The organism is Nitrosophilus labii, from assembly GCF_014466985.1.
Taxonomy (GTDB): Bacteria; Campylobacterota; Campylobacteria; order Campylobacterales; family Nitratiruptoraceae; genus Nitrosophilus_A; species Nitrosophilus_A labii.
On the sequence record NZ_AP022826.1, the window covers coordinates 1,845,486 to 1,960,430 of the forward strand.

The window sequence follows — 114,945 nt, forward strand, 5'->3', positions numbered from 1 at the left end:
TCAGTACCTATATCTAGACCTATAATATCACCTTCTTTAAGTCTATAATCAGTAGGAATACCATGAATTATAACCTGATTTACTGAAGTACACACAGAAGCAGGAAAGCCGTAAAGGCCTTTAAATGAGGGGCGTGCTCCGTAGTCTCTTATAAACTCTTCTCCTAGTTTATCTAATTCTTTCAAAGAGATGCCGGGAACACATTTTTCCTTTAAATACTCTAAAGTTTTAGCTACTATAATATTGGCTTTTCTTAGAGCTTCAATTTCATTAGGTTTTCTTATCGCAATAGACATTAAAGACCTACAGCACTTAATGTCTCATATTTGTTCATATATATCTGTGCCTCAATTTTTCTCATTGTATCAAGAGCAACTTGAACCACTATCAATACCGCAGTTCCTCCAAAATAAAAAGGCACACCCATACCTTTTACCAATATCCATGGTAAAGTAGAAATGATTCCTAGATAAATTGCTCCCCAAAATGTCAACCTGCTCGCTACTTCATTTAAAAACTCTGCGGTATGTTCTCCAGGTCTAACTCCGGGGATAAATCCGCCTTGTCTTTTTAAATTTTCCGCTATATCTTTTGCATTAAATACAATTGAAGCATAGAAATAAGCAAAAAATACAACTAGAAAAAACATTAAGATATTAAACAGATATCCGTTTGGATTAAGAATATCTGATATCTTTTGAATGATAGGATTAGTACTCGCTTGTAAAATTGTTGACGGAAACATCAATATAGCCGAAGCAAAAATAGGCGGAATAACTCCACTTAAATTTACCTTGATAGGGATGTAGTTCATTACTCTTTTTTTCTGATTTTGCATCATTACTTTTCTAGAATATGAAACCGGTATTCTTCTCTCACCTAGCTCAACATATATAATAAATCCGACTGTTAAAAGTATAATTGCAAATATAGCTATCAAAATTAAGAAGTTAAGTTCACCTGTATTTACAAGATTTATCGTTCCAGCAATTGCTGACGGAATACCAGATACTATACCTGCAAAGATTATGAGTGATATACCGTTTCCTATTCCTCTTTGGGTAATCTGTTCCCCTATCCACATCAATATCATTGTTCCAGCTAGCATAGATATAGCAGCTACTGTGATAAATGTTGGCATATCGATCATAATTGCGCTCTCGCCGCCGCGTCCAGTAAGGCTTTGTAAACCAATAGAAACACCGACTGCCTGAACTAAGGTAATTGCTATGGTTGCATATCTAATAATCTGCATATATTTAACCATCCCATCTCTCTCTTTTTTCATCTGCCCAAGAGATGGGAATGTAGCCGCTAATAGTTCCATAATAATCGAAGCAGTAATATAAGGCATAATACCTAAAGAGATGATACTAAGTCTCTCAACAGCGTTACCGCTAAACATATTAAATAGCCCCAAGGCATTACCTGCCTGGGAGTCGAAAAACTCTTTTACAACGTCAATATTCACACCAGGAACTGGAACATAAGCTAATACTCTATAAATAAACAGAAAGCCTAGTGTTATTAGTATCTTATTTAAAAGAGCTTTATTCATTATTTTTGTCCGCTGTAAGTAATATTTTCATCTTTTATCTTATTAACTATATCTTTTACACCTGAACCAATAAGTTTAACTTTAGTTACTTTCTTAGTCATCTTATGAACACTTCTTATAGTGTCCATTGTTATTTCATCAAGTTCTGCAACTTTTTTTACTTTATCAACATTGATTACATACGGTTTTACAACATTTGAAGTAAAACCGATTTTAGGTAATCTTCTTTGAAGTGGTTGTTGCCCGCCTTCAAAACCTCTTTTTTGTTTATAACCAGTTCTACTTTTTTGTCCTTTTTGGCCTCTCGTAGCAGTTTTACCCATACCGCTACCCTGACCGCGTCCAACTCTTTTAGTCTTATGAGTACTTCCCGCTGCTGGTTGTAAGTTATGAAGTGCCATCTATCTATCCTTAAATTTAATTTTGACTATGCTTTAATTTTTCCAAGAGCTTCTATTGTTGCTCTTACTAAGTTTGAAGGATTGTTAGATCCAAGTGATTTAGTCAAAATATCCTTAATTCCTGCAAGTTCAAGAACTGGCCTTGCAGCACCACCGGCAATAACCCCAGTACCTTCACTGGCCGGTTTTAAAATAATTTTACTTGCATTATATTTATGAGTAATATCATGAGCAATGGTTGAACCTTTGATATTTACGGTAGTTATATTTTTAAAAGCGTTGTCAACAGCCTTTTTAATAGCATCTGGTACCTCTTTTGCTTTACCGATACCGTAACCTACATGTCCTTTTTTATCTCCTACAACAACTAAAGCACTAAATCTAAATCTTCTACCGCCTTTTACAACCTTTGTAACTCTACCGATATTAACAACTACCTCTTCAAACTCTTCTCTATTCCACTTTTCCATAGTCACAACCTTTAAAACTTAATTCCGTTTTCTCTAAGTGCATCCGCAAAAGATGCAACTACACCATGGTAAAGATAACCGTTTCTATCAAATACGATTGTCTCAATACCTTTTGCTTTTAGCTGTTCAGCCATTACTGAAGCAACTTTTTTTACATCTTCTTTATTAGCTTTCAAACCCATTTTTGCCCCATCAGCATACGCTATAGTATGTCCTTTAGTATCATCAATGGCTTGAGCGTAAAAGTGTCTGTTTGATTTAAATACTGAAACTCTCGGTCTACTTTCGCAGCCGGTTATCTTACCTCTAACTCTTCTTTTTCTTTTTATTCTTAGTCTATTTTTTTTTCTTTGAATTGATTCTCTCATGAGACACGCCCCTTACTATTTCTTAGCTGTCTTACCAGCTTTTCTGATGATAACTTCATCCACGTACTTCACGCCTTTTCCTTTGTAAGGCTCAGGCGGTCTAAAACTTCTAATTTTTGCAGCAACTTGACCAACTTGCTGCTTATCATGACCTTTAACAATAATTATATTTTTTTCAACTTTTATTTCAATTCCTTCCGGAATAGGAAATATTACAGGATGTGAAAATCCAAGCTGTAGTTCTAGATTTTTTCCGCTAACCGCAGCTCTGTAACCAACACCGTTGATCTCTAGTCTCTTTTCGAATCCTTTAACGAGACCTTCGATCATATTATTTGTCAAAGCTCTATATGTTCCCCAGAAAGCTCTGCTTTGTCTATCTTCACCTTTTGGTGAAAAAATGATTTTATTATCTTCAATTTTTACATCAACATAATTTCTGGTATCCACCTCTTTTACAAGGTTTCCTTTCTTTGCTATTACTTTACCATCTTCAATCTTAACTTCTACACCTGATGGTATCTCTACAGGCTGTTTTCCTATTCTACTCATTTTTTTCCTTTTTACGATATTTCTACGATTATACGAATGGATATCGTATTACCAAACACTGCAAAGCAGTTCGCCACCAACACCTTTGGCGTATGCTTCATCATTAGGAAGGACACCTTTAGAGGTGCTTACAATAATAGTTCCATAACCGTTTTTAAATCTCTTTATCTCATCCTTGCCTTTGTAGATTCTTCTACCTGGTTTAGATATTCTTTTTATCTCATTAATTACAGGCTTTTTAACTTTGCCTTGTTCTTCATATTTCAATACTACATTGATGAACTTTTTATTTCCATCTTCGATAACTTTATAACTTTCGATATAACCTTTATCCTGCAATATTTTTACAATAGATTCAACAATTTTAGAGTATAAAAGTTTAGTAACCTCTTGTCTTCTCATGCTTGAATTTCTGATTCTAGTTATAGAATCTGCTATCATATCGTTAATCAATTTTATCTCCTTTTCGTGAATATCAAATAGGGTTCGCACATTCTGTGCGCTTCCTATTTGCGAAAATTACCAGCTAGCTTTTCTAACGCCTGGTAATAACCCTTCGCTTGCCATCTTTCTTAAACAGATTCTGCAAAGACCGAAATCTCTATAAACAGAGTGAGGTCTGCCGCAAATTCTACATCTTGTATAAGCTCTAACCTTGAATTTAGGCTTTCTTTTAGCCTTTGCTATCATACTTTTTTTCGCCATTATGATCTTCCTTTTGCAAATGGAAATCCAAGAAGCTCTAATAGCTTATAAGCTTCTTTATCGTTGTCTGTTGACGTAACTATAGTAATATTCATCCCGTGAGTTTTCATAATGTTATCATAATCAACTTCAGGAAACATCAACTGCTCGTTTAGACCGAAATTGTAATTTCCCCTTCCATCAAAACCGTTTCTTGGAAGACCTCTAAAGTCTTTCACTCTAGGAAGAGCTATATAGATTAATTTTTGGAGAAAGTTCCACATTCTATCACCTCTAAGTGTTACTTTAACACCTACAGGCATACCTTCTCTTATCTTAAATCCGGCCTCACTCTTTTTTGCTTTTGTAACTACAGCGTGCTGACCGGCGATAAGGCTTATAGTATCTTGGATGTTTTGCATCAATTTGCTGTCTCTACTTGCCTCGCCAGCGCCAACACTTATTACGATTTTTTCAAGTTTTGGCGTTAACATAGGATTTTTAATATCAAGTTCTTCTTTTAATGCAGGAATGACTCTTTCCGTATACTCTTTTTTTAGCTCTATTGTCTTCATTTGCCACCTTCTACTTTACGAACGTTAGATATATGTATAGGCATCTCTTTATTGATAAAACCGCCTTCAGGATTCTCTTCAGTAGGTTTTACAGCCTTTTTGGCTATTTTACATCCCGCCACTATAACTGCATCTTTTTTTGTAAGAACTTGCAACACTTCACCCGTTTTGCCTTTGTCGTCACCTGTGATGATCTCAACGATATCACCCTTTTTAATTTTAAACTTCTTTGCCATTACAGCACCTCCGGTGCAAGCGATACTATCTTCATATAGTTTTTGTATCTTACTTCCCTGCTAACAGGTCCGAAGATACGAGTTCCGATAGGCTCGCCTTTATTATCAAGGATAACAGCAGCGTTGTCATCAAATCTAATCAATGATCCATTTTCTCTTTGGATCTCTTTTTTAGTTCTAACAACAACGGCTTTTACTACTTGACCTTTTTTAACTTTACCATTTGGCAAAGCCTTTTTTACAGATGCAACTATTACGTCTCCGACAGAAGCATATCTTCTTTTACTTCCGCCTAAAACTTTAATACACATTATCTCTTTAGCGCCGCTGTTATCAGCAACGTTTAGTCTCGTAAAACTCTGTATCATTATTTAACTCCTGTAGAGACTATTCTTTTAAGCCTAAAAGATTTTCTCTTAGAGATTGGTCTGCACTCAATTGCAACAATTTCATCGCCTACGTTCACTTCGTTTCTCTCGTCATGAACTAGGTATTTTTTAAATCTTTTTACAATCTTATGGTATCTTGGATGTAAAACTTTTCTCTCTACAAGCAAAGATACTGTTTTATCTCCGCTCTTTTTTACAACGACACCCTGTATCTCTCTTTTATAAGCCATTTTTACGCCCTTTTCATAGCAGAAATCGCAGTTTTTATTCTTGCGATATCTTTTCTAGTTTTTCTAATTTCGCTAGTATCTTGAAGCTGCATAGTTTTCAACTTGGCTCTTAGTTGAAAAAGCAGCAACTTTTTCTCCCTCAACAACCCTTCGAGCTCTTGTAGGCTCTTATCTTTTAACTCAGTATATTTCATTTTCACTCTCTTGCGTTACAATTTTTGTTTTAAAAGGTAGTTTGTATCTTGCAAGATCAAGAGCTTCTCTAGCTAAGCTCTCTTCAACGCCTGCCATTTCATAAATAATTCTGCCAGGCTTAATATTCATTACCCACTTTTCTACAGAACCTTTACCTTTACCCATCCTTGTCTCCAAAGGCTTCTTGGTTAAAGGTTTATCAGGGAAAACCCTAATCCATATTTTTCCGGTTCTTTTAACTTTTCTAGTCATAGCAACCCTCGCCGCTTCTATCTGGCGAGAATCGATTCTTCCGTGCTCAAGAGCTTTAATACCGATATTTCCAAACGCAAGACTATTTCCTCTATAAGCCTTGCCTCTGTTTCTACCTTTTTGCTGTTTTCTGTATTTTGTCTTCTTTGGCATTAACATGATTATCTACCTCTCCTTCTTGGAGCTCTGCGTCTAGGCTTTGTCTCTTTTTTCTCAGGCTGGATTCCCTTTTGGAGAACCTCACCTTTAAATATCCAAACTTTAACGCCGATTACTCCATAAGTTGTATGAGCCTCTGCAAATCCATAATCAATCTTTGCTCTTAACGTGTGTAGAGGTACTCTACCTTCAAGATACCACTCAGTTCTAGCCATCTCAGCACCGCCAAGACGACCGGCAACTTGAACTTTGATACCTTTTGCACCAGCTTTTTGAGCTGCTTGTATAACTTTTTTCATTGCTCTTCTAAATGCTACCCTTCTCTCTAATTGAGTAGCAACATTTTCAGCGGCAAGCTGAGCAGAAGCTTGAGGTCTTTTTTGTTCTTTGATATTTATAGATACATCTTTATTTACAAGCTTTTGAACTTTTTGTTTTATTTTTTCTATATCGGCACCTTTTTTACCGATTATGATACCAGGTCTTGCAGCTACAATAGTTACCCTTAGTCTTTTAGCTGTTCTTTCGATGATTATATCGCTAATTCCAGCATAATACAGCTCTTTTTTCAAAAAGCTTCTTATTTTGTAATCTTCTTCAACAAAATCTGGCATTCTGTTATAATCAGGATACCACCTACTACCCCAATTCCTGTTTATTCCAAGTCTTAGTCCAATCGGATTTACTTTCTGACCCATTAGCTATCCTTCTTTTGTTCAGCTACTTCTACATAAATGTGAGAAGTTGGTTTCTCTATTCTGCTGGCTCTACCTCTTGCTCTTGGTCTAAATCTTTTTAAAACTGGTCCTTTATCAACTCTGCAAGATGTTATAACAACCTCTTCAGGTTCATAACCTCCGTTTGCAACAGCACTTGCTATAACTTTTGATATAACTTTTGCCGCTTTATTTGGCATAAACTCTAAAGAAGCAAGCGCAAGTTCTGCGTTCATCCCCTGAACTTCTCTTGCAATTAGTCTTGCCTTTGTTGGTGAGAGCCTAATAAATCTCAATACTGCTTTACTCATGGCTTACCCTTATTTACCTATCTTTTTCTGAACAGTGCCTTTGTGGCCTCTAAAAGTTCTTGTCGGTGCAAATTCACCTAGTTTAAAACCTACATGATTTTCAGTAATGTAAACTGGAACAAACTGTCTTCCGTTATGAACGTTTATAGTAAGGCCTATCATCTCAGGGACGATAGTACTTCTTCTTGACCAAGTTTTAATAGGTTTTTTATCGCCGCTCTCTTTTGCTTTGAGCACTTTTTTCATTAAGTGTTCATCTACAAATGGACCCTTTTTTACTGATCTTGCCATTTCATCCTACCTTATTTTTTTCTTCTTGAGATGATTAGTCTATCACTCGGTTTTTTCTTCCTAGTCTTATAACCTTTTGTAGGTTTACCCCAAGGCGTAACAGGATGTCCGCTAGGACCTGTTTTACCTTCACCACCACCGTGTGGGTGATCAACTGGGTTCATAGCTGAACCTCTTGTTTGAGGTCTAATACCTCTATGTCTGTTACGTCCCGCTTTACCGATGGTCATGTTAATATAGTCTTCATTTCCTACAGTTCCAATAGTAGCCATACATTCGCCAAGAACGTATCTCATCTCACCGCTTGGAAGTCTTAAAATTACATATTTATCTTCCCTACCCATAATCTGAGCATAACTTCCAGCACTTCTAGCAAGCTGTCCGCCATGGCCAGGGCTAAGTTCTATATTATGAACTAAAGTACCCACAGGGATATTTTTAAGTTTCATAGCGTTTCCAGGAAGTACATCAAGTCCAGCCTCCGCTGCCTCTACTGTATCACCAACTTTTAAACCTTTTGGCTGGATGATATATCTTTTGTCTCCATCTTTGTAAACAACTAAACAGATTCTACAGTTTCTGTAAGGATCGTACTCTATAGTAGCTACGCGTCCCGGAACGCCGAACTTATTTCTTTTAAAATCTATAATTCTATAAAGTTTTTTAGCTCCAGCCTCTTTGTGTCTAGAAGTAATTCTTCCGTAATTGTTTCTACCGGCTTTTGCTGGTAGTTTTTTCAAAAGTTTTCTAACAGTCGGTTTACTTGTAATATCGCTTGAATCAAGTGTAGTCATAAATCTACGACTAGGTGTATACGGTTTATATGTTTTTATCGCCATTTTCTATCCTTACACCGCTAAGCTTTCTATCTGAGTGCCTTCTGGCAACTTCACATAGAATTTTTTATAGTTGTCTCTTCTTCCCTCAATCCCTCTAAATCTCTTCTTTTTACCTTTTACTTTTAAAGAGTTGATTTTTACGGGATTAACTCCAAAATACTCTCTTAAAACCTCTTTTAGCTGATTCTTAGTCATTTTATCTGACGTTTGAATCACTACATATCCCTCTTCTTGAAGGCCTAAAGTTTTCTCTGTATATATGATCGATTTGATATCTGTTATATCTGCCATCTTAGCCCTCTTTTACTAAATTTTCCCAAACAGCTTTTTCGATAACGATAGCGTTATACGCTGCTGCCAAATATGCGTTAAGCTCGTTTGGCTCAATCAAATAAGCGTTTGGTAGGTTTCTAAATGCAAGATAAGTCTTCTCATCTATCAAGTCTTTAACTATCAATGCATCTCTTACATTCAACTTTTTCATTATCGCCGCAGCATCTTTAGTCTTTCCTGACTCTACACTGATTGAGTCGACAATGAACAGTTTTCCATCATTTGCTTTTTCAAATAGCGCATACTCAAGAGCCAATCTTTTCTGTTTTTTATTAACTTTTTGAGTATAATTTTTCTGATTTGTAGGACCAAAAGCCACACCACCACCTACAAACAGAGGTGATCTGATAGAACCTGCTCTTGCTCCTCCTCTACCTTTTTGCTGCCATGGTTTTCTACCACCGCCGCTAACAGCGCTTCTGTTTTTAGTATGAGCATTGTTTGCTCTTAGACTTGCCGCATAAGCCTTTACATAAAGATATAGGTTGTGCGGATTTATTTGCGCATACTTTTTGGGAAGAGTAATCTCGTTTTCTTTTTCAAAATTTTCGTTCAATACTACAGCTTTACTCATTTTACTATCCTTATTCTTCCTAATGCTCCGTTAGGGCCTGGAACAGAACCTTTGATAACCAAAATTTTGTTTTCAGGATCAAAACTTACTATTTCGTTCTGAACTGTAATCTTCTCGTTTCCGTAATGTCCCGGCATCTTTTGTCCAGGCTGAACACGTCCTGGCCATTCACAGTTACCGATAGAACCTGTTCTTCTGTGAAATCTTGAACCGTGGCTTCTAGGACCTCCGCCGAAATTCCATCTTTTCATAACACCTGCAAAACCTCTACCTTTTGAGGTAAAAGAGCTTTTAATCTTTTTTGCGTTTTCTAAAACGCTTATATCGATATCTCCTGCCTCTTTATTTGCAACTTTAAGTGTTACAAATCTGTTAAATTCGCCAGGAAGACCATACTTTTTCTGTTGACCCTCTATAGCTTTGTTTCTTTTCTTTCCTTGAGAGTAAGCAACTATAGCCTTACCATCTTCAAGGATTTCGCAAACTTTAGCATCTTTTACTTTTAGCAGTGTAACAGGTACGCTAGGTACACTGATGGTTCTGCTCATTCCTATTTTTTCTACTATAAATTCCATCTACTACTCCCTTATTGACCCATTGACCTAACTTCTACATCCACTTCAGGAGCCAAGTCTAACTTCATTAGCGAATCTACCGTATCCGGTGTCGCCGACACTATGTCAATAAGTCTTGAATGAATTCTGATTTCGAACTGTTCTCTTGAATCTTTGTTGATGTGAGGTGACCTAAGAACTGTATATCTTCTTATCTTAGTAGGTAGTGGAATCGGTCCACGAATCTCTGCACCCGTTCTCTTAACAGCCTCCACAATAGCTGCAACACTTCTATCTAAAACCCTGTGATCGTAAGCACGAAGCTTAAGTCTAATTTTTTCCATTAACTTCCCTTGTAAAAAGAACTCGGCAAATAGTTGCCCAATTTGGAGTGGAAATTATATGTGAAAATTCTTATTTAGTCAATATTTTATGGTAAAATTTTTAAAATTTATTTCCTTCTAGAAAGGAAAGGACAAATATGGAGCAGTTGGAGTATTTTTTTGATAGAAAATCGAAAAAGATTCCGTTCACTCAGAGAAAAAAGGTAGTCCCTACCAATAAACACACTCTTATAAACGGTATAAAATTTAGTGGAAAAACTTTTTTAATAAAAGATTATCTTTACCAGCAAAGCGACAAAAAAAGTCTATATCTAGATCTTGATGATACCAGGATAGAGATAGAATCTATCAAAAAAAATCTGCAGTTGTTTATAGAGGAAAAAGATATTGAGATAGTAGCTATAGACAATTTTAAAAAAGATTTCCCTATTCCAAAAGCTAAACAGATCATCCTTGCTGCTTCCGAACCTATAGAACTTGATGGATTTGAAAATATAAAACTTTATCCTTTGGATTTTGAAGAATATATAGCTTTTGACAAATCAACAGATATTAAAGTAATTTTCAATAATTTTTTAAAAAACGGTACGTTTCCTGAAATCTCACAACTTCCAGATTTTAAAAAAGATGAAAGATTTTTCGAGATGCTAAGGCTCTTTTTTAAAGATGAGATAGAGCTGCAATGTTTCAAAGAGATTTCGATTATGCAAGGGCACAAAAGCAGCCCTTACCATATATTTACCAAAATAAAACCAAAAATAAAGATTTCTAAAGATAGATTTTACACTTTCTACGAAACTTTAAAAGAAAAAGATATAATCTTTACTCTTGAAAAATACTCTTTTCCAAAAGCCTCTAAAAAGATATATCTTTGCGATTTTGTTTTAAAAAGTTATTTGAGTTTTTCCAAAGAGTTCCCTAAGATCTTTGAAAATATGGTTTTTTTAGAAATGATAAAAAGAGATTATGAAATTTTTTATTATGATTTGATAGACTTTTATATCCCAAAGTCTCAAGAAGTTATTTTTTGCATACCTTTTGGTAGTGAGGTAACTATACAGAGAAAAATTGATAGTGCATACAAATATATTAAAGAGCTCAAAGTTGATAAAATAACAGTTCTAAGTGTAGCAAATAGTTTTAAATTTTATGAAAATGATATACCTGTAACAGTTCTTCCCTTTTATGAGTGGGCTATAAGCGAACTTGATTAGTTAAGGGCACCTCTAAACTTGCTATAATAAAAAAAGGATTTAAAATGAACTTCCAACTTCCACCTCTATCTTACCCCTATGATGCATTTGAACCATATATCTCAAAAGATACAATGCATTATCACTATGATAAACATTATGGAGGATATATAAAAAATACAAATGAGCTTAAAAAAGGCACCGCTTTTGAAAATCTTTCTCTTACTCAGATAGTAAAATCAAGTGAGGGGAAACTTTTTAATAATGTGGCACAGGCTTTTAACCATAAATTTTATTTCAACTCTTTATCTCCAAAGCCAACTTCTCCCTCCGATCAGCTTCTAGCGGCCATTGAGGAAACATTTTCTTCATTGAGCAAATTTAAAGAAGAGTTTATTGAAAAAGCCTCATCTTTGTTTGGATCAGGATGGACATGGCTTATAAAAGATGAAAATAACAAAGTTTTCATTTTAAATACTCAAAATGCCGAAACTCCAATAACAGAAGAACTAAAACCAATATTAGTTTGCGATATATGGGAACATGCTTACTATTTGGATTATAAAAACGAAAGAGTAAAATATCTAAACTCGTTTTTTGAATTAATAAACTGGGATTTTGCATCAAAAAATTTTGTTGAGTAAGAAGATGGTAGTTTGCGGGATTGATGAGGCTGGACGCGGACCACTGGCTGGACCACTGGTGGTTGCTGGAGTAGTGTTTGAAAAAAAAGTATATAAACTCAACGACTCAAAACTACTAGATGAAAAAAAGAGAGAGACTCTTTTTGAAAAGATCAAAAATGCAAGCCACCATAAAATTGTAATAATTGATAATAAAACCATAGATGAGAAAGGTCTCTCTTTTTGTATAACAAAAGCCCTAAAAGAGATAATCTCCTGTTTGGAAGCTCACAAATATATTTTCGACGGAAATTCAAAATTTGGAGTAAAAGAGATAGAACCGGTTATAAAGGCAGATATGAAAATCAAAGAGGTAATGGCAGCCTCTATCTTAGCAAAAGTTACAAGAGATAAGATAATGTGTGAACTATCGTTAAAATATCCAGAGTATAATTTTTGCAAACATAAAGGCTATCCGACAAAAGAGCATATAGAGCTCATCAAAAAATACGGTCTTTGCGAAATACACAGAAAAAGCTTTCGCCCTAAAGCTTTACAACCTACACTTTTTTAATTGGCAAAAACTTTTTTGTTTTTGTTGTAATAGTAGTAAAAAACGACTATTATAACAAATATTATAAAACCCAAAATCCAGTGCAATGTCTGATGAATCTTCTCTTCATTCTCTCCTAAAAAGTATCCAAGAGCTAAAAGTATAGCACACCAAATACCTGCACCTAAAAATGTGTATATACTAAATTGTACCAGCTTCATCTTTCCAAGACCTGCCGGCAAAGAGATATACTGTCTTATACCTGGAACCAATCTTCCAAAAAAAGTGCTCGCATAACCATATTTTTGAAAAAAGTTTTCCACTTTTTCCAAAGAACTCTCTTTTAGAAAAAAATATCTACCATATTTTAATAAAAAAGGGCGTCCAAGCCTGTATCCAAGTATATAATTAAATAGTGCACCTGCTAAAGAACCGCCGGCACCTGCTAAAAAAGCCACAAATATATCCATCTCTCCTTTGCTGGCAATATAACCGGCCGGTATCATAGCAACTTCACTTGGAAAAGGGAAAAATGAGCTTTCCAAAAACATCATAAAAAAGATCCCTATATAGCCTAAGTCTCCTATAAGATTGACTATAAAATCAACGATCTCTTTCATGAGAGATATACCTTTTTAACACTTTCTAGTTTGGAAGTAGCATTAAGCAAAAGCAAATCTGCTAAAACTAAAGCCGTCATAGCTTCCGCAACCACACTACCTCTAATAGCCACACAAGGATCGTGTCTTCCTTTTAATTCAAATTCAGTTTCCTTTCCATAGATATCTACAGTTTTTTGTTTTTTGAAAATTGATGGTGTGGGTTTAAAATAGAGTTTTGCCTCAATTGGCTCTCCGTTTGAGATCCCTCCTAAAATACCGCCTGCATTGTTGCTCAAAAAACCGTTTTTAGAAATCTGATCATTATTTTGGCTCCCTTTGATTTTAGCACTCTCGCATCCCAAACCTATTTCTACCGCTTTAGCCGCGTTTATACTCATCAGCGCATCTGCCAAAAGCGCATCAAGCTTGTAATATATAGGTTCTCCTAGCCCTACTGGAATGTTGGTAGCTCTTACTATAACAGCACCGCCTACGCTATCATGCTCATTTTTAGCACTAAGAATTGCCTCTTTTTGTTTCTCTTCTATATCAGGGTCTAGCGCAAAAATCTCACTTTTTCTCGCATAATCAAAATCTTTCTTTTTAGCTTTTATTCCGGCTATTTCAAAAACTCCCCCCTTTACCTCTATACCAAACTCTTTTAAAAAAAGTTTTGCAACAGCACCTGCGGCAACTCTTGCAGCAGTTTCTCTCGCACTGCTTCTTCCACCTCCTCTATAATCTCTTATTCCATATTTGTACCAGTAGGTAAAATCAGCATGTCCCGGGCGGAAAATATCTTTTATGTTTGAATAGTCTTTACTTTTTTGATCCTTGTTGAAAATCACCATTGCTATAGGCGTTCCTGTCGATTTTCCTTCAAAAACGCCGCTTAAAATCTCTACTTTGTCACTCTCTTTTCTTGCTGTTGCAAACTGGTTTTGTCCCGGTCTTCTTCTATCGAGTTCACTTTGAATAAAATCTTCATCTATACAAAGTCCTGCAGGAACTCCGTCAACAACACAACCAATTGCCTTTCCGTGTGACTCTCCAAAAGTGGTAAACTTAAACTTTATACCGAAACTGTTCATTATCTCCCTTTTTAGTAAAGAACAAGTAACAAGTGAAAAGCAAATTGTTCTCCATTACTCATAACTTATCGCTCTTTTTCAAAATTTCGAGCGCTTTTTTAGCTGCCTCTTGCTGAGCCGCTTTTTTACTTTTTCCTTTTGCGCTGGAAAGCATCTCACCATGCAGCAAAACTGCTACTTCAAACTCTTTTTTGTGATCAGGGCCATAAGAACTTATCAGTTTATACTCCGGAGTTGTACCGTATTTTGCCTGAGTCAGTTCTTGAAGGGTAGTTTTATAATCTTTAAAAAGAGTATTTAGATCTATTTTAGGATAAATTTTCTCAAGAAGTTTCAAAGTTATCTTTTTTACCTCATCCAAACCACTTTCTAAATATATAGCGCCCATAACAGCTTCAAAAGCGTTTGAGAGCAAAGAGGGTTTGTTTCTACCGTTGTTATTCTCCTCAGCAGCAGAAATAAAGATATATTTTCCAAGTTCGAGCTCATTTGCAAGCCTGGCAAAACCATCTTCGTTTACCAAAGAAGCTCTCATCTTAGAAAGTTCTCCCTCATTTGCATTTGGAAATTTGAAAAAGAGATACTCGCCTATTACAAGGTCTAGTACTGCATCACCTAAAAACTCCAGCCTTTCATTGTTATACGGTTTTTTGTAGCTTTTATGCGTTAAAGCCTCTATCAATAGGTTTCTATTTTTAAAGGTGTAACCAAGCCTCTCTTCAAATTTTCTCAAACTCTGTTGCATAACTCCTCCTCACGAAAAGCAAGAAAGAGAGAGTTAGAGAGTGAGAAAGAGTTTCTCAACTTTCTGACTTTCTAACTTTCTCCGCTTCACTCTTCGCTATTTTATCACATAATTCATTCTCTTTGTGTCCGCTGTGTCCCCTTATCCAAACAGCCTCTATCTTATGAGGTTCGCTAACTTTTATATACTCTTTCCACAAATCTATATTTTTTACATTTTTAAAATCTTTTTTTATCCAGCCCTCAAGCCATTCATTTATAGCTTTTACAACATAATTAGAATCACTATATATTACCACTTCACAAGGCTCTTTAAGTCTCTTTAGTCCCTCGATAACGGCTTTTAGCTCCATTCTGTTATTAGTTGTTTGAGGTTCTGAACCTTTTATGATTTTTTCGCTGCTTTTATATCTAAGAATAGCGCAGTACCCTCCGGGACCCGGATTTCCCAACGAGGAGCCGTCACTGAAAAGATATACTTTCTTCATTATTTCCTCTCTTTTTTGTCAACATCAACTCTACCTTGGGACTTCTAGCTATCAAACAGCTAGGGCATCTGCTAAAAGAAAAAGGGAAAACCTGTTTGCACTCTTCGCATATATACTCAAAATCCAAATCGGCAATATCTTTATTTAGATTTAAAAGAACATCAAACTCAAACACCTCACTCTCATTTTTAAGTCTAGCATACCCTTTTGCACTGTAAAGCTGAGACAAAAAGTCACTCTTTTTTACAACATTCATATCCACATTTTCTTTTGGAAGGTTCCAAAAAAGATCACTAAGTTTCTTATAATCTTTACTCTTTAATTTCTCCCAAGCTTTTTTAGGATCTTTTTTGAAAAGATATTCAAATATCAATCTAACGTGCAAAGAGGAGTTTTTATAAATTTCAAGAAGCGTCTTGTCATCATTTTTCATATTTTTCACAATATCTAGAGCTTTAAAATAATTTTTTTCCTCTTTACCTTCTCCCAGTTCTTCTAGTGACTCTAAAACTTCTTTCGCTTTATCATATTGTTGAAGTCTTTCATAAATGACCATCAAAAACCTCAACGCCTCTTTATCCCTTGGATAAAACTTCAAGGACTCCAAAAAAATCTCTCTTGATTTTTCCAAAAAACCTGCTTTAAAGTAGATAAAACCCAGTTTTTTTAAAAGTTCTTGCCTCTCTTTTGGTTTTTCCTCACTTTTGGAAAGGTTGACATATATCGCTATAGCCTTTTCAAAATCTCCACTTCTCTCAAATGCAGAAGCCAAAAGCAAAAATGCTTTTTTGGTATCTTTTTCTTTTTCTATATTTAAGATCTCTTCATCCGCACTCTCTTCAAATTTTGCAAAAAATCTGGCTATTTCGTCATCTTGCTCTTTTCTTTTGTACCAGGCCCACCAGTAGCTGAAAAAAGATACTATAAAAACGAGAATTAAAAAAACCAATATGCCAAAAAGTGGATCTCTGTACTCAAGTAAGAAGTTTTCCAAAACCTTCCCTGCTTTTTTTGGTTTTATTATACTATAAACCCGGATTTTACAATAGACTTTATCACATTAGTACTATTCATTAAGTTTATAGGCAATCAAAAATTTTTTTGACTTATCACCTTGTAGATAAGCCTTCAAAATTTTTAAAAAACCTCTAAATCTCAAGCAAAAGCACTACTGAAACAAATTCTATTGCAAAATCCGGGTTAAAACAATATGCTATAATGGAGATATGATAGATAAAACGTCCATAGAACAGCTAAAAAGTAGAATTGACATAGTAGATGTTGTAGGAAACTACCTCGAACTTAAAAAAAGCGGAGCAAATTTTAAAGCACTCTGCCCTTTTCACAACGAAGATACGCCTAGTTTCGTTGTTAGCCCCGCAAAACAGATATTTCACTGTTTCGGGTGTGGTGTGGGAGGAGATGCTATAAAATTTGTAATGGAGTATGAAAAACTCTCCTATCCCGAAGCCGTTGAAAAACTGGCTTCTATGTTCAATATAGATCTAAAATATTCTGGCGATAAAGATAAAGGACAAGATCTTTTTAAAGTTTTAAACGAGATAAACAGATTTTACAAAAAAACGATTGATCAAAATGAAAAAGCTAAGCAATATCTAAAAAAAAGAGGAGTTTTTGAATCTAGCATAGAAAAGTTTGAAATAGGTTTTGCTCCTTCATCAAACGAAACGCTTCAATATTTAAAGTCTAAATTTATCCCATTTCAAGAAGCAGTTGAAGCAGGTATTTTAGCTGTTGAAAACAGCAAAGTATATGCAAGATTGATAGAGAGAATAACATTTCCTATCTACTCTCCAAACGGCAGGCTTGTAGGTTTTGGAGGCAGAACAATAACAAATCATCCAGCAAAATATATAAATTCCCCTCAAACAAAACTCTTTAACAAATCAAAACTCCTATACGGATATCATCTTGCAAAGAATAAAATCTTCAAAACCAAAAAGATGATCGTAACAGAAGGATATCTAGATGTAGTTATGCTTCATCAAGCAGGATTTACAAATGCAGTGGCAACTCTTGGAACTGCCCTTACAAAAGATCATTTACCTCTTTTAAGGAGAGGTGAACCAAAAGTAGTCTTGGCTTATGACGGAGACCAAGCCGGAGTAGCAGCAGCCTTAAAAGCAGCTAAAATGCTTAGTGCTTCCGATATGGAAGGAGGAGTGGTTTTGTTTGAAGGCGACAAAGATCCTGCCGATATGGTAAAAGAGGGAAAAGTAGAGGAACTTGAAAATATATTTAGACACCCAAAACCATTTATTGAGTTTGTTTTAGAAAAGACGGTACAAAAATACGACATAAACTCTCCAATAGAAAAAGAGAAAGCTTTAAACGAATCGATCGAGTTTTTAAAAACACTCTCTTCCTTGCTTCAAGAGGAGTATAAACATTTTGTTGCAGCTTTATTAAACATTACCCCCGGGAAGATAAAACTATCAAAAAGCTTTAAAAATTATGAAAACAAACTTTCACAAAATAAAGATACCAAAGAGCTTACCATCATAAAAACACTTCTTGCTGAACCAAATCTCATAAATACCGTCTTAGACTATATCGATGAAAGACACTTTAACTATCACAAAGAGGAGTTTAAACTTTTGCTTGAGCAAAAAAGCGATCATCCAAAACTGATATCTATACTTTTGGATGATGATATAAAAACATACAAAGAGGATGAACTAAAAAAGGAATTATTAATTTTTTTGATAAAATACTACGAACAAAAACTTAAGACTCTTGTTAAAGCAAAAGATATATCTTTTGAAGAAAAAAGCTTTAAAATAAGAAAATATAAAGATCTTATAACAAAACTAAAAAGAGGAGAATTGGCCATCTATGACTGAGATAAAAGAAATTCAAAAAAGCGATGAACAAAAAGAGCAAAAAATAAGAGCCTTGGCTCTCTTTAGTGGAGGGCTAGATAGTCTTTTGGCTATGAAGCTGATTATAGAGCAAGGAATAGAGGTAATAGGTCTCTATTTCGAAACCGGCTTTGGAGGTGCGAAAGATGCCCACGAAAAGCAAGAAAAGCTTAGAAAACTCACCGATAAAATAGGAGCAAAACTACAGATTGTAGATGTTAGAGAGGAGTATATACAAAAAGTGCTTTTCGATCCTAAATATGGCTATGGCAAAAACTTCAACCCCTGCATTGACTGTCACGCACACATGGTGAGAGTAGCAAAGGCTTTGCTCAAAAAACTGGACGCTAAATTTATAATAAGCGGCGAAGTTTTAGGGCAAAGACCGATGAGCCAAAGAATGGACGCACTAAAAATCGTCAGCGAATTCAGCAATGCGGAGGGACTAATACTAAGGCCTCTTAGTGCAAAACTTCTTCCTCCTACAATACCTGAAAAAGAGGGATGGGTAAACAGAGAAAAACTGCTCGACATCAGTGGAAGAAGCAGAGAAAGACAGATGGAACTAGCAAAAAAATGGGGTATAGAGGACTATCCTTCTCCATCAGGAGGCTGTCTGCTCACTGATGAATACTTTAGCGAAAAGATCAGAGATTTTATAAAATATGACAAATTCGAGGTAGAGGATATACCGGTTTTGAAAGTTGGAAGACACTTTAGGCTGCCTGAAGGTGCCAAACTGGTAGTCAGCAGAAACAAAGATGAAAATGAAAAGCTCAAAGCGATAGATTCGCATAAATATATCAAATTTACCCTTCCTCTGCCAGGACCTATTTCACTTATATCCAAAAACGCAACTAATAACGACAAAGAACTTGCGGCAAAAATAGCTCTAACCTACTCAAAGGCCAAACCAGAAGAGCTTTACGAAGTTAAGATAGGGGAGGATAGCTTCAAAGTCTCTCCGTATGAGAGCAAAGATAAAGTAAAAGGGTTTTTCGTAAAATGAGAAACCAACCCAAATACTCGCTTTTTAAAAATGCGAAATACGCTATAGATGGTTTAATCGAGGCTTTTCAAACGGAAACTTCGTTTAAGATAGAGGTTTACGCTTTTTTTATATTTACTATCGTTATATGGCTTTTGCCTATAACGATATTGTCTAAAATCGTTATGCAGACAGCCATGTTAATACCTTTAATAACTGAACTTTTAAACAGTGCCGTAGAGAGAGTTGTTGACCTTGTAACAAAAGAAATACACCCTTTAGCAAAACATGCAAAAGATGCTGGGGCCGCCGCGGTTTTACTCTCTTTATTTATGACTTTGGGTATCTGGTGTGCGGTTTTGGTGTATGAATTTGGAAATTAGAAAAAAGTTTGATATAATTTCACTGCTTCCGGGGCGTTAGCTCAGCTGGGAGAGCGCCACGCTGGCAGCGTGGAGGTCACCGGTTCGAGCCCGGTACGCTCCACCATATGGAATTTTTTCGACAACTGCTTGACGAAAAAATTACTAACACACTTTAGGGCTTCGAGCATATATGCAGTGCATTGTAATTGCATAGGGAGAAGCGGTAAGTTATTTTGTTAATTTTCAAACCTACTCAAAACTTCTCAAAAAAGAGTTTAGCGCTTTGTAAAAAATTGTAGTAAACCTTTCTAAAAAAGTGGTTTTTAACATTTTTGTAACCATACTTGCCTCCTTTTTTTTTAATTTTAAAATTTTTTGAAAAATTTTCTTCAAAAATCAACAAATCGTTAAAGGATAATGTCAAGAAAAAATCGCAATTTTCCTTCCCAGCAAGTTATATTTCATTGCATATCAAGCAACTTTAAGCTGCGCCTCATAGATTTTCATAACCTCATGAAGCTTGTCTGGTTTGATATAGCTTCTTTCAATTTTCCAATCTTTAGTATATTCCATATTATCGATTTGTGGGAAGTGATAAAATTGCAGTAAATCCTCTAATCCATTTTGTAAAACTTCAATTGCTTCAGGGAATTTTTTGCTAAATTCTTCAATAATAGCTTCAGCCATAAGACAAGCTTCCTTTTTGTTATTTTGCAGCCAGAACCGTTTTAGTTTTGCTGCAAAGGATTCTTTTGCTCTATGAGGTATATGGCCAATATATTACGCATAAAGCATACTTTGCACCGTTGTTGCCGCGATGCATAGACGAAACTTGCTTTAAAAGCTTTTTGAATCCCTTGATGTACATCACTGATTAAAAGAGCAATCTTTTGCACTCCTCTTTGTTTGAGTTTATCGAAAAAGCTCTTCCATACCTAACCTTGTATCGAACCTTCTTGGACGATAGCCGCTAAAATAGCTTTTTCTCTCGCAACTGTGCTCTCCTTTTTTAGCTCCAACTTTTATCTCAGACTCTATCCTCATCAATTGCTCCGTCATCCATTTCATCATTGATAAAAGTGGAACCTCCTCTCCCACAAGCTGCATCATTATCTCTTTAAATATTTTTGTCTCATCTATTTTTTTGCTATTATTTCTTTTAGATTGGTTTCCTCATACTTGCTTTATTCCTTACTGGAAAGTCCATCCAACTCTTTTGAAGATTTCAAAATCTCAAAAAGAGTCTTCAAGTAAAATTGCGAACTTTAGTGTACACTGTCAGCTATACAATTTTGCATATAAAGTAGCAAAAAGCAAAATTGATCTAAAAGAGGTGCTTATTAAGTCTACACTAAAACTCACAAGAGATTTTATCGATTATATTTTGGATAAAAAGACAGATTATGACGCTATTAAAAGCCTTATATCTTTAATAGATATTTATTTAGTACAAGTTGATAGAGCATATTCAAAATATTATCAAGAAATAGAAGATGAACTTAACAAAATGGAGAGCGAGAAAAGTAAAAAAGATGAGGAGATAATAATCGCTCTTTTTCAAAATAGTATAAACAGTAACAACAAAGTAGATATTATCGATTTTTATAAAGATGTCCTTGTAGTATGTAAATCTTTTTTAAAAAGAGTAGAAGATAAAGAAGTAGTTTTAGATATTCAAAAGTGTAATTACAACACATTTAAAGAAGAATAAAAAATTTTATACTTGAAAATACCTTCTTCCCAAAACCTATAAAAGCAAAAATAGTGCTTTATAAAAAGTTTGATTATATTATAATTTCTGATTTTGAGTTTACGAAACTTCCTAAAAAAAAAGACGTTTTGTTAAAGTACAACCAAAAGAGCCTATACTTGTATAAATTGAGAAAAATAGAGAGAAAATCCATGATATTATCAATGATATTTCAATAGGAGGTATAGGAATATATACAGACTTTATAGAGAATTTGCAAAAAGATGATGAAGCTTTTGTTAAATTTGAGCTGAATGAAAAACTTATCAAAGCAAAAGGGATTATAATATATACTATAGAAAATGTTTAAAAAACCGATATTGAGTTTAAATTAAATAATGAAGTTGAGAGTGAGTTGGCTGAATATGTTCTTGAGAAACAATTTGAGATTATAAAAGAACTAAGGAATTGGTTTGAGTTTTTTAAAACCTGTAGTAATATTTTTTGGAAAGCTTAGTTTTAAAAAGAAGATCGCTGTAATAATAATTTCTCTTATTATTCCTTTTATAGTTCCCTCCTATTTTACTTACAAATCTTTTTATGAAGAGTTAAATACTATAGAAAAAGAACAAATGGCCATTAAATTTATCTATCCTTTAAAAGAGCTTATAGAGCTTGTTCAACAGCATAGAGGAATGATGCAGGGATATTTGATAGGAGAAAAAACTTTTAAAAAAAGTATAGAAGAAAATGAAAAAAAGGTGGAAGCATTTTTTTTACGTCTGAAAAATATTGACAAAAATTTTGGAACTTATGTAACTAACAGTAAAAAAATCAAAAATATCAAAGAGATATGGTCAAAATTAAAACTTGAAAATATTAGGGATAAAGAGCAAAGCTTTAAACTTCATACTAAATTGGTAAGTAATTTGATTGACTTACAAAAAGAGATTGCCAATTTATATGGGATTAATCAAGATAAAAATATTAATAACCACTATTTGATAGTATCTTTGTTTGATACACTACCAAATATACAAGAGTATGCAGGAAAGATAAGAGGTTATATAGCCGGAATTTTGATAAAAGAGAAGATTAAAAATAGCGAAATAGAAAATATACAAAATCTTATAACAATTCTTTTTTCTGAAGTAAATACTTTAGCCAATGCTATAATTCATTATATACAAAACAATAGTGATATTCAAGAACTTGAAAAAGAATTTGGACTTATGAAAAAAAGCGTTGAACACTATATATTTACCATTAAAGATTTAATTTATCAAAGAGAGCGGATGGCTCCAAAGAAATTTTTTAGTTACGCTACAAATGTTATAGAGAATATTGATAGTTTCTATACTCTTTTGCTTCAAAGATTTGAAACAGATCTTCAAAAAAGAAAAATCGAGATATTTAGAAATATTTTTTTACTATCCTTGGGACTTTTACTGATGATTTTAATGGTGAGTTACCTTTTTTTAGGTTTTTTCTTTTCTATAGACAGACCTCTAGATGAGTTTAAAAAAGCTATTAGGAATTTTTCGATGGGAAATTATTTAACATCTTTGAATATTAAAACAGATGATGAAATGAGAGAAATTTCGGAAGCTTTTAATACTATGGCGGTTCAGATAAATAGGCACATTAACTATCTTAAATGGTATCAGATTGCACTTGATAGCGCAACTCTTGTGACCAAAAGTAACAAATATGGTGAGATTACTTATGCAAATGAATCTTTTTTAAATAAAATGGGATATAAGATAGAAGAAATATTGGGTAAAAATGATGATCTATTTTATGATATTGAAATATCCGGGAAAATATTAGAGGATATACGGAAAACTACTTTAGCTAGGAAGATTTGGAAGGATATTTTGAATGTTAAAACAAAATATGAAAAAGATTTGATGATGAAAACCTCCGTAGTTCCTATTCTTGACGAGAAAGGAGAGATAGAAGAGTTTGTTGCAGTTAGAGTTGACATAACAGAACTTATAAGAGCTCAAGAGCATATAAAGCGTATGCTCTATTATGACACTTTGACCTCTTTGCCAAATAGAACCAAGCTGATTGAAGATATAAAAAACAAAAAAGCATATAGCATAATAATTATTAATATAGATGATTTTAGACAACTAAATGATATTTATGGATATGAAGCTGGTAACATTGTTTTAAAAGAGATTGCAAAAGTATTGAAGAAATTTGAACAAAATGGCTGGAGAGCTTATCGTCTTCCTTCTGATGAATTTGCTTTTATATCTTTTATAAAAAGAAAAAAGGATGAGGTATTTAAGTTTACACAAATCATAATACAAACGCTTGAAGATATTGTATTTTTCTATAAAGAGCATGAGATAAAAATTCTTTTAAAAGCTGGAATAGCGCTTATTAAAAATGATAGTAAAGATGCTGAAAAGATTCTTTTAGATGCAGATACTTCTATAAAAAAGATAAAAAGATATAGTGAGAAAATTGTTTATTATGATGAATCTAAAAGTGCTAAATCTGAATATAAACAAACTTTAGATTGGGTAACAAAAATTAAAAAGGCTATAGAAGAAGATAGAATCATTCCATATTTTCAGCCGATTTACAACAATAAAACTAAAAAAATAGAAAAATATGAAGCATTGGTTAGACTTATAGATGAAGATGGTACTATAGTGTCTCCGTTTTTCTTTTTGGATATTGCTAAAAAAGCAAAACTTTATACAAAAGTCACAAAAATAATGATTAAGAAATCTTTTAAAGCTTTTGAAAACAGATGTGAAGAGCTATCTTTAAATATCTCTACTCAAGATTTGGTAAATCCTGATATCATTAAATTTATTGAGAATAAGCTTGAAGAGTACAATATGAAAAAAAGAGCAATATTTGGGGGAAGTGATCAAAGAGGTTTTGTAAATTGTAGGGGAGTGGTTATTGAGATTACAGAGACAGAAGAAGTAGAAAATTATGATTTAGTAGCTCAATTTACTAAAAGAATAAAAAACTTAGAAGGTAAATCTGCCATAGATGATTTTGGTAGCGGATATTCTAATTTTGTATATATTTTAAATATGGGAATAGATTATTTAAAGATAGATAGTTCTCTTATAAAAAATATATTAAAAGATGAAAAATCAGAAGCACTTGTTAAGGCAATTGTTCATTTTACAAAAGATTTGGGTATTAAAACAATAGCGGAATTTGTAAGCGAAAAAGATATCCAGCAAAAAGTTGAAGATATAGGAGTAGACTACTCCCAAGGATACTATATAGGAAAACCTTTACCTATAGAGAAATTACCTCCCGTTGAAAAATAATCAGATAGAATACTACCTTTTTAGCGCCTTTTGTTTTTAGAGCAATGTCAATAATTTTATCTGCTTTCTCTTTAAAGTCTGTTTTGCCGTATAGCTCAACAGTGCCACCGTTAGATTTTACTAAAATATCTCCTATAGAGAGCTCTTTTTCAAGACCTATTTGACAGTGTACACTAAAGTTCGCAATTTCACTTGAAGACTCTTTTTTAGATTTTGAAATCTTCAAAAGAGTTGGATAGACTTCCCAGTGAGGAATAAAGCAAGTAGGAGGAAACCAATCTAAAAGAAATAATAGCAAAAAAATAGATGAAACAAAAATATTCAAAGAGATAATGACACAGTTTGTAGTTGATGAAGATCCACTTTTATCAATAATGAAATGGATGATGGAACAGTTGATGAAGATTGAGTCCGAGATGAAAGTTGGAGCTAAAAAAGGTGAGCATAATAGTGAGAGAAAAAGCTATTTCAGTGGTTATAGACCAAGAAGGTTCGATACGAGACTAGGGACAGTTTATCTTATGATTCCAAAGATAAGAAAAGGTGGCTACATTCCCTTTTTCATCACCGAAAAGAGAAGAAGTGAACAGGCTCTGATTTCGATGGTGAAAGAGGCATACGTCAATGGAATATCAACAAGAAAGATAGAACGTTTGGCAAAAGAGCTTGGAATCGAGAATATCAGTGCATCACAGGTATCACAAATCAACAAAGGGCTAGATGAACAAGTAGAAGAGTTTCGAAACAGACCACTGCAAAAAGAGTATCCCAACGCAAGGGTTGACGCTTTGTATGAGAAAGTGAGAGACTATGAAGGAAGAGTGGTATCTACCGCTATTATGATAGCCTATGGTGTGACATTGGAAGGAAAAAGAGAAGTATTGGCGATCGAGCCTTTTGTCAATGAAAGCGTAGAGAGCTGGAAGAGTTTTTTTGATAAACTCAAACAAAGAGGCATAGAAAAGATTGCCCTTCTTGTCAGTGATGCACATTTAGGGATTCAAAAGGCTTTCAAAGAGAGTTTTATTGGCGCATCATGGCAACGGTGTAAAGTCCATTTTATGCGTAATATCCTGGCTCATGTTCCACCTAAAGCAAAAGAGAAATTTGCAGCCAAACTTAAAACTATTTGGCTACAAGAGAGCAAAAAAGATGCATTCATGATAGCACAGATGATTATAGAGGAGTTTCGCAAAAAATTCCCTGAAGCAATTGAAGTGCTTCAAGAAGGACTAGAAGATTCACTGCAGTTTTATCACTTCCCGCAAATTGATAAAAGGAGGATAAGTTCTACCAATATACTTGAGAGAATAAACAAAGAGATCAGAAGAAGATCAAAAGTTGTCTCAATATTTCCATCAAGAGAGTCTTATCTCAGGCTCATTGCTACATACTTGATGGAGTACACTGAAGACTGGGAGATTGAGAGAAGTTATATTCATCCACAAAAGCTTCAAGAGGTGATGGAAATCTATGAAGCGCAGCTTAAAGCTGCTTGATATGCAATGAAATATAACTTGCTGGGAAGGAAAATTGCGAACAAAACTTGACAGTATCTATAAAAATTGGACAAAATGTAAAAAAAATTAGAAAAGAAAAAGGTTTCTCTCAGCTATCATTGGCTTTGGCAATAGCTCATAAAGCAGTGGGACTATTTCTATGGCAGAAATTTATCTAAACAAAAAACACTTCAACATCGCCCATTTAGCCAAGATTGCAAAAGTTTTGGATGTTAGTATTTGTGAATTTTTTAAAGGAGTGGATGAGATTATAAAAAATTAGATTTCAAGAGGGACTGTAAAATAAACTGTGTAAACCACCTAAAGTCCTTAAAACCTTAGCGTGTATATTTTTGCATAATTTCACTGAAAAATATACAAAGCTGAGGATAGATTTCACTCCAGCTTCTGATTTTTGTATTACTCCATTTGTGCTGTACCTCCTGTGTGGCAAGATAAAGAAGCTTAAAAGCTGAATCGATGGTTGGAAAAGAACCCACAGACTTTGTTCTTTTTTTAATATTTGAATTTATCGATTCTATGGGATTTGTCGTATAAATCAGTTTTCTTATAGCTTGGGGATATTTAAAAAATGTAGATAGCTCATTCCAGTTAGATTGCCAAGACTGGGTAATATGGGGATATTTTTGACCCCATTTGTCATTAAAATTTGTAAGAGCAAGCTCTGCTTCTTCTTCGGTTGATGAAGTGTAGATACTCTTTAAATCTTTAGCTACCTCTTTTCTATCTTTCCAAGATACAAATTTTAGGCTATTTCTGATCTGGTGTACAATACATCTTTGAATTTCTGCCTTTGGATAAACTGCCTCTATAGCCTCTTTAAATCCATTTAGTCCGTCTATTGCAAATATCAATACATCTTCAACACCTCTGTTTTTTATCTCATTTAAAAGTGTTAACCACTGTTTAGAACTTTCATTTTCACCTATCCATATACCAAGAATATCTTTTTTCCCTTCAAGAGTTATGCCTAGCATTATATATGCAGCAATATTTTTAACTACTCTATCCACTCTTATTTTTAAAACTGTAGCATCCATAAATATTATCGGATATATTGCCTCTAGCGGACGACTATGCCACTCTTTTGCCTTATCTATTATTGCTTCTGTTATATTGGAAATTGTCTGAATAGAAAGTTCATACCCATATAAATCATCAAGATGGTGTTGAAATCTGTTCACTCATCCCTTTTGCATATAAAGACAAAATTAAATCTTCTGTCCCCTTTATGAGAGTCTGTCGTTTCTTGATAAGCTTTGGTTCGAAGGTAGCGTTTCTGTCTCTTGGTATCTTAACCTCTATATCCCCATATTTGGACTTTAAAGTTTTTTCACTGTACCCATTACGATAATTTGGATTATCTGAAACTTGATGCTTCTCATATCCTAAATGCTCAGTTAACTCTACTTCTGTAGCAGTCTGATAAACCTCTTTTAAAAGACCTTTGAATTCTTCCAAGATCTCATCAATATCTATCCCCTTTCCCTCTTTGATAGCTTTTTTTACCTCTTCTGTATTGATATACCTCATTGTGTAAATCCTTTTTATTCTTTAATTTTATCTAATCTTTTTATAAGGATTTACACAGTTATTTTTACACTCCCTTTTAATAACTCGTTATTTGTTATTTTATCAATATTTTTTAAACTCTCGCCAATAGCTATAAGCTTAATACATATACTATCAAGTTTTTCTTGACCCTCTTCAGTATCTATAAAGTCGTCTTCACATTTTGCAAAACCACATTTTCTCTCTACCCAATATATAGCGGTTAAAATCTGTTCAATGATTTCTAAAACTAAACCATTTTTAGACAATTATACCCTCTTTTTGAATACGATTTTTTAAATATCTGTTCATCTTCTCTCTTAACCTAACAATATCTACTTTTCTTTTAAATTTTTTTTCCAACTCCTCTTTTATCTCAAATAATAACAAAAAACTTGGATTTTCTATCTCAACTGCTATATCAATATCACTTTTCTCATTTTGAGTATCTTTAGCAAATGAGCCAAAAAGAATTATTCTTTTGATATTATACTTTTTTAATAGCTGTTTTTTATAACTTTTTAAATAATCTAAAATATCCTTTTTTTGCATTTTTAATCCCAAATTACAAATATGTTTTATTATATCATAAATCATTTTTTAAACTATCGAAAGTTTTGGATATAAGCATTTGTGATTTTTTTCGAAATAGCAGATAAAATTATTATAAGTTAGATGTTAAATCTCTTTTAATCTGTTCTAATTTTCAAACAATTATGCCTTCTTTAATACAACTTTTTAAAAATTGATATAATGTCTTTATACATGAGTTTCAAAAAAGAAAATCCCTATCGATTATTAGAAGGAGAAGAGATGAAAAAAGTAAAAATAGTAGCTACACTTGGACCAAATACATCTGATAAAATTGAAAATATGATAAAAACAGGGGTAGATGTTTTTAGGCTAAATTTCTCCCACGCCGATCATAAAACCCATAAAAACTCTATCAAAAATATTAGAGAAATCTCAAAAAAACTACATAAAAAAACGGCTATATTGCAAGATATCAGCGGTCCTAAAATAAGGATAGGAGAAGTTGACGGGATTTTAGAATTAAAAAGAGGTGACAAGATAAAACTAGTCAAAAAAGACCCAAAATCAAAATATGAACTAAGTATAAGTTATCCTGAAATTATAGATTATGTAAAAAAAGATGAGTTTGTATTTTTCGCTGATGGCAGCATTAGAACCAAAGTAATAGAAAAAGAAAGTGAGTATCTCTTACTAGAAGTTAAAAATAGTGGCATACTCTCTAGTAGAAAAGGTGTCAACTTTCCTCAATCCAATCTTAAAATATCGGCTATTACACCAAAAGATGAACTAGACCTTGCTTTTGGAGCTAAAAACGGTGTAGATATTGTGGCCATATCTTTTGTCAACGCTAAAAATGATATCTTAAAAGCAAAAAAGATTTTAAATAAAAACGGTGCAAATCCTTGGGTAATAGCAAAGATAGAGACAAAAAAAGCCGTAGAGAACTTAGAAGAGATTTTGGAAGTTAGTGACGGAGTTATGGTGGCTAGAGGCGATCTTGGTATAGAAGTAGGTATCGAAAAGGTTCCGGTTATTCAAAAAAGAATCATTAAAGAAGCTAACAGACTTAAAAAGCCAGTCATAACAGCAACTCAGATGCTACTGTCGATGGTTAACTCTCCCTATCCAACTAGAGCCGAGGTAAGTGATGTTGCAAACGCAGTAATGGATGGAAGTGATGCCGTAATGCTAAGTGATGAGACAACTGTTGGTAAGTATCCACTAAAAGCGATTGAGACATTAAAAAATGTGATAATAGAAACTCAGAATATATATCCATACTATAAAAAGTATGAGATTAAAGATAGCGATGCGATCGCTGCAAGTGTGGCAGATCTTTGTAAAGGGCTGGAGCCAAAAGCGATAGTTTCATTTACTAGTAGCGGTACAACAGTAAAAAGTATATCCAAATATAGACCAAAAGCGCCTATTATAGCCCTCACTCATTCTCGAGAAACATCAAGAAAACTAAAACTTGTCTGGGGAGTGGAAGAGATTTTCGAAATCCCTAAAATAAAAAATCCGGAAAAATTGATAGAAAAATTTAAAGAGATAGCATTAAGAGAAAAGATATTAAAAGAGGGGGATAAAGTTATTATAACTATGGGAAGTATTGTTGGAAAAGAGGGAACTACAAATATGATAAGAATCGTTGAAATCTAGCCGAAGATCACTCAAGATCTGCGGCTATTTTGAAAATATCACCAAAATCGTTTACAAAGCTTTTACATCTTTCACAAATCAACTCTCCCCCTTTATAAGGAAAAGGAGTTTTGCATTCATTGCAAATCTCCAAAGTGTGCGAAACAAGCTCTTTTCCTCTATCAAATGCAAATTCAATCAAGTCTAAATCATCCTTGTTTGTTATCGCTTTTGGCTCGCAAATATCGTTGCATATTCCACAAGCTATACACTTTCCGCTTTGAAACCAAATGGATGTCGAATCTTGTGAATAAAAAAGAGCATCTGTTGGACAAAATTTTACACAATCACCGCAATTATTACATAAGTCATAACTAATCTCTTTATTTGACAAAAATGAATAATGTGTTGAAATTTGTGTATTTTTAAAATTTTGAATCTCTTTTTTGATAGAGTTTTTTAATATTATATTTTTGATTGGGATTCTATTTCTTACATTTGCAAGCTCTTTTACATCGATACCTTCACCAGCCAACTCTTTTGCAGAGTTAAAAAGTTTTTTAAACAGAGCTCTTCTTTCACTCTTTATCTCTTCAGCTTCTACTTTTATCTCTTTTAAAGTGCCAATATCAGCTAAAAATCTGTTTGCTTCTTCAATTCTCTGGGCAATTGATTCAAAAGTTTTATTATCTTTGTTTAATTCACACCCTTCACAATGAAATAGATTACAGCTAACCATATCTTTTCTTAAAGCTAAAGAGATAAAGTTTTGGGAGCTGAATACGCTAAGACATGGAGTATCTTTTTTACATGAAAGTGTTACTTTTTCTTCTTTCAAAGAGAGAATAAATCCATTTGGATTAAAAAAGTTTACACTTAGAGCCTCACTTGGACAAACGCCTACACAGACAGCACAGTTTTTGCATTTACTTTCATCAAGCCTTAGCTTTCCTCTATCAAAAATAAACGCGTTTTCCGGACAGATATCTATACATTGACTACATTTATTATGATAATAGTCTGTTCTTAGGCATTTAAGTAAATCAAACTCAAAAAGTTCTGTATTTTGTTTATATAAGCTCATTATTGCTCCATAGCTTGATATTAGACATTAGACATTAGTCATTGGACATTGGAAATTAGTGACGAGTAATCAGTAACGAGTAATAAGAAAAGTTTTTCCTTCACACCTTCACCCCTTACCTCCTTACAACCTAACACACTTCATACTCCATACTACGCACTCCACACTTACTCACCTACTAACTTATCCTTTAATTCTTCATAATCGCTAAGTAAAAACTCTATCGTTAAATCAGCCAAATCTTTGTAAAATGGGGCTTCAACTAAAGATTTGATACCTATTAGATAAGGTGGAACCCATTTTAGCATGTGCTCTTTCAAAAACTCAAATGCTGCCTTTTCCTCATTTCTATATATTAAATTTTGCATAAAACTAAGTTCAATTGAAAGATGATCGGGCGCTAAAATATCAGTTTGATTCATATTTATCTCATATCCATGATTAAAATAAAACTGCATAACCGGATTTTGAAGACCGACTAAAATTTCGCCTTTACTATCTTCCACAAGAGTCTCAACAGGCTGAGAATTAATCAAAAAAGCCGAATTGAAATCTACATTTAGCTCTTCTTCGATTTTTTCTATATCGTTAGATAAAAACCATTTTTTAGTATCTGGTCCAATCAAATCTAAAAGTTCTTCGTTTGACTTAAGATCTTCTATGGCTTTTTTATCTAACTCTTTCTGATAACATCTTGACAAAAAAGCATACACAAAAGCTTTTGTTTTATTATCCAAAATTTATCCTTATTATTAGTATATTAGTGTATTAGTATATTTGATAAAACTAATTATTGTTGAAATTATATAATACATAGATAACTAATATACTAATACACTAATATATAAATCTAAAACCGCTTACTGCGGTTTTAGATTATAAACATCCCTTGAAGAAAGATTTTTTTGGAGGTGGAGGAGCTTTGAAATCGTGAGCTTTTATAGTTTTTCCGTCACTTGCAAGCTCACCTATAATAGTTACCTCGTTTCTGTTGGCAGCTTTTTCCAAAAGTTCGCTTACATGAACACCTTCAGGATCGATATAGTATATCTTACCCTCATCATGAACAAAAAGAACCATTTCTGTTTTAGTAGGTTCACCAGGTACCCACTCTTTAAAGCAACCCTCTTCGCCGCAATGATAAGTTTCTAATCTACAATCTGCAAATAGATCGTTTTGGGCACACCATTTTGTTGTCAAAAAACCTTTTTTCTCAAACTCTCCTTTACCTCCACCGCTAGCAATGGCACCTGCAGCTAAAGAGAGTCCAAGCAAGGTAGTGATAACTAATCTTTTCATTTTTCTACCTCCGCTTTTAATGTCTGCATATAAGCTACTAAATCGTTAAGCGACTTCTTATCCATCCAATCAAATGGAGGCATTGTAGAAGTTCTATTGCCTTTATCATCAACCATATACCAAGCAAAATTTGGATGAGCGTTTCTATTATATCCAGGTACCACTACAGCATTTGGATCAACAATTGACTCTCTTATATATCCTGCAGTAGCTTGTCCACCAATATTGCTCAAATCCGGTGCCATATACATAGTAGCTGACTCAGCACCTTTCCATCTGTGACAGCTTGCACAGTTTGTCATGGCAAGCTCTTTACCGTTCTTGATATCACCTTTAACTTTCTCATTTACAGCAGCTATTAGATCTTTACCGCCGCTTTGATCTGGTAGTTTTACAGCTATCCATCCTGATAGATGTTTTAATCCATCTCTGTTTAGTTTCTCACCATCCCAAACTGCTATTGCGACAGGAAAAGCACCTGTTTTTAAGTTTAAATACTCATCTTTTAATGGTCTTACAACTATTCCACCCCATACTTTTCTCCCATCAACATAATGCATATCTGCGTTATAAGAGGCAGAATTATCTTTTATCTCTGTCATAGTTCTGAAGCCTTCGCTAATAAAAGCTTTTTGATAATCTTTAATTGCTAGCTGCTCTACTCTTTTTTCAAACTTTTCAAGTTCTTTTCCAAATCTATTAGTATTATGTGGATTTACTTGATAACCAACTATTCCATCACCGTTTGGTTCATAAACTTTTGCAACAGCTTTTTGCAAATAGATAACTACCGGTCTGTTTTTACTACCCATTCCTATATATGGAAGTTTGTTTATATCTTTTGGTTTTCGGGCAAACTGTACCGCAAATCCGTCAGCGTAAACATCACTCTTATATCCAGACTGAATATTTTTAGTCGGATCAACCCATTTAACAATTATTGCTACATTTTTACCGTCATAAAGCGCGGCTACTTTTACTTTTTTTGCTTTATTCTCAGCATTAAGCTCGTTAGCTTTTTTATCATTTAACTTAACTGTTGTTTGAGGATAAACAACAACCTCACTAAACTTTGCATACTCTCTTATGAGTTTATCCCCGCACTTTAATTTACTTAAATCACCTTTAACTTTAACTGCCACAACTGTGTTATTTGCCAATGCCGCCGTTGCAGCCATACTTAAGGCTGCTATAAATCCTACTACTCTTTTCATGCGTGCACCTTAAAATGAGATATTTTTGTATATTTACCTGCAACATATCTCTCATCAACTGGAGCAAGTGGTTTCATACCCTTCTCTTTTGCTACTTGTTGATAATAGTTATTATCGAGTCTAAACATATCTTTATGTTGATAGGCTATAAGTATATCCATCAATTCAGACTTACCGGTCTCTTTTCTTTTTTTCATTTCAGCTTTTAGAGTCTTAATTGCATCATGAACAGCCGGTCCAAAAAGTTTCTCAAGCTCTTCTATCGGAATCCTGTTGCTTCCCTCAATAATTTTGCCATTCTCATCAAATTTAGGCGGTGCCTCTGTTGGAGGAACATAATATACATTTGGTTGTGTACCGTAATCTGGTCTAAGTGGAAGTGCTACTTTATATTTGTGTACAAGTTTATATACTTGGCTCTCTTCATCATCCAAGAAACCTACAAACCTGATCCTACCAACGCAAGATTGTGCACAAGCTGGTGGTAGCCCTTGTTCAACTCTTGGGAAACACAAAATACACTTTTCACTTTTACTAATTTTAGGGTTAAAATATATCTTTTTATAAGGACAACCGGCTATACAGTATCTATAACCTTGACATCTGTCTAAATCGACTAAAACAACACCATCCTCTTCTCTTTTAAATATGGCGTCCCTTGGACATGCACTTAAACATCCAGGATTTGAACAGTGGTTACAAATCCTAGGCAAATAGAAGAAATAGTTGTCCATTGGAAAACTACCTGCACCTTGATCCTCATCCCAGTTAGGTCCCCATGTTGGAGATATATCCGGTTTAAAACCAGGTTCAGGAGAGTCGCTAATCATATTTTGTTCTGCCAATGACTCATAATTATAATCCCAAGGCACCCCATAATCGGCTTCAATATTTGGGATAATTCCAGGCTGAAGATCACCGGCAGCGTCAAAACCGCCGCCAAGCTCCATCCATTTTTTAGGATAACCATCTCCAGGATATGTCTCCACGTTGTTCCAATACATATATTCGCGACCATTTCTGTTTGTCCATTGTGTTTTACAAGCTACTGTACAAGTTTGACAACCTATACATTTATTAAGGTCCATTACCATTGCTAATTGTCTTTTAGACATGCCAAACTCCTATTAATACTTAAACTTAGTAGATTTTTCTATATTTACAGCGCCATCATACGCATACTGGTTACCATCCCAAAGTCCACCAAATTTTAGATGTCCCCAACCATCGGCAAGTTCAAGTAGATTCAAGCCTGTTGGAACAACTTCATTGTGTCCTTTATTAAATAGATACTGGTAAGGCTCCCATCCGTGCTCCATAACTAGAGCATCAGGTGGACAAGATGAGCTTACTTTAGCCATTGCGTAAAATTCTCCAAGCTCATTGAAAATTCTGATGGTATCTCCATCTTTGATACCTTTCATTTCAGCAATCTTTCTGTTAACTTGAACATAAGGAACACCTCTTTGCAGTCTTTGCAATGTTCTACTGTTTTTCCAGTTAGAGTGAATCGACCATCTAGCATGCGGTGTCATCAGCATAAACGGATGTTTATTGTTTTGAGGTGCTATAGGTTTTATCGCATAATTTGTTCCGTTAACAATTTTTAGGTATGTTGGATGATCAACATAGAATGTTTGTCGGCCAGTCAATGTTTCAAACGGCTCCATCTTAAACAAAATATATTCACCTGAATTATACGGTCTATCTGCATAAAGAGGAGACATTTTTGCCGCCTTTTCATTTAACTGTAAAAATCCACCGGCTTTATACATCTTTTCCATCGTCCAAGGCTGATACTGATCGCATTTTTCAAGCGCAGCTTCGACTGCCAATTTATCTGTTCCAAGGTACGGTTCCATAGCCGCTTCTGACTCTTCATCTTTATTGGTGTACTCTTTATAGAAGTTTGCAAGATCGCGATATCCAGTTTGTGCATATTTTTTGCTGTCCGGAACTTTTGCTTTTGACTTGTTTTCCGGTCTATTTGCTATCTCTTCAAGCTTTTTAGCAAGTAGCGCAAACATACTCCACTCATCCATAGCTTCACCTACAGGTTTCATATTGGCTATAGGTTGCGCTAAGTTGGTAAATCTGTGATAACCAGGGCTTGTTCTGATATCATAAACCTCATAGTGCGATTTTGCAGGCAATAGTACATCAGCAAATACAGCCGCTTCACTCATCTTATAATCAACGCAAACATAGAATTTTGTCTTTTGAAGGAATGCTTTTCTGTAATCACTACCTTTATTTCTTCTAAATTTTGAGTCAGCAACAATCAGGGCAATTTCAGGTGTCCACCAAGGTTTATAATATGGATCTTTTTCCTCATGATCTTTTCCATCTTTACCACCTTTAAGTGCTTCTTCGATGATTTTCATATACTCTTTTTTACTTAATTTACCATCATGAGCTCTCTTAACATCTTCATCCGTAAAATATTCATCAAACGTTTTTAGTCCATCACCAAAAACAAACTCTCCCACAAATCCAGAACCAAATCTTGGTTTATATTTTGTTCCAAATCCACTAAGTGTTCCAAGTCCACTTAAACTAAACTCATTTTCCGTATTTAATCCGCCGTACGGCCCCAATCTTCCGGTTAATCCGCAAATAGAGGCGATATTCCAAATATTTAAAATACCGTTAAAATATTTGTTTAAACTAAATCCCGTCGTAATCTCCACAACCTTTGGAAGAGCAATCTCTTTTGCTAAGATTTTTACGGTATCGGGATGTACGCCGGTTATATCTTTTGTCGCTTCTGGACTAAACTTTTCAACATTTTCCTTTAATAACTCAAATACAGTAGTAACTTTTACCTTTTTGCCATCTTTGAGAGTTACTTCCCATTCACCTTCAAGTATAGGATCTATACCAAGCTCATCTATCTTTAAAGTTTTGTGTTCGCTTCCATGACTACCTGGCATTAAAGCAATTTTGCCAGTTTTTTTGTTCATTGTATAAAACTGTGCTTCATAATGCTCATGTTCTTCCTCATTGTGAGGATCTTCTAAATCAATTCTTCTTAGAAGCTTTTTATTATCAAGTCTTACTAAGAAAGGAAGATCAGTATAGATCTTCATAAAACCGGGTTTATACAATCTATTTTTAATGATTTCATACATTACACTCATTGCTAAGAACTGGTCGGTCCCCGGTTTAATAGGAATCCATAGATCCGCACTCTTAGCACTTGCATTGAACTCTGGAGTTATTACTATTATCTTTGCGCCGTTATATTTTCCTTCCCAAACAAAGTGTGCATCAGGGATTCTTGAAACAGAAGGATTTCCTCCCCAAAATATTGCTGTATCAACTTGATACATAAAATCGTACGTACAGCCAACGTTTCCTTCACCATAGGCAATCGCGGCACCACTGAACATATCTCCTAAGTATGAAGCAGGATAGATTCTATATGCACCTAGTTGCGTACAAAATCTTAGAGGAGCACCACGTCTACCTTCTGTAAGTAAACCCGTTCCTGCATGAACCATAATTCTTCCAGGACCTTTTTTAGGGTCTGTCATAACATCGAAAATCTTTTGAGCCACAAGTTCTGCTGCCTCATCCCAGCTTACTCTCTTCCACTTTCCTTCACCTCTTTTTCCAACTCTTACCATAGGATAGAGGATTCTATCTTTTTCATACATTACTTGAGAGTGTTGAATACCTTTGTTACATCCTCTAGGGTTGAAATCGGGAATTTTTGGATTGATTTTTGGGTATCTTGCACTTTGGTTCTCTCTTGTTACAACACCGTTATTTGACCAAATCTCCCAAGCACAGTTACCTTGACAGTTTACGCAGTGATACGCAAACCCGTGCTCCTCTTTTTTACCATACGTAAATCCAAACTCATTTCTATACATCTGTTCAGTATAAGTTGTATTTGGATAGTTATTTTTGCCATTTTCTACACTAATAATATCTGTTTTTGCAAAAAGGCTGCCTTGACTTGCAACCAAAGCTGCAGTTGCACTTGATACTTTTAAAAAGTCTCTTCTTTTTTTGTTTACCATAGTACTCATTACGCCAACTCCTTATCTTCTTATAGGTAGATTCATATCATTGCCCCACTCATCCCAACTACCGGTATATACTTTAACATTCTCATATCCAAGTAGTTTAAGAGCCGTGATTATTTCAGTGCTTCTTCCAGCTCCGACATGACAGTATGCATATATGGTTTTATCTTTTGTAACTCCATATTTATCAAACACCTCTTGCATCTCTTTTAAGCTTCTAAAACTCTTTTTATTTTTAAAATCCGTAAAATTTTTCCATTCAATAAATTTTGATGTCGGAATATGGCCTCCTCTTGCAACATTATCCATCTTTCTCTCACCAATAATCTCAATCATACCTCTCGTATCGATAATTACATATTTGCTTTTATCACCATTTTTAAGTCTATCTTGAACCGCTTTATAAACTTCCTCTTTACCTGCGATAAGATCGTATCTTATTTTCTTTTCATCTATATGATAATGTTTCTCTTCAATTTTGGCTTCGCTTTCAGGCGGTAAAACTGCATGAAGATGATGTCCTAAATCTACGATTTTTTTACCTCTTTGTATCAAGAGCTTAGGTTCGAGTTTTTTCATCTCTTTTTTAAGTTCAGCATACTTGACTTTTAGTTTTTTGTACTCCTCTTTATTGCCGGCTTTTTTAGCCTTTTTGTAAGCTTTTTTAACTTTTCTAGCCTCTTTTTTTAGCTTATTGTACTCTTGCTGATTCGGATCAATTTTTTTGATAGCTTCCACTCCACCGTTTAAAATCAAGACCTTATCATGTCCAAAACTTTTAAAATACATATAAACACCGGTTGCATTTGGACCTCTAAAATTATCATATGCAATAACCAATGTATCATTATCTATTCCATGAGCCCCTATATAGTGCTCTGCGGTTTTTGGACACATAAAAAGAGGCTCGCACTCTAACCTTCCCATAATATCAGCATGATGTAAATGGTGAGCATACATCGATACTGAACCCCTAATATGACCATTTTCAAAAGCAGTCTCGTCATCACCGCTAACAAAAATAACTCCCGGCTTACCTATCAGCTTTACAGCCTCTTCCGCTTCAATCAAGATTCTCTCGTCTTTAGCAGACAAGATGCCTATCAAACAAGCTACTATAAGCAGCGCTTGTAACAACCTCTTCATTACTTCTCCTTATGAATAAAATCATACGCACTTATACCCGTATTTACGGGCTTTCCGTGCACTCACTTCATTATAAATATTGATATCTTAAACAGAGTTTAAATATATTCATTTCTAGTCTATTTAGCAACCATTGTAAATTTTTATTAGCTTTTTTTTATTTTTATTCAAAAATACTTATAAAATGTCGAAATAAAATTGATAATTGACTTTTGTCTCTTTTTTGATAATATTTACATAGACGGTAATTCAGTATAAAAATCTATAAAAATTTTAACATGATAACATTTTAATAAAAGGAATAGAATGGATAGAGAAAAAGCTTTGGAACTTTTAGATGATAAAACATTACCTTTAGAAAAGGTAAAAGAGATTTTTTACACTTTTAAATCCGATATGGAAGTAGTTGGAATGGTAGCTATGAATCTTAGCCTTAGAACAAGCGTTTACGATAGAGAAAAAGAAAAAAGTCCCGTAATGACTGGACTTTTAATTGAACTCTCAAATGTTGAAGATATGGGCTCAAGATGGGCGGTTGCAAAAAATCCTCACACACCTGCAGAAGTTTTAGAAAAACTAAGTCGTGATGAGATAAACTTGGTTAGAGCACTAGTAGCAACCAATCCAAATACTCCGATAAATGTTTTACAAAATCTTTTTAGCGATGAAAAAATAGTTAGAGACGGATTATCCGGTAATCCATCTACACCTGTAAAACTTTTAAATATCTTAGCCGACGATAAAGATAAGATGGTAAGACTCAGAGTGGCTGAGAATCCTTCTACTACGGAAGAGATCTTAAAAAAGCTATCCAACGATCCAGATCAAGACGTATCTAAAGCTGCACAAATCAGATTGGAGAAGAAAAATGAAAAGAGATAATCAAAACCTAGATAAATACAGTATGCTTACAAAACAGATACTTGCGCTTTATTTTAGCGGATGTTACATTACAAATAAGGAATTTCAGCAAATTGGAAAAAATATTGGAATCGAAGTAGATCTTTCAGATAGAGAGACAGTGTTTAAAAAAATATTGAGTTTAGCCGTAAAAAATGAAAAAGAGGTAGAGTTTTTTAATGAGATCTTAAAACTTTTAAAAAAAAGATTTAATGAATATTCAAATTTGGCCCAAGATTTCCCAAATTCAAGCGATGTGATAAAAGAATGGATGCAAAAACTTAGAAGTATAGACCTGCTTATAAAACAGAAAATCAGAATGAATCCTTATGAGTAGGGATAGGAGCAAGGATGAATAAAGAGATACTAAAAAAATTAAAATCCATAAAATATCCGGGTCTTGATAAAAATATAGTGGAACTAAAAACAGTAGATAACATTCAAAAAAAAGGCAACAATCTTGAAATTATCCTTAATATGGCAAACCAAGAAGCTTTCCCAGCTATAGAAGGAGCCATAAAAGATCTATTAAAAGAGTATAATGTTGAAGTAAAACTAAAATCAAAACCGAAAAAATCGATCCATTACGGCTCAACTATCAAACCCAATAACAGAGCCCCGTATGCAAAAAATATCATAGCTGTAACCAGCGGTAAAGGTGGTGTTGGAAAGAGCACGGTAAGTGTAAATCTATCCGTGGCTTTGGCTCAAAAAGGCTATAAAGTTGGGCTGTTGGATGCTGATGTTTACGGACCGGATATCCCAAGAATGACAAAGACAGACCATGAAAGACTCAGATGGGGAGACAATAACAAAATTATCCCAAGCGAAAATTTTGGCATAAAAATCATGAGCGTAGGACTCACCACACCAACTCCTGATACTCCACTAGTTTGGAGAAGTTCTGTAGCAGTAAGCGCACTTATCCAGTTTTTGGAAGATGTGGATTGGGGAGAACTCGATTTTTTAGTAATAGATATGCCACCAGGAACAGGTGATATCCAGCTCACTATGGCGCAAGAGCTACCTATAACTGCCGGCGTTTTGGTAACAACCCCCCAAATGGTAGCATCAGACGATGTGAGCAGAGCCATAATGATGTTTAAAGAAATAGGAACAAAAATAGGTGGACTGATTGAGAATATGAGCTACTTTATAGCGCCCGATACCGGTAAAAGATATGATATATTTGGTAAAGGAGGAGGAGAGACTCTAGCAAAAAGATACCAGATCCCGTTTTTAGGCAAAATTCCTCTTGATATGCAAATAAGAGAGTTTAGTGATTCTGGAACTCCTCCGGTAGCTTTGGGAGATAAAAGACAAAAAGGGTATTATAAAAATATCGTAGAAAATCTTTTCAAAGAGGTCGATTTTAATAAATAGTTTAAATCTTAATATCGAAGGTTCTTTCTTCGATATTAAAAAAGATAGTTTACTTCAAATCTATATTCGTTATAAGAAGGACCTTTTTTTAGATCTCCGTTAATATCTCTTATATTATCATCTCCATTAACAAATCCCAGTCTAACTTTTGCATAGAGTCCAGGTATCGAAGCAAATTTTTCAACTAAATCTATATGGATAACATTGCTATCCGCTTGAACTCCCGGTTTTCTGTCATCAAAGTCTTGAACAACGTATCTTACAAGCCCTTTTAAACCAGGTATCAATTTGGCTTTATCGAAGTCATAGTCGGCTCTGATCATCCAACTTTTTGTATTTGCTTGCCAGTTATATTGACCCATCGCTCTTGTAAAACCGCCCGTTGGGAAACCTCTCCAAGGAGCTACAATATCACCCTTGTCCGCTATTTTAGAGTATCCTAGTCTAAATGCCCAAACTTTTGATTTTAAATCGACTCTTGCCGCAAAAAGATTACTATCTAAACTGTTTGGATTATCGTAACCTGCTGTTTTTTCTTTTAGGTTGGCTCCGCCAACCTCTCCTGCACCATCATCAAACTGTTTCATATATCTAACGCCAGGAATAAGTTTATACTCACCTAGTTTAACAGTATAGTGAACCTCTCCCGTTACATAGTGCAATAGTTCAGGAACCGCCGTATAATTTACCATTAGTTTTACTTTGTCTATAGTTCTGTTTATAACTTCAAAAATAACCAAACTATTATCAATATCTTTTCCAGCAGCTTTTAGATTAATCTCGTTTAAGCCTTTATGAGAGGCCGAATCGTCGTTATTTGCCCATGTTTCACCAGGATCGTCAATATCTCCGTCGCTGTTTAAATCTTTAGCGTAGGTTATAACATCGTGAAATTTCGTATGGTCTCTAAGTTTTTGTTTTGTAAAATATGCCACTTTTATAGTTGTCTTTGGAAAATATTTGCTAACTAGACTATAGCCTTCAAAAGTATTTGGGATCATTTTTGTATCATTAGACTTTGTTAGAAAACTCTCAAATATCTGTCTGCCAGCTTTAAAATTGGTTTTATTTCTTTTATACTCTATAAAAGCTTCAGCCGGAACAGTCATACCAAATCCGTCTCCGGTAACTACACTATATCTACTAAAAGTATCTTTCCCAGCTTTTACAAAACCAACATCTTCAGCGTCCATATGCCATGGGTTTTGAGTTGTATATAGCCCCAGTGCTGCTCCAAAACCATTATAGTATGCACTCTTAAAGATTAGGCTTCCACCTATACCCATAGCCCAATTGTCTTTAGTCTTTCCTGGATACTCAGTATCCCAATCCCACTTAAAAGTATTAAGTCTTAATCTTGAGTAAAACTCTCCCTTTATAAACATCTCTTGTAAAGATTGCACTTCCTTTGGCACAAGGTTATATTTTAGCGTCATATTGGGATTGAGTATTCTTTTTTCTTCTGCTAAAAGAGAGAAATGAAATAGGATTAGATATACAAGAAGAAAATTTATAGCTTTTTTCATAACTTTTCCTAACGATGTTTTAGAGGGATTTATTATATAGAGATCTATTTGAAAAATAAATTATATATAGTTAATTGAAAGAAAATGAGAACGGATCGCTTTTTGCGATCCGTATATCTTAATATCTGTAGCGGATGTAAAATCTTATGTCTTGGGCTTTGTCAAGTGCGTCAAAATATCTTCCCGCCGCAGAATCAACTTCTATTGGAGTACCTGCTTCTCCAAAAAATGCTTGACTTCCTGTATATTTATAGTCTATATACGTATATCTTATCTGTGCAGTTAAAGTCTTTCCTATAAGCTCCTTTGTAAGCCATACTTCGTAAGCATCACCTCTAGTTGCAAGTTTACTTCCCGCAAGCGTATCTTCAGCATATGTAAAGCTTCTCCAATATTTTGTTCCGTGATTATACTCAACACCAAGTCTTGCATCGCTTATAAGTATACAAGGCCAATTGGCACCCAAATAAATAGAAGTACCTGTTTCACTATCGGTGCTACCTAGTGCCGCATTATCAACGTTCATTGTAACTCCGTTATATGGACCGCCTAAAAAAGTAGCCGAATGGCTTCCATATGGCTGCGTTTTACTCCAAGCGAAACTTATAAATGCGTTAGTATCATCAAGAGTATCGTTTATACCGTCGCCTATCCCTTGAGCAAGTAAACTTATCGCCGCACCGACATAATCAGCTCCTTGTTCAAGTCTCATACTGGTAGGATTTGGTAAGTAAGTATTTAGCGTAGTGTCAAATCCATATTGAGTAGCATAATAGCCAGGTAAATTCCAAGCCTTAAAGGCAGTAGTATGTATAGAGTATTGTCCGTCATCATACGGAACAAATATAAAACCAAAAAGATCGGTATTTTGCCAGTTATTAATTTTCGTATAATTTATAGCAGGATCACTACTATATCTTGTCGTTGCATTAGTCATACCTCTACCCATACAAAGTTTCAAATACATACCGGAAATATCTGTAACATTTTCTAGATTAAACTTGAAACTTGCTCCGTCAAACTCTGTATTTATGATATGTCCAAGAGGAGATTTAGGGTTTTGATCTTCTCTATAACTTACAAGTAGTCCGTCTGTTGCCGGTCTTCTACCAAAACTTGCAGTCCAAGGTATGTCCGCTCCTAAGAAACTATCCCCAAAATAGAGCCAATAAGCCTCTTTTACTCTAAGTTCACCTGAAATATTTGGTGTTTCATTTACAATCCAATCAAAATAATTAAAATTCATAGTAGTATCAACACTCTGCCCATAAACTTTATAATAACTTAGTAATCCCTTGAATACTACATTGTCTTTTGGAGCATATGCCATCCCTAGCCACAATCTATTTGTTAATATCTGATTCCAACTAGAGTTACCATTTATAGTTTCATAACCAATAGCATCATAAGCAGTTCTAAAATCAACACTCCATTTTAAGTTATCACCACCTGTCTTTGCTTTTATCTCACTAATTTGTCTTTTAAGTGATTTTACATTGATTTTAGCTTGAGCCTCTTTTAAAGCTTGTATCTCTTTTTTTAAAGCCTCGAGTTCCGCCTTTATATCAGCATCGCTAGCAAAACCCGCCGACACCATAGCAGCTACTGCAGAGATTGCAATAAACTTTTTCATTCTTTCTCCTTTATATTATAGTTTAAATTATTCTATTACTTTTCCATTATAAAAGAAAAGATTTTAAATATAACTTAATTTTATAGTTCGAGGATTTATGAAGATTATAAGAAGTTATAATACTTCCCGGCAAATAACCGGAAAGTAGTCTATTTTGTATTATTAACAACTTGGTACGTTACCACTGTCACTAGCATATTCATAAGCAAAATCATACAGATGCTTAACCCATTTATCTTTTATAGATTCAGGCTTAACCTTAGGACATATTTTATGAATTTCTTCTTTAAATTTACCCTCTTCATAAATCTCTTCCCACTCGTCTTGAGTATGCTTAGCAGCGAACTTTGCACCTGTCATACCACAAGGTTTTTTTAGCTTTTTTTGGAAAAGCTTTTGACCTTTAGTAACGTCCGCAAAAGAAGTAGTACTTACAAAACTAAGTCCTAGCATTGCACTTAAAACTAATGTCGCAAATTTTTTCATCTTAACTCCTTAAAAATGATTTCGTTTAATTCTATCAGAATCAAAATAAAGCAAACATAAAAAAAATTTATTTTAATAAAATTATAGATGTATAAAAAAAGATTTTACGTTTCTAAAATAATTATAACAAATATTGAACAGTTCATTCAGTTTTATATAAGTTTTTGATTAAATATTTTTATAATTATAATAATTTATACTTATAACTATATTAAGCTATAAATTTTATATATAATTTTGTTATATTATTAGTAATGACATAAATATGTCTCAAACATTCACATAAAAATAACTAGATACAGTAAAACCACGGTACTCAAATTTAAAAAATTAATAAGCCTATGAACAAATACTAATTATAGAACAAATGTAATAAAAAAAATTGTCTTTTAAAAAGTGAAAGAGAAAATGATTGAAAAATTTTTATCTTCAATGAATAACTTTAGTAGATACAACTTTTATAAAAATGAGAAAAAGATGTATTTAAACATAGTGCTATATAGCAAAAAGCATATAAAGAGAGTTAAGAGATAAAAAGATATTGTATGGCATATAGAAAGGCATGAAGCCAAAAAAATTAAGAATCAAACAATCAAAACTAATCAAGATTTGCAAAATTATAGCTTTAGTGAACTACCTTTTGCATTTAACAAAAATCTCTATTAAACCCAAATTTTTCATTAGATAATGATAAAATATTAAACCTACCATACAAGCGGAAAAACTAAAGGGAAGAGGGACTAACCAAATGGGTGAATTGAAGATTGGGTATATAGTGTCAAGTGCAACCTAAAAATGTACCAGAGGTGCAAAGTAAAAATGTACCACTTAGTAACAGAAAAATTGTTGTGTTTTAAGAGATAGATTCAAGTCCTAAAAGGACACCAGCTTTTCTTTTTTGCTTGAGTCTGTAACTTTCACTTTGGATATTGAGTATATGGCTATGGTGAACTAGCCTATCAAGTATTGCTGTAGTTAACGCTTCATCATTGTTGAGTACCTCCTTGAATTTTGTAAAAGATAGATTGCTTGTAATGATAATTGATCCTATCTCATACCGTTTGTTGATAACCTGGAAAAAAAGATTGGCCTGATTTTCATTGAGCTTGATATAGCCAAACTCATCTATGATTAAAAGTTTTGTTGGATTGATAACCTTTTTGAAATAGTGCTGCAATCTATTTGTCTGCTGTGCAATTTCAAGCTGTAGCAATAGAACAGCTGCAGTGATGAATTTTGTTTTTATTCTTGCCTGGGTAGCTAAATATCCCAAAGCTATGGCAAGATGAGTTTTTCCTACACCACTTGGACCTATAAGCAGGATATTTTGGGCATTTTCAATAAATCTTAAAGTTGAGAGTTCATTGATAAGATTTCTATCTACACTTGAAGCTTTAAAATCAAACATTTCCAGAGTCTTTACTTTTGGAAAGCCTGCCATCTTCAATGTCGTTTCTCTTGAGCGCTCTATCTTCTTTTGATATTCATACTCAAACAACTTTAATAAAAATTGAGAGTATGAAAGATTGTTATGAACCGTCTCTTGTGCTATGGATGCAAAGCTCTCTTTGATGGCCGGTAGTTTAAAAATCGTTGCATACTCTTGAATCTGTTCGTTTATGCTTTTATCAGTTTGTGGCATAGACATCTCCTGCAATGGAATTAAGACTATCTTGGTATAACAAAGCATCATACTCTTTCAATGTGCTTTTTGATTCTTGGTTGAAAGCAATAATGGAATTTTTTGGTATATAATTTGTATCTGTTTTATATCTGTTTTTAGTTTTTTTGTTTGAAGGCTCTACTGTTTGAACAAGTGGCAGTAGAGCCTTCTGTTCTAACAGAAAAAGTTTTATCGGTTTCTCTTTTGTTGTTGCGTGAATTCTTTCATTGGTTACTGCAAGCCACCTAAATATTTGGCTATTTAAAGAAGCGCAATCTATTTGTAAAGGTGAGTTTTTCAGTTTAGCTTTTAATGGAATATAGAAGTTTCTTTTTACATATCCGATAAACCGCTCAACTTTTCCTTTAGTTTGTGCTCTATATGGTTTACATAGTATTGGAGTAAAGCCATACTCTTTTGAAAAATACAAAAACTTCTAATTAAATTTATGCTTTGTAGCTCCATAAGCATTTCTTTGAATTACAACACTTTTTAGATTATCATACAGTATGCTTTTTGGAACCCCTTCAAAGAAATCGAAAGCTTTTTTATGGCACTCTTGAAATGTCTCTTGTCTCATATTGTCTGTAAAATAGACATATGCGTATCTGCTGTATCCTAAAATCATCACAAATGCATATATCGGATTTTTGCCTCCTTTTATTACGCTCCAGTCCACTTGGGCTTGAACTCCTGGAGCAGTCTCAAATCTAATGACTTTTTCCTCTTTTAAAGGCAGGAACTCTTTATATAAACTGCTCATATAGCTTTGCAGTATCCTTATCTTTCCTTCATACCCTTTATCTACTATTTCACGGTATATTACACTGGAAGGAATTTTATTGGGCAAAGCATCAGCAATTCTTTGTCTGATATAGTTTTTAAATGGATCCAGCTTAGATTTATATTCAACTTTTTTTCTTGGTTTTAGCCCTTTTTCTTTGAGTCTTTTAGATATAGTTCTTCTATCAAGCCCTGTCATTCTTGCAATTGCTCTTATGCTGTAGCCTTGTTTATAGAGTGTATGGATCATAATAAACTCCTCATATGTAATCATTACGCCCCCAAGTAAAAAAATCACTGGAAGCAATTTATCATATTCTCTTATTTTTGAACACTCTTTAGTGGTACATTTTCATATTGCGTATCTGGTACATTTTAGCATTGCAGGTGACACTAAAATGAATGCCCATAATGAACGATTTAATATAACTATTCAAGAAGAGTTTGTTGATTACTATGAAGACCTTCTCTTTACAACAGATTTGGAGGAATTTAATAAACATCTTGCTAATTGGCTCATCGATTACAATACCAAAATACCACACTATTCACTTAATTTTAAATCTCCGGTAAAATACCTTCTTGAAAATCATAATGAATGCCATATGTATTGGTCTTATACAATTTATTGATAAATATCTATATTTATGCTACTATATATGTACATATTTAAAAAGGATACTTATGATTGAACTTGGTATTTCACAAGCACAATCGCAATTTACAAAAATTTTGAATAAAAAAGTTGTGATTGTAGATAAAAAAACACATAAGAAGAAAGCTGTTTTAATTCCTTATGAAGAGTATGAAAAACTATTAAAAAGTTCATTAAAAAAGGAGTCTCAAAAAGGCTCATTTGATAAATTTGTCGGTATTTTAGACAAAGATTTTGAAACTGATGATTTAAGGTATAAAGAGATTGTTAAATGAAACTATTTTTGGATACAAATATCTTTTTGGATCTATTATTTAAAAGAGAATTTTATAATGAGGCTTTGGAAATTTTAAATACAGTTGAAAAAGGTGAATTTAGCGGATATATCTTAGATATAACTATTTTAAATATAGATTATGTTGCTAAAAAGCAGTTGAAAAATATAAAAGAGTTTATAAAACTTTTAAGTGATACTTTTGAAATAGTTGGTGCAGACAATGAAATAATACAAAAAGCATTATCGTTGGAAAATGAGGATTTTGAAGATAGTGTTCAATATATTGTTGCTAAAAATTTAAACTGTGATGTTATCATAACAAATGACAAAGGTTTTATAAAAAGTGGCAATATAGAAATTTTAAGTAGTAAACAATTTTTTGAAAAATATATTTATTAAACTTAGTCTTTCAATAGAGTTTTGCATTAATACTTACATTTTATTTAAAGCATTTGATTTTAGAGCCCAGCATTACTGCAACAAGTTTTATTGAAAAAGCTGGGTTAAAAAATAATAGCGACTTTACTGTTTAAAACTGTCTCGATGTATACCTATCTTCAGTTATAATATCATCAAGAACATTTTCTTGCCAACGGAGATAAAATGCTTAAAATTGCTATAGATAGAGGCGGAACTTTTACAGATGTTTACGCGATATACAAAGACAGAGTTTATGTAAAAAAAGTTTTAAGTGAGAGTGATGCCTATGATGATGCAAATAGTGAAGGTGTAAGAGCGATTTTAGAAGAGATTTTTGGAAAAAAACCAGATTTAATAGATTTAAAAGATTTTGAGTGGATTAGGCTTGGAACTACTGTTGCTACAAATGCTTTGTTAGAAAGAAAAGGGGAAAAAACTGCTCTTTTGATAACAAAAGGTTTTAAAGATTTACTCGATATCGGGTATCAAAACAGACCGGATATTTTTGCACTAAACATCAATAAAACAAAACCTTTGTATGATGAGGTTGTAGAGATTGATGAGAGGGTTTATCCCAAAGGGGATAACTTTTTGATATTAAAAGAGTTGGACGAAAAAGAGATAAGAGAGAAACTAAAAAAGATAAAATCAAAATCTTTAGCAGTAGTACTGCTTCACTCTTACGGATTTAACGCTCATGAAAAAAAGATTTTAGAGATTGCAAAAAATCTTGGGTTTACAAATATCTCAATATCCTCAGAAATTTCTCCTACAATTAAAGCTGTAGATAGGGGTGATACAACAGTAGTCGATGCATATTTGACTCCGGTTTTGAAAAAATATATCCAAAACATTTTGAAAAATTTTAAAGGAGATAGAGAGAAACTCTTTTTTATGAAGTCTGATGGAGGATTGTGTAAGGCAGAAGATTTCAAAGGAAGTGTTGCACTTTTAAGCGGTCCTGCCGGTGGAGTTGTTGCACTAAAATCTATCTATAACAAAACTCCTCTAATCGGTTTTGATATGGGTGGGACAAGCACAGATGTTAGCAGATATGATGGGAAAATAGAGTTAAAGTATAAAGATGAGGTCTCTGGAGTTAGAGTTGCAACTCCAAGTGTAGATATATATACAGTTGCAGCTGGCGGCGGAAGCAGACTTTTTTATAAAAACAAAATGTTTTTAGTGGGACCCGAAAGTAGCGGAAGCAATCCTGGTCCTGTTTGTTATGGAAAAGATGGATACTTGAGTATAACCGATGCAAATTTGGTTACAAAAAGATTAGATCCAGAGTTTTTCCCAAAAATCTTTGGAAAAAACCAAGATGAGCCTTTAAATGAAGAAGCAGCTTATAAAGAGTTTGAGAAAATTGCAATAAAGGTTAAAAAAAGTGTTGAAGAGGTAGCCGAAGGTTTTTTGGATGTAGCAAATGAAAATATGGCAAATGCTATAAAAGAGATAACTGTTAAAAAAGGGATAGATGTAAAAAATCACATACTTTGTAGTTTTGGAGGGGCTGGCGGTCAGCATGCCGTAGCTGTTGCAAGAAAACTTGGAATAAGAAAGATTTTTATACATAAAAATGCTGGAATTTTATCTGCTGTTGGAATAGCAAATGCGGATATTGTGAAAAGTTATCAAAAGAGTGTAGATAAAAGGCTCAAAGAAGTAAATATAGAAAAGATTTTTAGTAAATTTAAAAATGAGGATTTTGATGAGGTAGAAAAATATCTATTATTGAAGTATGAAGGAACAGATACACCTTTAGAGATCAAATGTAGCAAAAGCTTAATAGATGAGTTTGAAAATGCTCATAAAAGACTTTTTGGGTTTATTTTAGATAAAGAGATAGTAGTTGATTCAGTAAAAATCTCATTTATTAAAAAAAGTAGAGCTTTTAAAAGGCAGAAGTTAGAAAAAAGAGATGTTAAACCTGTTAAAAAAAGAAGAATCTATTTAAATGGAAGGTGGCAGGATGCTGATGTTTATGTGGATATTTCGCCAGGGCTGGTGATTAAAGGTCCGGCTCTTGTGATTCAAGACACCTCTACAATTGTACTTGATGAGGCAAGTAAGACGATAGTTAACGAGTATGGAGATTTAGAGACTTTTTTAGAAGAACTAAAAAATAAAAAGAGCTTTAAAGAGGTTGAGATATCACTTTTGTCTAATAGATTTGGATTTATAGCAACAAAAATGGGAGATATTTTAAAGAAGACTGCAGTTTCAACCAATATAAAAGAGAGAGAAGATTTTTCATGCGCTATTTTTGACAAAGATGGAAATCTTATCTCAAATGCGCCTCACATACCGGTACATCTTGGCTCAATGAGCAGTGTTGTAAAATCTATAATCAAAAAATTTAAACAAAGATTACTAAAGACTCACTCTGCACTTCCTACTTTTATCACTAATGTTCCATATGAAGGTGGCTCACACCTTCCAGACATAACAGTAGTTACTCCATATTTTGAAAATGGCAAAATTCTGTTTTGGGTTGCAAGCAGAGGTCACCATGCAGATATAGGAGGGATAGTTCCGGGCAGTATGCCTCCATTTTCAAAGAGTTTGGATGAGGAAGGAACAAAACTTGAGGCCTTTGAGATAGTTGAAAATGGTAAATTTAAAGAAAATATATTAAGAGCACTCTTAGAGAGTGCTGGAGCAAGAAGGATTGAAGATAATATAAGTGATATAAAAGCTCAGGTTAGTGCAAACATGGAAGGAGTAGAGGGGATAAAAGAGCTTTTAAGAGAGGATAGAAAAAAAGTTTTATGGTTTATGGAGGAGATTCAAAATATAAGTGAAAACAAAATTAGGGAGTTTTTTAAAAAATTGGAGAAAAAGAAGTTTTTGGCAGAAGACTTTTTGGATAATGGAGCAAAAATAGCTTTAAAAGTAGATATTAATAAAGAGGGCAGTGCTGTTTTTGATTTTAGAGGCTCTTCTTATGAGCTTTTTTCAAATCAAAATACTCCTTTATCAGTTTTAAAGTCTGCTGTGATTTATAGTTTAAGAGTTATGTTAAATGAGGATATTCCTTTAAATGAGGGGTTGATAAAGCCGGTGAAAATTTTGACCGATGTTAACTCTTTGTTAAATCCTTCACATAAGGCTGCAGTTGTTGGTGGAAATATTACTACATCACAAAGAATTGTAGATGTGATATTTAAAGCTTTTGAAGCTGCAGCCGCCTCCCAAGGATGTATGAACAACCTTATTTTTGGCGATGATAGTTTCGGTTACTACGAAACTATAGCGGGAGGTGCAGGCGCTACTTGTCATGGTGATGGAGCTAGCGGTGTGCATACACATATGACAAATACCAAAATAACCGACGTAGAGATAATCGAAAGAAGATATCCAGTAAAGATTCGCAGATTTAGTCTAAGAGAAAATAGCGGCGGATGTGGAGAGTTTAAAGGAGGAGAGGGAGTAATAAGAGAGATAGAGTTTTTAAAGTCTTTGGATGTTGCAATTTTGAGTGAGAGAAGAGTATTTTCCCCTTATGGATTAAAAGGCGGATCAAATGGTAAAAGGGGAGAAAATATATTGATAAGAGAGGATAAAAGATACAACTTAACATCAAGAGCCGCTTTTAAAGCAAAAGTTGGGGATATACTACTTATCAAGACTCCAGGCGGTGGAGGTTTCGGTAAATCTAAAAAAATCAAAAGATAGACAAGGAGCCAAAATGAAAATATTTATCACAGGTATCGGAAGTGGACTTGGAGAAGCTTTGGCTAAAGAATATCTAGAAGCGGGCGAAGAGGTATATGCGATAAGCAAAAACTGTCCAAAATCTTTGCAAAACTTCGACAATCTACACTTTAAAGCGCTCAATCTTTTCGCCACTGAAGAGATAAAAACCGCTTTGGAGATTTTACTAAAAGATGTAGAACTGGATATCGCTATTTTAAACGCCGGAATTTTAGGTGAGTTAAAAGATATGAGTGAAACAAGCCTATATGAGATAGAGAGTGTTATGAGTTTAAACGTATGGGCAAACAAAGTTATTTTGGATTTTCTAAAAGGTAAAACGGTAAAACAGATAGTCGCGATTAGCAGCGGAGCTAGCGTTAGCGGAAGCCGAGGATGGAACGCTTACGCTCTGAGCAAATCAGCTTTAAATATGCTTATAAAACTCTATTCAAACGAGATGCCAAACTCTCATCTTATATCTTTAGCTCCTGGACTTATAATGACTCCTATGATGGAGTATATTATTAATAATGGTGATGAAGAGAAATTTCCAACCGTCAAAAGATTAAAAGAGTCTTCCAAGATGGAGCCGGTTGATGCGGCAAGACTTCTTATAGATGGTTTTTCAAAACTTTTAGAGTTTCCAAGCGGGACTTATGTGGACATAAGAAAGATTTAAACTTCTATTCAGCGCTTTTTCGTTATATTTTAAAAAATATAACGAAAGAGTGATTATGTTTAAAATAGCGCTGCTTCTATTTTTAGGTATTTACGCCAACGCCGCTATAACGATTGCGGCATCGGCTAACGTTCAATACGCCCTTAATGACATCATAAAAGAGTTTGAAAACTTCTATAACATAAAGGCGAAACAAGTAATCTCATCTAGCGGAAAACTCTCCTTGCAGATAACCAAAGGTGCGCCATACGATATCTTTTTATCGGCGGATATGAAATATCCACTCTTTTTGTATAAAAAAGGGTATGCGGCTACAAAGCCCAAAGTATACGCTAAAGGATCTTTGGTTTTATGGACTATGAAGGGAGTGGATTTAAAAGATTGGGAAAATAGTTTAATAAAAGAGGCAAAAAAGATAGCTGTCGCCAATCCTAAAAATGCCCCCTACGGGAAAGCTGCTATGGAAGTTTTAAAAAGAAAAGGAGTTTTTGACAAAGTCAAAAAAAAGTTGATTTTCGGTGATAGCGTATCACAGACAAACCAGTATATAGCCTCGAAAATTGCCGATGCCGGTTTTAGCGCAAAAGCCGTAGTTTTAAGTCCTAAGATGAGAGGAAAAGGAGAGTGGATCGAGATGGATAAAACTCTTTACGAACCTATAAAACAGGGCGTAATAGTAACAAAACAAGGATATAAAAAGCATAAAAACGAAGTTTTGAAATTTTACCGCTTTCTTTTTAGCGAAAAAGCAAAAAACATCTTAAAAAGATACGGGTATGAAGTGGATTGAAAGTTGAGGCTAAAAGATGAACAAAATCGCCGCAGTTATAGAAGAGATAAAAAGCAAAGGGGAATTTACCATCGTAAAGCTCAAAAGATTTGAAGATAGTTTTACCTCCTTAATCCTACAAAACGGCTATTTGCTCCCCTTTTTAAAAAAAGATAATAGGGTATGGATGGTATTTAAAGAGAGCGAAGTGAGTATTGCAAAAGGAGAGTGCAAAATCAGCTTGCAAAACAGATTTTTTTGCAAAATAACACATATCGAATATGACGATATTTTAGCTATGATAACTCTTGACTATAAAAAGGAAAGAGTAAGATCCTTAATTACTTATAACGCCTTAAGAGAATTGGATCTTAAAGTGGGCGATGAGGTTTTCGCTTTTGTGAAATCTAACGAACTAGCGATTATGGAGCTGTAATGGAGAACGACTTTTTAGAGACTCTGCTTTTGACCTTTAAACTAGCTTTCGTTACCACTTCTATTTTGTTGGTTATAGGCGTACCTATAGCTTACTTTCTGGCCTATACCAAATCTAAACTAAAACCTATATTTGAAACAGTTGTCAGTATGCCGCTGGTTTTACCTCCTACCGTTTTGGGGTTTTATCTGCTGCTTTTTTTTAGTCCGGAGAGTATTTTAGGGAGATTTTTAGAAGATAGTGTCGGTTTTAAAGCGGTTTTTACCTTTGAAGGATTGGTATTGGGTTCGATCATATTTTCGCTTCCTTTTTTGGTTCAACCAATCCAGTCCGGTTTTGAGACTATTCCAAAATCTTTGATAGAGGCCTCTTATACATTAGGAAAAGGGGAGTTAGAGACCTTTTTTAAAGTTTTACTTCCCAATATAAAACCCTCTTTAATAACGGGAGTAGTACTCTCTTTTGCTCATACGATAGGAGAGTTTGGAGTAGTTTTGATGATTGGAGGCAATATCCCGGGAGAAACAAAGGTAGCCTCCATAGCTATTTATGATGAAGTAGAAGCGCTTAACTACGATATAGCCAACAGATATGCGCTTGTTTTATTGTCGGTATCTTTTTTAATTTTATTGATTGTCTATACTCTCAATAAAAAAGTACGCGTATGATCAAGATAGATATAAAGAAAAGATTGACTAAAGATCTTTTGCTTAAAATAAATAGAGTTATTCAAAAAGGAGACTTTTTAGCCCTTTTTGGCGAGTCTGGGGCCGGAAAAACCACGCTACTTAGGATACTTAGCGGACTTGAGAGGCCTGATGAAGGAAAAATAGTAGTAGAAGGGGAGGTGTGGTTTGATAGCCAAACCGGTTTTAATATGCCGGTTCAGAAAAGAAGAATAGGTTTTGTGTTTCAAGACTATACGCTTTTTCCCAATATGAGCGTATATAAGAATCTTCTTTTTGCTAAAAATGATAGACAAAAGGCAGATTTTTTACTAAAACTTATAGAACTTGATAGATTAAAAGATAGATATCCACATCAACTCTCGGGAGGACAAAAGCAAAGAGTGGCTTTGATCAGGGCTTTGATGCGAGAACCTAAAATACTGCTTTTGGACGAGCCTTTATCTGCTCTAGATGTAAAAATGAGATCTAAATTGCAAGAGGAATTGGCTCAGATACACAAAAGACTCGGAGTAACTACTATTTTAGTTTCGCACGAAATTTCAGAGATTTTTAAACTCTGCAACAAAGTTTTCGTACTAGAAAAAGGAGAAATCAAAAAAGAGGCTTCGCCCTTTGAGATATTTGTAGAGGCAAAAGTGGCTTCATCTTTTAAGTTTGATGCGACTATACTTGATATTAAAGAGGAGGATTTTCTTTGCGTTTTAACGTTGAGTTTTGGCTCAAATATAATAAAAAGCGTAGTATCGAAAGAGGAGGGGAGAGAGTTTAAAATAGGGGATAAAGTGCTGGTAAGCTCAAAAGCTTTCAACCCTATAATCCAAAAGATAGAAATCTAAAATCAAGGGAGTATAACTTCATAATTTTTAGAGTATCCGTGAACGATATCGTAAGCTCTGATATATACCTTACTTATGTTTGGCAACTCTATACCGTAAAGGGCTCTAGTAAAAGGCTGTTCGTTTATATGGGGATGGTATAATATCCTTATAGCTAAAATATCTCCTTTTTCGCTCAATACTTCCCACCTTGTTACGTAATGCTCGCTAGAAGTGTCGTTATGTTTTACCGTAACAAAAAAGGAGTAGCTGTTATCTACCGCTCTTTTACAATCAACCTTTAAAATTTTTGGCTCGTTTGCATACATTACGAAAAGAAAAGATAAAAATAGCGAAAGTTTCTTCATAAAAAACCCTTTTTTGTTTTATAATACCATATCGTTTAGGCTATTTAAACACTTTTCGCTAGTCGCGGTAGTAAGAAGGAGGGTTTATGAAAGGGTTCTATCTATATCTAGGAGTATTGGCGGCGGTATTTTTAATATTTCAGTTTATTCCCTCTTATAAAAAAGTTAATCCTCCCGTAGATAAAAGCAAAGAGATTAAAGTTCCGGCTAAAGTTATGGAGATCTTTAAAAGAAGCTGCTATGATTGCCATTCAAATGAGACGCACTGGCCTTGGTATGCAGATGTGGCGCCTATGAAATGGGTTGTTAGAAGAGATGTGGTTCAAGGAAGGAAAGCTTTGAATTTTAGCATTTGGCAAGATTATGACGAAGAAAAGAGAGAAAAACTCAAAAAATCTATCTATAGAAGTGTAAATTTAGCAATGCCTTTGCCTCAATATCTATGGCTTCATCCAGATGCGAAACTTTCACAAGAGGATAAAAAGATTGTAAGAGATTGGGCAAGTGATGGAAAGGGATATATAAAAATCGATATTAGATAATCTTTTTTGAAAATCTAAGTAACATTATACCGTCAAAAAATATGTTAATACTAAGTATAATAGCTAATAACCATTTTGTTGTAAATTCCCAACCCAACAAAATTGAAAAAGCCATAAGAATTGAAAATAGACCGCTATAAGAAAGATATTTCCAACTAGATAGTGGTCTTAGAGCCATTGAAATAGCCGATTTGATAAATCCATCTAAAAAAAGATAAAAAAGAATTATTATAAGTATAAAGAGGTCGTTTTTTAGCGGCATAAATAAAAAAGCACTACCGGATATCAGTAAGATAAAAGGTTGTAAAATCGTTAATGTTATTTTTTTGAAAATAGCGTATGAAAAATATACAGAAACTAAACCGGCACTAAAGAGTAAAACTCCTCCAAAAAGTACTATAGGAATTTTTGGTAATAAAATATTAACTATAATTCCCACTGCTCCAATAACAGCAAAAGATGTGCCTGTATAGTTGGTATATTTTTTTATATTTTCTATGTAACTCTCATCAAACATTCTAAACTTCATACTATTTCCATATTCCAGGTATATGTGTTCCACATTTTGGACAGTCACCTTTTTCGTTTAGATTATTTTTGACTATTTCTCCTATGTAGCCAAATCTATCTATAACCTTAAATCCGCAGCTTGGACAGTATGTGGACTCTAAGTCCGTATCGGGATAGTTGCCTATATAGATAAAGTTTAGTCCCTCTTCTTTCCCTATCTGATAAGCTCTTTTTAGAGTCTCTATAGGCGTTGCTGGACGATCGAGCATTTTGAAGTCCGGATGGAATCTTGAGATATGCCAAGGTATGTTTGGATCGATATCGGCTATAAATTTCGTAATATCTCTAAGTTCTTCGTCGCTATCGTTGATACCGGGTATGATAAGAGTGGTGGTCTCTATCCATATCCCTTTTGAGTGTGCGTACTTTACGGTCTCAAGAACCGGTTTGAGTCTCGCACCGCTTATTTTTCGATAACTTTCATCTTTGAAAAACTTAATATCTATATTCATTGCATCAAGAAATGGACAAAGTTCATCAATCGCTTTTCTTGTTTCAAAACCGCTCGTTACATATACGTTTTTTAATCCTTTTTCATGAGCTAGTTTTGCCGTATCGTAAGTATATTCGAAAAAAACCACCGGCTCGTTGTACGTATAAGCTATAGATTTACATTTCGCTTCTAATGCTAAAGAGACTATTTTTTTAGGCGGCATATCGTATCCAAAAACTTCGTAATTATGGGTTTGTGGATGTTGACTAATCTCCCAGTTTTGACAAAATTGACAACTAAAATTACACCCTACCGTACCTATAGACATTACCTTGCTATTAGGCAAAAAATGAAAAAGGGGCTTTTTCTCTATAGGATCTATATTGGCCGCTGCGGCAAGAGCGTATACGGTAAGTTTTAATTTGCCATCTTCGTTAACCCTAACTCCGCACTTTCCAAACTCGTTAGGCGCAAGCTTACAAGCGTGCGCACAGGCAAGGCACAATACTCTTTTATCTTCTAACTCTTTTGATAGCCATGCATCCGTAACCATAGCCGCTCCTTTTTGATCATTATATCACAATAATTAAAATTTAATATTCTGACTAAAATGCAAGTGTAAATAGATATGTGATACTTATCGAGTAGTTGGTTATCGGACATAAAGCTATTAGAGACGATAAACGAATGTATAATAACTTTATTATTTACCCTCCTATACTAATGCTAATATACTAATTTGTCAATGCCAAATTTAAGGGATAACGGGTGGTGTTATCTTATTTTCACAAATTGAGTACTCTTTGCCTACTCTAGCGATCAAATCTAACTCTATATGAAGTTTTTCTTTGTCCGTTACGAATTTATCATCCACAAAATATTTTTCTACCTCTAAAATCAAAGGAACTGTTTTACTCCCTTTTAGATCCACTACTTGGTTTAGGGTACAGAAAAAGGCGCTAGGAGAATTTTTTATCATAGGTGGAAACTCTTCAAAAACTCTTTTTGTATCTATATTAAAATATTCGGCTTCGCTAGTATCGTGAGGCAGATCCTTTGAGGTGTAATGCATATCTTTTAGCAGTTCTTGGGAAACAAAACATATAGTACATTTTTTTGTTTTTAAAATGTTTTTAAGCGTATCTTTGGGTTCGCCGTTTTTTTTATGTCCTATAGAGACTATTAGAGCCGGTGGTTCTGATGATAGAGGAATAAAGTAGCTAAAGGGTGCAATGTTTATTATATCTTCATGTTCCGTAACTATCCATGCTATGGGTCTAGGTACTACGGTATGGCTCATTATCTTATATCTTTGCAAAGGATTAAGATGTTTGAAATCTAGTCTCAATGTAACTCCTTATAGAAAATTTTCCATATTATCTTTTATATCTTCTACAACCAAAGACATCTCTAAAAATATAGAGTAGTATCTACTTTTTGGCGTCAGATATTTTTTCGATTCTTCATATTTATTCCATAAAAGTTCTAATTTATCAAAATCTTCTTTCTTAAAAGCCTCAAGAGTTTTTGCGGCATCTATGAATCCTTGTAGTATAAGGGATGTATTTTCGTCACACCTTTTTATGTGCTCTTGCAAAATTTCTGCTGCCTCTTTAAAGCTTTGTTCTACCAAAGCATCTATATATCTAAACATATCTCTTTCTATGCTCCCCATTTTTTACTCCTTTTTTATTAAGGTGCGATCAATCCCTTTTCGTAGCAGCTTGTATCAAATTCGAAAACTATTTTGGGGTCATAAATCAAAAGCTCTTTATTTTTTCCCGGATATTCGCGTTTATTAAGAAAATGTTTTATAGTGTTTATTCTAGCCTCTTTTTTATCGTCTGCCCTAACAACGTACCAAGGAGCATATGCAAAATGGGTTTTTGCGAACATTTCGTCTCTAGCTATAGAGTACTCTTTCCATAGTTTTTGAGCTTTTTCGTCTATAGGACTTATTTTCCACTGTTTTAAAGGATCTTTTTTTCTCTCTTCAAGTCTTTTTTTCTGCTCCTCTTTAGAAATATCTAAATAATATTTTGTTAAAAACATTCCTTCATGAACTAGAAGATATTCAAAATTAGGAACTTGTTCCATAAATTTTTCATACTGGTCTTCTGTACAAAAGCCCATAACTATTTCCACTCCTGCTCTATTGTACCAACTTCTGTTGAAAAAGACCATCTCTCCTCCTCTTGGGAGGTAGTGAATATATCTTTGAAAATACCAAAATTTTTTGTCAAGTTCGGTTGGTTTGCTAAGAGCCACTACTCTTGTATCCCTTGGACTTAAATATTCTGTAAATCTTTTTATCGTTCCATCTTTTCCAGCTGCATCTCTTCCTTCAAAAATAGTACAGACTTTTAAATCGTTTTCTATAACATGCCTTTGAAACTTAACTAGCTCAACTTGAAGATAATAAAGAATTTTTTTATACTCTTTTTTGTCCATAGTGGCTCCCGAAGTATAGCTTTTACTATTTATTATAGTATCTAATATTTGATTTAAAGCTTTAAAAGAGTTAGTATTACTATCGGTTATACACAAATTTTTATTTTAGAGGTACCTTTTAGTTTCTAAAGTATTTATAAATTATCTTCGATAAAAAAATGAATGTTGTAATAGATGTTCCTATCAATGCAAAATTGAGAGCGAAACTTTTACCATAATATTCCCACAAATAACCGATGGCGTAAGCCCCTAGAGAGCCAAACAGTGCTATTGCGGCATAAAAAATACCGTAAACGCTTGCTTTGTTGTCACAAAAAGAGGCTATATATGCTCTGTTGGCATTTAGTGAAAATACGGTAAAAAGTCCTAAAAAGCCAAAAGCCATCCATATAAATATATCTTGGTTTAGATTTAAAAGAAGTAATGAGAGTATGCCAAATAGATATGAGATAATTAATGCTGTATAGTGCCCTGTTTTATCTATTATGATACCAGATATATAGCTTGTTAAAGTTTGAGTTAGAGTAGATACGATGAAAAGAAGAGGTATAAATACGGTATCTATACCGACATCTTTTGCTTGCATAGTGAAAAAAGCCTCATTGAAGAAGAAAAAGATAAATATAAAGTAAAAAAACAGATTACCCACAACTACTTTATCTTGGTCTGTAAGTTTAAACTCTTTTTTCACCTTTTTTTTAGGAGCATCTTTTACAAAAAATATAACAATAAAGAGGGCGATAGCTCCGGGAATTATAGTAGCATAAAATATGTTTCTGATTATCTCTTCACTTTTTCCTAAAAAATATAGAAGCAAAAATAGCAAAACCGTCCCCAAGAGTTCACCGGCTATATCTAAAGTTTTGTGAAAACCAAAAGTTTTTCCCATCTGACTTTTTTTACCATAATTAGCAATCAGCGCGTCTTTTGGAGCCGAACGTAAAGCTTTTCCTACTCTCTCAAACGCTTTTAGAACAGCAACGCTTTTATAAGAGGTTGCAAATCCCATCAATGGTTTGCTAAGAGCAGACAGAGCATAACCGGCTACTACTAAAGGTTTAACTATGCCGTATCTATCAGAGATGTATCCACTTACGAGCCTTAAGGCGTATGAAACCAAAGTAGCAATAGCGACAATGATGCCAAGTTTGTCCACTCCTTCGTTTAGATAAACCACGATAAATATAGGAAGAATCGGATTTATCATTGCACTGGCAAAATCAGTGAAGAAACTTACGAGTCCAAGGTAGATTATATTTTTGTTTATCAATATTTTCTCCAAAAGTCTTTTGTTAATAAGATGATAAAAGTGTAAAACTCCAATCTTCCGATTATCATAAAGATAGCCAAGAGCACTTTATCAAAAGATGAAAAAAAACTAAAATTTTGCGTAGGACCCACATCCGCAAAACCAGGACCAATGTTACCTATACAAGCGATAGAAGCACTAAAAGATGTCATAAAAGTATAACCTTTTGCGTACAAGTATAGAGTTAAAGCGGTGTTTGTAAGGGCAAAAAGAAAGAAAAAAGCGGTTACGCTGCCTAAAATATGGCTTGATACTTTGTTGTTATCTACAAATATTCCTATGACTGCATTTGGATGAAGTATCTTTTTTATTTGAACAAAAAGATTTTTAAACAATACCACATATCTTATCACTTTCACTCCTCCAGCCGTAGAGCCTGCATTACCTCCTATAAGCATCGCTACAAAGATAGTAGCCGTTGCAGCATATCCCCATTTTTCATAATCCAGTGAGGCAAAGCCGGTTGTGGTCAAAATGGATGATATCGTAAAAAAGGAGTGGGTGAGTGAGTAAAAAAGAGAATCGTTGCTTTGTATTAGATGTAGCAGTGTTAGGGTAAAAGATAGGGAAAAGAAAACTATGAGATACCACTTAACCTCTTCACTTCTATATCCGCTAGTATCTTTTTTTAAAAATTTAAGATGAGCGATGAAGTTGATACCGGATAAAAGCATAAAAACGGTTGTTGTCCATAAAATTAATGGATTATCTTTCCAAAATCCCAAGGATTCATTTTTTGTTGAAAATCCTCCAGTTGAAATAGTAGAAAAAGCATGATTTACTGCGTCAAAGAGGCTCATACCTTCAGCCCACAACAGAATAGCATCTATAACCGTTAAAAAAATATATATTCTCCAAAGTCTTATTGCGGTATCTTTTATTTTAGGTGTAAGTTTTTCCATTTTTATACCGGTAGATTCGGCTTTGAAAAGCGTCATAGAACCGGTTGGGTTTATCAAAGTCAAAAGTCCTACACCTAAAACTATAATACCCATACCTCCAAGCCAATGCATAAGGCTTCTTAGCATCAAAGTTGTATGTGACAAAGATTCTATATCTGTAAATATTGTGGCACCAGTAGTGGTAAAACCGCTAATAGCTTCGAAAAAAGCATCGGCAAGTTTTATATCGGTAGTTAGATATAAAGCTCCTCCACCGGCAATTCCAAGTAAAATCCATATAAGATTTACGGCCAAAATAGACTCTTTTATCCCCATTTTAAAAGGATGGTTTGATAAAAGAGAAAATATTGAAAAATTGATACCTAAAAAAATTAGATTGGATATTAAAATGGTTTTTACCTCTTCATGATAAATGAAAGCACAGATTATAGGTATAAAAAAAAAGAGTGAAAGCCCAATGCCGATAGCGCTTATAAATTTAGTTAAGCTTTTTATAGATTGTAGATCCAATCTTTTATCTTCTCCTCTAAATAAGACTTTAAGAAAATCACTATCAAATCTCCCTCTTTAAGAGTTATTTTATCGGAAAAATCAAAGATTACCCCGTCTCTTACATAAAAAGAGAGCAAATCTTCAAGCTTTAAAGGTTTTATGGTTTTACCGATAAGTGTTGAATTTGGAAATATTTTTCTCATAAAAATAGTTCCTCTTCCGCCGCAATAGTGCTTTTCGGTAATAATAGAACTTGAGCCTATTTTTTCCAGTATAGAGTAATAAGCGTTTGATTTTGGACCTCTTACGGCTACGATACCTAGTTTGTGCATTAGATAGTATAGTTCCATATTGTTGTTTATGGCAACTGTTTTTTTTACTCCATACTCTTTCGCTTCTAGGCATTTGATAATATTTTCTTCATCTTCATTGCTAGTAGCTATTATCATATCGGCGTTTTTTATATTTTCCTCTTCATATAGTGAATGCTCAATATATTTACTATTTATAACCATCACTCTATTTTGTAAAGCTTCAGAAGCTCTTTTACAAAGAAATGGATCTTTTTCTATTACTTTGATCTCTACTCTCTTTTCTAAAAGGGCTTTTGCTATTTCAACTCCTAAAATATCTGCACCAAATATAGCTACTTTATTCAACTCTTTGGGAGTTTCGGTATCAAGTATTGAGCATAGTTGTTTTATGGTACTTGTTTCCCCGAAAAGATAGATAAGATCATTTTGTTTTATACGATCGTTTTTTTTAGGTATAAAAAACTTTTTTTCTCTCTCAAAGCCTACTACAACCAACTTTTCATTGTTTAAAAGGTGTAGATAATCGATACTAAGTTCACTATTTTGTACTTGCACAGATACAAGTTTATAGTCTGTAAATATAAAATCTTTTACGTTGTTGGCTTTTGAAAAATCCAAAAGAGACTTTATTGAAAGTGCCGTGGAAACAAAAGGAAATACCGCATCGTCAATTCTAAGTTTTTGGGCAATTGAGCTTTTTGCAAAATATCTGTTTCTAAGTCTGATGATTTTTCTTTTTACGTCTATTATATCGTCTGCTATCAATGTTGAGAGTATATTGGCTTCGTCGCTGTCTGTTACGGCTATAAATATATCGAAACTCTTTTCTATTAAGATTTTATAAGTATCGGGGTCTTCTATATCTCCTGAAATTGGCATTATATCTATAGCCTCTTGAAGTCTTCCCAGTGCATTCGCATTTCTATCTATAACGGTAACATTATGTTTCAAAGAGAGAGTCTTTGCAAGTCTGTAACCTACTCTTCCGGCACCTGCAATTATAATATCCATACTTTTGTCTTATTTTTAAGATTTTGTTATTTTACAATACCTTTTATAAAAAAGTCACAGGCCTCTTGCGCAAACTTGTCTAGATGTTGATCGTAATTAAGCCAATATTCGATATATCCGAAGGTGAAAGAGTGAAACAGACAGGCTAGTTTTATGTAATCGTCGGTTTTTAGATTTTCCATCTTTTCAAACTCTTTTGCCAAAATCTCATATATCTTTAAAGCCGGGTTACCCTTGTTTGCATTAAGTTTTGCGAAAAATAGAGGATCACCGGCAACTGTATCTTTTAAAAGGTTCACTTTTGACTTGAATGTTTCAAATTTTAGTTTAACGAAAAACTCTAATCTTTCCCTAGGTGACTCTATTCTCTCAAAACCTTTTTTAAGATTTTTAACGAACGTATCTATTTGGTATTTAACATATTCATAAAAAAGTTCGTCTTTTGAAGAAAAAAAGTTATATAAAGCACCTACGGATATACCGCAATGTGCCGCAATATCAGCCATTTTCGATTTTTCGAAACCGTTTTTTTCTAAAAATTCTCCAGCTTTTTTTAAAATCAACTCTTTTTTATATTCTCTTATCTTATCTTTTAAATTCATTCTATACCTTTAAAATTCTGTTACTTTTTTCCCTCTGTATATCCAAACGAAAATGATAGGAATGAAAACCAACGTCAAAAAGGTTCCAACCATCAACCCGCCTATCGCAACCGCTCCCAAAGGGGCAAGTCTCTCTAGTCCGATTGCCCATCCAAGAGCGACAGGTAACATCCCGGCTGTCGTAGCAAAAGCGGTCATCAACACGGGTCTAGTTCTGATCTTAATACTCTCGACCATTGCATCCATTGCGTCTAATCCTTTTTTCATCCCTAAAAGAGCGAATTCTATCAAAAGAATCGCATTGTTTACAATAATACCGCTTAAAAGTATAAAACCCATCATAGCAGGCATTGAAGTATGATAATCCATCAAAAGCAAAATCCAGCTAGCGCCTATTAAGGTTAAAGGGATGGAAAAAATGATCAAAAGCGGGGCTCTAAAAGAGTTGAACATAGGTACTAACGTTAAAAATATAAGCCCTATCCCGAAAGCTACCGCTTTAACCATCCTTTTGGCGGAATCTTCAAACTGCGCAATATCTCCCGTGTGAGTCATCTCTACATTTTGTGGCAGTTTTACATCTTTAAAGGCTTTATCGAAATTTTGCATAATATGAGAAATAGCAGCTTTTTCTCTAAAGCCGTAAACATCAACTGTATATTTAAGACCTTCTCTGGTTATAAGACTCGGTTCTATCAGCTTTTCTATTTTTGCAAATGCAAAAAGCGGTACTTTTCCTTTTGGTGTATCTATAAGTATAGTTTTGATTAGTTTTAGAGCCTGTTTTTGTTCCTCACCTCTTACTCTTATCAAGATATCGTTGGAGTTATCAACAGGCTTGAAAGCTGCAGGAGTTCCTTTTAGATAGAGACCTATCTGCTTGGCAATCATATCTGAGGTAAGATTGTAAGTTAGAGCTTTTTGCTCGTCAATAATGAGTTTATATACGGTTTTATCAAGATCCCAAGTTTTGGCTACGTTAACAAGTCCTTGAGTATTTTGCAAAACTTTTAAAAGTTTCTCTGAAGAAGTTTGCAGAGATTTTATATCCTCTGAACTTAGCATTACGTCAACATTTCCTCTTATGCTGGAAAGTGCGGTAGCACCGTAATCGAAAACTGTGAAATATTTGATATTTGGTATTTTTTGTAGTTTTTCTCTTATTTTTCTTTCTATATCCCAGATACTCTCTTCTCTTTCAAATCTGTTTACGTAAGCGGCGGTTATTGCGATTTGATCTATACCGCTACCGCTACCGATACTCAAAACACCCGGTTCGCTTCCTATGCTTGCGGATACTCTAAGTACTTTGCCGCTTTCATATACAGCTTGATTTATCTTTTTAAGAGTCTCTTCGCTTTTTTGGATTGGCAAATTTGGGTCCATAGTAACGTTTATTTTTACTATACCCGTATCCATAGGCGGCATCAGCTCTTGGCCTACAAGCGGCATTACAACTCTAGCGCTTATAATAAAAAGCAAAAGCAGTGTTACGAAATATAAAAATGCTATAGGTCTGCTTTGCATAGCTGTCTTTGCGAGAGTTATGAAGAAATTTCTTGCTGCATTATTAAAACTGTTTGTTATTTTTGCAAAAAGATCTTCAGCTTTTAATATCAAAGGAGATTTTATTGCCAAAAATTTCAAACTTAAAAGAGGAACCGTAGTTATTGATATAACATATGAGGCCGCCAAAGCTATCAGTAGTGTTGAAACTAGGGGTCTAAAAATTGTTTGTGGATAGTCTCCTACAAACATTATAGGAAAAAGTGCCGCCATTGTTGTTATAGTGCCGCTTAAATCGGCAAACATTATCTCTTTAGTGCCTTCAATCACCGCTTTTTGGATAGGTTTTTTGAGTTCTTTGTAGTGCCGCTCAATATTTTCCATCACTACAACCGCATCATCTAGCAATAGTCCTAAAGCAAGTATTATGGCTGTTAAGGTTACGACGCTAAACTCTATCTCAAATAGATACATCATAGATACAGTTGCGGCGTAAACCAAAGGGATGGTAAAGAGTACCACTAAAACCTGTCTAAATGAAGCGAGAAAAAAGAAGGCCACTATGGTGGACATTATGATGGCGTCTCTTAAGGATTCGAACATATTTGTAATGCTCTGTTCAATCGTATCTTTTTGAGTATCGGTTATTTCAAACTCAAGTTCCGGATAGGCTGCTTTTATAACTTTAAGTTTTTCTTCTACGCTGTTTATCGTTTTTATAACATCGGCATCTATGGATCTCTGTATCGATAGTGCGATTGCGGGTTTGCCATTGCCGTAATATAGTGCACTATTGTCATAATGTCCATAATATACTTTTGCCACATCTTCTAAAAGAAGATTATCAGTTATGTGGATTTTTTTTATCTCTTCAAGATTTTCTCTTTTCCCTTTTGATTTAAGCAAGAATCTACCTCTAGGGATATCTAAAAAACCTATCGCGTAGTCTTTGTCGTTTTTTGAGAGTACGCCTAAAATACCGTCGAAGTTTAAAGAGTATCTATCAAGAAGATTTTTGTCGACTTCGATGAGAATCTCTTTTTCAAAACCTCCAAAAATCTCAACGTTTGAAACGCCTTTAGTTTTTAAAAGCTCGTTTTTTATCCGATTTTCGCAAATCTCTCGTACTTCTACCAAAGAACCTTTTTTAGAAGAGACACCGATAGTGATTACTGGAGGCGTTGCCGCTGTGATTTTGTGAATTTGGGGCTCTTTGATATCCGTAGGGAGAGAAGATCTGATTTTGGAAATTGCGTTTGCAACATCACTAGCTGCGCTCTCTATATCTTTTTCATACTCAAACTCCGCTCTTATAACACTTACTTCGTCTATGGTTGTAGAGTAAACTCTTCTTATTTTATCCAGAGTATAGAGCTCTTTTTCAACCGGAACTGCCACATTGGAAGCCAAATCTTTTGCGCTTGCGCCCGGCCAAATGATAACAGTAGCTATTTCGGGTCTATTTGAATCGGGAAAAAGTTTTCTATCTATGGAGTTGTAACCGTATATGCCCAAAAAGAGAAAAAGACCCAGTAATGAGATAATAAAATAGGGTCTTTTTAATACTTTTTCGATCCAATTGCTATTCATAACTTATAGCCTTTACCTGTTTTAGAAAAAATAGTCTAGAGAGCTTGTCATTGCTTCCTATAGCGATCGGTTCTTTAATATCAGGAGATATAACCGCGTAACTTTCGTTTTTGGCCAATATTTTTATCTTTTTTGGATGAAAACGACCATTTTTATATACAAAAACATAGTTTTCATCATCTTTTTCTAATATAGCCTTAACGGGGATTGCAGTCCCTTTTGCGCTTTTTTGGACAACTTCTACTTTTATATCGATGTTTTCGGGTAGATTTAAAGAGTTGCTCTCTATTCTGGCTACGGCTAAAGCTTTTTGTGAATTTGGAAGAATTTTTGAAATTTTTGCTCTTTTATTTTGGATATATACACTCATCCCCTCTTTTATATTGTTACTCATAGAGAGGGGGAATTCAAACTCGACTCTCTTTTTTTCTCCAAGTAACTGGAGTATAGGTTTGCCCGGCATAGCTAAGTCCCCATCTTTTAGGTATATTTTTCCTACGGTTGCGTTTAGGGGAGATTTTATGGATGTATAGCGAAGTTGTGTTATTTTAGATTTAAGCCCCGCTTTTAAAGCTTTTAATTCTTCCTCTTTTGCTTTTAAACTCTTTTTTGTAGATTCTAGTTTGGACTCTTTTAGATCCATCATAACTTTGGAAAGGTCTAGTTTCTCTTTTGGCAAAGCTTCCGCTTCATAAAGTGCTTTGTTTCTTTCATATACCTCTTTTGCGTATAGATAATCGTTTTTTAAAGCAAAAAGTGTACTTTTTATGGAATCGATAGAGAATTTTAAAGCGTTTATGGAGGCTTGTTGTGCTTTTATGGACTCTTTTAGCTCTTTATCGTCGATTTGTATTAAAATATCGCCTCTTTTTACCTTATCGCCTTCCGATACGTACACTTTTTTTATAAAACCACTAAGTTTGGAAGAGATTTGCGGATGCAGCGCGGAGTAGTATCTACCAATAAATACTCTTTTTTGCTCAACTTCCATATTTTTGGGTTTTGCTATCTCAACAGTAACCAGTTTGGCTTTAGGGGTTGGAAGTGAGTTTAGTTCCTCTTTTTTCTTTTTAATGACTACCAAACCTGCACCTACTAAAAGGATTATTGTTATTAGTATTAATATCTTTTTCATTTTTCACCTGCCGTTATGTAATTGAGATATGCTTTTTGAATACTTAGATCATATATAGCCTCATACAGATCGCTTTTTGCTTTTTCATATTTTGCTATTGCGTATAGTAGGTCGTACATATCGGATGCCCCTTTTTCGTATTTAAGTTTTTCAGTCTCTTTTATCTTTTTAAGAAGTGAAAGCTGCTTTTTTGTAGAAACTATCTTGGCTTTTGCGATTGCAATACGGTTTTTTGCCTCTTCGATATCGCTTTTTAGTTTTAGTTCCGTATCTTTTAGTTTAAGTTTTGAAATCAAATAAGAGATTTTCGCTTTTTGATGTTCTGCTTTTTTATATCCGAAATCAAAAATATTCCAGTTTAAGTTTACTCCACCTTGCCAGAGCTCTTCTTCGACCCCTTTTGCCATATTTTTACCATAGTATAGATTTAGAGAAATTTTTGGGAAGTAAAGAGATGATGCTTTTTTAATGGCTTTTTTGGCCTTTTTGCTCTCAAGAAACGATTTTTTATAAACATAGGTTTGTTTAGTGTCGTTAATATTTAAAGATACTGCTTCTTCCGCGGGCTTTAGCTCATCTATGCTATCTACGCCCATAAGATAGGCAAGTTTAGATTTTAGGATTTGGATATTTTTTTCAAGATTTGTTATACTGTAGATAACGTTTTGCATATCCGAAGAGACTTTTAAAAGATCGATTTTTGCTTTTTTGCCGAGTTTTATACCTGTTTTTGTATCTTGATAGAGTTTTTCAAGTGCTTTTTTATAGCTTAAAGAACTCTCTTTTTGATTTTTCAAAGATAGGATTTTATAGTAGAGTGATTTGATGTTGTAGATAAGTTGCTCTTTTGTCAGTTTTAAGTCTATTTTTGAAACGTGTCTGTTTATATCGGCGATTTTAACCGAACTTAAATCCGCAAAACCGTTAAATAGCATAACTTCATAGATAGTTCCCATACTTGTTATATCTTTGCTTGAAATAATATCTGCAGTTATCGGAGGTACTATTGGGGCTAGTGTCCTTGGAATGTTATATTGCGTATAGCTTCCTACAAGAGTAATTTTCCCGAAATTTTTCGATTTTTTTGAAAGTTTGTCTTCCTCGGCTTCCAAAATTTTCTCTTTTTGGATCTGGTATAGAGGGCTTTTTTTCAACGCCGTATCTATTGCCTCTTCCAAGGTAAGAGCATATATATGATTTATTAGCAAAAAGGGGAGTAGCAAAAGTTTTCGCATGGATTTACCTATTTTGGATTTTTTATCATTATGCCCTATATAATAAAACAATATTCCTTAAATAAGAATAAGCTAATAAAAAAATGAATATAATTCATTAATTAGGTGTGAGTGTAAGTGTGAGTGTGGGTAATAAAGAATACACTAATTCCTAATTCCCAATTCCTAATGTCCAATGTCCAATGTCTAATGTCCAAAAAAAAGGAATACTATGAAAAAAATCGGTTCAATTTTACTGATAATGTTGATTTTAATATTTAGCTATATAGCTTATGACTATATAAGTTATAGAACTAAAAATGCGGTAAGTGATGCTGCGTTTATTAAAACGGATACACTTTTGACTCTCTCTTTCAAAGTTGACGGTAAAGTAGTAAAAATGTTAAAAAAAGAAGGTGATAGCGTGAAAAAGGGAGAACTTTTAGCTCTTATAGACGACAAAGATTATAAAGTCGCTTTAGAGAGAGTAAAAAAAGAGATTGACTCTTTAGTTAAAAAAGAGGAGGTTCTAAGCTTAAAAAGAGAGAGAATTAAAAATGAACTAGATATCAACGAGGGACTAGCAAAAGATAAAATAGAGTACCTAAAGTCTAAGATAGAAGCTTTTAAGCTAAAAATCTCAGCAGATACTCAAAATCTTAAAAAACTTCAAAAAGATGAAAAGAGATATAAAAAACTTCTTCATGAAAAACTAATATCAAGAAACGATTATGAAAAAGTAAAGACTAAACTAGATTCACTAAAAGATCTAATAGCGGCACAAAACAAAGAGATAGGTTCTTTGTACGTGGAACTTGAAAGTGCCAAAAAAGGAGTCCAGCTCAGTACAGTAAAAAAGAGAGTTTTATCTGAGCTAGATAAAGAGATAATATCTTTGAAAAATAAAATAGAAGCTCTTAAAAAAAGAGCGGAAGAGCTCAAAAACAAAATTTTTTATTGTAAGCTTTATGCACCTACGGATGCAATAGTTGCAAAAAAGTTTATAAACAAATCTTATGTCATAAAAAGAGGCTATCCGGTTTATTCTATAGTTAATCCTAAAGATTTGCATGTTGAGGTATTGCTTAGCGAAAAGAAATTAAAAGGGGTAAAAGAGGGTAATAGTGTTAAAATCAAAGTTGATGCATATCCAAACAAAGAGTTTAAAGGAGTAGTTCAAAAAATTCTCCCAGCTTCTGCTGCCACCTTCAGCCTAGTCCCAAGAGATATAGCTAGCGGTGAATTTACAAAACTGGATCAAAGATTTACCATTCGTATAAAAATTCTAAATCCTACTGAAGATTTAAGAGTGGGGATGGGAGCTACTGTCGCTATACAAAGGAACTAGGAAATTGGAATTAGGAATTGGAGGAAATAATGGTTGAGAAATTAGGACAATTAGAAATTTATAAAGATGCTATTAAATTATCAGATATTTCTTGGCAGATTTATCAAACTCTTCCGAAAGAGTTTAGATTTAATATAGGTAAACAATTATTAAATTCAGCTGACTCGATTGGTGCCAATATTGCAGAGGGTTTCGGTAGATTTCATTTTAATGACAAGATTAAATTCTATTATAATGCCAGAGGAAGCCTATTTGAAGTTAAACATTGGATATTTTTGTTACATAAAAGAGAGTTAATCGATATTTCAATAAAAAATGATATTTTAAATTTATGTGAAAAATTGGGAAAACAGTTAAATAAATTTATTTTTAAAAGTAGGAAAAATAATGCCTAATTCCAAATTCCCAATTCCTAATTCCGCTCAAAAGCCTTGGGAAATAACAACCAAAGAAAGGATAGTCTATACTATTATCGTTATGGTCGGTGCTTTTATGGCTATACTTGATACTACGGTAGTAGACGTTATAGTTCCAAAACTCACGGGCCCTCTTTCTACAGATATGTATGGAGTACAGTGGATCATAACTAGTTATATGGTAGCTGCAGCCGTCGGTCTTTTAATATGTGAATACCTTATAAAAAAGTTTGGTTCTAAAAAAGTTTATTTAGCCGGTGTTGCTATGTTTAGTATAGCCTCTATGTTTTGTGGGCTTTCAAATACCCTTGAGACTATAATCGTAGCAAGGGTAGTGCAAGGGGTTGGAGAAGCTCTTATCATGGTTACTAGTCATGTAATGATTTTTTCATATTTCCCCCCTAAGATGAAGGGACTGGCTATGGGGATATTTGCCTTGGGAGTAAGCTTCGCTCCTGCTCTTGGGCCAACCGTAGGGGGGTATCTTACAGAATATTACAACTGGAGAATGGTATTTTTCATAAATGTTCCCATAGGAGTTATTTTAGTGGTTGCGGGGTTAATCTATCTCCCAAAAGATAGGTTTTTTGAGAAGATGAGTTTTAATTTTAAAAGTTTTACTTTGTTATCTATAGCAACCGTCTCTCTTCTTATTATGCTAAGCCGAGGACAGCAGCTTGGTTGGTTTAGTTCTATAGAGATAGGGATTTTGCTCTATATCGCGATAGTAGGATATATTTTGTATATTTTAGCCGAGATGCATTCAAAGAAGAGTTTGATAGATTTTTCTCTGTTTAAAAATGCTGACTTTACAAACGGCATTTTTATCTACTTTTTTATTCTAGGGTTTAGTATGTATCAATACTTTTACCTTTTGCCGGTATATTACGAACATATAAAGATGCTTCCTACGCTAAATGCTGGAATAGCGATATTTGCTTTTGCACTTTTTATAGGTATTTTCTCTCCAATAGCAGGAATTATGAGTGACAAGATAGGGGCAAAAAAAACGGTGGCAATTGCTGCTGTTATTTATCTTTTTACTTCTTTTTTTCTGCTTCCAAATCTAAACTATTATACACCTATGACACAAGCCATTTTGCTAACCGTTCCTTTTGGAGTAGGTATGGGTATGTTTTTTGCACCTGTAACAGTCTTGATTTTGCAAAGTGCACCACATAACAAAAGTGAACTAGCAATTGTACTTATGGACTATGTAAGATTTGTAGGCGGAAGTTTTGGAACTGCTCTTGCTACAAACAATATGGAGTATTTTAAATCTTTAAATTTTGACAGAATGGTCGAGATACAAAATATTGAATATATAAGACTCTTTCTAGATGAGGCTAAAGAGTTTTTAGGGGTTACGAAAGAGCTAATAGAAGAGGTTTTTAGAAACTACGAACTTTTTATGAGTTACAACTATGGATTTTATAATACTTTCATGCATGCGGCATATTGGGGACTTCTTGGAAGTCTGTTTGTTTTGCTGCTTTTTTTCAAAAAAGATTTGAAAGTTAAAAAGGAAGAGTGATGAAAAGATATATTTTTATACTATTGCCTCTTTTTTTGAGTGCTGATAGTTTTGAGGAGATATTGAATAAAATAGAAAATAACTATCTTTTGAAATCCAAAAACTATGAAATAGAAGCAAAAAGAGAGATTTACGAGTCTCAAAAAGGAAAATATCTTCCTAAAGTAGATGCTTCTTTGAAAGCTCTTTATCTGCAAGAGGAACCAAAACTTTACGTGGATTTGAAAGTTCCGGGACTACCTGAATATTTTCAGGCAGCATCCATAAATCAATATATAGGTGAAATCTCTTTGACCTATCCGATCTTTACTGGTTTTGCCATTGAAAATGTAGTAGAGAAATCTAGACTTGATATGCAAAAAAGTGTACTTGAAAAAAACGACCTAAAAAGAAATCTTTATATAAAAAGTGCCAAAATCTACAGTTTGATATACTCTTTGAACTATGCTATTAAGGCTACTAAAGAGGCTTTGAAAGCGATAGAGCTAGCTTATAAGAAGGCGAAAGGTTTTTATGAACAAGGTTTGATCCCTCCAAGCGAAATATACAACATAGAAGCAAAAAAGTATGAGATAGAGTCTATTTTGAGTGAGTATAGAAGTAAAAAAGAGTCGATGCTCTATATTCTTGGATATTTGACAAATGATAAGATAGAAGATGTGGAAGGATTGAGAGATATTAAGTTGGATAGAGTAGCTATAAAAAAGGCGATAGAGTCTAGAGAAGATGTTTTGGCTATAAAAAAAGCTTTAATGACTGATGAAAAAGATATAGCTTTGGCTAAAAGCAATTTCTATCCTAAACTTTTTTTCAAAGGGGCTTTGAGAAAATATGGTAGTAACCTTGAGCTAAACGGAGACGGATATAAAAATGCAAATGAGAGTTATGTAGCGTTTGAGATTTCTCAAAACATTTTCAACGGCCTTAGCGATAAAAAGTCTTTAGAGGCGGCAAAATATAAAAAGATGGCGAGAATAGCATATTTAAGAGACTACAAAAGTAAGATCGAAAGCTCTTTGAAAAGTGACTTTAAGGTTTTAGACTCTTTAAAAACTAATCTTATTTCAGCAAAAAAAAGAGTTAAAGCGGCAAAGAGTTATTATAAGTTGATAGAGGGACGATTTCAAAACCAACTATCCAGCGCGGATGAGCTTAGCAGAGCTATAGCGGACTTAGCAAAAGCTAAAGCGGAAGTAGCTAGGGTAAAGTCGGCAATCTTTAACCAAAAATGTAAAATTTTGCTTGAAGGTTCACTGGAAACTTTCAAAAAGAGTTTTGGCAAATGAGTAAAAAACTTTTTTTACTTATTTTACCTTTTTTGCTGTTGGCATTTGATATATCTAAGATAAAAGATAGGCAAAAGTCGGCGATGAGGAAGCTTTAAGACTAATGGGATTATTTTACGAAGAGGGGATAAGTGTTGAAAAAAGTGTGCAAAAAGCAATCAATTTTTATAAAAAAGCTGCCCAAAAAGGAGATTTAGAGGCAAAGATAAAACTAAAAATCTTACAAAAAGCTAAAAAAATTTCAAAAAAAGAGCTCAAAGCGAAAGAGATAGAGGATTTTCAAACTGTAGTAAACTCTTTGATCAATAGATATGATAAAAAGAAAAGAGCTGTTTTAAAAAGAAAGTTTTCTGATAAACTTGGATTGTATCCATATAAAGAGAACTATTTTTTACCTTTTGCCTATGATTTTGACGAAAAAAAAGAGATAGAAACCAAAAAGAGGCTAAATTTCAATTTAGTGTAATAAAACCTTTTTTTTATAATCTTTTAGGAGCAGATGAAATATACGCTTTTGGATATACTCAACAGTCAAACTGACAGATATACTCAAACTCTTCTCCTTTTAGAGAGACAAACTACGAATCTGAAATTTTTGTGATGGTGCCTACGTTCTACTTAAAAGAGTTTCCTCTTATAGGGTATAAAATCATTTTAAATCACCAATCAAACGGACAGCCGGAATGCCCTTCAAGATCTTGGAACAGAATAATTCTAGAAGGAATTTTCGAATACAAAAACATAATACTCTCTTTACAAGGCTGGTATAGAATACCAGAGCCTAAAGAGAGTGACGATAATCCCGATATTCTCTCTTATCTGGGTTATGGGCAGTTTAGTTTAGGGATTCCTATAAAAAATCATTTTGTAAAGATAAAGCTTAGAAACAATCTTCGTTCTGATAACAATAGAGGTTCAGTTCAGATAGACTGGTCGTTTCCTTTCTTTTTGTTTAAAAAAACTTTTGGATATATTCAGTATTTTAACGGATATGGAGAGAGTTTAATAGATTACAACAATAATGTGAACAAGGTTGGATTTGGAGTAATGTTTGCAAGGTGATATAAGTTGGATTTGCAAAATCTGGATTAAAATATTTTAACAGTTTCAAATGAGATTATAATTTGCTAGGTTTTCCCAGATAAAACCCTTGAGCATAAGTAATTTCAAGATTTTCCAAGATTTTTAGAATTTTCTCATTTTCTACAAACTCTGCTACTATATCAATATCTAAATCTTTTGCGAAAAGTGTAATCGATTTGACAATTGAATATGAGATTTTTGAATTTTCTATCTCTTTTATTAAAGAACCATCGATTTTTAATATGTCTATAGGTAAAAATCTAAAAATTTCGAAGTTTGAATATCCACTTCCAAAATCATCAATAGCTACTTTTACTCCATAGCTTTTAAGTTGCTCTAGTCTTTTTCCAAGCTCTTTTTGATTTGTTAAAGATTCATTTTCAAGAAGTTCAATAGTAAGATACTTAGAGAGTGCTAAGTTATTTTCAATCTCTTTTAAAATAATAGAAAAAACCATATTATCAGTAATATCGGAAAGATTTAGATTTACGCTGATATTCTTTTTAGTTTTTTCTATTTTTTCAAAAATGATATTTAAAACCTTTTTTGTTAAAGAGTTATAGATAGTTGTATACACAATTTTTTCTAAAAAGGCTCCAGGGTATATAAGATCGCTATTTTTGTCTAAAAGCCTAACTAAAGCTTCATATTTTACTATTTTGTTATTTTTTATATTGTAAATAGGTTGAAAATAGCAAACAACCCTATTTTCATCAATAGCTTCTTTGACAAAATATATATCTTTGTATGTTATTTCTATAAAATTTTCTTTTTTACTCCAAACTACTTTATTTCTTCCTCCTCTTTTTGCTTTATATAGCATTTCATCTGCTATTTTTATAGCTTCTTTAATGGTTTTAAACCTTTCGGGATGTAGTGTTATACCTATAGAAACGGTAATATTTATTTGATAATTTTCATATTCATAAGAAAAGTTTTCTATAGTTTTTCTTATTCTCTCTGCAACTTTTAAAATCTCTTTTTCATTTTCCGGTTTTTTTAAAAAAACTAAAAACTCTTCTCCACCATATCTAACTATGATATCCTCTTCTCTTAAAATTGTTTTTAGAATATTTGCAAATTCTCTTAAAATAAAATCGCCCGCTTTATGTCCGTAAGTATCGTTTATGTTTTTAAAATGATCAATATCTAACATTAAAATAGCATAATTATTTGGATTTATGTTTTCAAGAAAATTTCTTAAATAAACTCTGTTATAAACTTGAGTTAAAGAGTCGGTTATGGCGTATTTTTTGGTTTTCAAATATAATATATACTGATATAGCAATATCAAAAAGAGTGCAAGAAAAGTTAAAAATATATAATTGAAAATAGATTTTACAGAGTTTAAAATTTGTGAGATCGTTGCTGGAAGTTCGCTAGTAAAATCTACTGCTATTACTCCTTCAACTTTAGAGTCTATTATGATTGGTCTTAAATATGTTATATAGATAAATTCGGAGCTTTTGTGAATAATAACTTTATCTTTTGTAGTATAATACACCTCATCCCAGCTTTTTTGATCCACGTCTAGTTTTTGATCAAATTCTCCTCTGTCTTCGTTACTGCCGTCAAGCAGATATCTATATCTGCCTTTTTTATCTCTGTATAGAATATATACATAATTATGAGGAGAAGCGGCTGTTAATGAGAGTGAGTTTTGTAAATATTCTCTTAATTTTTCATCACTTTTTAGTTTTTCATATAAATTGTTTTTAAAATACCCTTTAATAAACTTTTCTATATTTTTAGATACCTCTTTTACATGATGTACAAAAAGATCGTTTATACTTTTGCTAATCTGTTTTTCAATAGAATGGGTAGAAATAAATAGATAAGAGATTAAAATCAAAATAGTTAAAATAAGTATGCCTACAATTTTATTTATATGTTTCAAACTCTATCCTCTATATATTTCTCAAAATTTGAAGGAAGAGTTATATTGAATTTTTCTAGATTTTTTCTTAAAAATATTATATTTGGTCTTCCTTTTTGCCAAAAAAATCCTCCTATTACTCTGTCTTGATAATCTTTTAATAAAGTATATTTTCCTACAAAAATAATAGCTTTGTCTCTTTTTTCATCTTTTAAAGTTTTTGTGTTATAAACAAAAAGAATATCAGCGTTTTTATAATTATTGGTTAGTTTTACTAAATTTATTTTACGAAAAAGCTTTTTTTTGTGATGATTATCCACCCATATTTTAATAATCTTTTTTTGAGGGAATAGTGCTTTTAATATAGTGCTATATATCTCTTTTTCTATTTTGGTTACTGAAGCTATAAGGTTAATAACCAATACTAACAATATAACAATTTTTTTCAAAATAGGTACTCCAAATTGATTATAAATCTATGATCTGTTAGCGGATATGTGTTGTTAGTTTTTCTATATGCTTGTTCAAAACCATTATTTAAAATATTTTCACCTCTTATACCTATGCTTAAATCTTTGCTGATATGATATTTAAGAGAAACGGTATAGTCAAGTGAGCTTTTGACATGCATTCCGTAATATTCGTAAGAGTTTTTGTATAAGAATTCGTTGTAGATGTCAAATTTGTTAAATTTATTAAATACTCTTAAATTTATATGTAAATTGGGAGAAAGATTATCCTTAGAGTTTTCTCCTTTAGTAATATAAATAAGCAGTCTATCATTATCGTCTAAAAAATATTCATAATTTATTTCTATAAAATTGAACTTAACTTTATCATTTATATTGAAATAGCCGTAAAAAGGATCATAAAGAATTTTATCTTTTAAAACTCTGTTTCCTAATTTAACTCCAAGTTTGTATTTATTATCATAATAATCGGCCCCAATAGTTGAAATTATAGCTTGTGGATATTTTAAATGCGGATTGGTTATTAAAGGGTAGTTTTCTTTAGAGTAAAAAGTATAAAATTGTGGTGGAGTATAAGTTTTTGTGAAAAAAGTTTTTAGTTTTAGTTTGCCTATCTCTTTTATAAAGCCTATTCGAGAAATAAGCTTGTTCTTTGAATCTACCTCTTTGCCATATCTATAAAAATCCCCTTTTATAGAAAAAATTAGTGATGAGTTTTCACTAACTCTATAACTGTTTTCGGCATATAATGAGTAAAGATTTAAATGGTTGTCAAATTTCGTACTTTTATCGTCAAATTTACCTTCTGCCTGAAAACCTTTATATTTGTAAAATCCTCCAATAAGTAGACTGTTTTTGTCTGTAGTAAAAAATTTTTTCCAAATTAGAGAAAATATGGTGTCTTTAAACTTTATTTGGTATCTATCCACATATCCTAACGATGTATAAATCTTGCTTTCGTCCTCATAAACCCTGTCATAATCGAGACTATCGTAACTTATATCAAACTCGATTCCTTTTATTTTTTTATCGATTTTTATATAAGTATGTCGAGCGTCAAGGCCTCCTCCAGTAGGGTGATAAAGAGCCCCGTTCCCTAAAAATGGCGCTTTATCTTGTTTAAAAGATGCAGCTTCCAAACTAAAATCTTTTAAACTATATTTAGTATAAAATAGATAATCATTTTCATCTTTTTTTATATCGAATCCATCATTATGATATGTTTTGCTATTTATGTCTTTACCATGTAAATATAAAAATAAAGAGCTGTTATCAAAATAAGTATTGGCTATATACGTATCTATCCCAGCACTGCCAAAAGAATCTGTTATAACTCTTACTTTTTTCCCTTCTTCTCTTTGCGCTAATTTAGTATAAACTTTTATAATGATCACTCCTGCTTCGTTACCAAATTCAATCGAAGATGTTGCTCTGTAGACTTCTATATGATCTATAAACTCAACGGGCATATCTCCCCATATTAGAAGAGCACTTCCAAATGATGCACTGGATAAATCGTGATCATTAATATAGAGTCTTACTGCAGAGGGTGGAATATAGCTTGTTGAAGCAGCGGTAAATAGGTATAGTCCATTTGGCGCTATGGTATAGTTAAGTCCCGGGATAGTTTTTAAAATATCTTTTAGGCTGTATGCTTGCATATATTCTAAATCTTCTCTTGTGTAAATATATACAAAACCAGCTGTATCTATTTTTGTTATTTTGGAAAGTTCGGACTCTTTTTTATACTGTTCAAGAAGTGAATCAAGGTTTTGCGAAAAAAGAGACAAGGTGATAATGAAAAAAAAGGGAATATATTTCATATTTTTTCCTGATCTAAAAATTAATTATTTTTTATATATTTCTATTATCTACAAGATTAACTGAAAATTAACTAAAAAGAGGAAAAAATGAGTTTTTAAATATTTATTTTCTATGCATTAAAGCTGCCTCAAAGAAAAAAATTATATCTTTTATTGGAAACAGTATAGTTAATTAATTTAGTAAAAATTTTTATATTTTTAATAAATATATAATAGAAAAACAACCCCTATAAAAATTCTGTATATTCCGAATGGAACAAATGTGTGCTTTTTAATAAACCCTAAAAACCACTTAATAACAAAAAGAGCAACTATGAAAGCGGTTATAAAGCCAACTATTAACAGGAAAATATTTGAGCCGTCAAATTCGTGATAATTTTTCAATATATCATAACCAGTTGCTGCGAGCATAGTAGGTACGGCCAATAAAAAGGTAAACTCTGCCGCAATCTTTCTTTTAAGGCCTATCAAAAGTCCGCCTATGATAGTGGCACCGCTTCTAGAAGTACCTGGTATCATGGCTAAAGATTGAAATAGTCCTATTAAAAAAGCCTGCTTGTAGCTTATATCTTTAATATCTTCTATATGATACTCTTTTTCTTTATAAAAATACTCCACAATCAAAAAAATTACTCCACCTATGATGAGCATATAAGCAACGGTTTGTGGCAAAAAAAGCGATTTGATGATTTTATATAGTGTAAAACCCAAAACAGCCGTAGGTAAAAAGGCGATTATCAGTTTTTTCCATAAGTTAATATCTTTAAAAATTTTATCTTTAAAAACGAAAACCACAGCTAATATTGAGCCAAGTTGTATTATGACTTCAAAGCTTTTTTGAAAAGCGCTCTGTTCAAGTCCCATTAACTTTGCGGTAAGTATCATGTGTCCGGTTGATGAGATAGGTAAAAATTCGGTAATCCCTTCTACTATTCCAAAGATAATAGCTTGTATAATATCCATTGGTTTCCTTTGGTAAAAAGTGACCAGTAATCAGTGATCAGTAGTTAGTAAACAGTGATAACCGATTACTCATTACTCTAAAGGTTAAAAATGAAAATAAGTGCAGGTATTTTACCATTTAAATGCCATAAAGGGGATTTAAAAGTTTTTTTGATCCATATGGGTGGACCTTTTTGGAAAAATAGAGACGATGGAGCTTGGAGTATAGTTAAAGGTGAAGTTAGAGAGGGAGAAAATATTTTAGTTGCCGCTAAAAGAGAGTTTTTTGAAGAGACCGGGAAAAAGATTGAGGGAGATTTTATCGATTTAGGAGAGATTAAAGCTTCAAATAAAATCATTCATATTTTTGCGATAAACAAAGATTTAGATACCGATATAAAGTCTAACTATTTTGAGCTAGAGTGGCCTCCTAAATCGGGAAAAATTCAAAAATTCCCCGAAGCAGATAGAGCCAAGTGGTTTGATATTAACGAAGCAAATAGAAAGATTGTAAAGTCTCAGAAGGTCTTTTTGGAGAGATTGAGAGAAAAAATTTGCCGATTATACTCTTTTTGAAATTAATTGAAAATAATTGTAAAAGTATTTAAATCATCTTTGTGAGTATATGATAATTTGAAGTGATGAAGCTTTAAAATTGCATCAACAAGATAAAGCCCCAATCCGAAACCGCTGTTTTGTCTCTCTTTTGTGAAAGGTTCTAGATAGAAACGAAAATCTTTTTTTAGTTTATTGCCTTTGTTTATAAAAATTATTTTATTTTCAAAAACTACTATTTTTATCTTTCCATCTAGTGAATATTTGATGCCGTTTTCTATAAGGTTTTTTATAGCTATACTCAAAAGTCTATAGTCTGCCTTAATTTTAGGATTTTGATGATACGCTACTTCAATAGTACTATTGTCGAACATGCCCAGATTTATCGCTTCCTCTATCAATTGATTAGTTTTTAAAAGTTTTAAGTCGGGTTTTATACCAGAATCCATAGTTTCAATTGCGGCAAGTTCGTTGATGAGTGAGTTTAATCTCTCAAAAATATTTATAAGTCTTTGTTTTTGTTTTTCATCATCAATCATCTCTGCTGTAATTCGACCTTTTGTTATTGGGGTTTTAAGTTCATGCATAATGTTTCTAAGAAGAAGCTTTCTAGAGTTCATTATATTTTTTAGTGAATCTATAGCGTTTTTTAAAGTTTGAGCGACTTCTGCTATTTCACTGCTTCCTTTAATGTCTAGATTTAGATTTAGCTCTCCTTTTGAAAATTTTTTAAGCTCTTTTTGGATTATTTTTAGCGGTCTTAGTTTTATAATAATCGCTATATAGGCAAAAAGCAAAAGAACTGCTATAAATCCAAAAATTATTATATATAAAGTATAATTTGTATCTTTTTGAGAAATATCTTTTAATAAAAGAGAGTTGCCAAAACTCTGTATAAATATGTAGTAGCTGCCCTTATATTTTAAAAGCCATATTTGACCGAAAGGTGTAACTCTTTTTTGTATTTTTTTGGAATTTTTTAGTATTTTTATGGCCTCTTTCGGATATGTGATAGACTCTAGTTCGATAGATTTTAGCTCTTTGACTAGTTTGTTAGGATTTTGAGTGGTTTTTAGCTGCCAAAGAAGGGTTTGCGAAACAAAATCGAATCTTTTTTCTATAGAGTATAGAGAACTCTTTTTTTCATATATTATAAAAAGATAAAAAGATGCGGCCATTCCTACGAAGGCTATTAAAAATATGAAAGTTATAGAAATAAATATTGATTTTTTCATCTTGCTTTATACGAATTTATATCCGATTCCTCTAACCGATAAAATATATTTTGGATGTTTCCTATCTTCACCAAGTTTCTGTCTTATTCTGCTGATTATGACATCTATGCTTTTTTCGTTTGAAAAAGGATTTAAAGAGTCTATATTGTTCAAAAGTTCATCTCTTGAGATAGCTTTTCCTTGATTTTTTATTAGATAAGAGAGTATTTCATACTCTGCCGGCGTCAAATCCAATATTTTATTTTTATATCTGATCTCTCTCGCTTTTTCGTCTAAAAAAAACTCTTTGTGCTCTTTTTTTGGTATTTTTCTTCTTAAAATAGCTTTTAGTCTCGCTTCAAGCTCTCTTGGATTGTAAGGTTTTGGTAGATAGTCATCAGCACCTAGTTCAAGTCCTATAACTTTATCTGTTATATCGCTTCTTGCACTTGAAATAATTATGGGAATATCGCTAAACTCCCTTATCTTTTTCAAAATTTCCAAACCATCCATATCTGGAAGAGTTAGATCCAAAATCAGAGCATCAAAATCTTCGTTTTTAATTGTTGAGAGAGCGATAAAAGGATCATCAAAATTTACCACCTTTATATTGTGGGTCTCCAAAAATTCGGAGAGTATCTCGGCAAGCTCTATATCGTCTTCTATCATAGCAACTTTCAAAAGCTTTTCCTCTGCTTAAGTTTTTAAGTTTCAAGTGTTTAAGTTGGAAGTTTGAATATTATAAGTTTCAAGATTTCAAACTTCCAACTTCCAATTTCCTCACTTAAAACTTTATTTCAACACTAAAATAAGAGGATATCCTTGCCTGTTTACATATACTCTTTTTGGACCTTTGTATTTTTTGATCGCTTTTTTGAAATCTTCTATATTTTTAATATCTATATCCTCAACGGCTTCGATGATATCTCCTCTTTTAAATCCAGCCTTTTCAGCTTTACTGTCTGGCTCAACTTCTGTAACCAACAACCCTTCCACATCTTTTGGAATATTATACATTCTTCTTGTTTTATCATCAAGCTCTTTAAGACCTAATCCTAAAAACTCTTTTTCAGATCCAACACTTGTACTCTCAGGTCTCTCTTTTAGTTTTACTGTTGCTGTGTAAGTCTTTTTGTTTCTTTCATATCTTACTCTTACTTTTTCTCCAGGGGCTTTAGAGCCTATAACAGTTTTTAGCTTATTTGCGTCATCTATCTTTTCACCATTAACCTCTATGATCAAATCTCCTCTTTTAAGACCTGCTTCAGCAGCTGCTGAATCTTTGGCAACATCGACTATTATGGCGCCGTAGTCATGTTTATAAACCTCTTTTAGAGGACCTTTAAGATCTTCTATGATAACTCCTAGATACCCTCTTTCAATTTTGCCTTTTTCAACGAGCTTTTTAACCACATCTTTCATCATATTGACGGGTATTGCAAAACCTATCCCATTATTTCCACCGCTTCTTGTTATGATAGCACTGTTTATTCCAACAAGAGTTCCTCTGCTGTCAACCAATGCTCCTCCTGAGTTTCCAGGGTTGATGGCCGCATCGGTTTGAATGAAGTTTTCGTATGTATTGATTCCTACATTGCTTCTGTTAAGTCCAGAAACTATACCTTGCGTTACTGTCTCCCCCACCGCAAATGGATTTCCTATGGCAAATACGATATCCCCGGTTTTAAGTTTGGAGGAGTCTCCGAGTTTTATAGGCTTTAGATTTTTTGCATCTATTTTAATAACTGCTAAGTCGGTTAAAGGGTCTTTGCCTACAACCTTAGCTTTATACTCTTTATCGCTTCCGGGAAGTGTTATGGTGATCTCGTCCGCATCGTTTATGACATGGTTGTTTGTTACGATATATCCCTCTTTGCTTATGATTACGCCCGAGCCTAGAGATCTTTGAACTCTATCTTTTGGCAATCTATCTTTGAACATAGGTCCGAAGAACTGTTTAAAGAAAGGGTCGTTAAAAAAAGGCGAGTTTGCAAAGTTTGGCGTTTTTATCTTTTTTTTAGTCGATATGTTAACAACGCTCTGTTTTGCTTCCTTAATAGCATCATAAAAAGAGAGAACTACATTATTGTTTCCTTGTGGCATTACTCTTTTGAAATCTTTAGGCGCCTCTTCAAAATTTATAGTAGCTGCAGAAAGCATCAAAGCTGCAACTGTTGATATGATCAAAATTTTTTTCATTTTTCCTCCTTAGTTTATAAAAGTTCAAAAGGAAGAGGAGTAAGTAAAAACTTCTTTTCGAATCTTTTAGTAATGTAATGATAATATAAAAATTACAAACGAGATTTAATAAAAAGTAAATAAAAAGTAAACGAGGACAAGCCGAAGGCTTAGAACGATAACTGCTTATCGTTTGTGTCCGAGTGCAAGCTGTGAATTTATGCGAGTCCTAAGCTATGCTTAGTGACGAGCATATGAACAGCTGGTTTACCATGAAGCAAATCTTAGCGAGCAAATGCGAGGAGGATTTGTGGTTAAAATGTTTAGGTGAGTGCGGTAAGTAAGTTAATAATTAAAAAATTGTATATTGGTTATTGGTGTATTGGGAAAAAGATAGAAAAAACCAGTATACTAATATACTAATATACAAAAAATAAGTTACTAATCACTAATCAAGCATTAAGAAAGGTTATTTATGTCAAAACTAATAGAGATTGTAAAAGAAGCGGGTAAGATTTTAAAATATGGTTATTATCACTCAAAAAGGATTGATTTTAAGAGTGAAATTGATCTTGTTACAGAGTATGATGTGAAAATAGAAAACTTTTTAAAAGAGAAGATATCTAAAAAATATCGTGATTTTGAGATTGTTGCAGAAGAGAGTTTTAAAGCAAGATCTATTCCTCAAAAAGCGATTTTTATAGATCCAATTGACGGGACTACCAATTTTGTTCACTCTATTGTATATGTATGCATATCTATTGGTATTTGGGAGGGGGGAGAGCCAAAAGAGGGGATAGTATATAACCCTGTTTTAGATGAACTTTTTTGGGCAAGAAAAGGAGAAGGAGCATATCTTAACGGCAAAAAAATAAAAGTAAATAAAGCGGATAATCTAACCTCATCTTTGATAGCAACAGGTTTTCCATATACAAAAATTAAGATGGGAAAAGATTATAGATGGGTAGTGAAGACTTTTTCAGAGCTTCTACCAAAAACAAGAGATATAAGAAGACTTGGTTCTGCCGCTATTGATCTTTGCTATACTGCTTGCGGTAGATTTAGCGGTTTTTATGAAATTGATCTCAAACCTTGGGATGTAGCCGCCGGTATTTTGATGGTAACTGAAGCTGGAGGAAAAGTAACAAACCATTTAGGAGAAGAGTATAAGTTTGGAGATATTGTAGTGGCTTCAAATGGTAAAATACATGATGAACTTATAAAAAATATGTGTAAATATTAAAGTTATATCAATATGATGTTTTGTCAAAACGTTTTATGACTCATATTCATCCAAGGCTTCTTTTGCAAGCTTTTGTCCCAATCTTATGAGTTCTTTTGCTCTATGAAATTCGTAAAACATTGCGCAGTCCTTGGGTATTTCTATGAGTATGTCGGGTCTGTAACCCGCGATTTTGTAATTTGTCAAAATATTTTGCATTGTATCTATTGATCTAGAAATAACTGAGAGATAAGTAATCTCCTCTTCACTCTTTTTTATTTGAGAAAATTTCTTTTCTGCGTTTTTTAGAAGCTGCTGGAAAATGTTTTTTGCTTCTTCTGTCTCTTTTTTTTCCTTTGTGGTCAGTTTTATATTTTTTACGGGTGGTCTGTTACTGTTGAGATTGACAGCTATCGTTATATCACTAATCTGGCTCATAATAGGGGCTATAGGTAACGGATTTACTATACCGCCATCCACATATACTCTTTTATCTAGTTTATGGGGTGTAAAAAAAGTAGGAATAGCTATTGACGCTCTTATAGCATCTATCAATTTCCCTTTTTGAAACCATACCTCTTTTTGAGTTAAAAGCTCAGTTGCTACTGCAGTATAAGGGATTTTAAGCTCCTCTATCAAAGTATCGCCTATTATGGATTCAAGTTTTTCAAAAACTCTATCACCTTTTATAAGTCCTGACGGAGCAAATGAGATATCAAGAAGTTTTATAACATCTAAAAAATCTAAAGTTAAAACCCACTCTTTGTAATCGTTAAGTTTTCCACAAGCGTACAATCCGCCTACTAGAGCCCCCATGGATGAGCCACTGACAGCTTCAATCTTGTATCCTCTTTTTACTATCTCTTCAATGGCTCCTATATGGGCATATCCTCTAGCTCCACCACTACCTAAAACTAAAGAGACAGTTTTCTTCATTAGATATCCTTAAAATAACTTAAACCCAGATTTTGCAATAGACTTTATCACATTAGTACTAAACACCAGATTTTTGGCGATCATAAATTTTTTGACTTATCACCTTATAGGATAGACCTTCAAAATTTTTAAAAAGCCTCTAAATCTCAAGCAAAAGCACTACTAAAACAAATATTATTGCAAAATCCGGGTTAAAATAACTTTTATTGAACAGTATTCAAATTGAATCCTCTGAAAAACCCACCATTACCTAAACTTTTTCATTACTTTGTTCCTTATACAATTCAGAGTCTTATTTTAAACTTAAAAAGCCTTTATTTTGTATAGTTATCTTTGTTCATATATCAATTCTTTGAGCTTTTTTGCTCATTCTTCCTCTATTTTTACACTATCCCCATCTTTCTTTGTAGATTCGGTACTCTTTTGAGATTATAAGCTGTTGCTAATAGTAGATAGCATTGGTCATTTTTCTCTAAACCTATAAATCTTGTTTGAGTATAGTTCATAAGGTTTTTGATAAATGCAAAGGGTAGTTCTACGATGCCTCTTACTTTTGCAAATTTTTTATTATGTTTTTGCTGTTTTCCTCTTAATCTCTTTTGACCTCTTACTCTTCATTCACTAATACCACCAAATATCCCTTTTTTTATAAAAGCTTTTTTCGTTCTCTGTTAGTCTATCTAACTGTTTTATATCTGACTCTTTTGCCGTAGTGGTTATTACCTCTTTTATTATCCCATTTGTATCACTTGCTATATGCATTTTAAATCCGTGATATTTTCTCCCTCTTTTTGAAGTATATGTCGCATCGCTATCTGCTACTTTGTTTGATACTACTTTTTTCTCTTTATCTTCTTTTCTTGTTGGCTCGCTTGCATGTATCAAAGTAGTATCTACGATAGTACCCTCTTTGAGGATTAAGTTGTTTTTTACCATTGTCTCTTTGACTATAGCAAATATCTTATCAAAAGAATTTTACCCATTAGTGCATTTCTAAAGTTACAAATTGTAGTCTCATCTGGTATATCATTATCTGCTTTTATATCTAAAAATTTTCTAAATGAGAGTCTATCATGTATCATCTCTTCTGTCATTGAATCGCTTAGTCCATACCACGCATGGAGAAAAAATGCCCCTAATAGTACTTTACTTGAATATAGTGTCTCCCTTTTTCCTCTGCTACTTTTGGTCTATATACTCCCTCCTTGATTAGCAACTCTTCAAGTTCTTCATATGGAATATTTTTTTTCATCTCTTCTAAAAATTTTATTGTTCTTTTCTCACCTTGTTCTTGTATTGCGTAATCAAAAAAACTTAGTATTTGCATTTTCCTCTACCTTTTTTATTCTCTTGTAGCTTTTCCTTATTTTATCATTTCCAGATTAATTTTTTAGAGGACTCAATTTATAATAAAATACAATATAATTACTATGATTGTAACATATTTTATAATTGGAGAATTATAGAGAGTAACGTTTTAAATTTATTCAACTTTCGCACATAAAGCCTAACTGTTTTTTAGTATGAGTTCTTAAAAAATGAATAATTTGTTCTAAATCTTTATTTCTATTGACAATTTCAGCAGCTTGAAGTAAATTTTCCAATATTATTAAAAACAACTCCATTGAAATTGTTAAAATTTCAAGTTGACATTCCAAATCTCTAAAAAGTTCACCAAGTGTTTTAGGTTCATTATTGATACAGTTAATATAGCTTGTGAGATTATAAGCTAAAAAAGATAATGTTATTCTTGCAATTAAAGCTTCAAAAACTCTATTTTCCTCTTTACCAAACTGAAAATCTCGGTAGCGTAAAATAATTTCTGTAAATTCCAAATCAACTATGATTACAAAAACCAAAAGGATCAAGGAGCGTTAGCTCAAGACGTCGCTGGGCGAGCTGAATCTGCTACGACCATATACAGGAGCGGACGGTTAGAGACGAAGCTGTTCGAGAACTATTCGTAGATCGACAAGGCAATGGTATCAGTGAACGTAGAGAGCTATCTCAAAGGTGTCTTCACCCACAAGGTTAAGTCGATCGTTGCAGAGCTGGGAATCGAGCTTTCCCACGCTACGGTGAGCAATCTCAGCAATGAGCTTGATGAATTTGACCTGTTCCAAAAAGTAGGTCCAATTACAGAGTTAGTAATTGATTGTACATCAAGCAACATTTTGCCTTCCTAAAACTTTTGATGGTGGCTTATTATTCAATGAACTGTGTGGCCATTCATTATTGTAGTATTCCGCCACTGTTCAATGATAACCTGGGCATCTTTTCTGTTTGCGAACCACTCTCTATTTAAGCTTTCATCTATGAATTTTCCATTGAAGCTTTCTACATAGGCTTTTTGCCAGGGAGATCCAGGTTTGATGAAAGCTGGGCCGATATTGTGTTTTGTAAGCCAGTGAATAAGAGCTTTTGCTGTAAATTCCGAACCATTGTCAGAACGTATAAATTATGGTCTTCCATACAAGGTCATAAACCTGCTTAGAGTATCGATCAGATGTTTTGCTCTGATAGAAGTTTTTGAGCTTGGCATTCTCTTTTTCAGGCTCTTTAAGTCTTTTTATTTCACTTACGCTCATCCCGCCATACATACGTTTCCATTTGTAAAATGTCTGCTCACTTATATTATATTTGCGAATAACTTCTCTTTGGGTATCTGCTTTTTGAACCTCTTGTAATATTTTTACAACCTTCTCTTCACTGAATCTTTTCTTCATCTGCTACTCCAGTAGTTTTATTATACTCTAACTCTGATCTTGGTCCAATTTTTGGAGAGCAGGTCAAATTGAACACTGGTCTTTCCAAAGCGCCATCACCGCAAGATCTGCTCCACCAATGTATTGGAGCGGTTTAACAAGGAGGTCAAGCACTGCACCAAAGTCACCAGAGCGTTTCCCTGCGACGAATCGGTACTGCGTTTACTAGTACTACTGCGGTTGAGACTAATGCCAAGTAGCTGGATAAAAAAACATCTAGTAAGAAAATCTGGAACTAGAGGAAAGTGTTGTTGAGAGATTTACAGAAAAATCTTGTCATTATCGAGTTAAGAGATAAAAAGATATTGTATAACATATAGAAAGGCATAAAGACGAAGAACTAAGAGTAAATAATCAAAAATAATCAAGATTTTCAAATTATAGCTTTTGCGGAACAGTCTTTGCATTTTACAAAATGTATATTGAAATGAATGTCCATAAATTGGTTGATTATGTATGTGTTACTTTAAATAGCTAGATTACTATTTAAATATTTTGGAAGATAAACTTGTGAGTTTTGCAGTAGTGTATCAATATTCCGCCTGGCGCCGACCTACTTTTCCACACCCGGAGGGTGCAGTATCATCAGCGATGCGGAGCTTAGCTTCTAGGTTCGAAATGGGTCTAGGCGTTTCCTCCGCTCTATAGGCACCAGGACAGAAATACTCAATCTTCCTTGGAAGACTCAGTATTTCTGTAATTTGGAATTAGGAATTGGGAATTTGGAATTGGAGAAATTTTTTTCTAATTTCTAGTTCCTAATTCCCAATTACTAATTACTAATTACTATTTTTTAAAGAAATCAATCCATTGTTTATAGTCTAAGGTTAGAAGTATCTCAGTAAGGCGGCAGTGCGTAGGGTCTCTCTATAGAGAATTTATATCTCATAGAAAAGAGAGTAATAGTAAGATTTAGTAAAAAATTTATGAAGGCTTATAAATATAAGTAAAATAAATTTTTTGCTAAAGATTGCTGTTAATCTCTTTTCCCTATGGGCTTTAAAATTTCTATTTATCTATTTCGTTATTGCTCCTCGTTTATGATTACATAAACTTCGTCGCAATTCCTTATATCTAAATGAAATTTTAAAGCTATGAGGTATAAATCCTCTATAGAGAGACCCTTTGGTTAAGCCAAACGGACTATTAGTACTGGTCAGCTAAACCCCTCGCAGGGCTTACACACCCAGCCTATCAAGGTGGTAGTCTTCCACCGTCCTTCAGGGAAGGCTCATCTTGGAGTCGGCTTCCCGCTTAGATGCTTTCAGCGGTTATCCGTTCCGTGCATAGCTACCCAGCGGTGCCCTTGGCAGGACAACTGGTACACCAGTGGCACGTCCAACCCGGTCCTCTCGTACTAGGGTCAGCTCTCCTCAGCCTTCCTACGCCCACGGAAGATAGGGACCGAACTGTCTCACGACGTTCTGAACCCAGCTCGCGTACCGCTTTAAATGGCGAACAGCCATACCCTTGGGACCTGCTCCAGCCCCAGGATGCGATGAGCCGACATCGAGGTGCCAAACCTCCCCGTCGATGTGAGCTCTTGGGGGAGATCAGCCTGTTATCCCCGGGGTACCTTTTATCCTTTGAGCGATGGCCCTTCCACTCAGAACCACCGGATCACTAAGACCGAGTTTCCTCTCTGCTCGAGTTGTCTCTCTCACAGTCAGGCTGGCTTATGCCTTTATACTCTACAGACGATTTCCAACCGTCTTGAGCCAACCTTTGTAAGCCTCCGTTACACTTTAGGAGGCGACCGCCCCAGTCAAACTACCCGCCAGACATTGTCCTCCCGGTGGATAACACCGGCAAGTTAGCCATCAGAATAAGGAAGGGTGGTATCTCAAGGACGGCTCCACCTAGGCTGGCGCCCAGGCTTCACAGCCTCCCACCTATCCTGCACATCCCTATCCCAATGGCAGTGTCAAGCTGTAGTAAAGGTCCACGGGGTCTTTCCGTCTTTCCGCGGGTAGGAGGAATTTTCACCTCCACTACAATTTCACTGGATCCCTGGTCGAGACAGCCCCCATCTCGTTACGCCATTCATGCAGGTCGGTATTTAACCGACAAGGAATTTCGCTACCTTAGGACCGTTATAGTTACGGCCGCCGTTTACCGGGGCTTCGGTTCATGGCTTCGCCCTAAAGCTAACCAATCCCCTTAACCTTCCGGCACCGGGCAGGCGTCACACCCTATACATCCTCTTACGAGTTAGCAGAGTGCTGTGTTTTTGATAAACAGTCGGATGGAGCGCTTCGCTGCGACCCGCCTCGGCTCCACTGGCAAGCAGCTTCACCTACTACGGGCACACCTTATACCGAAGATACGGTGCCAGCTTGCAGAGTTCCTTAACCAGGGTTCTTCCACGCGCCTTAGAATACTCATCTCACCCACCTGTGTCGGTTTACGGTACGGGCTACCTTACACTCAAATGGCTTAGAGGCTTTTCTCGGCTCGACGGCATCACCGATTCCCTCGCCCTCCCGAAGGAGTTTGAGAGCCTGTCAGGTCTCGGGTACACGTCAGGCGGATTTTCCTACCTAACACCCTACACCCTTCGAGCCAGTAATCCATCACTGACCTCGGCTAGCCCTAAGCGTCCCCCCTTCGCCTTGTGTAAAGTAGGTATCGGAATATTAACCGATTTCCCATCGCCTACCCCTCTCGGACTCGGCTTAGGACCCGACTAACCCTACGTTGACGAGCATCGCGTAGGAAACCTTGGGTTTTCGGCGAACAGGATTCTCACCTGTTTTATCGCTACTCATGCCTGCATGCTCACTTCCAGCCGCTCCACTGCTCCTCGCCGGTACAGCTTCAACGCAGACTGGAACGCTCTCCTACCGCTCACTCTCCAGAGTGAACCTACGACTTCGGTGTCTGACTTAGCCCCGTTATATTTTCCGCGCAGGGCCGCTAGACCAGTGAGCTGTTACGCTTTCTTTAAAGGATGGCTGCTTCTAAGCCAACCTCCTGGTTGTCTAAGCAGCCCCACATCGTTTTCCACTTAGTCAGAACTTCGGGACCTTAGTCGGTAGTCTGGGTTGTTCCCCTCTCGACATAGGATTTTATCACCCTACGCCTGACTCCCAGGATTACACTACAGGTATTCGGAGTTTGACAGGGTTTGGTACCGCGGTGAGCAGCCCTAGCCCTATCAGTGCTCTACCCCCTGTAGCTACGACCTGAGGCTATACCTAAATATATTTCGGAGAGAACCAGCTATCACCAAGTTTGTTTGGCCTTTCACCCCTATCCACAGCTCATCCGAAGAGTTTTCAACCTCCACCGGTTCGGTCCTCCACGGGGTCTTACTCCCGCTTCAACCTGGCCATGGATAGATCACTTGGCTTCGGGTCTGCAGCCAGTGACTAGTCGCGGGTCCCCACAAAGTCCAGAGACTTTGTGGGATGCCCACATCGCCCTATTCAGACTCGCTTTCGCTACGGCTACGCGTTCGCTTAACCTCGCCACTGACCACAACTCGCAGGCTCATTATGCAAAAGGCAGTCCGTCACCCTGAGCAAAGCTCATAGGGCTCCGAATGATTGTAGGCATACGGTTTCAGGTTCTATTTCACTCCCCTCACTGGGGTTCTTTTCACCTTTCCCTCACGGTACTGGTTCGCTATCGGTGTGACAGGAGTATTTAGGGTTGGAAGGTGGTCCTCCCAGCTTCAGTCAGGATAACACGTGTCCCGACCTACTCAGGGACATCCCTGGCCCACTTAGGTTTTCGCTTACGGGACTATCACCCTCTATGGTCTGCCTTTCCAGACAGTTCTGCTAACCTTCGTGGTGCCGTTATGGGAGCCCTACAACCCCGAGTGCAAGCACCCGGTTTGCCCTAATCCCATTTCGCTCGCCGCTACTTTGGGAATCTCGTTTGATTTCTTCTCCTCTGGGTACTGAGATGTTTCACTTCCCCAGGTTCGCCCCGGACTATGTCCGGTGACCAGCCTCTCGACTGGCCGGGTTGCCCCATTCGGAAATCCCCGGATCAACGCTTCTTGGCAGCTCCCCGAGGCTTTTCGCAGCCTAGCACGTCCTTCATCGCCTCTGTCACCCTAGGCATCCACCGTACGCCCTTTGTAGCTTAACCTACTTATTCTAAAGCGCACTGCCGCCTTACTCAGATACTTTTTCGTAATTCGTTGCTCGTAACTCGTAATTTGAATTACTTTTACGAATCATATCTTACACTATTGAGTAAGGCTGAAATTGTTTCTTTACCTTAGACTTTAAACAATGGATTGTCAAATAACTCTTTAGACTATTAAAGTCTAAACCAAATCTTCCTTTGAAGACTTGATTTAAACTTTGGAATTGGGAATTTGGAATTTGGAATTGGGCTGTTTTTGTTTCTTTTTCACTAATTCCTAATTACTAATTCCCAATTACTATAATGGTGGAGAATAGCGGGATCGAACCGCTGACCTCCTGCGTGCAAAGCAGGCGCTCTCCCAGCTGAGCTAATTCCCCTTCCTGGTTGATAGTTGATGGTTTATGGTTTATAGTTCTTATCCTCTTTACTATCAACTATCTACTATTAACTATCAACTGCAAAGCTTTGCTTTACAATGGTGGGCCTGAGAGGACTTGAACCTCTGACCTCACCCTTATCAGGGGTGCGCTCTAACCACCTGAGCTACAGGCCCTTATTTGGTGAATGGTTGATGGTGAATGGTTGATGGTTGACAGCAATGTACTATCAACTATCAACTATCAACTATTCACTATCAACTAATCTAGCTCACCCCTGATAAGGACATAAGAATTAGCTCACACTATTCCCTCTATCTACTTTTGTCATGTTAAAGAACAAATAATCTCTCAAAACTGGACAAGCTAAAAGTACTCTTCCTTTAAGCCCACAAGAGCTAGAGTGTGAGACTCTAACTCTTAACCTAAAGAAATGAATCTTTAGGATCGTACTCTCTAGAAAGGAGGTGATCCAACCGCAGGTTCTCCTACGGTTACCTTGTTACGACTTCACCCCAGTCGCTGAGCCCACCGTGGACGGTAGCCCCCAATTACAATAACTGGTTGGCCTCCCGGCTTCGGGTGAGCTCAACTCCCATGGTGTGACGGGCGGTGAGTACAAGACCCGGGAACGTATTCACCGCGGCATGGCTGATCCGCGATTACTAGCGATTCCGGCTTCATGCAGTCGAGTTGCAGACTGCAATCCGAACTGGGACGCGCTTTAGAGATTTGCTCCACCTCACGGTATCGCGTCTCTCTGTACGCGCCATTGTAGCACGTGTGTCGCCCTGGACATAAGGGCCATGATGACTTGACGTCGTCCTCACCTTCCTCCCGGTTACCCGGGCAGTCTCCTTAGAGTGCCCACCCTATCGTGCTGGCAACTAAGGACGAGGGTTGCGCTCGTTGCGGGACTTAACCCAACATCTCACGACACGAGCTGACGACAGCCGTGCAGCACCTGTCACCGAGCTCCCTCATAAGAGGGCACCCCCGTATCTCTACAGGGTTCTCGGGATGTCAAGCCCAGGTAAGGTTCTTCGCGTATCTTCGAATTAAACCACATGCTCCACCGCTTGTGCGGGTCCCCGTCTATTCCTTTGAGTTTTAGCCTTGCGGCCGTACTCCCCAGGCGGGATGCTTATTGCGTTAGCTGCATCACTGAGGTGACTAGCACCCCAACGACTAGCATCCATCGTTTAGGGCGTGGACTACCAGGGTATCTAATCCTGTTTGCTCCCCACGCTTTCGCGCCTCAGCGTCAGTATCGTCCCAGCAGGTCGCCTTCGCAATGGGTATTCCTGGTGATCTCTACGGATTTTACCCCTACACCACCAATTCCACCTGCCTCTTCCGAACTCTAGTCTAGCAGTTTCGGATGCAGTTCCACAGTTGAGCTGTGGGCTTTCACACCCGACTTACTAAACCGCCTACGCGCCCTTTACGCCCAGTGATTCCGAGTAACGCTTGCACCCTCCGTATTACCGCGGCTGCTGGCACGGAGTTAGCCGGTGCTTATTCCTGAGGTACCGTCACCATCTTCCCTCAGAAAAGGAGTTTACAACCCGAAGGCCTTCATCCTCCACGCGGCGTTGCTGCGTCAGGGTTGCCCCCATTGCGCAATATTCCCCACTGCTGCCTCCCGTAGGAGTCTGGACCGTGTCTCAGTTCCAGTGTGGCTGATCATCCTCTCAGACCAGCTACCCGTCATAGCCTTGGTAAGCCGTTACCCCACCAACTAGCTGATAGGCCGCAGCCCCATCCTATAGCGCATCACTACCAGCTACCTACTATTTACACTTGTTAGAACATAAAGAAAACTAAAGACCTAAGACAGATTTTTGCAGCCTTAGTCATCTAAGGCAAAAAAATCTAACGCAAAAGATTTAGTTTTATTTGTGTTCCCTTTGGGCATAAAGCTAATTACTCATCTATTTCGTCGCAATTTCTCGATAATCTTTTGATTTATCTTTAAAATTGCTCCTCGTATCTAAACAATTAGCTTTATGCTAACAAATGCAAATAGTAGGTAGCTGGTAGTGAAACTTTCCACAACTCTACTTATGTAGAGAAGGAGTATAGGGTATTAGCAGGCCTTTCGGCCTGTTATCCCCCGCTATAGGGCAGGTTAGCTACGTATTACTCACCCGTGCGCCACTTAGCTGACACCCAAACCCGAAGGTTTGAGCCGTTCTCGTTCGACTTGCATGTGTTAGGCACGCCGCCAGCGTTCACTCTGAGCCAGGATCAAACTCTCCATAAATAATTTATAGAAAAGTCTTATCCATAAAACTTAATTACTCAAAGGCTTAAAAGAATTTCCTTTTAGCTTATCCAGTTTTCAAAGATCATTATCATTGTCTATAAAAAAGAACTCTCTAACACTTATAAACTCTATAAGTGTTATTTGAACTCTTTTTTTCTAAAACTCTAAGCTTCCCCAATCAAGGGTCGAAATTATATTAAAATTTTAAAATCTTGTCAAGAGCAACTAAATAAAGCTAATAGTCTATAGACAATAGACTATAGTAAATAACCTATAGTCGGTAGTCGCTAAATCGCAATCAAATATATTAAGCTACAAACCTTATTTAAAAATCTATAATCTAAAATCAGACGATATACAATAGACTTTAAACTTCAAACTTTAGACTTTAGACTTTAGACTTTAAGCTTGAAACTTTAAGCTCTTAACTTGAAACCCAACAATCTCAAACTATTTAAAGAACTCGCCGCCAAAAGCGGATGGAAGTATAAAAAATAATCGCTTAAAAAAAAGTTAATCAAATTTTATAGTTTATATTTTATTGAATGTAATATGTTTATTAAGTATAATTGTCTTGTACAATAAAAAATTTTGATAAAAGGGAGGGTTATGGCACTCTATAATAGAGACTATATAGATGCTCATAATAAAAGTCTTGAAAAAGAGATAGTCAAAGAGGCTCCACGTGAAGAGAAACTTGATCGTGCAACTTTTATAAAAAAGACCTACCAACTCTTTGCCGCAAGTTTGATGGCAGCTACAGCCGGTGCATACATAGGTATGGATATGGCTGCTTCTATTGCAGACTGGTATTGGGGACTTGTTATACTTGAGTTTCTACTTCTTTTTGGTATATATTTTACAAAAAGCAAACCTGGAATCAATCTTATTATGCTTTTTGCGTTTACATTTATGACAGGAATCACACTAACGCCACTATTAAGTGCTGTTTTAGGAATGCCAGGAGGAGCTTCTATAGTTACAAACGCTCTACTTTTAACAGGAGTAGCCTTTGGCGGAATAAGTCTTTTTGCTATCAATACAAAAAGAGATTTTACCTTTATGGGTAAATTTTTGTTTATTGCTCTTATTATTATGATAGTAGCAGCTCTTATCAATATCTTTTTGGGAAGTCCGATTTTACAGCTTGCTATCGCTAGCGCCGGTGCCCTACTTTTTAGTGCATTTATACTTTTTGATACCCAAAATATAATGAGAGGAAACTTCTCTTCTCCAGTTGAAGCAGCAATCGCTTTGTATCTTGATGTACTAAACCTTTTTATATCACTTCTTCAGATTATGGGTCTCCTTGGAAGCAGCGAAGATTGATAAAGCTTTGGCTTTAGCTAAGCCAAAGCTTTTAAGGCTTATAGATGCAAATCTTAACAGATTAAAAGAGGGCATTAGAGTAGTAGAAGATATATATCGCTATATTTTCGATAAAAAAGATATAGCTTCAAGACTAAAAGAGTTAAGGCATATCGCTAAAATATCAGAGTACGAAACTCTCTTAAAATCGAGAGATATAAAAAACGATGTTCTGAAAGAGAGTACCCAAAGTGAAAAAGAGAGAACTAAACTAGAAGATATTTTAGTAGCAAACTTCAAAAGAGCACAAGAGTCTGCGAGAGTTTTAGAAGAAAGTTTCAAGCTTATAGACCATGAAATGGCTGAAAAATTTAAATATATCAGATATGAACTTTACGATCTTGAAAAGAGTGTTTTAAACATTACTCCATCTCAAGACTCATAAGATACATATTTTCGCCGCTTAAAACTTCTAGATCTACACTTTTGCATACCGGACATTCAAAAAGCAAAGAGTTATGCTCTATTTCGTTCACATTTTTACACTCTTTGCATTCAACTTTCAAAGGTTCTATTATCATTTCAAAAAAAGCTTCCTCACAAATAGTCCCTTCTTTAAAAGTATTGAATGCAATCTCAAGCAGGTGAGGCTCTACTCCACTCAAAACTCCGATTTTAACAACTATCTTTGTAACTTTTTTTGCATTATGTTTTTTTGCATTATCTTCTATAATATCTAAAAGACTTTGGACTATTGAATATTCGTGCATTATTTTCCTTTGGAATTAGGAATTTGGAATTAGGAACAAAATATTATTTTTACAAATTCCCAGTTCCAAATTCCTCATTTCTATGTATAGCTAACCTCTTTGGAGTTTGCAAAGGACAAACTTTATATACAAAATCGTGTCTTAACTTATGAAAAAGACTTTTCTCATCCCAAAATTCTGGATACATCTTTTCTAACTCTTTTTCTACACATCTACTTATCAACTCTTCATCTCTTTCTAGCCTATCTCTTTTTTCATCCAATATTTTATAAAATCTATCTTCATCTTCAGCAAGTTCTAAAACAAAGCTTTCTACCTCGCCAAAATCGTTATATATAAAATCAACCAGTCCTATTTTTTTTGCAAAGCTGGCTGAAATCGGTAGAGCTTCATCAACAAGTTTTTTAGCTTTATCTTTACCTACTCTTTTTGGAAGTGTATAAGTGTGATACTCACTACCGCTTAATCCCATTGTTTTGTAGTGTGGATTTAAAACAACTCCTTTTTTTATAAAAACTATATCGCTTGCCAAACCCAGAAAAACTCCGCCTGCTCCTGCATTTGCACGAAAAACAGTAATAGTTAAAATATCATCACTAAAAAGAATGGTTTTTACCAGATTGTTCATAGCGTTAATATTGCTCCAACCATCTTCACCCTTCTTTTTGCTATCTTCCAATATGGTTAGATGGATTCCGTTGCTAAAAAAGTTCTCGCCACCCATCAAAACCAGTATATACACCTCTTCCCTAAGTGTTTCGATAGCATATTTGAGTCTTATACACTGCTCCGAACTCATAGCTCCATTGTAAAAATCGAACTCTAAAAAGCCAACATTGTTCTTTTTGTAAAATGTAATCTCTTTGAATGTCTGAGTCTGAGGATCCATATATAGGGGAATTCTGTGCTCTTTTATACCTTTTAATTTATCTTTTAAAACATAAGTGGAAGGTAGTTTTATCTGGCGTATTCCCTCTTTTATCTGTGTCATATGGCTAATCCATATAGCCCAATCAATTGTTTTGACTAAAATCGCCCCGTCTCGCTTTGCCAAAATATCTTTGGGTTTGGCTTCAATATCTTCAAGAGCGCTTTTTTCCAAACTTACTCCAAAAATATATACATCAACCCCTAAAAAGTTATCCTTTACTCCAGGATAGTTATCTGAAGCATTTATTTTTTTAATAATCTCTTCACTTTTGTCTTTAGTCCAGTCTATTTTTCTTCTATCTTGAGTTACTCTTTTATGCATTGGCAAAAGCGGATTTTCTAAAGGTTTAAAGCCATTCTTTAACTTTTCTATAAGCTCGCTTACTAGTTCAACAGCCGCATCACTTACCTGATTTCTATAAATATACCCCTTCTTCTTTTTTGGTATTTTAAAGTTTTTAGTAGCCCAGATTTTTCCTCCGTCAAGCTCATCATCAGCCTCTAAAATAGTAACGCCCCACTCTTTTTTATTACCTAAAATTGCATTATCAAGAGCGTATGCTCCTCTGTCTCCAAAAGGACCCGGATGTACAATGAAAGTAGGGATTTTCTTGAAAATTTCTATAGGCAGTTTTTTTGTTAGATAAGGACATATCACTATATCCGGTTTAAAAAGTTCGACACCCTCTATCATGACGTTATCGTTTATAGCATACTCTACACTAACTGTATGACCCAAATCTTTTAAAAAGCAGTATATTTTTTGAGTTAAAGAGTTAAAATTGGTAGATATCAAAAGTATCTTCACCTTAGCATATCCTTGGCAAAATCTCACCACTTGGCATATCTAAAAACCTTCTTGTTCCCCACTCACTTTTTAGTAAAACTTTTTGTGGGTATTCATCCGTTACTATCCCAATAACACTAGCATTTTCATTAAACTCTTTCAAAATTTCCAATGCTTTTTGACTATCGTTTATGTCAACTGCCGCTACAAAAGTTCCCTCATTTGCCAAAATAAAAGGCTCAAACCCCAAAATCTCGCAAATTCCTCTCACCTCATCGCTTACTTTAACTTTGGCCTCTTCAATCTCAAAACATAAATCTTTAGCTTTTGCCCACTCATTAAGTACCGCAGCAACTCCCCCTCTTGTAGCATCTCTACAGGCTTTTATCTTCACATCTTCTTTTATAAGTCTCTCAACAACTGGCCATAAAGATTTGCAATCACTTGTTATCTCATTTTCCAGCTCTATCCCTTCACGGCTTGCAAATATACTAGCTCCATGTCTTGCAATGTCACCTGATATCAAAACTACATCACCAACTTCTATATTTTTTTGAGAAAACTCTTTAACTCTCTCTCCTATAGCTGAGATATTTATATAAATCCCGTCACAGCTCTCTTTTGGTACTACTTTAGTATCTCCTGTTACAACTTTAGCTTCGTTAATATCAAGCTCTTTTTTTATACTTCTAACAATTTTCTCAAAATCCCTAACATTAAATCCCTCTTCAATTATGAAAGATAAAGATAAAAACTTTGGTTTTGCCCCCATCATTGCAAGATCGTTACAGGCCCCAGCAACTGCAAGTTTTCCAATATCTCCTCCTTTGAAAAAAAGAGGAGTTATGGTAAAAGAATCTGTTGTAAATACCGGATTTTTAAACTCACTCAAGGAAGTTGCGTCTTCGGCTCTTTCTAAAAACTCATTTTTTATGTGTCTAAATATAATCTTTTCAATCAATTCTTGATTCTCTATCCCGCCGTTTCCCATTGAAAGTGTTATTGTTTTTTGCATACTCATCCTTACAACAAATTCCCATATTTATAATAAGCAGCACATGCACCCTCACTGCTAACCATACAGCTACCAAGAGGTTTTTGAGGAGTACAAGCAGTACCAAAAACTTGACACTCAGTCGGTTTAGCTATACCTCTTAAAATGTCCCCGCAGATACACAGTTTATGGTCTTCTATCTCCTCTTTTGGCAGTTCATAAATTTTTTCTGCATCAAACTCGCCAAATTCATCTTTAAGCTTCCATGCACTCTTTGGAATATTTCCAAGACCTCTCCACTTGAAAAGTTCTCTTTTTTCAAAATAGTTCTCAATCAATTCTTGCGCTTTAAGATTACCTTCTTTGCTCACACTTCTTTTATACTGTATCTCAACTTCACATCTACCCTCTACAAACTGGCTAACCATCATCAAAACCCCCTCCATCACATCAACAGGTTCAAACCCTGAAACGACAACTGGGCGGTTGTATTGAGAAGGAAACTGCTCATATATCTTGCTTCCTGCAATCACGCTTACATGGCTAGGCCCTAAAAAAGCGTCTATCTGGTTGTTATAACTATCTACATGTTCGTCTCTGCTATCAATTAGCTCTTTCATAACTTCAGGTACTGTAACATGGTTTATATGAAAGAGCATGTTTTTTATATTTTGTTTTATCGCATTTTCTAAAAGTGCAGCCGTCATAGGCGTAGTCGTTTCGAAACCTATAGCAAAAAATATAACTTTTTTATCTGGATTCTCTTTTGCAATTTTCAACACATCCAAAGGCGAATAGACAAACCTTACATCGCCCCCGTTGCTTCTTGCATCTTGCAAACTTCCTTTGCTTCCAGGCACCTTTATCATATCTCCCAAAGTACAAAGAATCACATCTTCTCTCATTGCCAAGATATAGGCGTGGTCGATTCTCTCTTTTGGCATAATACAAACAGGACATCCGGGACCGTGAATAAAGTTTATATTTTTTGGCATTAACTGCAAAAGGCCATATTTCATGATGGTATGGGTATGACCGCCGCATACCTCCATTATATTTATAGTTCTATCAAGTTTTTCGGCCTCTTTTTCAATCTCTTTAGAGAGAGCTTGTATAGCTTTTGGGTCTCTAAATCTGTCATATAAATCTTTTAGTACCATCAGCCTCCGCCTCCACTCGGACAGTTGTCACTCTCATCTATCATAGCCCTTTTCTCTTCCTCTTCCATTTTCTCTATTATCTCTTGATATAGAGCGATTGACTCTTTAGCATACTCTTCATCTATAATATTCATGGCATATCCGATATGTATCAAAACATAATCACCAACTTTTACCTCATCAGCTATAAAATCAATACCGACTTTTCTTTTAACCCCTAAAGTATCCACAATCGCGGTCATTTCATCTTTGTTTATCTCAATAACTTGTGACGGAATCGAAAGACACATTATCTCATCTCCATTTTAAATTTGATCCAGTTGGCAAGTTTTTTCAAAGACTCATTATCTTTTGTAGAAACTTCCAAAATATCAACATTAGGTTTAAGTCTTCGTGCAGTCTCTTTCGCTCTTTTAACATCAAAATCAAAATATGGAAGAAGATCTGTTTTTGTAATCAAAACAAGATCAGCTTGTCTGAACATAACTGGATATTTCTCTATCTTGTCATCGCCTTCAGGAACACTTACCAAAACAATATTAAGATGAGCTCCAACATCGTAACTGGCAGGACATACAAGGTTGCCAACATTTTCTATAAAACATACATCTAGATCTTGTAAAGGTATTTTGTGCAATGCTTCATGTACCATAAAAGCATCCAAGTGACACGCACTTCCGGTTTGTATCTGATATGCTGGAACTCCTTTGGCTTTTAGTCTATCTGCATCTCTGTTCGTTTCCAAATCTCCCTCTATAACACCAAATCGAAATTCATTCATCAAAGCAAGCTGTTCTAATACAGAAGTTTTACCGCTTCCGGGAGAACTCATGAGATTGATAGCTAAAACATTATATTTTTCAAAATGTTCTCTGTTATGTTTTGCTTCATGGTCGTTTTTATCCAAAATTTTAGTAATAACTTCAATGGTTTTCGTATCATTTAACTGTGGGTTGCTATGTAAATGCTCATGCTGATGTTCGTGAGTATGTTCTGTAATACTGCATCCGCAATCTTTACACATATTTTCTCCTTATGAATAATGATTCAATTATACTATATTTTCCAGTCATGCAAATGGTAATGACTATGCACCACTCCATTATGTTTATGTTTATGTTTATGTTTATGAAGAAGCTGTGCCTTCATTAAAAGTTGCATATCTGATAAAAACCTCTCCAACTCTCCATCAAAAATCAATTCATGACTCTTTGAAAGTACCAAAGCTCTTTCACCAAATTCATAAGCTAAACTAAGATTGTGAGTAGAAATAATCGTAGTCACTTGCATATCATTTAAAAGATCAATAAGCCAGCCGGTTGTTGGCGGATCTAGATTGGAAGATGGCTCATCCATGAGCAAAAGTTTAGGCTCTATTGCCAAAATCGCGGCCAGCGCTACTCTTTGTTTCTCCCCTCCACTAAGATAATAAGGTGGAGTATCAAGATATTTTTCCAAACCGAATCTTTTGGCAATCTCTATAGCTCTATCTTCTACGTTATCAAAACCAAACTCTCTTAAGCCAAACTCAATCTCCTCTTTTACAGTTGCGTTAAATAAAAGAGTATTTGGGTCTTGCATCAAAAAAGCCACATCTTTTCTAAAACTTTTTGCTATATTTTTGAAATTTTTTTTCTTTATCTCAACTCCATCGAAAATGTAAGTTCCATTTTTAGGAAAAAGAAGAGCATCTAAAATCTTCAAAAGAGTACTTTTGCCGCTGCCATTAACTCCTAGCAAAACAACTCTTTCTCCTTTTTCAACACTAAAACTTATATCTTTTAAAAGCTCTTTCTTCCTTCCTCTAAAATCTTCATATTCGAAAAAAATATTTTTAACTTCAATCATCAAAAAAACCTCTACTTTTCATCCCCATACTTATCTCTTGTCCATTATGTATGGTTTTATTCAAAAAATAAAAACTCATAGCTTTTAAAGATTTTATCCATTTAATATATCCAAATCTACTCCATCTTGAGCTTACTCCCATCCAAAAATCTAAAAAAGAGTTTCTAAACTGATATATCTGAGAAAATGAAAGAGCTACCAAAGCAGCTACATTTTTCGGTAAAACTTTAAAGATATTGATATTTTCTAAAACCCAAAAACTTATATATGTAAGCAAAAAGACTCTTAGATTAAAAAGAGCCAAAAAACTGTAATCTATCTCTTTAAAAAGCCCCATAAGTAGATAGGAAAGAGACACTATCATGCTAAAAAACAAAACAGAAAAGAGACTCTTTTTTATAAGATATCGAAAATCTCTTCTAGAGAGTATAAAGACTATCACCAAAGATATTGCTAAAAAATAGATATCATGAATCAAGGTAAAAAGAATTATCAAGCATAAATATAGATAAAAATATACTCTATCTGTCATCAAACATCACTTTAAAGTTTTTCTTTAAAAATCTATACAATATCACAGTTACCGCCCCTTCAACCAAACCTATCAACATATGAGGAACCATTATAGCCAAAGTGGTTGTTTTTATGTCAAAAGGAAAAAAAAGAGGTTTACCGTCTATTGAAGCTATTATAGGCTGAATCCCCAATAAAAAAGCTATAAAAACAGCCGATAGATTTACACCTACCCAGCCGGCCAAAAAGATAGCCAAAGTTTCGTTTCTTCTTTTTAAAACTTTATATACATAGTATGAACTAAAACTACCTACAAAAGCAATCGCCAAAATATTTATTCCCAAAGTAGTTACTCCGCCTTCACCAAATATTAAAGCTTCCACAACTAAAACTAAGGATGCGGCAACAAAAGAGAGCCAGGGTCCGAAAATCAACGCCAAAAGAGCTATACCGCTAAGATGAGCTGAAGTACCTCCCGGTAGCGGTATAGCTATCATCATAAAAACAAAACTTAAAGCAGATAGAGTAGCCAAAAAAGATACATTTTGGCTATCAATCTCTACCTTTTTAGAGGCTATATACCATAAAACGGCACTTGCTGCATATGCCGGAATATATGTAATAGGCGAAATAAAGCCATCAGGTATATGCATAAATTCTCCTAAAATAGTGTAGAAAAACTAAAAATTACTCTATAATCCTCTTTCCCCTCGCTTCCTTGTTGCTTATCCTCTTCATTAAGCTTTGTCCATACAGGAAGTTTCACTCCAAGAGCCGCACTTATATTGTTATAAAAAAGTCTAAAACCTATTGTAGTATATAAAATATCTCCTCCCGTTGCTTCTTGTTCGACTCCATTTTCCTTATCACGTCCTAGATGTAAAAAATTAGCTTCAAGATTAGTATCGAATCGTAATTTCTTTTTAGGATTTACGTAAAATTTATAAGCCAAAGCCGCATTTGCTCTTATTTCGTCTGCAAATTTAACTCTTGTTCCATCACTGTAAGTGTGTTCTTGGAAAGTATTATAAGATGTATCCATTACTAAAGTAAAGCCGTTTCCGAACCATTTTGTAGCACTAAGACCTATCATATACGAAGGCTCTCCGAAACTTAGTTGCATTCCTGCATCATATAAAGAGCCATTTGCTGTTTTTAACTCGCTATCACCGGTAGGTAATGAGACATTGGCAAAAATAGTAAAATGCCAATCTTCTAAATCGTCCAAACTCTCATTTTGTGGAGTTAATATAAATCCTTCATCATACTTAAATCCCAATACCCCCATAAGATTTATATCATGAAAGCCGCTTGTTTGAACTGAGTCTTCTTGTTTTTTTGTATAGTAAGGCAGAAAAATATAACCGCTAAGATACGATTTAAAGCCGTATCCGATACCATACATCCAGTAGTAACTCTCCTCCATCTCATCGTCGATAACATCTGTATATTTCTTATATGATGCGTAATCAAGCTTCATATAAGCTAAAAATTTATCTTCTGGTAGCATTGCCGAACTTGTTGTCTCTACAGGAGCACCAGGACCTTCCAATCCAACAACACCCAAAGATGCTACGCCATGATGGGCATAAGACAAAGTTGCAACCAATAAAGAGGCACAAACTGTTTTTTTCATCTCTCTTTCCTTTTTATAAAATATTGTAAAAATATAAAAATCGCAAAAATCAGCGCTACACCTACAAAGATTTTTTGAAATTTTTCAAAATTTGTTTTTGAATACTCTGTTATTTCAAAATCTTCTCCTACTTCAATCTCTACTTCTTTACCGTGTCCATCTTCGCTTATAACTTTAACCAGCCATTTGCCCACTCTATCTGGGACAAATACTACTCTTGATAACTTATCTGTTCTACCAACAGCAAAAGGTATCTTTTCACCGGGAGCAAAAACTTCATAAGGCTGATAGGAAAAATCCTCGCTACTACCAAAAGAAAAACTAAGCACAATTGCTTTTTGCTCCGTCACTTTATGAGTTAAATCGTGCGAAAACAAAGATACGGCAAAAAGAGCTATAAAAATCAGTTTTTTCATTTTTCAACCTTAAAATTCAAAGTTGTTGTATAAACTATTTCGTCACTCTTTTTTCCATCACCACTCTTTCTCAAAGTGGCACTGATATTTTGAAGTCCTTCTCTTTTAATCCTTATATTTACTCTGCCATCTTTTGAACTTTTGCCTCTAGGTTTTGAATCATAAGCTACGATAGCTCCCTCTATCGGTTTTTTATCAAAAAGGATCAAAAGTCTTGCTTTGTCGCCTACCTCTTTTGGGTTATTGAGCAAAACTATCTCAAAAGCAGAAGAGAGAGGTTTTTTCGAGTTTTTTTCCAGATATTTAATGCTCTCAAAACTTCTCCAGCTTTTAAGAGCCATTTTTACACTATCTTTTGGAAGATTTTTTACTCCATAAGAAGTTTTGGTGTAATAGCCGTTATCCATAAAGATATAGAGCTCATCGCACTCTTTTTTCAAACTCAGAGGATACTCTTTTATTACATTTAGATTCTCACTCTTATCTCCCTTTTTACAGATCACCTTTTTTATCTTGTTTGGATCATATTTTATAATTTTGGCTCCGGAGTGTTCTTTACTAATATGAAGATGACCGTATAAAAGCTTATATCCCTGATCACTCTTTTCTATCCAGATATCATGAGCAAAAAGGGTCACGGCGAAAAAAATAGATAACAGAGCCAACCTCATCTCAAACTCCTTTATGTGAATAGTGATTCATATTTTAAGAAAAAAAAGTTATTTAAAAATAAAAAAAGTGGCTTCTTGTTTAATTTAGGGACTAAAAATTGTCAAGAAATTGTAAAAAGAGTTTTTATCAATTCTTGACAAACTTTTGTCACAATGAAAGTATGAAAAAAAAGGAGGAGAAAATGAAAAAGTTGATTTGGCTTATAATAGCTGGGATTTTAGCAGTGAGTTTCGTTATGGCTGAGGATGAGGATAAATATGAAAAAGAGTATAAGGAAAAAACCTTTTTTGAAAAACTCTTTAAAAAATTTAAAGAGGAAAAAGATAAGCCAACTACAACAAGAACTCTTGTTCAGATAGAACCTCTCTATAAACAAGAGTGCGGCGAGTGTCATATGGCTTATCAACCAGAATTTTTACCCAAACGTTCTTGGAAAAAAATGATGGAGACACTAGAAGATCATTTTGGGGTAGATGCTACTATCGAAAAAGAAGATAACAAAAAGATTGTAAAATATCTTTTAGCAAACGCTAGCGATAGCAAAAAGGTATATGGAGAGTTTAACGAATTTTTAGAGAGTATACCTAAAAATCAAACTCCCCTTAGAATTAGCGAAATACCCTATTTTAAAAAAGAGCATAGAAAAATTCCTAAAAAATATATCTCTCAAAAAGAGGTCAAAACGTTTGCAAACTGTAATGCATGCCATAAAAAAGCCCAAAGCGGTGATTATAGTGAAAGATATATAGATATTCCAAATTATGGGAAATAGGAGGATTGATATGAGAGAACAAGCCTATATCTGGACTCTTCCTACGCGAATTTTTCACTGGCTATTGGTTTTGTATATTTTGATAATGTTTATAACCGCAGATGAAGATTCGCTACTAAATATTCACGCCGCATTTGGATATGGAGTGGGTATCTTGATATTTTTTAGAATTGTCTGGGGATTTATAGGTCCTAAATACTCAAAATTTTACGAGTGGCCTTTAAACTTTAAGGAAGCTTTCGAATTTATATTCAGCCTTTTTTATCCTAAAAAAGATTATCCGGGACACAACCCAGCCGCTTCTTTTGTGATGCTTGGTATTATCGTAGTTACTCTTTTGACAGTCTTAACCGGAGTTTTAACTTACGGTATTCAAGAAGGCAAAGGAGTTTTATCTTTTTTGAACTCAAGCTTTTTTAGAGAAATGGAGATATTTGAAGAGATTCATGAGTTTTTCTCCACATTTTTGCTTCTTTTGATATTTATCCATATTATGGGGGTTATAGTAGATACACTTCTTCATAAAGAAATAAGAACCCTAAAATCTATGATAGACGGCTACAAAAATCTAAAAGCCCAAAGTGTAAAATTAAACGCTCTTCAAAAGATAGTCGCAGCAATATTTCTATCAGCCGCAATCATAACTCCTGCTATCTCCTTAATATACGAGACTCCTTTAAACAAATCTATTCACCATCCTATAGAGTATGAAAACGAACTATCATCTTTTGTGGAAGAGTGCGGCTCTTGCCATACACTCTATCCACCTTTTTTGCTACCGGCAGAGTCTTGGAAAAGGTTGATGGCAGATCTTGAAAACCACTTTGGCGATGACGCCTCTTTGGATGAAGCTACAAGAAAAGAGATCGAAGATTTTTTGGTTAAAAATAGTGCCCAAAACTCTACCAAAGAGGCAGCCGTATATATACTAAAAAGTTTAAAAAATCATCCCATTGCAATAACAAAAACTCCATTTTGGAAAGAGAAACACGCAAAATTGGATAAAAATATATTTAAATCTCAAAAGGTAAAATCAAAAGTAAACTGTAAAGCTTGCCATAAAAATATAGAAAAAGGTATGATAGAAGATGCGGAAATAGAGATTCCAAAGGCTTGAGTATGAGATGGATGATGATATTTTTATTGATTGTGGGCTTGGGATTTTGCGATGAAGAGTATGAAGAGGGTTTTCATATCCCAAAAGATTTAAGTTATCTTCATTTGACAAAAGAGCAAAAACTCAAACTCAAAAAAATTTTGAAAGAGCATAGAGAAGTTTTGGAAAAACTTCACAAAAAAGAGGAGAGCGTAGAAAAAGAACTGGAGAAATTTTTTTTGCAAGATAGATTCGATAAAAGAGCTTTTTTTAAGAAAAATCTGGAATTAAAAAGAGAGATAGCTAGAACAGAATCCGATTTTTTTGAAAAAATACACTCTATCTTGGACAAAAATCAAAGAAAAAAGTTCATAAAATATCTAGAGGAGTGGGAGATTGAGTAGAGTTTTGCTTATCGAAGACGATATTGAAATGCAAAATCTTATAAAAGATTATCTATCTAACTACCAATATGAAGTTTTCTCTTTTGAAAAACCAAAAGAGGCTCTTCAAGCTTTGGAAAAAGAGAGTTTTGACATAGTGGTTTTAGACCTTATGTTGCCACAGATGGACGGTTTTGACATTTGTAAAGAGATAAAAAGAAAAAAGGATATCCCTATAATAATATCAAGTGCTAGAGGAGATATTGGCAATAAAATTATGGGTTTTGAACTTGGCGCAGACGACTACTTGGCTAAACCATACGAACCTAGAGAACTTGTTTTAAGAATAGAAGCAATACTTAGAAGAGTGAAAAAAGAGGAGGCTTTAAAAATATCGGATTTTTATATCGATGAAAAAAATAGATTGGTAAAACTTGATGATTACGAGATAGATTTTACCAAAATAGAGTTAGAGATATTTTTATATCTTATAAAAAATAGAGGCAAGGTACTCTCAAGAGAACAGATCATAAACTCTACATCCCTGCCGCCTGATACCAAAAACAGAACGATAGATATGCATATAAGCAATATAAGGTTTAAAATCGGGGATGATTCTAAAAATCCAAAATATATAAAATCTGTATGGGGAATAGGGTATAAATTTATATGAGTATCAAAACAAAGATCACGGCACTATTTTTAATAAGTCTTGTTTTGATGCTAACTCTTAGTTTTTGGATAGAAAAGCTAAATGAAACAAAAAACCAAAAACTTATAATTTCCAAATATATTTTAGCCGCAAAAGAGCTAATACCCATCATCGCAAATAACGATAAAAAACTTCTTGAAAAAAAACTAAAAGAGTTAGAACTTTACACTGTAAAAAACGGTTTTAAAACCATTATCTTTCAAAAACCATTTACGTTTGGAAGAGTCTCTATCTCGAAAAAGGATGGAAAATATTATCTAACCATAAAGTATCTAGACGAAAAGATGAGCTTTTACGATAAATCCCAAGATATATTTCTAGAAGAAAAGCTTATAACTAATATTTTGTTATTTTTTGATATATTGATACTTTTTACTATCTACTTCATCATTTTAAAGATAGTATCTCCCATAAAAGAGTTATCTGTAAAAATGGAGAGATTTTCAAAAGGTGATTATGATATAAGAATGGATATAAAAGGCGATGAAGAGATAAAAGTCGCTGCAACAAGTTTTAACAATATGGCAAAAACCTTACAAAAAAGTATCGAAGATAGGGAAAATCTACTCAAATATATAGGGCATGAGTTAAAGACTCCCCTAGCAAAAGCAAAATTTGCCTTTGAGATGAAAGACTACTCTTTGCTTGAAAAAAATATCAAAGATATAGATATGTTTGTCAGTGAAATTCTAAATATGCATCTACTGACAACACAAAATCTTAAAAAATCAAGATTTAAAGCCCAAACTCTCATAACTGAAGCGCTTGGAAAACTCTATATATCTGAAGAAGAAAATGTGCAAATAGAATTGGAAGACTTTTTAGTAGAAGCTGATATACACTATATGAGTATAGCTCTAAAAAATCTTATAGATAACGCTTTAAAATATACACAAAAAACACCTATTAAAATAGTTGCAAAAGATAATAAAATAGAGGTTATAAGCTATGGAGAAAGACTAAAAAAAGATTTTAGCTTTTATCTAGAACCATTCAAAAAAGAGGCTTCAAGTGGATATGGACTAGGTCTTAGTATAGTTGATATAATAGTGAAAAAACATGGTTTCTCTCTTTTTTACAGATATTTAGATGGGAAAAATATATTTGGGATTAATTTTAATGGATAGATGCATCTATTGCGAATGTAAAAGAGTTTATAAACTTTCTAATGATCATATTAAATGCCCATGTTGTAAAAGAAAATTTAGTCTAAAAAAAATTGAAAGGGATTTTAAGCTTATAGAATATTTTTGCAAAGATTTCAATGCTCTCGAGACCTCAAAAATAATGGGTTTAAGCTACGTAACTGTAAAAAACAGATTTTTGCTATTTAGAAAACTGATATCGCTCTATTTAGAAAAAGAGTATGAAAACAAAAAAGAGGTTATAGAGTTCGATGAATATCTTTATCTTGAAAAAAATAAAAGAAATGACAAAAAAAATATTTTCGATGCATACAACTTTTTGACTTTTGACTACGGTGGAAAAATTTACAATCTTATGATGCCAGATCTTTCACGATATAAAACCTCTTATCTAGAAGATGGCTTAGAAGAGATATACTATAAAGAGTTTGAACAGTTCTTAAAACTAAACCGTATAGCAAAACTGAAATCTTCCCAAAACCTAATAACAAGATTTTGGAATTTTTTTGAAAGCTTTATAAATTCCTACAAGGGAGTCTCTCGAGAAAACTTCTTCTATTATCTTAAAGAGGCAGAATTTAAGTTTAACTTTCCAAAAAATGAAAGAGTTGAGATTTTAAAAAAGATATATATAGATTCTTTCAAAGAAACTTTATAATCTACCCCTTTATATAAGTAAATTTAAATGTTAAGGGAAAAATACTGATCGAAAATCACTATAATAAACAGGCTCCTCTATATGCTATATTTGCTCTATCAATTGGAAGCTCTTTATTAAACACGGATTTTGCAATAGAATTTGTTTAAGTGGTGCTTTTGCTTGAGATATAGAGGCTTTTAAAAAGATAGTGTACAATAAAGTTCGCAATTTTACTTGAAGACTCTTTTTGAGATTTTGAAATCTTCAAAAGAGTTGGATAGACTTCCCAGTAAGGAATAAAGCAAGTATGAGGAAACCAATCTAAAAGAAATAATAGCAAAAAGTTCCCTGAAGCAATTGAAACACTTCAAAATGGTTTGGAAAATTCATTGCAATTTTATCACTTCCCACAAATCGATAAAAGGAGAATAAACTCAACCAATGTACTTGAAAGAATCGACAAAGAGATTAGAAGAAGATCAAAAGTTGTCTCAATTTTTCCATCAAAAGAGTCCTATCTTAGACTTATTGCCACATATCTGATGGAATATACCGAAGACTGGAAGATTGAGAGAAGTTATATTCATCCACAATAGCTTCAAGAGGTAATGGAAATCTATGAATCGCAGCTTAAAGCTGCTTGATATACAATGAAATATAACTTGCTGGAAAGAAAAATTGCGAACAAAACTTGACAATATCTAAAAATGTTACAAATAACTTTATGAAATTAAAAAGGGTCAAATAAGGTGAATGAGGTAAACAGAAGTAAAATCAGTCTAATTTTTAACCATTTTTGCTACACAATACCAAAGTTGTCCCAAAGAGATTCCGCCATCATTAATGGGAGTTTGTGTAGGAAAGAAGTAAGGAATCTGCTCTTTTTTTAGTTTTTTGATAGTTTCTTCAAGTAAAGTTTTATTTTGGAATACTCCGCCAGTAAGTATAACCGGAAGATTTTCATTTTTAGCTATGTAAAGTATAATTTCAGAAAGCGTATTGATAAATTTTGTAGCAATTTTCTCTTTTTTATCATTGATTAGAGTTTCAAAATCTATCTCAATCTCGCCATTATCAACTTTAAAATCGTATCTATCATCACCTCCACTATATGCCTTTTCGACCAAAAGTCCGCTATAGCCCTCATAATCTTGATATTCGCAAAGCCCGGATAAAAAAGCTACAGCGTCAAAAAGCCTTCCAACCGAACTTGTATAAAAACTATTTATACTCTTTTCATACGCTAGATTAAAAAGTTTATCTTTTACCTCAAAACCGTAGGCTCTCATTAGACTCCAGGCTATTAGTCTTATATCTTTTATAGCCTTTTCACCGCCCGTTATTTTAAAATATTTAAAATGGTATCTTCTTTCATCTCCTACAAATACCTCTCCGCCCCAAATATTTCCATCATCTCCATAACCTGTTCCATCCCAGCTAAAACCGATAAATTTCTCATTTTTTAATGGGTGGTCGGTTAATGCCATTTCTGCATAAGCGGCGTAGATATGAGCTAAATGGTGCTGAACTTCGCAAACTTTTATCCCTAAACTTTTTGCAAACTCCGTTGTTTCATAAGAGGGGTGTTTATCGCAGACTGCGATTTGGGGCTCAAAACTGTAAATCCTTTTAAAAACTTCTATCATTTTTTTAAAACACTCAAAACTCTCCACATTTTTAATATCCCCAATATGCGGCGATAAAATGATAGAATTTTTAAATCCAAGTGAAATGCTGTTTTTCTGTCTAGCCCCGACGGCTAAAATAGAGGGTAAATTCTTATCTATAAAAAAGCTTTTCGGAGCGTACCCTCTAGAGAGTCTATAAAAAAGAGATTTACCTGCTATTGATACCGCAACGCTATCATCACAACCGTTTACTATCTCTCTATCATACCAAAGAGTCTCATCATAAACATCATTTAATCTACTTAAATTATCTTCATCTTTTAAGATAGGTTGTTCGCTAATATTCGCGCTAGTTACGACCAAAGGAAAATCTATGTAATCAAAGAGTAGATGATAAATAGGATTGTAAGGCAAAAAGACTCCAAGTCTATCTATATCCGGTGCCGCTTCATTAAAACACTCAAACCTCTTTTTAACTACGACTATGGGTCTCTCTTTTGATAAAATCAGCTCTTTATCTTTTTTGCTTAAATCGCAATATTTTTCAATCTCTTCTAAACTTTTAAACATAACGGCAAAGGGCTTTTTAGCCCTTTTTTTTCTATCTCTTAGTTTTCTCACCACCTCATCAACATCGGCTCTGCAAACTAGATGATAACCCCCAACCCCTTTTACAGCTAAGATTTTTTTGTCACTTAAAAGCTTTGCGGCCTCTTTTATCGCCTCTAATTGTTCAAATTTTTTTAGTCTTACCTTGGGACCACACTCAAAACAACTTATCGGCTGGGCATGGTAACGCCTATTTGTTGGATCGTTATATTCACTTTCACACGCTTTGCACATAGGAAAACTAGACATTGATGTATTTTTCCTATCATACGGAAGACTCTTTATGATGGTAAATCTTGGTCCGCAGTTTGTACAGTTTATAAGTGGATAGTTAAATCTTTTGTTTGCAGGTTCTCTAAGTTCAGCTAAACACTCATCACAAACCGTAATATCAGGAGATAAGAAAGCTTCTTTGAAACTCTCTTTGCTTTTTAAGATCTTAAACTCTTCATACTCTTTTAAAGGAAGCTCTTTTACTTCAACTTTTACTATTTGAGAGAGTGGAGGAGCCTCTTTTTTTAATCTATCTAAAAACTCCCCTACTCTCTCGCCCTCAACCTCAATTTCCACTCCATCGGCTCTATTTTTAACAAATCCTTTGAGATTTAACTCTTTTGCCAAATTGTAAACAAAGGGTCTAAAACCAACACCTTGAACTATGCCTTTTACATAAATTTTCAGTCTGCTCA

The 114,945-nt window shown here is 34.3% G+C and carries 122 protein-coding genes, 3 tRNA genes, 3 rRNA genes and 8 pseudogenes (2 of these 136 running past the window's edge); 45 read left to right on the forward strand and 91 right to left on the reverse strand.

The features are described from left to right. The 22 genes from map to rpsJ all read right to left on the reverse strand — a co-directional run. On the reverse strand, nt 1-296 hold the 5' end (the start) of the coding sequence (gene map, locus NIL_RS09300) for a type I methionyl aminopeptidase (protein WP_187647495.1). It extends 463 nt beyond the left edge of the window; the window shows 296 of its 759 coding nt (coding positions 1-296); the start codon lies at nt 294-296; the stop codon falls past the left edge of the window. Further along, a complete protein-coding gene (gene secY / locus NIL_RS09305; protein WP_187647496.1) occupies nt 296-1,558 on the reverse strand; it encodes a preprotein translocase subunit SecY in 1,263 nt (420 codons plus the stop codon). The genes map and secY overlap by 1 nt, the downstream gene beginning before the upstream one ends. Further along, nucleotides 1,558-1,959, reverse strand: coding sequence for a 50S ribosomal protein L15 (rplO, locus tag NIL_RS09310; protein ID WP_187647497.1), 402 nt, complete (start codon nt 1,957-1,959; stop codon nt 1,558-1,560). The genes secY and rplO overlap by 1 nt, the downstream gene beginning before the upstream one ends. Nucleotides 1,960-1,985: 26 nt before the next feature. Next, nucleotides 1,986-2,429 carry a 30S ribosomal protein S5 gene (gene rpsE / locus NIL_RS09315; RefSeq protein WP_187647498.1) on the reverse strand — a complete coding sequence of 148 codons (444 nt, stop codon included), beginning with the start codon at nt 2,427-2,429 and terminating at the stop codon, nt 1,986-1,988. 11 nt (nt 2,430-2,440) lie between these two features. Continuing rightward, nucleotides 2,441-2,797, reverse strand: coding sequence for a 50S ribosomal protein L18 (gene rplR, locus NIL_RS09320; protein ID WP_187647499.1), 357 nt, complete (start codon nt 2,795-2,797; stop codon nt 2,441-2,443). Nucleotides 2,798-2,812: 15 nt separating this feature from the next. Beyond that, nucleotides 2,813-3,349 carry a 50S ribosomal protein L6 gene (rplF, locus tag NIL_RS09325; RefSeq protein WP_187647500.1) on the reverse strand — a complete coding sequence of 179 codons (537 nt, stop codon included), beginning with the start codon at nt 3,347-3,349 and terminating at the stop codon, nt 2,813-2,815. A 48-nt stretch (nt 3,350-3,397) separates the two neighbouring features. Then, nucleotides 3,398-3,802 carry a 30S ribosomal protein S8 gene (rpsH, locus tag NIL_RS09330; RefSeq protein ID WP_187647501.1) on the reverse strand — a complete coding sequence of 135 codons (405 nt, stop codon included), beginning with the start codon at nt 3,800-3,802 and terminating at the stop codon, nt 3,398-3,400. A 66-nt stretch (nt 3,803-3,868) separates the two neighbouring features. Beyond that, complete coding sequence (locus tag NIL_RS09335; RefSeq protein WP_187647502.1) at nt 3,869-4,054, reverse strand: type Z 30S ribosomal protein S14; 186 nt, start codon at nt 4,052-4,054, stop codon at nt 3,869-3,871. Continuing rightward, a complete protein-coding gene (gene rplE, locus NIL_RS09340; RefSeq protein ID WP_187647503.1) occupies nt 4,054-4,608 on the reverse strand; it encodes a 50S ribosomal protein L5 in 555 nt (184 codons plus the stop codon). The genes NIL_RS09335 and rplE overlap by 1 nt, the downstream gene beginning before the upstream one ends. Then, a complete protein-coding gene (gene rplX, locus NIL_RS09345) occupies nt 4,605-4,844 on the reverse strand; it encodes a 50S ribosomal protein L24 (RefSeq protein ID WP_187647504.1) in 240 nt (79 codons plus the stop codon). The genes rplE and rplX overlap by 4 nt, the downstream gene beginning before the upstream one ends. After that, the gene (gene rplN, locus NIL_RS09350) at nt 4,844-5,212 is read right to left on the reverse strand and encodes a 50S ribosomal protein L14 (protein WP_187647505.1); all 369 of its coding nucleotides are present in this window, start codon (nt 5,210-5,212) and stop codon (nt 4,844-4,846) included. Before rplN ends, rplX begins: the two co-directional genes overlap by 1 nt. Beyond that, a complete protein-coding gene (rpsQ, locus tag NIL_RS09355; protein WP_187647506.1) occupies nt 5,212-5,463 on the reverse strand; it encodes a 30S ribosomal protein S17 in 252 nt (83 codons plus the stop codon). The genes rplN and rpsQ overlap by 1 nt, the downstream gene beginning before the upstream one ends. A 2-nt stretch (nt 5,464-5,465) precedes the next feature. Continuing rightward, nucleotides 5,466-5,657 (reverse strand): 50S ribosomal protein L29, encoded by a 192-nt coding sequence (rpmC, locus tag NIL_RS09360; RefSeq protein WP_187647507.1) that lies wholly within the window; start codon nt 5,655-5,657, stop codon nt 5,466-5,468. After that, on the reverse strand, nt 5,644-6,069 hold the full coding sequence (rplP, locus tag NIL_RS09365) for a 50S ribosomal protein L16 (RefSeq protein ID WP_187647508.1): 426 nt from the start codon (nt 6,067-6,069) through the stop codon (nt 5,644-5,646). Before rplP ends, rpmC begins: the two co-directional genes overlap by 14 nt. A 2-nt stretch (nt 6,070-6,071) precedes the next feature. Beyond that, the gene (gene rpsC, locus NIL_RS09370; protein WP_187647509.1) at nt 6,072-6,767 is read right to left on the reverse strand and encodes a 30S ribosomal protein S3; all 696 of its coding nucleotides are present in this window, start codon (nt 6,765-6,767) and stop codon (nt 6,072-6,074) included. Then, on the reverse strand, nt 6,767-7,096 hold the full coding sequence (rplV, locus tag NIL_RS09375) for a 50S ribosomal protein L22 (protein ID WP_187647510.1): 330 nt from the start codon (nt 7,094-7,096) through the stop codon (nt 6,767-6,769). The genes rpsC and rplV overlap by 1 nt, the downstream gene beginning before the upstream one ends. Before the next feature lie 9 nt (nt 7,097-7,105). Continuing rightward, nucleotides 7,106-7,387, reverse strand: a complete 282-nt coding sequence (rpsS, locus tag NIL_RS09380; RefSeq protein ID WP_187647511.1) for a 30S ribosomal protein S19 — start codon at nt 7,385-7,387, stop codon at nt 7,106-7,108. An 11-nt stretch (nt 7,388-7,398) separates the two neighbouring features. After that, a complete protein-coding gene (gene rplB, locus NIL_RS09385; RefSeq protein WP_187647512.1) occupies nt 7,399-8,226 on the reverse strand; it encodes a 50S ribosomal protein L2 in 828 nt (275 codons plus the stop codon). A gap of 9 nt (nt 8,227-8,235) precedes the next feature. Then, nucleotides 8,236-8,517 (reverse strand): 50S ribosomal protein L23, encoded by a 282-nt coding sequence (locus NIL_RS09390; protein ID WP_187647513.1) that lies wholly within the window; start codon nt 8,515-8,517, stop codon nt 8,236-8,238. Between the two features lies 1 nt (nt 8,518). Continuing rightward, complete coding sequence (gene rplD / locus NIL_RS09395) at nt 8,519-9,133, reverse strand: 50S ribosomal protein L4 (RefSeq protein ID WP_187647514.1); 615 nt, start codon at nt 9,131-9,133, stop codon at nt 8,519-8,521. Further along, nucleotides 9,130-9,708: a 50S ribosomal protein L3 gene (gene rplC, locus NIL_RS09400; protein WP_187647515.1), complete on the reverse strand. Its 579-nt coding sequence runs from the start codon at nt 9,706-9,708 to the stop codon at nt 9,130-9,132. The genes rplD and rplC overlap by 4 nt, the downstream gene beginning before the upstream one ends. A gap of 11 nt (nt 9,709-9,719) precedes the next feature. Next, entirely contained in the window at nt 9,720-10,031 is a 312-nt protein-coding gene (gene rpsJ / locus NIL_RS09405) for a 30S ribosomal protein S10 (RefSeq protein WP_187647516.1), read from the reverse strand. 137 nt (nt 10,032-10,168) lie between these two features. On the opposite strand from rpsJ, the gene NIL_RS09410 reads away from it, so the two are divergent. Genes NIL_RS09410 through rnhB form a run of 3 tightly spaced genes read left to right on the forward strand, consistent with a single transcriptional unit; the run spans nt 10,169 to nt 12,421 of the window. Then, the gene (locus NIL_RS09410) at nt 10,169-11,245 is read left to right on the forward strand and encodes an ATP-binding protein (RefSeq protein WP_187647517.1); all 1,077 of its coding nucleotides are present in this window, start codon (nt 10,169-10,171) and stop codon (nt 11,243-11,245) included. A gap of 44 nt (nt 11,246-11,289) precedes the next feature. Then, a complete protein-coding gene (locus NIL_RS09415; protein WP_187647518.1) occupies nt 11,290-11,868 on the forward strand; it encodes a superoxide dismutase in 579 nt (192 codons plus the stop codon). 4 nt (nt 11,869-11,872) lie between these two features. Next, nucleotides 11,873-12,421 (forward strand): ribonuclease HII, encoded by a 549-nt coding sequence (rnhB, locus tag NIL_RS09420; RefSeq protein WP_187648637.1) that lies wholly within the window; start codon nt 11,873-11,875, stop codon nt 12,419-12,421. Here rnhB and NIL_RS09425 read toward each other — a convergent pair. From NIL_RS09425 to NIL_RS09445, 5 genes are read right to left on the reverse strand one after another with little or no spacing between them, the layout of a single operon-like run. After that, complete coding sequence (locus NIL_RS09425; protein WP_187647519.1) at nt 12,418-13,020, reverse strand: DedA family protein; 603 nt, start codon at nt 13,018-13,020, stop codon at nt 12,418-12,420. The genes rnhB and NIL_RS09425 overlap by 4 nt on opposite strands. After that, nucleotides 13,017-14,093, reverse strand: coding sequence for a chorismate synthase (aroC, locus tag NIL_RS09430; protein ID WP_187647520.1), 1,077 nt, complete (start codon nt 14,091-14,093; stop codon nt 13,017-13,019). The genes NIL_RS09425 and aroC overlap by 4 nt, the downstream gene beginning before the upstream one ends. 58 nt (nt 14,094-14,151) lie before the next feature. Then, complete coding sequence (gene rnc, locus NIL_RS09435) at nt 14,152-14,838, reverse strand: ribonuclease III (RefSeq protein ID WP_187647521.1); 687 nt, start codon at nt 14,836-14,838, stop codon at nt 14,152-14,154. 55 nt (nt 14,839-14,893) lie between these two features. Then, entirely contained in the window at nt 14,894-15,325 is a 432-nt protein-coding gene (rnhA, locus tag NIL_RS09440) for a ribonuclease HI (RefSeq protein WP_187647522.1), read from the reverse strand. Next, nucleotides 15,300-16,319, reverse strand: coding sequence for a tetratricopeptide repeat protein (locus tag NIL_RS09445; protein WP_187647523.1), 1,020 nt, complete (start codon nt 16,317-16,319; stop codon nt 15,300-15,302). The genes rnhA and NIL_RS09445 overlap by 26 nt, the downstream gene beginning before the upstream one ends. 232 nt (nt 16,320-16,551) lie before the next feature. Here NIL_RS09445 and dnaG point away from each other — a divergent pair, with 232 nt between their 5' ends. The 4 genes from dnaG to NIL_RS09465 all read left to right on the forward strand — a co-directional run bounded on the left by dnaG (nt 16,552) and on the right by NIL_RS09465 (nt 19,684). Next, nucleotides 16,552-18,189 carry a DNA primase gene (gene dnaG / locus NIL_RS09450; protein WP_187647524.1) on the forward strand — a complete coding sequence of 546 codons (1,638 nt, stop codon included), beginning with the start codon at nt 16,552-16,554 and terminating at the stop codon, nt 18,187-18,189. Beyond that, a complete protein-coding gene (locus tag NIL_RS09455; protein ID WP_216629256.1) occupies nt 18,182-19,216 on the forward strand; it encodes a 7-cyano-7-deazaguanine synthase in 1,035 nt (344 codons plus the stop codon). The genes dnaG and NIL_RS09455 overlap by 8 nt, the downstream gene beginning before the upstream one ends. Then, nucleotides 19,213-19,578 carry a diacylglycerol kinase gene (locus tag NIL_RS09460; protein WP_187647525.1) on the forward strand — a complete coding sequence of 122 codons (366 nt, stop codon included), beginning with the start codon at nt 19,213-19,215 and terminating at the stop codon, nt 19,576-19,578. Before NIL_RS09455 ends, NIL_RS09460 begins: the two co-directional genes overlap by 4 nt. Nucleotides 19,579-19,608: 30 nt before the next feature. Further along, nucleotides 19,609-19,684: transfer RNA gene (locus NIL_RS09465), tRNA-Ala, on the forward strand. A 347-nt stretch (nt 19,685-20,031) separates the two neighbouring features. On the opposite strand, the pseudogene NIL_RS09470 reads toward NIL_RS09465, so the two are convergent. Then, nucleotides 20,032-20,670 (reverse strand): annotated as a pseudogene (locus NIL_RS09470) (transposase). 106 nt (nt 20,671-20,776) lie between these two features. Between NIL_RS09470 and NIL_RS09475 the strand changes: the two are divergent. From NIL_RS09475 to NIL_RS09485, 3 genes are all read left to right on the forward strand, one after another. After that, nucleotides 20,777-21,271, forward strand: coding sequence for a hypothetical protein (locus NIL_RS09475; RefSeq protein ID WP_187647526.1), 495 nt, complete (start codon nt 20,777-20,779; stop codon nt 21,269-21,271). 187 nt (nt 21,272-21,458) lie between these two features. Then, a complete protein-coding gene (locus tag NIL_RS11155; protein WP_370686708.1) occupies nt 21,459-21,620 on the forward strand; it encodes a PilZ domain-containing protein in 162 nt (53 codons plus the stop codon). 103 nt (nt 21,621-21,723) lie between these two features. Continuing rightward, nucleotides 21,724-24,561, forward strand: a complete 2,838-nt coding sequence (locus NIL_RS09485; protein ID WP_187647527.1) for an EAL domain-containing protein — start codon at nt 21,724-21,726, stop codon at nt 24,559-24,561. On the opposite strand, the gene NIL_RS09490 is transcribed toward NIL_RS09485, so the two are convergent. Then, nucleotides 24,530-24,787 (reverse strand): BON domain-containing protein, encoded by a 258-nt coding sequence (locus NIL_RS09490; RefSeq protein ID WP_187647528.1) that lies wholly within the window; start codon nt 24,785-24,787, stop codon nt 24,530-24,532. The two genes, NIL_RS09485 and NIL_RS09490, sit on opposite strands and share 32 nt — an antisense overlap. Nucleotides 24,788-24,893: 106 nt before the next feature. Here NIL_RS09490 and NIL_RS09495 point away from each other — a divergent pair, with 106 nt between their 5' ends. Next, complete coding sequence (locus NIL_RS09495) at nt 24,894-26,060, forward strand: IS256 family transposase (RefSeq protein WP_187647529.1); 1,167 nt, start codon at nt 24,894-24,896, stop codon at nt 26,058-26,060. A gap of 160 nt (nt 26,061-26,220) precedes the next feature. After that, a complete protein-coding gene (locus tag NIL_RS11095) occupies nt 26,221-26,343 on the forward strand; it encodes a hypothetical protein (protein WP_281389197.1) in 123 nt (40 codons plus the stop codon). 55 nt (nt 26,344-26,398) lie between these two features. Here NIL_RS11095 and NIL_RS09505 read toward each other — a convergent pair. From NIL_RS09505 to mntA, 3 genes and pseudogenes are all read right to left on the reverse strand, one after another. Beyond that, nucleotides 26,399-27,614 (reverse strand): annotated as a pseudogene (locus NIL_RS09505) (IS256 family transposase). 50 nt (nt 27,615-27,664) lie between these two features. Next, nucleotides 27,665-27,901 carry a hypothetical protein gene (locus NIL_RS09510; RefSeq protein WP_197972082.1) on the reverse strand — a complete coding sequence of 79 codons (237 nt, stop codon included), beginning with the start codon at nt 27,899-27,901 and terminating at the stop codon, nt 27,665-27,667. Continuing rightward, nucleotides 27,894-28,184, reverse strand: a complete 291-nt coding sequence (gene mntA / locus NIL_RS09515) for a type VII toxin-antitoxin system MntA family adenylyltransferase antitoxin (protein ID WP_187647530.1) — start codon at nt 28,182-28,184, stop codon at nt 27,894-27,896. The genes NIL_RS09510 and mntA overlap by 8 nt, the downstream gene beginning before the upstream one ends. A 261-nt stretch (nt 28,185-28,445) precedes the next feature. Here mntA and pyk point away from each other — a divergent pair, with 261 nt between their 5' ends. Further along, nucleotides 28,446-29,828: a pyruvate kinase gene (pyk, locus tag NIL_RS09520; RefSeq protein ID WP_187647531.1), complete on the forward strand. Its 1,383-nt coding sequence runs from the start codon at nt 28,446-28,448 to the stop codon at nt 29,826-29,828. A gap of 7 nt (nt 29,829-29,835) precedes the next feature. On the opposite strand, the gene NIL_RS09525 is transcribed toward pyk, so the two are convergent. From NIL_RS09525 to NIL_RS09555, 7 genes are all read right to left on the reverse strand, one after another. Then, complete coding sequence (locus NIL_RS09525; protein ID WP_187647532.1) at nt 29,836-30,891, reverse strand: 4Fe-4S binding protein; 1,056 nt, start codon at nt 30,889-30,891, stop codon at nt 29,836-29,838. A 167-nt stretch (nt 30,892-31,058) separates the two neighbouring features. Further along, a complete protein-coding gene (locus NIL_RS09530; protein ID WP_187647533.1) occupies nt 31,059-31,628 on the reverse strand; it encodes a TorD/DmsD family molecular chaperone in 570 nt (189 codons plus the stop codon). 139 nt (nt 31,629-31,767) lie between these two features. Further along, nucleotides 31,768-32,190 (reverse strand): hypothetical protein, encoded by a 423-nt coding sequence (locus NIL_RS09535; RefSeq protein WP_187647534.1) that lies wholly within the window; start codon nt 32,188-32,190, stop codon nt 31,768-31,770. Further along, nucleotides 32,187-33,404 carry an ethylbenzene dehydrogenase-related protein gene (locus NIL_RS09540; protein ID WP_187647535.1) on the reverse strand — a complete coding sequence of 406 codons (1,218 nt, stop codon included), beginning with the start codon at nt 33,402-33,404 and terminating at the stop codon, nt 32,187-32,189. The genes NIL_RS09535 and NIL_RS09540 overlap by 4 nt, the downstream gene beginning before the upstream one ends. Beyond that, nucleotides 33,401-34,519 carry a 4Fe-4S dicluster domain-containing protein gene (locus tag NIL_RS09545; RefSeq protein WP_187647536.1) on the reverse strand — a complete coding sequence of 373 codons (1,119 nt, stop codon included), beginning with the start codon at nt 34,517-34,519 and terminating at the stop codon, nt 33,401-33,403. Before NIL_RS09545 ends, NIL_RS09540 begins: the two co-directional genes overlap by 4 nt. Before the next feature lie 12 nt (nt 34,520-34,531). Then, on the reverse strand, nt 34,532-37,441 hold the full coding sequence (locus NIL_RS09550) for a molybdopterin-dependent oxidoreductase (RefSeq protein WP_187647537.1): 2,910 nt from the start codon (nt 37,439-37,441) through the stop codon (nt 34,532-34,534). Between the two features lie 12 nt (nt 37,442-37,453). Further along, nucleotides 37,454-38,584: a sulfurtransferase gene (locus NIL_RS09555; protein ID WP_187647538.1), complete on the reverse strand. Its 1,131-nt coding sequence runs from the start codon at nt 38,582-38,584 to the stop codon at nt 37,454-37,456. A gap of 306 nt (nt 38,585-38,890) precedes the next feature. Between NIL_RS09555 and NIL_RS09560 the strand changes: the two genes are divergently transcribed. Genes NIL_RS09560 through NIL_RS09570 form a run of 3 tightly spaced genes read left to right on the forward strand, consistent with a single transcriptional unit; the run spans nt 38,891 to nt 40,867 of the window. Continuing rightward, nucleotides 38,891-39,466 carry a hypothetical protein gene (locus NIL_RS09560; RefSeq protein WP_187647539.1) on the forward strand — a complete coding sequence of 192 codons (576 nt, stop codon included), beginning with the start codon at nt 38,891-38,893 and terminating at the stop codon, nt 39,464-39,466. After that, a complete protein-coding gene (locus NIL_RS09565; RefSeq protein WP_187647540.1) occupies nt 39,453-39,821 on the forward strand; it encodes a hypothetical protein in 369 nt (122 codons plus the stop codon). The genes NIL_RS09560 and NIL_RS09565 overlap by 14 nt, the downstream gene beginning before the upstream one ends. Nucleotides 39,822-39,835: 14 nt before the next feature. Continuing rightward, entirely contained in the window at nt 39,836-40,867 is a 1,032-nt protein-coding gene (locus tag NIL_RS09570) for an Mrp/NBP35 family ATP-binding protein (protein ID WP_187647541.1), read from the forward strand. Between the two features lie 35 nt (nt 40,868-40,902). On the opposite strand, the gene NIL_RS09575 is transcribed toward NIL_RS09570, so the two are convergent. The 6 genes from NIL_RS09575 to istA form a co-directional block, all read right to left on the reverse strand. Then, nucleotides 40,903-42,393 (reverse strand): OprD family outer membrane porin, encoded by a 1,491-nt coding sequence (locus tag NIL_RS09575; protein WP_187647542.1) that lies wholly within the window; start codon nt 42,391-42,393, stop codon nt 40,903-40,905. A gap of 118 nt (nt 42,394-42,511) precedes the next feature. After that, complete coding sequence (locus NIL_RS09580; protein WP_187647543.1) at nt 42,512-44,026, reverse strand: DUF3373 family protein; 1,515 nt, start codon at nt 44,024-44,026, stop codon at nt 42,512-42,514. 162 nt (nt 44,027-44,188) lie between these two features. Beyond that, nucleotides 44,189-44,512: a cytochrome C gene (locus NIL_RS09585; protein ID WP_187647544.1), complete on the reverse strand. Its 324-nt coding sequence runs from the start codon at nt 44,510-44,512 to the stop codon at nt 44,189-44,191. Between the two features lie 853 nt (nt 44,513-45,365). Then, nucleotides 45,366-46,154, reverse strand: a complete 789-nt coding sequence (istB, locus tag NIL_RS09590) for an IS21-like element helper ATPase IstB (protein WP_187647545.1) — start codon at nt 46,152-46,154, stop codon at nt 45,366-45,368. Next, nucleotides 46,141-46,605: a transposase gene (locus NIL_RS09595; RefSeq protein ID WP_187647546.1), complete on the reverse strand. Its 465-nt coding sequence runs from the start codon at nt 46,603-46,605 to the stop codon at nt 46,141-46,143. Before NIL_RS09595 ends, istB begins: the two co-directional genes overlap by 14 nt. 6 nt (nt 46,606-46,611) lie before the next feature. Beyond that, a complete protein-coding gene (gene istA / locus NIL_RS09600; protein WP_187647547.1) occupies nt 46,612-47,232 on the reverse strand; it encodes an IS21 family transposase in 621 nt (206 codons plus the stop codon). Between the two features lie 49 nt (nt 47,233-47,281). Here istA and NIL_RS09605 point away from each other — a divergent pair, with 49 nt between their 5' ends. The 9 genes from NIL_RS09605 to NIL_RS09645 all read left to right on the forward strand — a co-directional run bounded on the left by NIL_RS09605 (nt 47,282) and on the right by NIL_RS09645 (nt 55,421). Next, nucleotides 47,282-47,590: an integrase core domain-containing protein gene (locus NIL_RS09605; protein WP_441930321.1), complete on the forward strand. Its 309-nt coding sequence runs from the start codon at nt 47,282-47,284 to the stop codon at nt 47,588-47,590. Between the two features lie 52 nt (nt 47,591-47,642). Continuing rightward, the gene (locus tag NIL_RS09610) at nt 47,643-47,888 is read left to right on the forward strand and encodes a type II toxin-antitoxin system Phd/YefM family antitoxin (RefSeq protein ID WP_187647548.1); all 246 of its coding nucleotides are present in this window, start codon (nt 47,643-47,645) and stop codon (nt 47,886-47,888) included. After that, a complete protein-coding gene (locus NIL_RS09615) occupies nt 47,885-48,289 on the forward strand; it encodes a type II toxin-antitoxin system VapC family toxin (RefSeq protein ID WP_187647549.1) in 405 nt (134 codons plus the stop codon). Before NIL_RS09610 ends, NIL_RS09615 begins: the two co-directional genes overlap by 4 nt. A gap of 204 nt (nt 48,290-48,493) precedes the next feature. Further along, entirely contained in the window at nt 48,494-51,991 is a 3,498-nt protein-coding gene (locus NIL_RS09620; protein WP_187647550.1) for a hydantoinase B/oxoprolinase family protein, read from the forward strand. 13 nt (nt 51,992-52,004) lie between these two features. Further along, a complete protein-coding gene (locus NIL_RS09625; RefSeq protein WP_187647551.1) occupies nt 52,005-52,691 on the forward strand; it encodes an SDR family NAD(P)-dependent oxidoreductase in 687 nt (228 codons plus the stop codon). Nucleotides 52,692-52,746: 55 nt separating this feature from the next. Continuing rightward, nucleotides 52,747-53,481, forward strand: a complete 735-nt coding sequence (modA, locus tag NIL_RS09630) for a molybdate ABC transporter substrate-binding protein (protein WP_187647552.1) — start codon at nt 52,747-52,749, stop codon at nt 53,479-53,481. 16 nt (nt 53,482-53,497) lie between these two features. After that, the gene (locus NIL_RS09635) at nt 53,498-53,896 is read left to right on the forward strand and encodes a TOBE domain-containing protein (RefSeq protein WP_187647553.1); all 399 of its coding nucleotides are present in this window, start codon (nt 53,498-53,500) and stop codon (nt 53,894-53,896) included. Further along, nucleotides 53,896-54,564, forward strand: a complete 669-nt coding sequence (modB, locus tag NIL_RS09640; protein WP_187647554.1) for a molybdate ABC transporter permease subunit — start codon at nt 53,896-53,898, stop codon at nt 54,562-54,564. Before NIL_RS09635 ends, modB begins: the two co-directional genes overlap by 1 nt. Next, complete coding sequence (locus tag NIL_RS09645) at nt 54,561-55,421, forward strand: sulfate/molybdate ABC transporter ATP-binding protein (RefSeq protein WP_187647555.1); 861 nt, start codon at nt 54,561-54,563, stop codon at nt 55,419-55,421. Before modB ends, NIL_RS09645 begins: the two co-directional genes overlap by 4 nt. 2 nt (nt 55,422-55,423) lie before the next feature. Here the strand turns inward: NIL_RS09645 and NIL_RS09650 are convergent, their stop codons facing one another. Then, nucleotides 55,424-55,768 carry a hypothetical protein gene (locus tag NIL_RS09650; protein WP_187647556.1) on the reverse strand — a complete coding sequence of 115 codons (345 nt, stop codon included), beginning with the start codon at nt 55,766-55,768 and terminating at the stop codon, nt 55,424-55,426. Between the two features lie 86 nt (nt 55,769-55,854). Here NIL_RS09650 and NIL_RS09655 point away from each other — a divergent pair, with 86 nt between their 5' ends. After that, complete coding sequence (locus tag NIL_RS09655; RefSeq protein WP_187647557.1) at nt 55,855-56,310, forward strand: heme-binding domain-containing protein; 456 nt, start codon at nt 55,855-55,857, stop codon at nt 56,308-56,310. Here NIL_RS09655 and NIL_RS09660 read toward each other — a convergent pair. The 12 genes from NIL_RS09660 to NIL_RS09715 form a co-directional block, all read right to left on the reverse strand. Continuing rightward, entirely contained in the window at nt 56,303-56,839 is a 537-nt protein-coding gene (locus NIL_RS09660; protein ID WP_187647558.1) for a hypothetical protein, read from the reverse strand. The two genes, NIL_RS09655 and NIL_RS09660, sit on opposite strands and share 8 nt — an antisense overlap. Before the next feature lies 1 nt (nt 56,840). Further along, entirely contained in the window at nt 56,841-57,866 is a 1,026-nt protein-coding gene (gene amrS, locus NIL_RS09665; protein ID WP_187647559.1) for an AmmeMemoRadiSam system radical SAM enzyme, read from the reverse strand. Nucleotides 57,867-58,067: 201 nt separating this feature from the next. Then, the gene (locus tag NIL_RS09670) at nt 58,068-58,661 is read right to left on the reverse strand and encodes a flavin reductase family protein (protein WP_187647560.1); all 594 of its coding nucleotides are present in this window, start codon (nt 58,659-58,661) and stop codon (nt 58,068-58,070) included. A 9-nt stretch (nt 58,662-58,670) separates the two neighbouring features. Beyond that, nucleotides 58,671-58,988, reverse strand: a complete 318-nt coding sequence (locus NIL_RS09675) for a hypothetical protein (protein ID WP_187647561.1) — start codon at nt 58,986-58,988, stop codon at nt 58,671-58,673. Between the two features lie 17 nt (nt 58,989-59,005). Continuing rightward, nucleotides 59,006-59,764: a polyphosphate kinase 2 gene (gene ppk2, locus NIL_RS09680; protein WP_187647562.1), complete on the reverse strand. Its 759-nt coding sequence runs from the start codon at nt 59,762-59,764 to the stop codon at nt 59,006-59,008. Nucleotides 59,765-59,882: 118 nt separating this feature from the next. Next, on the reverse strand, nt 59,883-61,034 hold the full coding sequence (locus tag NIL_RS09685) for an MFS transporter (protein ID WP_197972084.1): 1,152 nt from the start codon (nt 61,032-61,034) through the stop codon (nt 59,883-59,885). Further along, nucleotides 61,031-62,485: a TrkH family potassium uptake protein gene (locus NIL_RS09690; protein WP_187647563.1), complete on the reverse strand. Its 1,455-nt coding sequence runs from the start codon at nt 62,483-62,485 to the stop codon at nt 61,031-61,033. The genes NIL_RS09685 and NIL_RS09690 overlap by 4 nt, the downstream gene beginning before the upstream one ends. Beyond that, a complete protein-coding gene (locus NIL_RS09695; RefSeq protein ID WP_187647564.1) occupies nt 62,467-63,792 on the reverse strand; it encodes an NAD-binding protein in 1,326 nt (441 codons plus the stop codon). Before NIL_RS09695 ends, NIL_RS09690 begins: the two co-directional genes overlap by 19 nt. A 26-nt stretch (nt 63,793-63,818) precedes the next feature. After that, nucleotides 63,819-64,394 (reverse strand): TetR/AcrR family transcriptional regulator, encoded by a 576-nt coding sequence (locus NIL_RS09700; RefSeq protein WP_187647565.1) that lies wholly within the window; start codon nt 64,392-64,394, stop codon nt 63,819-63,821. A gap of 9 nt (nt 64,395-64,403) precedes the next feature. Further along, complete coding sequence (locus tag NIL_RS09705) at nt 64,404-67,490, reverse strand: efflux RND transporter permease subunit (RefSeq protein WP_187647566.1); 3,087 nt, start codon at nt 67,488-67,490, stop codon at nt 64,404-64,406. Continuing rightward, complete coding sequence (locus tag NIL_RS09710) at nt 67,483-68,625, reverse strand: efflux RND transporter periplasmic adaptor subunit (protein WP_187647567.1); 1,143 nt, start codon at nt 68,623-68,625, stop codon at nt 67,483-67,485. The genes NIL_RS09705 and NIL_RS09710 overlap by 8 nt, the downstream gene beginning before the upstream one ends. Then, nucleotides 68,622-69,860, reverse strand: a complete 1,239-nt coding sequence (locus NIL_RS09715) for a TolC family protein (RefSeq protein ID WP_187647568.1) — start codon at nt 69,858-69,860, stop codon at nt 68,622-68,624. Before NIL_RS09715 ends, NIL_RS09710 begins: the two co-directional genes overlap by 4 nt. Nucleotides 69,861-70,071: 211 nt before the next feature. Between NIL_RS09715 and NIL_RS09720 the strand changes: the two genes are divergently transcribed. The 6 genes and pseudogenes from NIL_RS09720 (at nt 70,072) to NIL_RS09750 (ending at nt 75,485) form a co-directional block, all read left to right on the forward strand. Further along, complete coding sequence (locus NIL_RS09720; RefSeq protein WP_187647569.1) at nt 70,072-71,187, forward strand: HlyD family secretion protein; 1,116 nt, start codon at nt 70,072-70,074, stop codon at nt 71,185-71,187. A 29-nt stretch (nt 71,188-71,216) separates the two neighbouring features. Continuing rightward, nucleotides 71,217-71,582 (forward strand): four helix bundle protein, encoded by a 366-nt coding sequence (locus NIL_RS09725; RefSeq protein ID WP_187647570.1) that lies wholly within the window; start codon nt 71,217-71,219, stop codon nt 71,580-71,582. Next, nucleotides 71,575-73,137, forward strand: coding sequence for a DHA2 family efflux MFS transporter permease subunit (locus NIL_RS09730; protein ID WP_187647571.1), 1,563 nt, complete (start codon nt 71,575-71,577; stop codon nt 73,135-73,137). Before NIL_RS09725 ends, NIL_RS09730 begins: the two co-directional genes overlap by 8 nt. After that, nucleotides 73,137-74,423 carry a TolC family protein gene (locus tag NIL_RS09735; protein ID WP_187647572.1) on the forward strand — a complete coding sequence of 429 codons (1,287 nt, stop codon included), beginning with the start codon at nt 73,137-73,139 and terminating at the stop codon, nt 74,421-74,423. The genes NIL_RS09730 and NIL_RS09735 overlap by 1 nt, the downstream gene beginning before the upstream one ends. Nucleotides 74,424-74,523: 100 nt before the next feature. After that, nucleotides 74,524-74,889: pseudogene (locus tag NIL_RS09740) on the forward strand (hypothetical protein); the annotation flags it as partial. After that, a pseudogene (locus NIL_RS09750) lies at nt 74,889-75,485 on the forward strand (phospholipase A). The pseudogenes NIL_RS09740 and NIL_RS09750, both read left to right, overlap by 1 nt. Before the next feature lie 55 nt (nt 75,486-75,540). Here NIL_RS09750 and NIL_RS09755 read toward each other — a convergent pair. From NIL_RS09755 to NIL_RS09770, 4 genes are all read right to left on the reverse strand, one after another. Beyond that, nucleotides 75,541-77,403 carry a bifunctional diguanylate cyclase/phosphodiesterase gene (locus NIL_RS09755; RefSeq protein ID WP_187647574.1) on the reverse strand — a complete coding sequence of 621 codons (1,863 nt, stop codon included), beginning with the start codon at nt 77,401-77,403 and terminating at the stop codon, nt 75,541-75,543. Next, nucleotides 77,400-77,831, reverse strand: a complete 432-nt coding sequence (locus NIL_RS09760; RefSeq protein ID WP_187647575.1) for a hypothetical protein — start codon at nt 77,829-77,831, stop codon at nt 77,400-77,402. The genes NIL_RS09755 and NIL_RS09760 overlap by 4 nt, the downstream gene beginning before the upstream one ends. Then, nucleotides 77,828-79,675 (reverse strand): TonB-dependent receptor plug domain-containing protein, encoded by a 1,848-nt coding sequence (locus NIL_RS09765; protein ID WP_187647576.1) that lies wholly within the window; start codon nt 79,673-79,675, stop codon nt 77,828-77,830. Before NIL_RS09765 ends, NIL_RS09760 begins: the two co-directional genes overlap by 4 nt. A 198-nt stretch (nt 79,676-79,873) precedes the next feature. Beyond that, on the reverse strand, nt 79,874-80,638 hold the full coding sequence (locus NIL_RS09770; RefSeq protein WP_187647577.1) for an undecaprenyl-diphosphate phosphatase: 765 nt from the start codon (nt 80,636-80,638) through the stop codon (nt 79,874-79,876). A 90-nt stretch (nt 80,639-80,728) separates the two neighbouring features. Here NIL_RS09770 and NIL_RS09775 point away from each other — a divergent pair, with 90 nt between their 5' ends. Continuing rightward, a complete protein-coding gene (locus NIL_RS09775; RefSeq protein ID WP_187647578.1) occupies nt 80,729-81,193 on the forward strand; it encodes an NUDIX hydrolase in 465 nt (154 codons plus the stop codon). A 2-nt stretch (nt 81,194-81,195) separates the two neighbouring features. Here NIL_RS09775 and NIL_RS09780 read toward each other — a convergent pair whose 3' ends face one another. From NIL_RS09780 to NIL_RS09790, 3 genes are all read right to left on the reverse strand, one after another. Further along, nucleotides 81,196-82,407, reverse strand: a complete 1,212-nt coding sequence (locus tag NIL_RS09780; RefSeq protein WP_187647579.1) for an ArsS family sensor histidine kinase — start codon at nt 82,405-82,407, stop codon at nt 81,196-81,198. A 6-nt stretch (nt 82,408-82,413) separates the two neighbouring features. Beyond that, complete coding sequence (locus tag NIL_RS09785; protein WP_187648642.1) at nt 82,414-83,055, reverse strand: response regulator transcription factor; 642 nt, start codon at nt 83,053-83,055, stop codon at nt 82,414-82,416. Nucleotides 83,056-83,178: 123 nt separating this feature from the next. Next, the gene (locus tag NIL_RS09790; protein WP_187647580.1) at nt 83,179-84,585 is read right to left on the reverse strand and encodes a DegQ family serine endoprotease; all 1,407 of its coding nucleotides are present in this window, start codon (nt 84,583-84,585) and stop codon (nt 83,179-83,181) included. A gap of 454 nt (nt 84,586-85,039) precedes the next feature. Between NIL_RS09790 and NIL_RS09795 the strand changes: the two genes are divergently transcribed. Next, a complete protein-coding gene (locus tag NIL_RS09795; protein WP_187647581.1) occupies nt 85,040-85,807 on the forward strand; it encodes an inositol monophosphatase family protein in 768 nt (255 codons plus the stop codon). A 33-nt stretch (nt 85,808-85,840) separates the two neighbouring features. Here the strand turns inward: NIL_RS09795 and NIL_RS09800 are convergent, their stop codons facing one another. The 6 genes and pseudogenes from NIL_RS09800 to NIL_RS09825 all read right to left on the reverse strand — a co-directional run bounded on the left by NIL_RS09800 (nt 85,841) and on the right by NIL_RS09825 (nt 88,581). Then, nucleotides 85,841-86,722, reverse strand: a complete 882-nt coding sequence (locus NIL_RS09800) for a patatin-like phospholipase family protein (RefSeq protein ID WP_187647582.1) — start codon at nt 86,720-86,722, stop codon at nt 85,841-85,843. Nucleotides 86,723-87,105: 383 nt separating this feature from the next. Then, nucleotides 87,106-87,312 (reverse strand): annotated as a pseudogene (locus NIL_RS11160) (transposase); the annotation flags it as partial. A 31-nt stretch (nt 87,313-87,343) separates the two neighbouring features. Next, on the reverse strand, nt 87,344-87,658 hold the full coding sequence (locus tag NIL_RS09810) for a transposase (RefSeq protein ID WP_187647583.1): 315 nt from the start codon (nt 87,656-87,658) through the stop codon (nt 87,344-87,346). Nucleotides 87,659-87,669: 11 nt separating this feature from the next. Then, nucleotides 87,670-87,822: pseudogene (locus NIL_RS09815) on the reverse strand (transposase); the annotation flags it as partial. A 35-nt stretch (nt 87,823-87,857) separates the two neighbouring features. Next, the gene (locus NIL_RS09820; RefSeq protein ID WP_187647584.1) at nt 87,858-88,049 is read right to left on the reverse strand and encodes a hypothetical protein; all 192 of its coding nucleotides are present in this window, start codon (nt 88,047-88,049) and stop codon (nt 87,858-87,860) included. A 160-nt stretch (nt 88,050-88,209) separates the two neighbouring features. Continuing rightward, the gene (locus tag NIL_RS09825) at nt 88,210-88,581 is read right to left on the reverse strand and encodes a hypothetical protein (RefSeq protein ID WP_187648647.1); all 372 of its coding nucleotides are present in this window, start codon (nt 88,579-88,581) and stop codon (nt 88,210-88,212) included. Between the two features lie 19 nt (nt 88,582-88,600). Here NIL_RS09825 and NIL_RS11215 point away from each other — a divergent pair. Further along, nucleotides 88,601-88,884: pseudogene (locus NIL_RS11215) on the forward strand (transposase); the annotation flags it as partial. 47 nt (nt 88,885-88,931) lie between these two features. On the opposite strand, the gene NIL_RS11165 reads toward NIL_RS11215, so the two are convergent. After that, entirely contained in the window at nt 88,932-89,177 is a 246-nt protein-coding gene (locus NIL_RS11165) for an integrase core domain-containing protein (RefSeq protein WP_370686709.1), read from the reverse strand. Further along, on the reverse strand, nt 89,167-89,448 hold the full coding sequence (locus NIL_RS11170; RefSeq protein ID WP_370686702.1) for a transposase: 282 nt from the start codon (nt 89,446-89,448) through the stop codon (nt 89,167-89,169). The genes NIL_RS11165 and NIL_RS11170 overlap by 11 nt, the downstream gene beginning before the upstream one ends. Before the next feature lie 75 nt (nt 89,449-89,523). Here NIL_RS11170 and NIL_RS11175 point away from each other — a divergent pair, with 75 nt between their 5' ends. Then, entirely contained in the window at nt 89,524-89,742 is a 219-nt protein-coding gene (locus tag NIL_RS11175; protein ID WP_197972195.1) for a transposase, read from the forward strand. Between the two features lie 285 nt (nt 89,743-90,027). Here NIL_RS11175 and rrf read toward each other — a convergent pair. The 5 genes from rrf to NIL_RS09865 all read right to left on the reverse strand — a co-directional run bounded on the left by rrf (nt 90,028) and on the right by NIL_RS09865 (nt 96,234). Beyond that, nucleotides 90,028-90,143, reverse strand: a 5S ribosomal RNA gene (rrf, locus tag NIL_RS09845). A 469-nt stretch (nt 90,144-90,612) separates the two neighbouring features. Continuing rightward, nucleotides 90,613-93,588: ribosomal RNA gene (locus NIL_RS09850) — 23S ribosomal RNA — on the reverse strand. Nucleotides 93,589-93,892: 304 nt separating this feature from the next. Continuing rightward, a tRNA-Ala gene (locus tag NIL_RS09855) sits at nt 93,893-93,968 on the reverse strand. Nucleotides 93,969-94,067: 99 nt separating this feature from the next. After that, nucleotides 94,068-94,144: transfer RNA gene (locus NIL_RS09860), tRNA-Ile, on the reverse strand. A gap of 284 nt (nt 94,145-94,428) precedes the next feature. Next, nucleotides 94,429-96,234 (reverse strand): 16S ribosomal RNA (locus tag NIL_RS09865). Together the 16S, 23S and 5S rRNA genes with 2 tRNA genes alongside form the textbook arrangement of a ribosomal RNA operon. A 612-nt stretch (nt 96,235-96,846) precedes the next feature. Between NIL_RS09865 and NIL_RS09870 the strand changes: the two genes are divergently transcribed. Both NIL_RS09870 and NIL_RS09875 read left to right on the forward strand, forming a co-directional pair. After that, nucleotides 96,847-97,566 (forward strand): Bax inhibitor-1/YccA family protein, encoded by a 720-nt coding sequence (locus NIL_RS09870; RefSeq protein ID WP_187647585.1) that lies wholly within the window; start codon nt 96,847-96,849, stop codon nt 97,564-97,566. After that, nucleotides 97,547-97,990, forward strand: a complete 444-nt coding sequence (locus NIL_RS09875; protein WP_246434435.1) for a thiamine-phosphate pyrophosphorylase — start codon at nt 97,547-97,549, stop codon at nt 97,988-97,990. The genes NIL_RS09870 and NIL_RS09875 overlap by 20 nt, the downstream gene beginning before the upstream one ends. Here NIL_RS09875 and hypA read toward each other — a convergent pair. From hypA to NIL_RS09935, 12 genes are read right to left on the reverse strand one after another with little or no spacing between them, the layout of a single operon-like run. Next, entirely contained in the window at nt 97,968-98,315 is a 348-nt protein-coding gene (gene hypA / locus NIL_RS09880; RefSeq protein WP_187647586.1) for a hydrogenase maturation nickel metallochaperone HypA, read from the reverse strand. The two genes, NIL_RS09875 and hypA, sit on opposite strands and share 23 nt — an antisense overlap. 49 nt (nt 98,316-98,364) lie before the next feature. After that, nucleotides 98,365-100,053: a hydrogenase maturation protein gene (locus NIL_RS09885; RefSeq protein WP_187647587.1), complete on the reverse strand. Its 1,689-nt coding sequence runs from the start codon at nt 100,051-100,053 to the stop codon at nt 98,365-98,367. A gap of 1 nt (nt 100,054) precedes the next feature. Further along, nucleotides 100,055-101,047 (reverse strand): hydrogenase expression/formation protein HypE, encoded by a 993-nt coding sequence (gene hypE / locus NIL_RS09890; protein ID WP_187647588.1) that lies wholly within the window; start codon nt 101,045-101,047, stop codon nt 100,055-100,057. 8 nt (nt 101,048-101,055) lie between these two features. After that, entirely contained in the window at nt 101,056-102,186 is a 1,131-nt protein-coding gene (gene hypD, locus NIL_RS09895; protein ID WP_187647589.1) for a hydrogenase formation protein HypD, read from the reverse strand. Then, complete coding sequence (locus NIL_RS09900) at nt 102,186-102,476, reverse strand: HypC/HybG/HupF family hydrogenase formation chaperone (RefSeq protein ID WP_187647590.1); 291 nt, start codon at nt 102,474-102,476, stop codon at nt 102,186-102,188. The genes hypD and NIL_RS09900 overlap by 1 nt, the downstream gene beginning before the upstream one ends. Then, nucleotides 102,476-103,210, reverse strand: a complete 735-nt coding sequence (gene hypB, locus NIL_RS09905; protein WP_187647591.1) for a hydrogenase nickel incorporation protein HypB — start codon at nt 103,208-103,210, stop codon at nt 102,476-102,478. The genes NIL_RS09900 and hypB overlap by 1 nt, the downstream gene beginning before the upstream one ends. A gap of 32 nt (nt 103,211-103,242) precedes the next feature. Continuing rightward, nucleotides 103,243-104,034 (reverse strand): energy-coupling factor ABC transporter ATP-binding protein, encoded by a 792-nt coding sequence (locus tag NIL_RS09910; protein ID WP_187647592.1) that lies wholly within the window; start codon nt 104,032-104,034, stop codon nt 103,243-103,245. Next, on the reverse strand, nt 104,027-104,566 hold the full coding sequence (locus NIL_RS09915; RefSeq protein WP_187647593.1) for a hypothetical protein: 540 nt from the start codon (nt 104,564-104,566) through the stop codon (nt 104,027-104,029). The genes NIL_RS09910 and NIL_RS09915 overlap by 8 nt, the downstream gene beginning before the upstream one ends. Then, nucleotides 104,556-105,200 (reverse strand): energy-coupling factor ABC transporter permease, encoded by a 645-nt coding sequence (locus NIL_RS09920; RefSeq protein WP_187647594.1) that lies wholly within the window; start codon nt 105,198-105,200, stop codon nt 104,556-104,558. The genes NIL_RS09915 and NIL_RS09920 overlap by 11 nt, the downstream gene beginning before the upstream one ends. Nucleotides 105,201-105,208: 8 nt before the next feature. Then, nucleotides 105,209-106,183 carry a transporter gene (locus NIL_RS09925; protein WP_187647595.1) on the reverse strand — a complete coding sequence of 325 codons (975 nt, stop codon included), beginning with the start codon at nt 106,181-106,183 and terminating at the stop codon, nt 105,209-105,211. Then, nucleotides 106,180-106,599, reverse strand: coding sequence for a hypothetical protein (locus tag NIL_RS09930; protein ID WP_187647596.1), 420 nt, complete (start codon nt 106,597-106,599; stop codon nt 106,180-106,182). The genes NIL_RS09925 and NIL_RS09930 overlap by 4 nt, the downstream gene beginning before the upstream one ends. Continuing rightward, on the reverse strand, nt 106,596-107,270 hold the full coding sequence (locus NIL_RS09935; protein ID WP_187647597.1) for a DUF4198 domain-containing protein: 675 nt from the start codon (nt 107,268-107,270) through the stop codon (nt 106,596-106,598). The genes NIL_RS09930 and NIL_RS09935 overlap by 4 nt, the downstream gene beginning before the upstream one ends. Before the next feature lie 182 nt (nt 107,271-107,452). Between NIL_RS09935 and NIL_RS09940 the strand changes: the two genes are divergently transcribed. The 7 genes and pseudogenes from NIL_RS09940 to NIL_RS09970 form a co-directional block, all read left to right on the forward strand. After that, on the forward strand, nt 107,453-108,043 hold the full coding sequence (locus NIL_RS09940) for a diheme cytochrome c (protein WP_187647598.1): 591 nt from the start codon (nt 107,453-107,455) through the stop codon (nt 108,041-108,043). A 10-nt stretch (nt 108,044-108,053) separates the two neighbouring features. After that, a complete protein-coding gene (locus NIL_RS09945) occupies nt 108,054-109,160 on the forward strand; it encodes a cytochrome b/b6 domain-containing protein (protein ID WP_187647599.1) in 1,107 nt (368 codons plus the stop codon). A gap of 2 nt (nt 109,161-109,162) precedes the next feature. After that, nucleotides 109,163-109,543 (forward strand): hypothetical protein, encoded by a 381-nt coding sequence (locus NIL_RS09950; protein WP_187647600.1) that lies wholly within the window; start codon nt 109,163-109,165, stop codon nt 109,541-109,543. Continuing rightward, nucleotides 109,536-110,195, forward strand: coding sequence for a response regulator transcription factor (locus tag NIL_RS09955; RefSeq protein ID WP_187647601.1), 660 nt, complete (start codon nt 109,536-109,538; stop codon nt 110,193-110,195). The genes NIL_RS09950 and NIL_RS09955 overlap by 8 nt, the downstream gene beginning before the upstream one ends. Then, entirely contained in the window at nt 110,192-111,361 is a 1,170-nt protein-coding gene (locus tag NIL_RS09960; protein ID WP_187647602.1) for a HAMP domain-containing protein, read from the forward strand. The genes NIL_RS09955 and NIL_RS09960 overlap by 4 nt, the downstream gene beginning before the upstream one ends. Further along, entirely contained in the window at nt 111,354-112,037 is a 684-nt protein-coding gene (locus NIL_RS09965; protein ID WP_187647603.1) for a transposase, read from the forward strand. The genes NIL_RS09960 and NIL_RS09965 overlap by 8 nt, the downstream gene beginning before the upstream one ends. 323 nt (nt 112,038-112,360) lie before the next feature. Next, a pseudogene (locus NIL_RS09970) lies at nt 112,361-112,615 on the forward strand (transposase); the annotation flags it as partial. A gap of 183 nt (nt 112,616-112,798) precedes the next feature. Here NIL_RS09970 and hypF read toward each other — a convergent pair. Continuing rightward, a protein-coding gene (gene hypF / locus NIL_RS09975; protein WP_246434436.1) for a carbamoyltransferase HypF crosses the window boundary here: on the reverse strand, nt 112,799-114,945 show its 3' portion. The gene runs 1 nt beyond the window's last position; only the last 2,147 of its 2,148 coding nucleotides appear in the window; its start codon straddles the right edge of the window (only 2 of its three bases are visible, at nt 114,944-114,945); its stop codon occupies nt 112,799-112,801.

Bases quoted from the DNA above. Each gene is read 5' to 3' on its own strand.
- secY (WP_187647496.1), bottom strand. From the start codon at position 1,558: ATGAATAAAGCTCTTTTAAATAAGATACTAATAACACTAGGCTTTCTG.
- rplO (WP_187647497.1), bottom strand. From the start codon at position 1,959: ATGGCACTTCATAACTTACAACCAGCAGCGGGAAGTACTCATAAGACT.
- rpsE (WP_187647498.1), bottom strand. From the start codon at position 2,429: ATGGAAAAGTGGAATAGAGAAGAGTTTGAAGAGGTAGTTGTTAATATC.
- rplR (WP_187647499.1), bottom strand. From the start codon at position 2,797: ATGAGAGAATCAATTCAAAGAAAAAAAAATAGACTAAGAATAAAAAGA.
- rplF (WP_187647500.1), bottom strand. From the start codon at position 3,349: ATGAGTAGAATAGGAAAACAGCCTGTAGAGATACCATCAGGTGTAGAA.
- NIL_RS09335 (WP_187647502.1), bottom strand. From the start codon at position 4,054: ATGGCGAAAAAAAGTATGATAGCAAAGGCTAAAAGAAAGCCTAAATTC.
- rplE (WP_187647503.1), bottom strand. From the start codon at position 4,608: ATGAAGACAATAGAGCTAAAAAAAGAGTATACGGAAAGAGTCATTCCT.
- rplX (WP_187647504.1), bottom strand. From the start codon at position 4,844: ATGGCAAAGAAGTTTAAAATTAAAAAGGGTGATATCGTTGAGATCATC.
- rplN (WP_187647505.1), bottom strand. From the start codon at position 5,212: ATGATACAGAGTTTTACGAGACTAAACGTTGCTGATAACAGCGGCGCT.
- rpsQ (WP_187647506.1), bottom strand. From the start codon at position 5,463: ATGGCTTATAAAAGAGAGATACAGGGTGTCGTTGTAAAAAAGAGCGGA.
- rpmC (WP_187647507.1), bottom strand. From the start codon at position 5,657: ATGAAATATACTGAGTTAAAAGATAAGAGCCTACAAGAGCTCGAAGGG.
- rplP (WP_187647508.1), bottom strand. From the start codon at position 6,069: ATGTTAATGCCAAAGAAGACAAAATACAGAAAACAGCAAAAAGGTAGA.
- rpsC (WP_187647509.1), bottom strand. From the start codon at position 6,767: ATGGGTCAGAAAGTAAATCCGATTGGACTAAGACTTGGAATAAACAGG.
- rplV (WP_187647510.1), bottom strand. From the start codon at position 7,096: ATGAGTAAAGCAGTATTGAGATTTATTAGGCTCTCACCAACAAAGGCA.
- rpsS (WP_187647511.1), bottom strand. From the start codon at position 7,387: ATGGCAAGATCAGTAAAAAAGGGTCCATTTGTAGATGAACACTTAATG.
- rplB (WP_187647512.1), bottom strand. From the start codon at position 8,226: ATGGCGATAAAAACATATAAACCGTATACACCTAGTCGTAGATTTATG.
- NIL_RS09390 (WP_187647513.1), bottom strand. From the start codon at position 8,517: ATGGCAGATATAACAGATATCAAATCGATCATATATACAGAGAAAACT.
- rplD (WP_187647514.1), bottom strand. From the start codon at position 9,133: ATGAGTAAAGCTGTAGTATTGAACGAAAATTTTGAAAAAGAAAACGAG.
- rplC (WP_187647515.1), bottom strand. From the start codon at position 9,708: ATGGAATTTATAGTAGAAAAAATAGGAATGAGCAGAACCATCAGTGTA.
- rpsJ (WP_187647516.1), bottom strand. From the start codon at position 10,031: ATGGAAAAAATTAGACTTAAGCTTCGTGCTTACGATCACAGGGTTTTA.
- NIL_RS09410 (WP_187647517.1), top strand. From the start codon at position 10,169: ATGGAGCAGTTGGAGTATTTTTTTGATAGAAAATCGAAAAAGATTCCG.
- NIL_RS09415 (WP_187647518.1), top strand. From the start codon at position 11,290: ATGAACTTCCAACTTCCACCTCTATCTTACCCCTATGATGCATTTGAA.
- rnhB (WP_187648637.1), top strand. From the start codon at position 11,873: ATGGTAGTTTGCGGGATTGATGAGGCTGGACGCGGACCACTGGCTGGA.
- NIL_RS09425 (WP_187647519.1), bottom strand. From the start codon at position 13,020: ATGAAAGAGATCGTTGATTTTATAGTCAATCTTATAGGAGACTTAGGC.
- aroC (WP_187647520.1), bottom strand. From the start codon at position 14,093: ATGAACAGTTTCGGTATAAAGTTTAAGTTTACCACTTTTGGAGAGTCA.
- rnc (WP_187647521.1), bottom strand. From the start codon at position 14,838: ATGCAACAGAGTTTGAGAAAATTTGAAGAGAGGCTTGGTTACACCTTT.
- rnhA (WP_187647522.1), bottom strand. From the start codon at position 15,325: ATGAAGAAAGTATATCTTTTCAGTGACGGCTCCTCGTTGGGAAATCCG.
- dnaG (WP_187647524.1), top strand. From the start codon at position 16,552: ATGATAGATAAAACGTCCATAGAACAGCTAAAAAGTAGAATTGACATA.
- NIL_RS09455 (WP_216629256.1), top strand. From the start codon at position 18,182: ATGACTGAGATAAAAGAAATTCAAAAAAGCGATGAACAAAAAGAGCAA.
- NIL_RS09460 (WP_187647525.1), top strand. From the start codon at position 19,213: ATGAGAAACCAACCCAAATACTCGCTTTTTAAAAATGCGAAATACGCT.
- NIL_RS09495 (WP_187647529.1), top strand. From the start codon at position 24,894: ATGACACAGTTTGTAGTTGATGAAGATCCACTTTTATCAATAATGAAA.
- NIL_RS11095 (WP_281389197.1), top strand. From the start codon at position 26,221: ATGGCAGAAATTTATCTAAACAAAAAACACTTCAACATCGCCCATTTA.
- mntA (WP_187647530.1), bottom strand. From the start codon at position 28,184: ATGCAAAAAAAGGATATTTTAGATTATTTAAAAAGTTATAAAAAACAG.
- pyk (WP_187647531.1), top strand. From the start codon at position 28,446: ATGAAAAAAGTAAAAATAGTAGCTACACTTGGACCAAATACATCTGAT.
- NIL_RS09525 (WP_187647532.1), bottom strand. From the start codon at position 30,891: ATGAGCTTATATAAACAAAATACAGAACTTTTTGAGTTTGATTTACTT.
- NIL_RS09535 (WP_187647534.1), bottom strand. From the start codon at position 32,190: ATGAAAAGATTAGTTATCACTACCTTGCTTGGACTCTCTTTAGCTGCA.
- NIL_RS09540 (WP_187647535.1), bottom strand. From the start codon at position 33,404: ATGAAAAGAGTAGTAGGATTTATAGCAGCCTTAAGTATGGCTGCAACG.
- NIL_RS09545 (WP_187647536.1), bottom strand. From the start codon at position 34,519: ATGTCTAAAAGACAATTAGCAATGGTAATGGACCTTAATAAATGTATA.
- NIL_RS09550 (WP_187647537.1), bottom strand. From the start codon at position 37,441: ATGAGTACTATGGTAAACAAAAAAAGAAGAGACTTTTTAAAAGTATCA.
- NIL_RS09555 (WP_187647538.1), bottom strand. From the start codon at position 38,584: ATGAAGAGGTTGTTACAAGCGCTGCTTATAGTAGCTTGTTTGATAGGC.
- NIL_RS09560 (WP_187647539.1), top strand. From the start codon at position 38,891: ATGGATAGAGAAAAAGCTTTGGAACTTTTAGATGATAAAACATTACCT.
- NIL_RS09565 (WP_187647540.1), top strand. From the start codon at position 39,453: ATGAAAAGAGATAATCAAAACCTAGATAAATACAGTATGCTTACAAAA.
- NIL_RS09570 (WP_187647541.1), top strand. From the start codon at position 39,836: ATGAATAAAGAGATACTAAAAAAATTAAAATCCATAAAATATCCGGGT.
- NIL_RS09575 (WP_187647542.1), bottom strand. From the start codon at position 42,393: ATGAAAAAAGCTATAAATTTTCTTCTTGTATATCTAATCCTATTTCAT.
- NIL_RS09580 (WP_187647543.1), bottom strand. From the start codon at position 44,026: ATGAAAAAGTTTATTGCAATCTCTGCAGTAGCTGCTATGGTGTCGGCG.
- NIL_RS09585 (WP_187647544.1), bottom strand. From the start codon at position 44,512: ATGAAAAAATTTGCGACATTAGTTTTAAGTGCAATGCTAGGACTTAGT.
- istB (WP_187647545.1), bottom strand. From the start codon at position 46,154: ATGCCACAAACTGATAAAAGCATAAACGAACAGATTCAAGAGTATGCA.
- istA (WP_187647547.1), bottom strand. From the start codon at position 47,232: ATGATTACATATGAGGAGTTTATTATGATCCATACACTCTATAAACAA.
- NIL_RS09610 (WP_187647548.1), top strand. From the start codon at position 47,643: ATGATTGAACTTGGTATTTCACAAGCACAATCGCAATTTACAAAAATT.
- NIL_RS09615 (WP_187647549.1), top strand. From the start codon at position 47,885: ATGAAACTATTTTTGGATACAAATATCTTTTTGGATCTATTATTTAAA.
- NIL_RS09620 (WP_187647550.1), top strand. From the start codon at position 48,494: ATGCTTAAAATTGCTATAGATAGAGGCGGAACTTTTACAGATGTTTAC.
- NIL_RS09625 (WP_187647551.1), top strand. From the start codon at position 52,005: ATGAAAATATTTATCACAGGTATCGGAAGTGGACTTGGAGAAGCTTTG.
- modA (WP_187647552.1), top strand. From the start codon at position 52,747: ATGTTTAAAATAGCGCTGCTTCTATTTTTAGGTATTTACGCCAACGCC.
- NIL_RS09635 (WP_187647553.1), top strand. From the start codon at position 53,498: ATGAACAAAATCGCCGCAGTTATAGAAGAGATAAAAAGCAAAGGGGAA.
- modB (WP_187647554.1), top strand. From the start codon at position 53,896: ATGGAGAACGACTTTTTAGAGACTCTGCTTTTGACCTTTAAACTAGCT.
- NIL_RS09645 (WP_187647555.1), top strand. From the start codon at position 54,561: ATGATCAAGATAGATATAAAGAAAAGATTGACTAAAGATCTTTTGCTT.
- NIL_RS09650 (WP_187647556.1), bottom strand. From the start codon at position 55,768: ATGAAGAAACTTTCGCTATTTTTATCTTTTCTTTTCGTAATGTATGCA.
- NIL_RS09655 (WP_187647557.1), top strand. From the start codon at position 55,855: ATGAAAGGGTTCTATCTATATCTAGGAGTATTGGCGGCGGTATTTTTA.
- NIL_RS09660 (WP_187647558.1), bottom strand. From the start codon at position 56,839: ATGAAGTTTAGAATGTTTGATGAGAGTTACATAGAAAATATAAAAAAA.
- amrS (WP_187647559.1), bottom strand. From the start codon at position 57,866: ATGGTTACGGATGCATGGCTATCAAAAGAGTTAGAAGATAAAAGAGTA.
- NIL_RS09675 (WP_187647561.1), bottom strand. From the start codon at position 58,988: ATGGGGAGCATAGAAAGAGATATGTTTAGATATATAGATGCTTTGGTA.
- ppk2 (WP_187647562.1), bottom strand. From the start codon at position 59,764: ATGGACAAAAAAGAGTATAAAAAAATTCTTTATTATCTTCAAGTTGAG.
- NIL_RS09695 (WP_187647564.1), bottom strand. From the start codon at position 63,792: ATGGATATTATAATTGCAGGTGCCGGAAGAGTAGGTTACAGACTTGCA.
- NIL_RS09700 (WP_187647565.1), bottom strand. From the start codon at position 64,394: ATGAATTTAAAAGATAAGATAAGAGAATATAAAAAAGAGTTGATTTTA.
- NIL_RS09705 (WP_187647566.1), bottom strand. From the start codon at position 67,490: ATGAATAGCAATTGGATCGAAAAAGTATTAAAAAGACCCTATTTTATT.
- NIL_RS09710 (WP_187647567.1), bottom strand. From the start codon at position 68,625: ATGAAAAAGATATTAATACTAATAACAATAATCCTTTTAGTAGGTGCA.
- NIL_RS09715 (WP_187647568.1), bottom strand. From the start codon at position 69,860: ATGCGAAAACTTTTGCTACTCCCCTTTTTGCTAATAAATCATATATAT.
- NIL_RS09720 (WP_187647569.1), top strand. From the start codon at position 70,072: ATGAAAAAAATCGGTTCAATTTTACTGATAATGTTGATTTTAATATTT.
- NIL_RS09725 (WP_187647570.1), top strand. From the start codon at position 71,217: ATGGTTGAGAAATTAGGACAATTAGAAATTTATAAAGATGCTATTAAA.
- NIL_RS09730 (WP_187647571.1), top strand. From the start codon at position 71,575: ATGCCTAATTCCAAATTCCCAATTCCTAATTCCGCTCAAAAGCCTTGG.
- NIL_RS09735 (WP_187647572.1), top strand. From the start codon at position 73,137: ATGAAAAGATATATTTTTATACTATTGCCTCTTTTTTTGAGTGCTGAT.
- NIL_RS09765 (WP_187647576.1), bottom strand. From the start codon at position 79,675: ATGAAATATATTCCCTTTTTTTTCATTATCACCTTGTCTCTTTTTTCG.
- NIL_RS09770 (WP_187647577.1), bottom strand. From the start codon at position 80,638: ATGGATATTATACAAGCTATTATCTTTGGAATAGTAGAAGGGATTACC.
- NIL_RS09775 (WP_187647578.1), top strand. From the start codon at position 80,729: ATGAAAATAAGTGCAGGTATTTTACCATTTAAATGCCATAAAGGGGAT.
- NIL_RS09780 (WP_187647579.1), bottom strand. From the start codon at position 82,407: ATGAAAAAATCAATATTTATTTCTATAACTTTCATATTTTTAATAGCC.
- NIL_RS09785 (WP_187648642.1), bottom strand. From the start codon at position 83,055: ATGATAGAAGACGATATAGAGCTTGCCGAGATACTCTCCGAATTTTTG.
- NIL_RS09790 (WP_187647580.1), bottom strand. From the start codon at position 84,585: ATGAAAAAAATTTTGATCATATCAACAGTTGCAGCTTTGATGCTTTCT.
- NIL_RS09795 (WP_187647581.1), top strand. From the start codon at position 85,040: ATGTCAAAACTAATAGAGATTGTAAAAGAAGCGGGTAAGATTTTAAAA.
- NIL_RS09800 (WP_187647582.1), bottom strand. From the start codon at position 86,722: ATGAAGAAAACTGTCTCTTTAGTTTTAGGTAGTGGTGGAGCTAGAGGA.
- NIL_RS09810 (WP_187647583.1), bottom strand. From the start codon at position 87,658: ATGGTAAAAAACAACTTAATCCTCAAAGAGGGTACTATCGTAGATACT.
- NIL_RS09820 (WP_187647584.1), bottom strand. From the start codon at position 88,049: ATGCAAATACTAAGTTTTTTTGATTACGCAATACAAGAACAAGGTGAG.
- NIL_RS11170 (WP_370686702.1), bottom strand. From the start codon at position 89,448: ATGAAGAAAAGATTCAGTGAAGAGAAGGTTGTAAAAATATTACAAGAG.
- NIL_RS09870 (WP_187647585.1), top strand. From the start codon at position 96,847: ATGGCACTCTATAATAGAGACTATATAGATGCTCATAATAAAAGTCTT.
- hypA (WP_187647586.1), bottom strand. From the start codon at position 98,315: ATGCACGAATATTCAATAGTCCAAAGTCTTTTAGATATTATAGAAGAT.
- hypE (WP_187647588.1), bottom strand. From the start codon at position 101,047: ATGCAAAAAACAATAACACTTTCAATGGGAAACGGCGGGATAGAGAAT.
- hypD (WP_187647589.1), bottom strand. From the start codon at position 102,186: ATGGTACTAAAAGATTTATATGACAGATTTAGAGACCCAAAAGCTATA.
- NIL_RS09900 (WP_187647590.1), bottom strand. From the start codon at position 102,476: ATGTGTCTTTCGATTCCGTCACAAGTTATTGAGATAAACAAAGATGAA.
- hypB (WP_187647591.1), bottom strand. From the start codon at position 103,210: ATGTGTAAAGATTGCGGATGCAGTATTACAGAACATACTCACGAACAT.
- NIL_RS09910 (WP_187647592.1), bottom strand. From the start codon at position 104,034: ATGATTGAAGTTAAAAATATTTTTTTCGAATATGAAGATTTTAGAGGA.
- NIL_RS09915 (WP_187647593.1), bottom strand. From the start codon at position 104,566: ATGACAGATAGAGTATATTTTTATCTATATTTATGCTTGATAATTCTT.
- NIL_RS09920 (WP_187647594.1), bottom strand. From the start codon at position 105,200: ATGCATATACCTGATGGCTTTATTTCGCCTATTACATATATTCCGGCA.
- NIL_RS09925 (WP_187647595.1), bottom strand. From the start codon at position 106,183: ATGAAAAAAACAGTTTGTGCCTCTTTATTGGTTGCAACTTTGTCTTAT.
- NIL_RS09930 (WP_187647596.1), bottom strand. From the start codon at position 106,599: ATGAAAAAACTGATTTTTATAGCTCTTTTTGCCGTATCTTTGTTTTCG.
- NIL_RS09935 (WP_187647597.1), bottom strand. From the start codon at position 107,270: ATGAGGTTGGCTCTGTTATCTATTTTTTTCGCCGTGACCCTTTTTGCT.
- NIL_RS09940 (WP_187647598.1), top strand. From the start codon at position 107,453: ATGAAAAAGTTGATTTGGCTTATAATAGCTGGGATTTTAGCAGTGAGT.
- NIL_RS09945 (WP_187647599.1), top strand. From the start codon at position 108,054: ATGAGAGAACAAGCCTATATCTGGACTCTTCCTACGCGAATTTTTCAC.
- NIL_RS09950 (WP_187647600.1), top strand. From the start codon at position 109,163: ATGAGATGGATGATGATATTTTTATTGATTGTGGGCTTGGGATTTTGC.
- NIL_RS09960 (WP_187647602.1), top strand. From the start codon at position 110,192: ATGAGTATCAAAACAAAGATCACGGCACTATTTTTAATAAGTCTTGTT.
- NIL_RS09965 (WP_187647603.1), top strand. From the start codon at position 111,354: ATGGATAGATGCATCTATTGCGAATGTAAAAGAGTTTATAAACTTTCT.